Below are 112,480 nucleotides of genomic sequence, written 5' to 3'. Positions count from 1 at the left end.
CCAAGGTGGTCCCATGCTAGTGGCAAGCAGGTGGTCCCATCACCCTGGCAAATGACACCTACTGCGAATTCGATCCGCCAGACTGTTCCGCCTCTCGGGTCAACACACCTTTACCCGGTGCTGACCGCGGGGTGGCGTTGGATCGGATTCTTGAACCCTTTATCTGGCTCTAATTTCTGTTCCAAGATCCGGCCTTCGCGTGCAGCATGTCATCCAAACGAGCGACGGCACCGAGCCGCTCACTATGAGACAGTACATGCAGTCGACTGCACATGACCGAGTCCGTCAAGCCCTAACTTGACTTGGAGGCTAGGAAAATAACGGATTCGGTTACTCGCCATATTACGGTTGACACAACAAATGCAGCTGAATAAACGGGCCGCATCGCGCGGCAGATGTTCGAAGGCCCAGTGAAATTGCATTGAGATTGTAAAACGCGGACCAGCATTAAATATATCCGTTCACCACATCGAAAGGTTGCTAAAATGATCGTCGGAGTCTTGATTGCTATCGCTGTCTACTTGATCGCCGCGGTTTACGTGGCCAACTGGTACTTTGGGAGACGTCATGGCGTTAAGGGGCGTGTTGGCTTTTATCAATTTGGTGAGAAGCAGGATGCCGGAACAAAGATCGCTTCCCTGGTTGGCGCCGCATGGCCGATTTCGCCGTTTTTCCCAAAGGTGCGCAATCCAGAGCTTTGCCGGCACTCCGAACATGTTCTTGCACGAGCTCGACAGAGTTAAAGCTGGAGCGGCGTCTGACTGTGAGGGTCGGAGCACGCTTCTGGCTCTTGAAGTTTGAGGGGCTGTCCCGTGCGAGTCGGTAAGTGTTGAATGCTGGTCTCCGAACGCCAGAATAAGGAATCCAACCAACTTCTGAGCCGAAGGAGAATCACGAGTGCCACCGCACTTCGTCCGCTCCCCGACCTTAAGGCTGCGTCTGTCCAGCGGTCGGACGACCGATCGATCACGCAAACAAGCCCGCAGCACCGTCTTGTGATGCGCGCGTGTGTCCAGCCATTGCAAAATCACCGCTTCTGATCGGCGCGAATTACATCGGGTGCGTCGCAGTTGGGCCGATCCGACTGTTGCGGACTCGTATCTTAAATCGGCCACTATGCGACGAGTTTCGGTACGCGTTCGTGGAGGCCGTAAGTTGACTTTGACGCCGTGGTGGGCGCGCAGGTCGGTTCGCCTCTGATGCAGCGCACGAGATTGATGGCCCTTCGATGATCGTCGTTCCGTTCGGCAGCGGTTCCGCAGCGGTGCCAGCGACAGTCAACGACCGTCAACAGTACAAACACCAGAACTACCAGGTCAGCGGCATTTCCAAATAGTGCCATTATTGGCCAACAACACCAAACACCGAGAGCGACGGATTCAAAACCCGTCCAGTGTGAGTTCGAGTCTCACCGAGGGCACTCAGCAACACCTCACGCGCAGTGGGCCTAGGCGCCCAACATTCGTCGAAATATGCGGGATCCCGCCGAAATCATCGAATCCTGGGTGCTCAGGCCCATTTCTTTGGGTATCCAGATCTCATGACCCATACGTTTTCAGCAGATTCGGCCGCTCAGGCGACCGAAACCTGGTCTCTTGTCTCCGAGCCTGCCCGCTGGCCCGAGTGGGCGCCACATATCCGCGGAGCGTGGGGTCTCGGCTCCCCAGAAGTCCAGCGGGGACGCCGCGGCGCCGCTCGAGTGCTCTGGTTGCTACCGATCCCGGCGATCATCTCCGACAAGACCGAAGGTCGGTCGTGGACCTGGCAAGTCGGGCCGATGACGCTGGCTCACGAGGTGACGCCGCTGCCGACCGGGTCCAGAGTCACGATGTCGATCACTGCACCAGGCCCACTCGAGACCGTGCTTGCCGCGACGTACGGCCCGGTCGTCCAGTTGCTGGTCCGACGGCTGGCAAAGGTTGCCGAAGCTCAGCCCTGAGCTTTCGCCAGTATCGCCGCGACGATGTCCTGCGACTTGTCTCCGACGTCGATGTCGCCGCATACGACGGCTTCGGCAACGACGTTCGACCACGCTCCCATGGTGTGCTGGCACGTGTAGCCGGCGAACTCGGCAGGGGGAACCGTCCGGTTCTGCACGATCGAACCGTCCTGGCTTACAACGTCGGCCAGGGTGACGCTGGTCGTTCCGGTCTGGCCGGTGTAGTCGACGGGCCCCGACGCGCAGGCTTGCCACTGCTCTTTCGAGTTGTCGACGATCTTGGTGGCTGCCGAGGCCGACGGCAGGAGCGCAACCGATTGATCGACGACGTAGTACACCGAGCCGGATTCCGGTGTCTGCGAGACACTTTGCCGCAATGCCGTGTAGCCGCTGCCGTCGTAGACCTTCTTTTCGAGCGGATAGATGGCGCCGACACATTCGGGACGGCTGAAATCAGCAGACGCGTCCAGCAGCGTCGACGCCGTCTGCGGATCGTCCAGCGCCTGCCCTGTCAACGACGCGAGCTGCGGCTGATCGGCAAGCAGCGCTGCCACTTTCGACGGTTGCACAAGCGATGAATCGACGGCCGTTGCCGGACCGGCAGCACTCGAACTGCTTGCTGCGACAGTGTCACCCGAATCGGAGTCCGACGAACCCTGCATGAGCACAACGCCGACCGCAATCGCTACTGCGACAACGACTGCCGCAGCGGCGGCGAGCAGCCAGACGCGTCGACGCCCTGCGCCAGCGGCCGGGGCCGGACCCGTGTTCGGCGGTAGCGGTGTTGGCGATCCAGCTGGTGCTACGTACGCCGGAACCGGCTGTCCCGCAGGCGGATTACCTCCGACCGGACCGATCATCGTCTCGTGGTCGGTCCGCGGTTGCGCCTCGACGGCGGCATTGAGCGCCTGGGCGAATTCGGAACACGACCCGTAACGATCGTCTGGGCTCTTCGCCATGCCCTTGGAGATAACCGCATCCAACGCAGCCAGATCGGGCCTGTTGTCACCCATTCGCGGCGGCGGCGACGACAAATGGCTGCTGATGATGACAGCCGCGTTGGAGTTGTCGAACGGCGGCTTGCCGGTGAGCAGATGGAAGGCGGTCGTCGCAAGGGCGTATTGATCTGCCGCCCCGTCCATCGTCCGCCCCATCAGCTGCTCCGGCGCTGCGTAGGAGATCGACCCGACCGTCATGTTCGTTGCAGTCAGACCGTTGGCATCGTCGATTCGCCGAGCAATACCGAAGTCGGACAGCAGCGTTCGGCGTCGCTTCGACTCCGGGTCTGAATCGCTGAGCAAGATGTTGGCCGGTTTCACATCGCGGTGCAGGAGACCTCGCTCGTGCGCGTGATCGAGTGCATCGGCGACAGCGGTGACGATCTCGGCGCCGAATCGCGTCGGCACGCCGGCGGGAAAGCGCGTTCGCAGCAGGACGGCGGCGTCGGTGCCTTCGACGTAGTCCATCGTGATCCACAGCTGACCTTCGAACTCGCCACGATCGTGCACGGCGACGATGTGTGGATGCCACATCGAGGCAGCCAGATCCGCTTCGCGGATGAAGCGCTGGCGGTACTCGGAATCGGCTGTGAGCGTGGACGGCAGGATCTTCAAAGCCTCGCGGCGCGGCAGCCTGGGGTGGTCGACCAAATAGACTTCGCCCATCCCGCCCGCGCCCAACTGGCGCACGATCGTGAAACCTGCGAATTCGGAACCGGGAGCCAGCGGCATGCGCGAAAGTGTACAACCAAGGTCGGGTGCGGACCGCTGATCACATGCACTTTCCGCGTCCGCACGCGCTCCCGGAATGTCCGAATCCCTATCCCGCTGTTAGCGCGCCCGAATGGTCTTCTCACGCGTACGATTAGCGCGCATTCCGGCATGAGAGAGCGAGCGCTGCCATGGACCCGAACCAGGTTGTCATCGAGATTCGGGAGTGGGGACGGCGCCCTCGTCGGGTGACACTGAGCGGGTCCGTCGCATTCGGCCGTGATTGCGCCGGTGAGAATGTCGCCGATACCGAGGTCTCCCGCGAGCACCTGCGGATAGTGCCGAGCCCGACCGCGTTGTCGGTCGTCGACCTCGGTAGCCGCAACGGAACGACCCTCAACGGGGTTCCGCTGACCGGACGTGCGGAACTCGGCAAGGGAGATGTGCTGCGCCTCGGCCGTACCGAGTTGATCGTCGTGTCCGTCCCGGCCGTCCGCGGTGCCGAACCAGCTGCCGCGCCCGTCTCCGATCACGACTCGACCAGGCTCGGCGTCATGGTCACCGCTCCCCCGCCGCCACGCGCCGACGTCGTCCCGTCCCGCAGGATCGTCCTTGCCGAACGGGTCCTCGGCATCGACCCGACCGGCGAACGAGAACTGTTCCCCGCCTACACCGATCTGCCCAAGAAAATCCCGCTGCCCGTGTGGCAAGCGCTTCGAGTGATCAGCATCGGGTGCTTCCTCACTGTGATCGTGTTGCTGTTCGTGCGTCCGGCAGCCGGGCTTTTCATTTTCTTCGGCGTGATCGTTCCGGTACTCCCCGCGCTGTTTCTCGTCGCACCTGGGTTGTGGCGCAACGTATGTCCACTTGCCGCGACGAACCAGATCCCGCGTGTATTCGGCTTCACCCGCGCGTTGAATCCGCCGGATTGGCTACGAAACCGTGGCTACCTCGTCGCGATGGCACTGTTCTTCGGTATCGCCGGGTCCCGGCTCGCGGGCCTCGATCAGAGCGGTGCAGCGACCGGGGTTGTGCTCGTCTTGGTCGCGACGGTCGCGTTCACCGGTGGAGTCGTCTTCAAAGGCAAGAGCGGGTGGTGCAGCAGCATCTGCCCGCTGTTTCCGCTGCAGCGCGCGTACGCGCAGACGCCCTACATCACCGTCCCGAACAGCCACTGCCCATCGTGCGTCGGCTGTGCCAAGAACTGCTACGACTTCAAACCGCGCGCCGCGTATCAGGCGGACCTGGTCGACGACGACCGCGGCTGGACCTCACAGCGCAAGTTGTTCGTCGCGGCCCTGCCCGGCTTCATCCTCGGATTCTTCACTGCCGTAGGCCAACCCGATATGGCTGCGTTGGAGCGGTACGGACTGCTGGCGCTGTTCGTCCTCGTCAGCGTCGGGTCGTACTTCGCGATCGAAGCCGTTTCACCACTGAGTCCGGCGATGGTGGCGGTCTCATATGCGGCAGCGGCGCTCAACATCTTCTACTGGTTCGGCGGTCCCGTCGTTGTGAGCTCGCTCGCCGAGATCACCGGCATCGAAATTCCCTGGCTGCGTTGGCTGATCAGCGCCGTGGTGGCGGTGGTGACCCTCGTGTGGATCGCTCGCACCAGGGTCAGCGAACTGCAGTTCGCCTGGGTGTCCGGTACCCGGAAAGATCCCGTTCGACTACTGCCACTCGAACCCGTCGCGGCAGCTTCCACTGCGGCGACGGCGCGAGTTCAGTTCGGCAGCAACGGCGTTCCGGTCGCCGCCGAGTCCGGAACGAGCCTGCTGGAGATCGCCGAGAAGAACAAGCAGCCGATCGAAGCGGGATGCCGGATGGGCGTGTGCGGGGCTGACCCCGTCGCTGTCCTTGACGGCATGTCGTGCCTGTCGGCGCCCGAGCAGGACGAGCAGAACACACTGCGGCGTCTCGGCCTTGCGAAAAATACTCGGATGGCGTGTTGCGCACGGATCTCGTCCGGGACAGTCACGATGTCGCTCACACCGGAGCCAGGTGACGGATCAGGGGACAAGCCAACACGATTCGACCGATCGATCGTCAGTGTCGTCATTGTCGGTGGCGGTATCGCCGCTGTCACCGCAGCCGATTTCGTTCGGCGCGGTCACCCCGACTGCGAGATCCACCTCGTCGGTCAGGAATCGCACGCCCTCTACAACAGGATGGGAATTTCGCGGCTCGTCTATGGTCGGTCTGCGATGCAGGGTCTCTATCTGCTGCCCGAACAGTGGTACGACGATCACAGCGTCCATGCGTGGCTGAACACGATGGCGAGACGCATCGACGTTCCCGCGCAGCGCGTTCTGCTCGGCACCGGCGAGTCCCTTCCGTACGACCGTTTGATCCTGGCCATGGGGTCGAGCGCGACGATTCCGCCGACCCCGGGAATCGACCGCGAAGGCAGCTTCGTTCTTCGCGAAGCAGGCGACGCGATGGGCATTCGTTCCTACGTTCAGCGCAACGGTTGCCGGTCGGCTGTCGTGGCCGGCGGTGGACTGCTCGGCCTCGAAGCTGCGTACTCGCTGCACTTGCTCGGTTTGCAGGTGACGGTCCTGGAACGCGGCGATCGTTTGCTCAGCCGTCAGATCGACCCACGCTGCTCGGAAGTCGTTGCGCAGCATTTCAAGAATCAGGGAATCGAGTTGCTGACGCGCGCAGAGACAGTTCGAGTGGAGGGCGAACCGAGCGTGACTGCGGCGATCCTGAAAGACGGTCGAGAACTGCCGTGCGACGTGTTCCTGACGGCCGTTGGCGTTCGTCCCAACATCGGCCTTGCTCGCGACGCGGGGATTCCGGTCGGCAAGGGGGTGCTGGTCGACGACCGCATGCGGACCCGTACGCGCTGGGTGTACGCGGCGGGAGACGTTGCCGAACACAATGGCCAGGTGTGGGGTCTGTGGCCGGTCGCCGTCGAGCAAGCCGAAGCCGCGGCTGTGAACGCACTCGGCGGCGAGATGACTCTGACCGCCGAAACGCCTGCGACGATCCTCAAAGGTGTAGACCTCGAGTTGTTCTCGATCGGCAAGGTGACGCCTGCCGCGACCGACGACGTCATCGTTATCGACCGCCCGGCCCGCATGTCCTATCGGCGCCTCGTGCTGTCGCACGGTCGGGTTGTCGGCGCGACAGTTCTCGGCCACCATCCAGCCGATGTGACAGCGGCACAGAAGGCGGTCAAGGGACGTTTCCAGGTCGACCCCAGCGCGCTGAATGCGTTGCGCGCCGGAGATTGGAGCGGGCTGGCAAACGAAAAGTCAGCTCGCGCCACCCGCTAGGTGGGTCACGGTCCATTCGCCGATCCGTAAGGTCCAGCCAGGGTCGAGTCGCGCGGGGGTTTCGCCGACCTGGGTCCAGTCCTCGGCACCGGGCGCTGCGATGAAAGTCCCTGCGGGAGTGAGGGCGTCGCGCACGAAGACGTCGCCGCGCTCCACTGTGATGTAGGCGTGTACACGCGATATGTACGGGTCGTATTCGACGACGATCGGCGACGCCGTTGCGTTCGCGACGGCCTCGTCCGACAGTGGGGCACGTCCGATGACATACGGGCGGTCGAGCGGATAGACGGCGCCGTCCTTCGTCGACAGCACACTGATCACCGGCGTTGCTGCGGCAGTTTCCTGCGGCGACCGGAACCCGGGTGGGTTCACCGCGTCCGCTGGAATTCGCACTGTCGCAACGGTTTCCATATGTCGCGGCGGTTCGGTCGGCAAGGTCGCCCGAACAATGGTGAACCCGCCGCCCGGCACGATTCCTGCCTGCAGATCGGTGTGCGGACGGGGGTACGGCGTCGAACGGTCGGCGGCACGGAGGCCGATGGTCGTCGCGTGGTCGGGCACAGCTTCGACAACGAAGCGCGGACCCTCGTTGCCGACCAGACTGCGTCCGCCGTCGTTGGTTCGGATATCGGCTGCGACAACGCCTTTGAGCAGAACGATCGCGCCGTCGGCGGTCGGCGCGACGACGCCGAATGCAACGCCGCGAGCGGCACCGAATGCGACGGGAGCAAGCCGATCGGGCAAACCTGCGCCAGGGTACTGAGTGCGGGCGGCGGCATCCACAGCCCCGAGCAACTGCGCAACGGGTTCGTCCGCACCGGTCGCAAACAACACCACATCGCCGAACCGCGCGATCAAGCCGCTACCGTCGGAAATTCCGACTGTGAATGGTCGTTGCTGCACCGACGGCCGCCCTTCGTTGACTCGCGCTGATCATAATCCGCGCAGCCGAGTCACCGTGGGGGACGTTGCCGACATTCCTCGTAGGTCGCGCCCGAGCGGAAGCAATCGTAGAAACCGCTTTGTATGTCACCGGATGTCGGCGGCTCGCCGCACAACACGCCGCACCTCAAATAGTTAGGTGCGATCGAGCCGTCCGGGAAACGGCACACATCCGTGCATGTGTAGCCGCGCGCGTTCGGATCGATGGGCATCAGATCAGGTGTGTACGCCCAGACCCAAGCATCAGTGCGGGAGACCCTGGTGCAATAGACGGTTCTACCGTCCGCGGTATGCGCGACGGCACCGTGGTCTTGGCAGTAGTTGTTCAAGTTGACAAGCGGACCCGGCGGACTCGCTGCGCCCGACCCGCTGTCCGGCGCTGCACCCGCTGGTGCCGCAAACGCAAAGCATGCGCACACTGACAGAACAGCAATGAAAAATCGCCGCACGATGTGCGAACGTGTTGGTGCTGGCATGGACGTACCCCCTACCTAACGAGTCCCCAACCCGATAGTTCGAGAGTAGCCCGGCTGCCCGGTATCCAGTACCTACTTCACTTTTGCAGCCGCCCGCAGTTTCTCGAGCAACGGACCTGCCGCTTCGGCGAGAAAGGCTTCCAGCGACTCGTCACCGATCTGCACAAGCGCGATGTCGCTGAAGCCCGCCTCCCAATAGGGCCGCACCGATTCGACGATGGCGTCGAGGTCGGGACCGCACGGGATGCTGTCGGCAACGTCCTCGGGTCGTACGAATTGCGTCGCGGCGGAGAAGCCCGCGGTTGTGGGGAGATCGGCGTTGACACTCCAGCCGCCGGCGAACCAGCGGAACTGATCGTGCGCTCGGTCGATTGCCTTTTGCTGGTCGGGATCCCAGCAAATCGGAATCTGGCCGATGACCCGCGATTCGGACGGCGATCCAGCCGCCATGTTTCGTACATGCCGCCAGCCGTTGACCAGAACCTTCTCCGGCGCGACCGCGATCATGTGGTCGGCTATCGACGCAAACTTCTCGATCGACTTGTCTCCCGACACCGCAACGGCAATCGGCAACGGCACATCCGGTAGGTCCCATAACCGGGCCGAATCGACTCGATAATGCTCGCCTTGCCATTCGACCAATCCGCCAGCAAGTAGTTCGCGGATTATCTGGATCGCCTCGACAAGCATGTCTTGCCGCTTGTCGACGCCAGGCCAACCTGCTCCGACAACATGCTCGTTGAGATTCTCGCCGCTACCCAGCCCGAGAGTGAATCGTCCATCGCTGAGAATCTGCAGCGTTGCAGCCTTTTGGGCGACCACCGCTGGGTGATAGCGCATCGTCGGGCAGGTCACGTACGTCATCAACTCGATACTTTCGGTCGCTTGCGCGACAGCACCGAGAACCGTCCACGCGTAAGGCGAATGCCCCTGCGAGGTAAGCCATGGCGAATAGTGATCGCTACTCACCGCGAAGTCGAAACCGGCTTTCTCTGCGCCGACCGCGTAAGTGACCAGCTCTTTCGGACCACTTTGTTCGGTCATAAGCGTGTAGCCGAATCCGGTCATGTGTCAGGCCTTCTGCTGCATACTCGACCGCGCCGAATTGCCCTGTTCGGCGACCTTCGGATCAGGTTCGTCAGCTTTAGCCCTGACTCCTTCTTCGACCTTGTCGCCCAGCGATTTGTCGACATTTCGCCAATATTCGAAGGCCTTCTGCAAAATCGGCTCGGAGACTCCGTTGAGCAGGTGACCGACGATGTTGTCAACGAGTCGATCGCGGGCGGCGTCGTCGAGGACGTCGCGAACCAACGTGCCGGCCTGTCCCCAATCGTCGTCCTCGCTATGCGAAACGTATGCGCTGCGCCCGATTTCACCTTCCGAGTACCAGCCCGGGTCGGCGAACCCGTCAGCATGCGGACCGCCTTTGGTGTTCGGTGCATACACGGGGTCGGACACCTTGTTAGATCGCATCGCGCCGTCTTTGCTGTAGCTGTTGACGGCCGATGTCGACGCATTTACAGGCAGTTGCTTGTAATTGACTCCGATGCGATGCCGGTGGGCGTCGGCATACGCGAACAGCCGAGCGAGCAACATTCGATCGGGGCTCGGTCCGATACCGCGGACCAGATTGTTCGGCTCGAACGCAGCCTGCTCGATTTCGGTGTGATGATCCGTTGGGTTCCGGTTCAAGACCATTTTGCCGACACGCTGCAACGGATAGTCGCTGTGCGGCCAGACCTTGGTCAGGTCGAACGGATTGAATCGGTAGTTCGCTGCATCGTCGAACGGCATCAGTTGGACGAACAACGTCCAACTCGGATTGTCACCCTTCTGGATGGCTTCGAACAGATCGCGCGTGTGGTAATCAGTGTCGGCAGAAGCCATTTGGTCGGCTTCGTCCTGCGTGAAGGTCTCGATGCCCTGGTCGGTTTTGAAGTGGTACTTCACCCAATGCCGATCGCCCGCAGCGTTCGTCCACAAGTAGGTATGCGAGGTGTAGCCGTTCATGTGCCGCCAGGTCCGCGGAATACCGCGGTCCCCCATCAACCACGTCACCTGGTGCGCCGACTCTGGTGACAGCGTCCAGAAATCCCACTGCATATCGTGGTCGCGCAAGTTGTTGTCGGCCCGCCGCTTCTGCGATCGAATGAAATGCTGAAACTTCATCGGATCCTTGACGAAGAACACCGGGGTGTTGTTGCCGACCATGTCGTACACGCCTTCCGAAGTGTAGAACTTGACGGCGAACCCGCGCGGATCGCGCCAGGTGTCCGGGCTGCCCCGCTCCCCCGCGACGGTCGAAAAGCGTGCGAGCAGATCGGTTTTCGTCCCCGGCGCGAAGACGGCGGCGCGTGTGAACTCGCTGACGTCGTCGGTCACTTCGAAATGCCCGAAAGCGCCGCTTCCCTTCGCGTGTGGCTGCCGCTCAGGTATACGTTCGCGGTTGAACTGCGCCATCTGCTCGATCAGATAGTGATCCTGCAACAGGATGGGTCCAGCCGGTCCAACGGTCAGGGAATGCTCATCACTACCGACTGGAATTCCCGCATCGGTTGTGGTGGTTCCTGCAATGTCACTAGTCACGTTTGTACTCCTCAATACACGGGCTTGATGAGGGCATACCCAGCCTCGCCGCCTATCAACCGACGTTGACGACGACTTTCCCCTTCGCATGGCCTACTTCGACGGCGGACATCGCAGCTGCAACGTCGTCGAACGACAGGACGTCTTCGACGTGCGGGTCCAATTTTCCCTCTGCAACGAGGTCGGCGACGATGTCGAGGACACGCTGGGTGCGATCGCGCTCGATAACGTGGCCACCGAGTTCGGCGACGGTTTCGGGATCGCCGGCACTGATCAGCTTGTTTCGGTCTGCGACCAGATCTACGACATCCCGCAGGCATGTTCCGCCTGCGAGATCGAAGATGGCGTCGACACCGTCGGGAAGTAGGTCGGTGATCCGACCTGCGACGCCGTCTCCGTAGGGAACGAGCGTGGCGCCTAGTGACTCGATCAAAGGTCGCTTGTCAGCACCGGCTGTTCCGATGACGTTGATCTCGAGGTCCCGCGCGATCTGAGCTGCGGCAACGCCGACACCACCGCTCACCCCATTGATCAGCAAGGTTTGACCCGCTTCGAGCTGCACCTGCGCCACGCCGTCGTACGCGGTCGCTGCCGCAACGGAGAGCGTCGCGGCGTCTGTGAACGAGACCTTCAGGGGTTTGTGTGCGGCAGCGGTTGCCGGAAGGAGCGCGAACTCGGCGAACCCACCGGATCCGGGTGCAACGCTTCCGAACACCTCGTCCCCGACTGCGAATCCGTCCACGTCCTGGCCGATTTCACGGACGACACCCGACACCTCGGAACCGAGTACCTTCGGGAAGTCCGCAGGAGCGGAGGGTCCGAACGCGCCACTACGAATCTTCCAGTCGACGGGGTAGACCCCGGCGGCTCGGACCTCGACCAACAGCTCGCCCGCTAGTGGCGATGGCATCGCAAGGTCGAGAAACTCCTGAACCTCCGGGCCGCCGTTGCTGTTGTAACCAAATGCTTTCACTGCTGCAGTCCTCCCAATCGGGTAGATGGATCTTCTACAGCGGTACCCAACCAGCAGGAGCCAAACCAAGGACGGTCAATCGCGACGGTGCGGCGGCGAAGCGTAAGCCGCGTCGAAGGTCGGCACGAGATCGAGGGATCGGTCCAACCCGGTGACTTCCAGCGGCCGGATGACCGCCCGATTGTTGCCTGTGACAATCCGGAAGGGATGACCTCGCGCCGCGCTGCGCTCAGCGAGAGCAACGAGCAACTCGATCCCCGCCGAACCGAAGAACGTCACTTCGGCGAGGTCGGCGAGCACTGCCTTCGGCGACGGAAACTCGGCGAATGTCTCGTCGAGTCGTGTGCGGAGGTATCTCTGGGTTGCCATATCGATGTCGCCGACGATGCGGACGACAACAGTTCCATCCTTTGTGCAACTGGCATCTACGACGATGGAGTCGGCATACGGGGAGTCCGTCATCGCCCCGTCGTTGGTTGTGGACATCGCGGCGCACCTTCCCGTCAGGACATTCTGGTTGGAGAAAATTGTATGGAGCCGAATGATCTCTGACCAGTGTTTCGACAGACAGTTTCGACGGGCATTTTCTCCGTCGATAAAGGCACGTATTCGCTTGCAGCCCAGCAATTTATCGGTAGAATAGAACACATGTTCGAGTCGGGGGAAACGCAAACGGAGGCGGACCGTTTAACCGCTTTATGGGCCGAGATGGCGAACGTCGATCGCACACTGAGCGATGCCGAGCAGGCCGATGTGATCCTGGTATTGGAAAAAGTGAAATCAGGCTGCGCAGCACTGCAGGCGCAGGTGACCAACGACTTCGCCAGGCAACGACGAGCCGAGCGCGCCGCGCATGGACTGTCGAAAGCGCAGCAGGAGATGGGTATCCCGTCCGAAATCGGACTGGCACGACAGTGCTCGCCACACAAAGGCAGCCAACATCTCGGCTTCGCCCGCGCGCTGGTCGAGGAAATGCCACACACCCTTCGTCAGCTCGAGACGGGTGACCTCACCGAGTGGCGGGCCACCATCCTCGTCCGCGAAACAGGTTGCCTGAGCAAGGAAGACCGCGGAATAGTGGATCGGGAACTGTGCAGCGATCCCGCCACCCTCGCGGGTAAAGGTGACAATCAGATCAAAGCTGCCGCAGTTGCGTTGGGGGCGAAACTCGACGCGGAGTCGATGGTGCGGCGAGCCCGCAAAGCCGAAGCCCACCGGTGCGTCACCTCACGGCCGGCGCCGGACACCATGGCGTATCTGACGGCGTTGCTGCCGATGAAGCACGCCGTCACCGTGCATGCGACGTTGCTCAAGGATGCCGCAGCCGTCGTCGCGGCAGGCGATGAGCGGACCAAATCCCAGATCATGGCCGACATCCTGGTCGAACGGGTGACCGGGCTGGCGACAGCGTCCGCAGTGCCGGTCACGATCGACATCGTCATCTCCGACGAAGCGCTGCTGACCGACAAGCCTTCAGCGGCAGAGGTTCCCGGATACGGACCGATACCCGCGGATCTGGTCAAGCAATGGCTGCACGACTCCGATGCGATGGTCGAGTTACGTCGCCTCTACGCGAATCCGACGACCGGGGCGTTGACCGCGATGGAATCGAAGTCGCGATGCTTCCGGAAAGGGCTGCTGCGGATGACCCGATTCCGCGACCGGATCTGCCGCACACCGTGGTGTGACGCGCGAATCAAGCATGGTGATCACGACGAATCGGCGGAATCAGGTGGTGCGACGACGCTGCACAACTCCGCCGGCCTGTGCGAAGCCTGCAACTACGCCAAAGAAGCCGACGGCTGGTCGGCGAAACCCGACACCCAGCAGCCCGGCCAACTCCACAGCTACACCATCACCACCCCGACCGGGCATCAGCACCGCTCGATCGCACCGGCTCTCCCGATGCCACTCACATTGCAGCGCAGCGGAGTCGACAGAGTCGACTCCGCTGCGTGATGTGAAACTTCGGTTACTGCTTCGTGCGCAATCCCGATAGCGCGACCGCTGCGGCAGTGACTCCGACTGCCACTGCGGCGACTACGAGTGCATTGCCGAGCCCGTCGGTGAACGCCTGGTTGGCACCAACTTCGGCAACACGATTCGTGATGGTCGAAGTGAGGACGCTGCCGAAGACTGCGATGCCGATCGCGCCGCCGAGTTCACGAGCCAAGTCGTTCATTGCCGACGCAACGCCCTGCTGATCTGCTGGCAACGATTCGGTCAGAGCACTCGTTGCCGGCGTCATCGCAAGGCCCATACCTGCACCGAGGATCGGGAGCCCGACGAACAGGACGACGTAGTTGATGTCGGTGCCGAGCGTGCTCAGCGTCAGCATCGCAACGACGATCAGGACGAGACCGAGGACGCAGGTCCGGATGTGGCCCAACTTGCGGGTGACCCGAAAAGCGTTGCGAGACGATCCCATCAGGCCAGCAGCCATCGGCAGCATGCAGATCGCTCCGACGAGCGGGCTGAGGCCGGCGACCGACTGCAGGTACTGCATGATCAAGAAAACGAACCCGAAGAACGCTGCGAACTGCATTGCGATCGACAGCGCACTTGTCGAGAAGAGTCGGTTGCCGAACAGGCGCGGATCGAGCAGCGGATGCGCTACTCGCAGCTCCCACACGATCGTCACGGCGAGCAGCACGACACCGAAGGCGAGTCCGAAAACTGTTCGCATGGAGCCCCATCCGGCTGTCGGAGCTTCGATGATCGAGAAGATGATCGCGCTGATGCTACACACGAACAGGACCGCTCCGCCGACATCGATCCGGTGCGAACGCCCCTCCAAGTTCTCGGGCACGGCACGGGCAACCAAGATTGCAGCGATCACGGCGAGCGCAACATTGAGCCCGAAAACGGAACGCCAGGAGAAGAATTCGAGCAAGGTTCCTGATACGACCAAGCCGAGGACAGCGCTCGCACCCGCAACGCCCGACCAGATTCCTATGGCGCGCAATCGTTCTCGATCCGCGTAGACGGTGGTAATGGTCGACAGCGTCGCGGGCATCACGAGTGCGGCGCCGATACCGAGCAGGCCGCGAAGGCCGATGAGCATCCCGATGCTGTCGGTGAACATCGCCAGCAGCGAGGTAACTCCGAAGACGGCGAGTCCGGCGAACAGTGCGAGCCGCCTGCCGTACCGGTCCCCCAGCGCACCGCCGACGAGCAGCAGCGACGCGAAGACCAAAGCGTAGGCATCCACGACCCACGCGATCTGTGTATGGGACGCGCCGGTGTCGCGAGCCAGATCAGGGATCGCGACATTGAGTGACGTCACCGCCGAAACAACGGTCGCCAGCGAGATGCATACGGCCGGTAGCAGCAGCTTCTTCGCTTTGGAACTGGGTTCTGGTTCGGCTTTCGTCGCCAGGTCGATGGCCATCAGGTCTCCTCGGTTGCCGTTATTCAACGATGTTGAAATAACTGTCGCACACCGCGCGCTACAATTCAACAGTGATGAATAAGCAACTTTCCAAGACCGGCCCAGGCCGCCGGACTGGAGCACCCGACACCAGGCAGGCGATCCTCGACGCCGCGCACGCTCGGTTTGCCGCAGAAGGATTCACAGCGACGACGGTGCGGTCGATTGCCGCGGACGCAGGCGTCGACGCGGCGATGATCAACTACTTCTTCGGGTCGAAGCAGAAGCTCTTCGAAGAGGCACTCGCCTTGCGCGCCAACCCGGTTGTGATCGTCACCGAACTCGTCGAGGGGTCCATCGAAGGACTCCCCCGCCGAATACTGACGACGTTGCTCGCAACCTGGGACGACCCGGCGAACCGGCCGTCACTCATCGCCATCGTCACATCCATCGAGGACGACCCCGCTCAGAACGGTCTGCTACGCGACTTCCTCGAAAAGGTCATCGCAGGACCGGTGGCTGCGCAGCTGACCGCAGCTGGGATGCAGCAGGGCACAGCGGAAATCCGTGCAGGCCTGCTCGCATCGATGTTCGTCGGCGTCGTCATGGCCCGCTACGTCGTCTGCGCGAGTCCGATGGCCGACCTGCCTCCTCAGGTCATCGTCGACGAACTCGGACCAGCGTTGGACGCGATCCTGACCGTGTGACGCCCTCCTACCGACCCGCCAACCCGACGGCGCCGCCGCTTCCGGGGACAGTCGCGATCAGCGTCGGTACAAGCGTCGTCGCCTCCGGACCCGCCCGTCCCAGCCCGAATTTACGGACCTCACCTGACGCGCTACCGACAAGAAGGTCGGCTCCCGTTGTCGTACTGGTGGTCGCGACGCTGACCCCGCTACCTTCGAAAGGTACGAACGACGCGATCTGCGCGAAGGCCACCTTGCCCGAATGATGGTCCGGTGGATGGAGATACATCTCCGGCGCACCATCGAGCAGAGAGCCCGCCGAAAACACTCGCACTGCCCCTTCGCCGCCGAGCATGCCGGTGACGATGCTCTTGGCACCGCCCTCGGCGCCTGCCACCCAGCCGGTCGTCAACGACACTCCCCCGGTATAGCTTTCGTCGAACGCCAGGAATTCCGATGTCGTCGTCGGCGCATCCGCACCGCCATGCCCCGAATGTTCCTCCGAAGACGCAGATTTGGCGGTCGGCTGATACAGGTCGTAGCGGAACGTCTTGACCATCGGAGCGTCACCGGGACCGGGTGCCGTCACGATGGTCGCCCTGCCGGACCCCGAGTCGACCATGCCGGTCGCCAGCGTCACGCCCGACTTCGAACCCGGGTACGGCGCAAAGCTGGAGAACAATTCCGGCGCCTTCCCTGTCTCTCCAGGCAAGGTGGAGGAAAAGATCTTCACCTGAGATTCGATTCCGGGTCCTGCTCCCACAATGATGTTGTCGGCCAGCGCGTTACCGTCGACGTCGATGCCCGCCACGCTGACGCCACCACGGAAGTCCGATTCGAACGGCGCGAACCGCGCCACCTCCTTATCGAACGCGGGGCCTGCGAACGCCACGACCTCCGGGGCAACACCCGCGCCGGTACCGACCACGACGTCGAGCACCATGTCCCCGTTCACATCCGCCATGGCAACGCTCGGTGTTCCTTCGAAGGACGGAAACGGTGTACTGGTTGCGAGGGGCTTGTCGCCGTTGCCGTCGTACACCTGGACTACGGCTGGCCTACCTGGCGAACCTGGAACTGCCACTGCGTAACTCGACACCTCGGGTATCACGTTGACCGTCGCCATCAGGCCGTTGTCCTCGTGATTCAAACGGTGGCAATGGATTACAAAGGTGCCCGTGTAGTCGGTGAACTTCGTCCGCAACGTCAGCGACGCAGGCTCCAACGCATTTTCGTTTTCGTCGGTGACGGGCGCAGGAACGTTGGCGTTGTCGACGCCCCACGGCTGCGCACCCGTCCTTGTCTTCTCCACTGGGTCGACAACCTCCGTCACCTGGAAGTCGTTGACGTGGATATGCATCGGGTGATCGTCGTTGTTCAGATTGGTGATCTTCCACTCCTCGACCGAGTTCAGTCGTGGCTGCAACAACGGAATGTTCGGGAAGGTGTTGCCGTCGAACTCGTAGGTGAACGACTTCGGGTCGTTGTTGCTCGCCTTGTCGTTGCTGAAGCCACCCGTGATGACCAACTCACGCGTCACATCGGGATTCACTACCGAGGTATCGACGAAAGACGTATACGCGTCCAACCTTTGGCCGGGTTCGAACGGCGTCGTCTTGCCTTCGCCGCTGTCAGGGGTCACCTGGATGAGCTTCTGCGTCGGGAAGGTGAAGAAGCCGTCGAAGTAGCTGATGTACTGCGGGTCGACCGTTGCGGTGCCGAGCACGGCGGGAGAGTTCTCCGTGCCGTCGTTCGTGTAGAGCACACCCGGATTGCTGACCTCCTTGCCGTTTTTCATCGGTGGCATCTCGACGACCAGATCACCTGTTTCAGGCATCGTGACCGCGATGGCGTAGCGGGAACCCGGCGGGATCAGCAGCCGTGTCCCGTCGCCCTCGACTGGTCGCTGCACAGTGGTGAATGGATTGCCGTCCTGCCCGACGATCGTGAATTTCGGATGGTTGCCCGTCGCGGTCTCGGTCAAGGTGATCGGCAGATAGGCGAAGTCGCTGATGTTCGCGAGTACCCAGATTTCGGTCTGCCCCGGCTTGACCTTCAACGCCGGCTGGAACTGGCCGTTGACCGTGAACTGCACGTCGCGCTGATTATCGGGAAGCCCAGGATTGGCAGGAACATTCACCGAATCACTGGTGAAGCTCTGCAGGTTTCCCGGGATGAACTGATTCTGCCCGCGATGGTTCCGCGTCGACAGCGGGCCGGAGTACCAATTGGTGAAGTACTGCGAACCTTCGCTCGTCTCAGGGAAATTCACCGGCGCCAAGCTCGGTCGGTAGGTGCCGTCCGCCAGTTGCGAACCCTCCGGCGGCGTGAGCGTGCTGACGAACTGCGGCCAGATGGGGTTGTTGAGTTGGTTCGAGCCACCTTTGCGGTCGAACACGAAGTTGTACTGCAGTGCCATATCTCGGATGGGAATCTCGTTCTGCGTGACCAACGGAAGATTTCCGTCGGGCCGCCCGATCTCGAGTAGACCCGCCAAACCGAAGTAGGTCTGCTGAGCCGTCAGGGTGTGCCGATGGCTGTGATACCAGTACAACCCGTTCGGCATCTCGTCAGGCACCTCGTAGTCGTAGACGTTGCCCATGCCGGCCGGGATGTCGAGTAGCACGTTGTCGGCGTTGCCATCCGGGCTCACGTGCAGTCCGTGCGTGTGCAGATTCAGCGGCGACGACTCCAGCATCGGCGGATACAGCGGCACTTCACCACCCGCAGCGGTGAACGCAGGGTCGTAGTAATCGCCGACGTCCAAGCCTTCGAGATCGTTGTCGTAGTGCACGATCAGACGTTCACCCGGATCGACCCGCAAAGTCGGTGCAGGATAGGTGCCTTCACTTTTCGTCGAGCCGTCCGACGACGTACCTCTGATGAGTTCGTAGCCGAACAGCAGGAAGTCGTCGACGGGCTTCGCCGTCGTGTCGAGCGCGACAGAGGCCTGGTGCGCCGACAGCCTGACCTCGAGTACGCCGTCCTTGCTCGACAGCTTGACCGGCTCCTTGTACGCGACAGGAGATCCGTCTGCACCGAAGTTGCCACCAGCCTCGGGAGCGGCGTCGTTGGACGCACACGAGGCCAGAACCAACATCAACGATGTTGCCAGACAGGCGAAGACGACCAGCGGTCTGCTACGACTCGTGTACATCGCGGGCTCTTTTCAGTGTTTGAAGACTCAGTTAGAAGAACTGCCAGAACACGACGACGAGCACGGCGTACCCGGCCAGCACGATCGCAACACCGATCAGATTGGTACGCAACCGATTCGACGACTTCGGTTGGAGCCACCAATCGAATCGTCCGTTGATCCAGGGCACGAGCCAGTTCAGCGCTGTCACGCTCGCGACGTTTCCGATGAACAACGCGACGGCAAATGGCAGCCCGAGTTCTCGATCCAGCAGCGGGGTCTGTACCCAGAGGCCGAACAGGAACACCACCGGATACAACATGAGCACAACCATCATGTTCTGTTTCCACGCCGGAGGCGGCTGGCCGGCCGCAGACGTCTCGGCCCTGAACCAGTGATCGAATCCGGTTCGCACGACCCGGGTGTGGAATTCTTCGGTGAATGCGGTGGCTTCGTCGACCAACTGATGTCGCACCGGCGAGTCGAGCCACTTCTGCAGATTGGCTTCGCTGTCGAAGCGCAGGATCGCCAGAAAGTCCTCTTGCACATGCGGTATCGGCGGTTCGAACCGATAACCCTTGAAGCCGGCAGCTTTGGTCTGGGCAGCAGCGATCCGGCGCTCCCATGCGCGGTATTCGGTTTCGGACCCCGGGCGGACCCGCGTGGAAACGACAACCGAGATCGGCGCGGGCAGGACCCCTTTCGACTCGACACCTTCGGCACCGTCACTCACGACATGGACGTCGTCGCGACCGACGAGCATCGGTGCCGCGCCCTCGATGCGCGCGGCGCGCTCGGGCGAGTTGAGCCAGGTCCGTGCCGCAGCGTCGCTGTCGAACCGCTGCAGAATCACCCAATCGACCTGGGTCGGCGGGCTGGGTGGCAGAACGGTCTGCTCGATGAATCCAGGCAACTGCGAGATCCCGGAACTCGTTTCGACTTGCCACCGGGAAAACTGTTCTTCAGCTTCGGGTCTCACACTCGTCTGCGTGACGATGGTGACCGTCTCCTGACTCATGACCGAGCTGCGAGACGCGAATACAGCCTGTCCGGTGTGAACGGCAGGTGTGCAAAACGTACACCGGTCGCGTTGACGATCGCGTTCGAGATCGCGGGCGCCACAGGGTTGATCGCACACTCGCCCTGCGACTTTGCGCCGAGCGGACCGATCGAATCGTGGGTGTCGGCAAAGAACACCTCCGATCGCGGGACGTCGGCGAATGCCGGGATCCGATAGTTGCGGAAGTTCGGATTCACCACCGCGCCGTCGGAGTTGTGCACCATGTTCTCGGTCAGTGCCCAGCCGAACGCCATTCCGATGGCACCGTCGATCTGACCTCTGCACTGCATGGGATTGATCAGCCTGCCGATGTCGGCACCGTGCACGCTGTGCAGGATCCGGATCTCCCCGGTTATTCGGTGCACTGCCAATCGCACACCGTGGACATTGAACGCGATGGTGCGAGGAGACAGGTACGCCTTGCGGGTTCCTTCGAAGCGATGGCCGTCCGCGGCACCTGCCTCGTGCAGTTCCGCCAACGAGATGCGCTTGTCGCCACAGAGCACGGCGTCCGCTGCGAGCGTGCATTGCTCTCGCGCTACTCCACTGTGGCGGCTCGCGTAGTCGAGAATGTCGTCGCGCAAAGCCATCGCGGTGAGGTGCACGGCCTTGCCTGCCACGACTGTGCCGGTGCTGGCGAAAGTGCCCGTGTCGTAGGGCGTTCGATCGGTGTCGGCGTTGACGATGTCGACGTCAGCTGCGCGACATCCGACGATGGAGGCTGCGATCTGCTTGTGTGCGTTGGCAATTCCGTTGCCCATCTCGCAGGATCCGACGGCGAGGTGATAGGTACCGTCGGCAAGCAGACGCATCTCGCCCGCGGACCTGTGCTCCGTCGGAGGTCCGCACTCGAGCATTGCGAGGGCGACGCCGGTTCCCTCCGCCCAGTCGTCACCGTCCGGCTTGGCGACACCGTTCCCGCGAGCGAGCGCTTCTTCCGCGAAGTCGAGGCATTGATCCAGGCCGTAGCTGCCGAAACTTGCGTCGCTCGGGTCCTGCCAGACCGACTCGACGTGGTCGCCCGGCCGAACCATGTTCTTGCGGCGCATCGCAAACGGATCGATCTTCAACAGGTGTGCCAGCTCGTCGATCGCGCACTCGATGGCGAAGGTGGTCTGCGAGGCGCCGTAACCACGGAACCCGCCACCCGGAATCACGTTGGTGTAGACCGCATATCCGAGTGCCTTCTTGTTCTCGCAGCGGTAGGCGGCAAGCGGGCTACCGAGCGCCGCGGCCAGTGTCTCACTCGCGTGGTTGGCGTATGCGCCCGTGTTCGACACGACATAGATGTCGAGTGCGGTCAGGGTGCCGTCACGTTTCGCGCCGAGCTTCACCCGCGTGGTCATCTGGTGGCGCGTCGTGGTTCCGATGAACTCTTCCTCGCGAGTCCACTCCCACTTGACCGGACGACCGAGCTTCATGGTCGCGAACAGCACGAGGTCTTCGGAGATCATCTCCTGCTTGCCGCCGAAGCCGCCGCCGACTCGTTCGGTGAAAACATGGACGTCGCGTGCCCGCAGGCCGAATTGATGACACAGCTTCGCCCGAACGACGAACGGCCCCTGCGAGCTCGTTCGCACGTGCCAGCGGTTGTCGTCACCGCGCCACGCGATCGAGCCGTGCGTCTCCAGGTGCGAATGCTGGACGCGCGACGTCGAGTAGGTCATCTCGTGCACCGCGTCGGCAGCTGCGAATCCGTCTGCCACACTGCCTATTTCGCCGTGGATGTCGACGAAGATGTTGCCCTTCTCCTCCATACCCTTGTTGTGAAGTACGGGTGCATCGGGCTCCATCGCCGTCACGGGATCGAATACAGCAGGCAACACCTCGTAGGTGACTTTCAGTGCCCGGCACCCGGCGGCCGCAGCCGCTTCCGACTCCGCGACAACTGCGGCGATCCGCTGCCCGACGAAACGAGCGACGTCGTCCAGGATGAGGGTGTCGTCGGGATCGACGAGGTGATCCTCGTGCAAAGCAGTGCTGTACAGCCGGTTCGGTACGTCGGCAGCGGTATACACCGCCACCACACCGGGTATGGCCATCGCCGCGCTTCGATCGATATCGACGATGCGGGCATGTGCGTGCGGCGAACGCAGCACGACGAGATGCAACAGTCCTTCTATGGCGACGTCCATCGTGTATCGCGCTTGCCCGGTGAGGATTCCGCGGCTGAACGGATTGGCCAAACTTGCGCCACACGACTCTCCTGCAACATCGGGCTCTGCCTCGGCAGCGCCCTGCAACGCGTCGGCGATGGACCGATAGCCGGTGCATCGGCACAGATTTCCCTTCAGCGCACGGGGTAGATCTTCCTTCTGCTCGTCGCTCAACGATGCCGCGGTCATGATCATGCCCGCCGCACAGAATCCACACTGGAAGGCCTGCGCATCGTGGAAAGCCTGCTGCATCGGGTGTAGTTCGTCGCCCGATCCAAGCCCTTCGATCGTGGTGACCTTGCGCCCTGCTGCCCGGAAGGCCGGCACCAGACACGAGTGGAAGGGTTTGCCGTCCAACCACACCGTGCAAGCACCGCAATCGCCTGCGTCGCAACCCTTTTTGACGCCGAACACCTCGCGATCCCGCAGGAAGGTGCGCAGACACTGACCCGGCTGTGGCTCGGCGGAGAAGAGGCGTCCGTCGACATCGAATTCGCTCATGAGAGTTCCGCACGTAGCTGTTCGGCGAAGTGATAGGTCAGGTGTTGCTTGTACGGAGCAGATCCGTTGACGTCGTCGAAATAGTCGTCGGCGGAAAGCCGTTCTGTGATTTCACGTCGCAGTTCTGCCTGCGCCGGAACGTCGTCGAAGTGGAGTTGCACAGGTCGAGTTGTCGCGGCCGTCACCGTGATCCGGAAGTCGTGACCGTCGGCTCCACATGTTCCGATGATCAGGGCGGCCGACCGGCCAAGGTGCACCAGCGACTGCTGTCGGTACGCGAACCGTTTTCGTAATGCCGAGTCCGGCAGCCGAATCGACCGAAGTAGCGCACCGGGCCGAAGGATGTTCGCGTTGTTGCCCGTCACGAAGTCCAGTGCCGAAACCTGTTCCGGCGCAGCGCCGTCGCGTGGCCACACCGTGTAGGTACCCTCCAACGCAGCCGTCAACGAGATCATCGCACCGGCCGGTAACGACATGCAGACATTGCCGCCGACGGTTGCCGCGTTCCAGATCTTGAACGACGCGAGCAGCGAGTTGCAGCAATCGCGAAACAGCGGTGCCGCAATCCATTCCGCTGGTGCGTCGAATGCGAACAGCTCTGCTATGCGGCAGGTTGCGCCGATGTCGAGGCCAGCATCGGAGACTTCCAATGCCGGCCAGCCGAACCCATCGAGGTCGATGAGGGTGTCGGTCGAGACCTGCGGTTCGGAGAACAGCCAGGTGCCGCCCGCCAGCCATGCATACCCGTCTCGCCAGGTCGTGATGTGGTCGGGAGACGCCGGTCTTTCGACCGCTGTGATCGTGGTGAGGTTCATTGCAAAACACCCCTATCTCAGGGCTCGGGCGTATGCGCAGTCCAATTAAACACCCGCGTTTCACAAACCGAGGCCGAACCGAGATGCCAAATTGTCGCTGCTCAGCCGCCGTCTTTCATACCGGCGAGTAGCGCAAGCGCCTCACCTACCCGGCCGTGGGGAACGAACAGATGGTCGTGATGGAACCCGGCCACCACGTTGCAACTGATGCCCGCGGCTGCGAGCGTTGTCGCCACTGCCGCCGTCAGCCCGACGGCGTCCAGCGCCGAGTGCACACTGAGCGTGATCCAGCCCGCTACATAGTGATACGCGAGGCCGACAGTGTCGGCTTCGGCCTGGGGTAGCACCAGCGTCCACCCCTCGGTTTCGCGCACCGTGACAACCGGACGGACGTCGTCCGGGATCGGACCCACGACCGTGACGAAGACGTAGCGCCCCGGATTGTGATGTGGACGCATGTCTTTCAGAAGTCGCGTCAGGTCACGCTCGCCACTGGTCACGGTCCCGACCGTAGTAGATGTCGACCGCCCGAGTCAGAGCGTCCGTCCGAGGTGGGTGTGATCGCCCCGGGAGGGGCCATATTCCATGCCAGTCAGCAACGGAATACCCGCCCAGAGGGCCAGCCCGACGCCAACTGCGATCAGCACGACAGGTACGACGACCGCAACGATCAGAACTGCGACGACGACCACTGCGACAACCCATGCGCGTTGGCGAACCATGCTGTGAGCCAGCGAAAAACGGAAGACGCCCGCATCGCCTGCGGCCGACTCGAAGGTGGTTGCATCGTCGATGTTCATACGTCGATTCTGACCTCGGGTCGGCAACCACAAAAGAGCCACCTACCAACAACTGGACTGCCTATACAGGTCCACCTGGGCCAACACGCGTAATTATGGAAAACTGACGTTCATCGGGTGGTGTGAGAAAGTGCGGGCAAGGAGGCTGGGTTGACGCTCGTCCCCGTCTTCGACAAACCCTCGCCGGGTCGCGCAAATACCCGCTCGGGATTCGGCGCGATCACAACTCCTCGCGGCGATCTTCCGCTGGAGGCGTTGGCTGTTCGAGCCGACATCACCGGATTGATGTGCCGCACAGACGTTCGCGTGACCTTCCGCAACGTCGCGCCGATACCCATCGAGGCTACCTACATCCTTCCGCTCCCCGATAACGCCGCCTTGACCGCGATGCGATTTCGGATCGGCGACCGCCTCATCGATGCGACTCTGCGCGAACGCGGTAATGCACGCGATGTCTACGACGCCGGAATCGCCGCGGGTGGGCGTGCCGCGATCGTCGAGCAGGAACGCGCCAACATCTTCACCATCAGAGTCGGTAGCCTCGCCCCCGGCGAACGAATCGAAGTCCAACTGGCGCTTACGTTCACGCTCGACTACTCCGATGGTCAAGCAGCATTCTGCTTTCCGCTCGTCGTTGCACCCCGATACCACCCCGGCGTCCCACTCGACGGTCCACAAGTCGGACTGGGCGTCGCTGCCGACACCGACCTCGTGCCGGATGCCTCGCGCATTTCGCCACCCGTGCTGCCCTGGAACTCTGCCGACACGGTCGATCTGACGATATCGGCAACTGTTGCGCGGCAAGCGCTTCCGATCGTGGAGATCGGCTGTACCATCCCGGCACGAATCACCGACGATCCGAGCCTTCCGCACATCACAGTCGACATAGAGCCCAACCAGCGTCTCAACCGAGATTTTGTACTGCGACTGAGCACCGGTCAGCGCGACGACGCCGTCATGTCGCTGTCGACGGTCCGCGACGTGGACGGACCCGACGGCACCTTCGCGCTGACGGTACTGCCGCCGACGACCGGATTACCACCCGCGTCGACCCGCAATGTTGTTGTCGTACTGGACAGCTCGGCAGCGATGGCCGGTTGGCCGGGCGCAGCGGGGCGACGCGGAGCTGCGCGAATCGTCGACATGCTGACTCCCGCAGACAGATTCGCTGTGCTGACGGTTGCCGACACAGTCGTCGCCGCGAGTGGACGAGAACCGAAACTCGTTCCGGGGATCGATCGCAACAGGTTCGCTGCCGTCGAGCACCTCACTTCGGTCCGTCCGGGTGGCGGCGCGCACCTGGGGCACGCTGTCGATCTTGCGGTCGAACTCCTCGCATCGGAACATCGCCGGCCAGCACCACACCATTCGATCCTCGTTGTCATCACAGCCGGCCAGGTCGGCGACGACGACGACATTCTGGCTCGTGTGACACCTGCGCGATTCGCTGCGGGAGTCGGCGGCATGCGGATCCACTCCATCGGCATCGGAACCGCCGTCAACTCCGCTTTGTTGCGTCAACTCGCGTCGACCGGCCGCGGCGAGTTCCATCTCGCCGAATCCGAGGATCAACTCGACGCGTTGATCCCTCGGATCCGGCGCCTGCTCGGTCCGCCACTGCTGACTCGAATCGGCCTCACCGCCGAGGGAATGGAGTTCGATCCCCGCACGCTCTCCCCTGCTCAACCCCCTGATGTATATCCCGGCGCCGCGCTCGTCATCACAGGACGTTGCCGGGCAGGCGAATCCGGTCGGCTTATGTTGTCGTCGATCGGTCCCGACGGTCGTCCATCGGTAAGCACCATCCCCGCGGTCCCGACCACCAATCTCGCCCTCACCACCCAGTGGGCGCGCGGTCACCTCGGTGACCTGCAACGCCGATATGCGACGTGCCCGATCGCCGAAGCTCCCGAGCTCGCTCAGCGCATCGTTGCGACGTCGATCCGCTTCGGAATCATCACCCGTCTCACCGCATTCGTCGCCGTGACCGATGCGCACAGAAACCCGAATGCCGCAGGCGGACAACCTCATCAGGTGGTTCAGCCGGTCGAGCACACGGTCGACTGGACAGGACCCGACGAGGGGTCGTCGGCATACTCGGTCGAGTACGCGAAGCGCGTGACGCCGACCCCGCCGCCGTTCGACACACCAAGTCCGCCGCAACCCTCGACTGCGCCGCGGGCTCAGCGTCGGGGTGTGCTGATCGGTGCCGGCGTCACCGTGATCGCTGCGCTGATCGGTGTCGGGGCCGTCGTCACCACCGTCTCGTCCAGCGATTCGACAACCGACGGCGTCGCACAACCCGCGCCGAAGTCGCCTGCCCGGCCCGGTCTGACGTTCACCAACTCCGCGCCACCGCCCGCAGAGGCGGATCCAGAACAGAACAGTGAAACCGCTGCGTCTCTCACCGTCGTGTTGACACCACGGGGTACACGAACCGAGATCAGTGCACGTGCGGCTGGGATACCCACCGGCGAACCGGTCCGCCTGGTCGTCGTCGGGTCGGATGGCACTCGCTCGGTCGTCGACGCATGGACGGTCGAAGCCGGCGACCCAGCCCGGGCCGTGCTGGTCGACCTTCCCATCGACCGCATCGCACGGGTGACCGTCGAAAGCGCGACCGGCTTCGTCTACGTGACCACAACCATCGAGTGACGATGGAGCAACTCGATCCCCGGGATCCGACATCGATCGGACCGTTCACGTTGCTCGGCCGACTCGGTGCAGGCGGCATGGGACGGGTTTACCTGGGCAAACTACCGAGTGGACGCCGCGTCGCGATCAAGGTCGTGCACGAACATCTCGCCGCAGACCCGCGCTTTCGGATGCGGTTCTCCCACGAGGTGGGCGCGGCGAAAGCCGTCGGCGGCTTCTGGACCGCGGCGATCGTCGACGCGGACCCGAACGCACCGACACCCTGGCTCGCCAGTGAATACATCGTAGGCCCGACGCTCGAGACAGCGATCGAGACACACGGACCGCTCGGTCCCGAAGCCGCCCGAATCGTGCTCATCGGCCTCACCGAAGCGTTGATCGCGATCCACCGCGTTCGACTCATCCACCGCGATCTCAAACCGGCCAATGTGCTTCTCGCACAAGATGGTCCGCGGGTCATCGATTTCGGTATCGCCCGCGCGCTCGATCAGGCGCGGCTCACGCAGCCCGGCCTCCCGATCGGGTCTGCGTCCTATATGTCGCCCGAGCAGGCCCTCGGCGCGGCGGCCCTCACCCCCGCGAGCGACATCTTCTCCCTCGGTGGGGTTCTCGTGTTCGCCGCGGCCGGCCATCCTCCGTTCACGGGCGCGAACATGTATTCCGTGCTGCTCGCCGTGGCGAACGGACAGCCCGATCTCACGGGCGTCCCCGCTCGACTTGCCGGCATTGCCGCGGCCTGTCTGGCAAAGGATCCTTCACAACGACCGACGACTGCCGACCTGCTCGACGAACTGACCCGCACGACACCGACCGCACCGGGTAAACCTTCGGTCGATCGTCGCAACGACTGGTGGTTGCGTCGGCGCTGACCGATATCCCCCCACGTCAGGGGCAATGGACGGTAGCGTGACCGGTCAGTCCAGCGGGAGGATTCGCACGTGGTCGGTTTCGCTCTGTTCGTCATCATGTTCGCCATTGCCGCACTGTTCCGACTTGCCGATCTGCTGTTCCGATACTGGTACATAGTGGTGCCGATCGCCGTGATCGTGTGGATCTGGCTACTCGGCTTCGAATTCGGTCCGAAGCACGAAGAGTCGATTCGGCGTGACCTGAACGCGATCGCAAAAAGGTTGCCGTTCAGCATCAGAAAACGTTTGCGTCCCAGCTGGATTCGATGGATCGAGCGCGGGGATCCCCGCGCTCGCAGTCGCCGGACCTGATCGGGTCGGGCGCAAGGCCCGCGGATACTGGGAAATCCCATCGATGACCAGCACTTATGTGCAAACATCATTCGTATGGTGAGATCGAACGGCAGATCGAACTTCATCGGGCTACGGCGTCGCGCCGCCTCGCTTGGCCGCACCATGACCCTTATCGTCGCCGTCGCCGCACTGTCGAGTGGAAACGTTGTTGCACAGGCGGATTCGGTATCTGGATCCATCCCGATCGACGAAGTCCCCGGCGGTCTCACGCTCGCCCCGAACGGCGGCCGAGCTTATGTCACCAACCCGAACGGTAAGATCACGATAATCGACACCGCGAACAACGTACCGGTCGGAAAGCTCGGGTTCGGTGGTTACGCCATCGCGATCGCGCCCAACGGCACGCGGGCCTACGTGACCGGTCGCGGCAACACCGTCGAGGTCTTCGACCCGACGACGAACCTCATCTCTGCCCCCGCGATCGATGTAGGCGGAACCTCGAAAGGTCTTGCTATCACACGCGATGGCGCGCGCGCATACGTCGCCAACTCGTCCCGCAATTCCGTGACGGTCATCGATGTAGCGTCCAATTCGATCGTCACCGATATTGCGGACATCGACTCCCCCATTTCGGTGTCGACGTCGCCGAACACCCCCCGCGCCTACGTCTCGACCGCCAAGAGTGTGGTGGTGATCGATACCAACACCAACACTGTCGTCACGTCGATCGAAGCGGGCGCGCGGCTGACCGGAATTACCACCGGCCCGAACGGAACTCGGGTCTATGCGGCCGATACCGATGGCAATTCCGTCCAACTCATCGACATGGCGGCGAACACCCTCGTCGGGTCGATACCCGTCGGCACAGCGCCTGCGGCTATCGCATTCAGCCCGGACGGCACTCGCGCCTATGTCACCAACTCGGGCAGCGACACGGTTTCGGTGATCAACACGACGAACAACACCGTCATCGAGACGCTCGGAGTCGGCGCGGGACCGTCCGCAATCGCAATGATTCCGAACGGTAGCCGCGCCTACGTCGCCAACATCGATGGTCGATCCGTATCGGTGATCACTCGGACCAAGGGAATCTGCCTCTCGGTCTGCTTGCCTTCACTCTTCTGACCTATGGCGTCAGTTCACGCCACCGGGACCAGTCGTGCTCGTACGGTCATCGTGATCGTCCGGCCGATCAGCAGCCGAGGCGCTTTGATACCCAGGTCGCGACGGTCGAATACCGCTGTGCCACAAAGGCTCACCTCTTCTCCGGTACCATCGAGAGTCACGTCGAAGTACACCATTGCGCTGTTTCCCCGCACCGTCAGATGTCCAGCAACTCGCCAGCCGGTCGCTGTCGCTACGGCGTCCGACGCGACGAACGCCGCGACCGGATGGTTGTCCAGATCGAGGAACCGTGGCTTACGGAGGTCGAGATCGCGCCGCATGTTCCCGGTGTCGATCAAGCTCAGTTCTGCCACACCCTTCGCCAGTTCCAGCCCACCGTCCTGGCCGAAGGAAACGCTGCCTTCCCGAATCGGGACGGTGCCGGTCACCGTATGACCCAGTTTGACGACTGTGAACGTCGCGGTGCTGTGCTCGACGTCGACCGCCCATCGGCGTGCGCTCACCGGCGCAGCTACTGGCTTGTTCATCGCGTTGCCTCCATGGTCGTTGCGTCGACATGTTCGACGACTGGATAGATCTCGATACGGTCGGCGCCCGGCAGCAACGCAGGGTCCTCACCAGGTAGCAGTTCGGTCGCCATGATGGCGCGTTGTCCGTCGAGCAAGGACTGCTCGGATTCGGCAATGGTGATCACGACCTGCGAGCCGTCGGCCTGTCGAAGCACGTAGTTGGCCAGAAGTCCTGGTACCCGGATGACTGCGGGCTTGATGCGGTTCTGACCTGCAAAATCCGCCGCCGCGATTTGTTCGGCAGTCCGCGGACCGTCGAAATAGGTTAGCTGTGCGTACATTTGGTGCTCCCTCGAATGATGTGTCGGATCGACTTCCATCAGTCTGTGAGCGAAAGGCACGCGGCAAATCAGTAGCAGTACGTAGCTCGACCACTTAATCGCCACGTACGGTCCTCGACGCGTTGGATACTTCTCAGATGGACGCCCCATTTGTCGGTCGCAGTCGTGAGGTCGCGCAACTGCGCGCCGCGGTTGTTTCTGCCGCCAATGGCGCCGGCCGCATGATTCTGCTCAGTGGTCCCGCGGGAATCGGTAAGTCGCGTTTGACGAAAGCACTCGTCGAGATCGCTGCCGAGTATCGAGTGCCTGTCGCGCGTGGGTACGCGGTCGACGATGCCGGCATGCCTGCGCTCTGGCCGTGGAACCGGCTCGCTCGCGACGTCGGAACAATTGGCCCATTGCTGTCCTCCGATCCGTCGAGCGGCGACGCTCCGGCATCGGAGTCGACTCGGTTTCGGACGTTCACCGCGATCGCTGATGCCCTGCACGATGCCGCAGCTTCCACTGGGCTCGTCGTCGTCCTCGAGGATCTTCATTGGGCGGATCGCACGTCGCTACTGTTGTTGCGCCACATCGCGACCGACGTGCATACCACTCGCCTACTGATCGTCGCGACGTCTCGCGATCCTGCAGAGGGCCCGTTCGCGGACGTTCTCCCCGAATTGCTTCGAGCGCAGGACGCGCAATCCATCCGGCTCAGCGGTCTCACCGCCGCAGACATCGCGCACTGGCTGCGCCAGGTGCAACCACGCACGACCGGTGCCGTCGCCACTCGACTTCGCGACTACACCGACGGGAACCCACTGTTCGTACGGCTGCTCGTCGACTCGATGTCGGCCGACGACATCGTCGTCGATCCTGCGGCAAACCCCGAGGTACGACGCCTGGCGGTCGCGCAGCTTGCTCGCCTCGACAGGCAGACCCGCGACGTCCTCGATGCAGCCAGCGTGACAGGCGAACGGATCGACCCACTCCTGCTCTCGTCGATTCTCTCGCGGTCCGAGGACGAGGTCGCGCGCGACCTGGACACAGCTGCGGGGGCAGGCGTCGTCGAATCGGGCGACGGTCAATTCACGTTCACGCACGCACTGATTCGCGACGCGGTGTACGCCGAACTGGCCCCGTCGACGCGAATGCTGCTGCACCGCAGGACAGCGCAGGCGCTGTCGCAAGGTCCGGCAGCAGACTCGAACGCTGGACCCGTTGCCGCGCACTGGCAGCGGGCGTCCGGCGAGGACTCCGCCGCGCAGTGTCTGCACTGGGCTCGCCGTGCCGCGGAGTCGGCGATGTCCACTGTTGCCTACGCCGAAGCAATTCGATTCCTCGACTTGGCCATCGAGGCAGCGGGAGCCGGCGCGCCGCCGGCACTGCTCGCCGAACTGAATCTGCAACTTGCCATCGCCGAGTTCGCCGGCGGACGCATCGGGGAGAGCATCGAACAATGCGTCCGCGCAGCGGACTATGCGGAACAGGCCGACCGACCCGATCTGATCGGCGCAGCGGCACTCGTCGTACACGGAGTTTCCTCGAAACCGATCCTGGAGACGGTCGAACGACTGTGCGTTGCAGCGTTGCGAACACTTCCCGCCGACGCGACGACGCTGCGTTCGCGACTCTTCGCACAACGGTCGCTGGCCGCTTCGGAGGACGAAAACCCCAGTGCGGCAATGGAGCTCTCGGCAACCGCACTCGAGCTCGCGGAACAGAGCGGTGATCCGGACGCCGTCCTCGACGGTCTGCATGCGCGTCACGTTGCACTGTCCGCACCGCAGTTCGTCGAGCAAAGACGCGAACTGTGTGCCCGTGCAATAGAAATCGACTGGACAGCCCGCCAGCCCCTTGCCGCGCTGTGGGGTCACGTATGGAACATCGATGCCGGCCTCCAACTCGGTGATCTCGGATTGGTCGACCGCTCACTCGCGATGATCGAGCAGGTCGCGACGACCCGAAAGCTTCCCCTCGCCTGGTGGCACCTACACAGGTGCCGAGCAACGCGAGCCGCACTCGTCGGAGATTATGTTGCGGCACAAAATCATACGGAATCCGCGCGCAAGTCCGCGGAGGCGATGGGCGATAGCTCGCTGGTCGGGCTGTACCACGCGTTCCAGACGCAAATCGTCATCATTCGCGGTGTCGTGCCCGATTTCGACTCACAGATGGCGATGCTGCAGGCTGCGCCACAGATCGGGCTCGTCCGCATATTCGTTCCGATAAACCTCGCACTCGCAGGCGACATCGACGGCGCGCGTGCCGCTTTCGAAGAGTTTCGGACGGTACCGGACACCCTCGAGGTCGGTCCACGTTGGGCGGCGATGCTCTTCCACGTCGCCATCGCGGCGGACCTGCTCGCCGACGCCGAGGTTGCGGAGAAGGTGTTCGCCAAGGTCCGCGACCTGCACTGCTACTACTCGTGCGATGGCGGCGGGGCCCTGTTCTGTTCGGGATCGATGGCCCGAGTTATCGGCGACATGGCTCGCACGTGTGGCCGACTCGACGACGCGGTGGACGAGTACCGCCGTGCAATCGACATGGACGCCCGCATCGGCGCGCGGCCCTACCTTGCGTTGAGCAGACTCGGCCTTGCGCGGACCCTCCTGCAACGAGGTCGGGCCGAAGACTACGACGAAACACGCGGGCTTCTCGACCTTGCAGCACGGGAATTCAGGCGACTGGACCTGCCGGGACCGTTGCAGCGCACCGACGCTCTCAAGGCTCAGCTCGCCCATTCCGCAAAAGCCGCCAATCCTTTGTCCGACAGAGAATCTGAGGTTGCGCAGCTGATCGCCGCAGCGATGTCCAACCGGGAGATCGCCAAGAAGTTGGTGCTGTCGGAGCGCACTGTCGAAACACACGTTCGCAGCATCCTGGCCAAACTGGGATATTCGAACCGCACCGAAATCGCAGCCTGGGCACTTCGCGGACAGACGTCCAAACCAACCGGAGTGGTGTAGCTGGCAACACCACCGGTCAGCGGGTCGGCACTATCGAAAGCGGCCACTTCGCCCGCAAGGATCGAGATATGACAGAAACGGTCTATGCACAATTCTCGACCTACGCGGAGGCGAATGCGGCCGTAGGCAAGACTGGACGGGTGCCCAAGACGTTGTTGCGAGCGCCTATCGACGCGCAGACCTGGCGCGATGCTGCGTACGTGCTACTCGGTACGTTCCTCGGCCCAGTCGGAATCGCCTATCTCTACGCCGGTTTCGGTGCCGGTCTGTTGCTGACGGTCGTTCTGGTCGGCATTCCACTGCTTGCAGCTGTCGTCGTTGGTAGTCGGATCTTCGGTCACATCTATCGCGGGCTCGCGATGGGATTGCTGCGGACCGACGTCGAAGCGCCCCTGGAGTTCCGGTCACGGCCGGGTCTGCTTGGGTTCGTTCGGTCCGGACTCACCGATCGTGACGGGTGGCGGGCCGTCGTGTTCGTCCTCGTCAAGTCGGTGCTCGGCCCCGTCCTCGGCTATCTGGTGCTTACCTTTGCGGCGATGTCGGCGTTCGTCGCGATCTCGCCTATCCCGTGGTGGCTGTTTCATCCGGTCAACATCGACTCCGCTGGCGTCGAACGCCATTCGATCGTCCAATTCGGAGACGTCTATTTCGAGACGTGGCCGCAGATGCTCGCCTTCTCGGCCCTCGGTTTCGTGTGTGTGTTCATTGCACCGTGGCCCATCCGAGCCGTCGCATCTCTCGACCGGCAACTCGTGCAAGCACTTCTCGGTAAGACGAAGGGCGATGCACGCGTCGAACAACTCGAACATGCACGCACGACCGTCGTCGAAGATTCGGCGGCCACGTTGCGACGCGTCGAGCGTGATCTGCACGACGGCACCCAAGCGCGGCTCGTTAACATGGCAATGGCGTTGGGCCGAGCGGAAGAGAAGCTCGCAACCGGTGGGGACGCAACAGCTTTGGTATCGGACGCCCACGCAACGGCGAAGGAGGCGCTGCGTGAGCTTCGCGAGGTCGTGCGCGGCATCCATCCTCCCGCACTCGATCTCGGACTCGGCGCCGCACTCGAAACGCTCGCCTCGCGCAGTCCCGTTCCCGTCGACTGCACCGTCCACCTTGCGACGCGGCCCTCCCCCGGCATCGAGGCGATCGCCTACTTCTCGGTCGCCGAACTGCTGACCAACGTCGCCAAACATGCGAACGCAAGCAAGATCTGGCTCGACATCCGCGACGTGGGCACAGTGCTGACGATCACTGTGCGCGACAACGGCATCGGCGGCGCCGACCCGATCGGCGGCACCGGGCTGACGGGGCTGCGGTCGCGCGCGGAAACCGTCGACGGACACCTGGACGTGACGAGTCCGATCGGTGGGCCGACCGTCGTGACGATCGCTCTTCCGACAGGATGGACGTCGTGACTGCAACTACGGTGACGTACATGCGCATTGTTATCGCCGAGGACAGCGTCATCCTTCGCGACGGTCTCGCCCAACTCCTGATCGATCGCGGTCACGATGTCGTTGCCATGGTTGCAGATGCGGAGTCACTCGGCCCGGCGGTCGACGAGCACCGGCCGGACGTCGCCGTCGTGGATGTGCGAATGCCGCCCACTTTTACCGACGAAGGCCTGATTGCTGCGATCGCCCTACGTCGTCGCCATCCCGAGGTCGGCGTGCTCGTCTTCTCGCAGTGGATCGAAACACGCTATGCAGCAGAGCTTCTCGCAGGCAACGCGGCGGGTGTCGGCTACCTGCTCAAAGACAGGGTCGCCGATGTGAGCGAGTTCGTCGACGCCTTGACGCGGGTCGCGTCGGGTGGCACCGCACTGGACCCGGAGGTGGTGAGTCAATTGATGGGGTCGTCGCGGCAGCGCGACGAGTTGGACCGCCTCACACCTCGCGAGCGCGAAGTACTCACTCTGATGGCGCAGGGCCTGTCCAATTCCGCGATCGCATCCGCGTTGGTCGTCACCGATCGTGCCGTGGAAAAGCACATCGGCAACATCTTCACCAAACTCGACCTACCGCCGTCGGACACCCACCATCGCCGAGTGCTCGCCGTCGTCAAGCAGTTGGGTCGGGTCTGAGAAGTTACTGTGCAGCTATGAGAACCGTCGGTGTCGACCTTGCTGCCGAGCCGGCGAAAAGCGCTCTGGCGATACTGGATTGGACGCCTGGACGTGTGCGGGTCGTCGACCTGCGAATGGGTGCCAGCGATGCAGAGATCGTCGCGGCTGCGGAAGGCGCCGACCGAATAGGTATCGATGCTCCGTTCGGCTGGCCCGAAGCCTTCGTCGCGTTCGTTGCGGCTCATCACGAACACCGAGCTCCCGCAACGTCTCTCGCGTCCCGCGAGGATCGACGACCGTTGACCAAGCGGCGCACCGACATCGTTGTTCAGGAAACCACCGGCGTCGTCCCGCTCAGCGTCTCGGCTGATCGGATCGCGCACGTCGCGCTCCGCTGTGCGGGCCTTCTGACGGAACTGAGATCCGCCGGCGTCGATGTCGGTCGCGTCGACGGTGTCGCCGTCGAGGTCTACCCCGCCGCGGCGCTACGACGCTGGGGACTACGGAATCGTGGTTACAAAGGCGGCGCCTCGGCCGGTTTCGCCGGCCTGCTCGACGCTTTCGATGCCGCGACGCCATGACTCGAGCTCGGAGACTTTCGTGGGACATTCCGAGCGACAGACGACGCGTTCGACGCTGTTGTCGCAGCAATCATCGCTCGTGCAGCAGCGTGTGCTGCAACAACATTGCCGAGTGCTGCCGAGTGGGACGTCGCGTCGCGTGAGGGCTGGATTCATGTACCCACCGGATCGCTTGCCGATCTCGTCTGACTGCCGCGCAATATATCCAGGGTCGAACTACCCATGTCGTTGCTACGTTTACCTACATATCCTGGAGTCCAGCGCGAGGGAGGTGACGCAGCGTGAAGGTGAACCGACTGACCGCAGATCTGTCCGACTACCCCGATCTTGTCGTCGTCTACCTGGGGATGCGGGTCAACAAGCCGCGAGGAATCCTGCGACTGCTCGGGATCGGTCCGAAGCTCTACAAATCTCACAGGGACCAGCCCGACGGTCTGCTGCTGCACGAAGACATCATCTGGTCGTTGTTCCCGCCGCATTGGGGTGCTCGGCAATATTGGCGTGACCTCGACAGTCTCGAACTATGGACTCGTTCCGATCCACACAAGCAGTGGTGGCAGAAATTCTTGAAAGATTCGGGCGGGACGGGATTCTGGCACGAGGCCTACTTCATGAGCGGCGGTATCGACACGTTCTACGACGACATGTCCACGCCGACCGGCATCGGCAGGTTCGCGCCGACCAATAGCGCTCGCGGAGCGGCGTTTTCGACTCGTCGCCGCATCAAGGGTGTCCGGCCGAAGGTTCCGTCCGTCGTCGCCGAGAGCGACCTGTACGACGAACCGGTCTGATGACGCGTCTCGACCTCGTCCGCTGGCAGTTCGACCTGACCTGGTCGCTGTTCGAGATTCACCTCGAGGCTCTGACCGACGACGACTTTCTGTGGGAGCCCGCCGCGGTTTGCTGGACTGTTCGCATCGGAAGCGACGGACTGTGGCGACCCGACTGGGACGAAAACGAACTCGATCCCGTCCCCGTGCCGACAATCGGCTGGATCTCGTGGCACATCGGGTGGTGGTGGTCGGTCGCTCTCGACCACCTCCACCAGCGAACGGTGCGCGAGCGAACCGACATCTTGTGGCCAGGCAGCGGTGGGTCGGCGATGGTGTGGCTGCGAAGGTTGAAAGACGAGTACCGTGCGCTGCTCGATCGCTTGTCCGACGACGATCTCGATGCCGCCGCCACGTTTCCGTGGCCCGGTGAATCCGACAAAACCGTCGCTCACACGCTCGCATGGCTGAACGCGGAACTGATGAAGAATGTCGCCGAAGTCGGTCAGCTGCGGCTGATTCGCGCTGCGCGGGCTGGTCTGTAGCGGATCGAGTCAGAGGACGGGCCGCCGCTTCCCATGGTTTCCCACCGGCGGCCCGCCGAGCCCGAGAATACCAGCCATCGAACGTACGTTCTATGCCGTCGCAGTATCGGATTGCAGCAGATCATGCTGCGAAGACGGCGCGGACGATGGACTCGTCGCCGTCGATCTCGATTACACCGAAAGCACGGGCGTCACTGAGGGTCAGGGCCCCGGCGGCGAGTCCGAGAATATAGTCGGGTTCGCCGCGGACGGTTGCGTCGAGTTCACCGCCGTCGTGTGGAACAACTTCGAAGCCGGAATCCGTCGCGCGGAGCTGCAGAGGCGGGTCGCCGAAGTCGAGGCCTACCGTCGCCGATGGACGAACGTTGACCCGCGTGTCGAGCAAGGCGGGGACAGCGAGGCCGAGCCACTCGGGCCGGAAGGCGTCGCCCTCGGGGCCACGGACCATCAACGGGGTGGACCAGCGGATAAGGCTCTCGATCGGCTGGCGCAGTTCGGCACCCCACGGCGTGAGCGCGTACTCGACAACGTTGCCCTCGCTGCCTAGCTTCCGCTCGATCACACCCAGGGACTCGAGGTCGCGCAGTCGATCAGCGAGGAGGTTGGTTGCGACGCCGGGGAGGCCGTCGATCAGGTCGCGATAGCGGGCCGGGCCTATGAGCAGCTGGCGGACGATGAGCAAGTTCCACCGGTCGCCGACGACCTCGAGAGACCGGGCGAGTCCACAGTATTGGCCGTAGCTACGCATTATTTTCCTCCTTCGCTTGATCTTCTCAAGTGTGAATGAGATTCTCAAGCGTATCTTGTAGCCGAGTGCAATGGGGGCCACCATGACAGATACCACCAGGAATGTTCGACCCGACTGGGTCGACGGCGAACTGTTCCCGTTCGAGAGCAGATTCGTCGACATCGACGGGCACACAGTGCATTACGTCGACGAAGGGGCCGGGCCTACACTGCTGTTCCTGCACGGCAACCCGACGTGGTCGTTCCTCTGGCGTGAGGTGATCCTCGCGCTTCGATGTGACTTCCGGTGCATTGCACTCGACTACCCAGGATTCGGGCTGTCCACGGCCAAGGCCGGCTACCGCTATCTGCCCGAAGAACACGCAGATGTCGTCTCAGGGTTCGTCGATGCACTCGGCTTGACCGGGGTCACGCTGGTCGGCCAGGACTGGGGTGGCCCGATCGGCTTAGCGGCCACGCAGCGACGGCCTGGCGTCGTCGATCGACTGGTACTTGTGAACACCTGGGCCTGGCCGGTCAACGGAGATTTCCATTTCGAGTGGTTTTCGCGAATCGTAGGCGGACCCGCGATCCGCTTCCTGGCCAGGCGATTCGACTTCCTTGTCAAGGCGTTCATCCTCGTCGGCCACAATAGGCGGAAGCCGACCGCAGCCGAGATCGCGCTTTACCGCCAGGCGCAAGACACTCCCGAACGACGTCAGGCCTCCGCGATACTCCCCGGCCAGATCATCGCCAGTCGCGCCTTCTTCAGCGAGGTCGAGGCCGTCCTCACGGACCTCGCCCACCTGCCGACACTGATCGTGTGGGGTGACGCCGACTTCGGTCTGCGTGCCAAGGAACGCGAGCGCCTCGAAGCGACCTTTACCGACCACACGACCGTGATCGTCGAAGGCGCCGGCATCTACGTCGAGTCCGATGCTGCCGAGGAGTTCCTAGCAGCCGTTCGAGGCTGGACATCGACGCAGCGCTTCGACGCAAAAACTGCAGGTGAGCGGGACACCTAAGGCACGGTGAGATTTCCTGTCACATTCAAATCTCGCGAACGACTGTCACACTCCAGCCGGCCGCGGTGTCTAGTTTCTGAAAAGATCGATCCGACTACAGAAGGTGGGCACGTAGTGAAGACGGTTCTGGTTACTTCGTCCAAGTCGCCACATGCGAACACTCGCCGGATCGCGACTGCGCTCGGCGAGGTGCTCGATGCGCGAGTGGTGAGTCCCGAGGATGCAACACCAGACGTGTTGATGGAAGCTGATCGGGTCGGATTCGGGTCCGGGGTTTATTGGATGAGCTACGACAAGCGACTCGCGGAGTGCATCCGCAGCCTTCCCGACATGTCCGGCCGTGACGCGTTCACATTCGGGACGAGCGGTCTGCCGGAGACACCATTTCGGCGATACACCCGACGGCTGGCCAGCGTTCTCGAACACCAAGGTTTCCGGGTCGTCGGTTCCTTCAACTGCCGTGGCCTGGACACGTGGGGGCCATTCAAATTGCTCGGCGGGGTCAGCAAAGGCCACCCCGACGACAACGACATCGCTGCAGCGAGAACCTTCGCAGCGGCGCTCGGTTGAGCGTGGCACACTTCGACTTGCGCCGATGGATTGGGGATTACTGATGGCGAGCCGTATTGCGGATTTCGTTGCTGCGCGTGCCATGAGAGTGTCGACATTGCTGGGTCCGGACAAGATGCGGTCGTTGGCGAAGTTCAACAAGCACGTCACCAATCCCGTTCAACGACGGTGGGCCCACCGACTGCCCTACTACGCTCTGATCGAGCACACCGGACGGAAGTCCGGCAACCAATACCGAACGCCTGTAATGGCTTTCGTAGAGGACAGTTCGATGCACGTGGTCCTGAACTACGGCACACAGTCCGATTGGGTGAGAAACCTACAGAACGCCGGTTCGGCTTCGATGACCCACCGCGGCGCGCGCTACCGACTTTCTGCTCCACGGATCGTTCCACTCGACTCCCCCGAGTTGCCATCCGCGATTCGAGCCGTCGACGCACCGGAGCGAAGCGCGCTTCATATGACCATCGAACCGATTCAGCCGACAGAGCTGGGGTAGACACCGTGCGCATCCTGCGCACCGATCACCGCCTCCATCCGAGGCGTACCGTCGCGCCTGATGAATCCTTTACGTCCGGTTCCCATTCTCTCGTCGCTTCTCCTTGTGCTGGCACTTGCTGCCTGTTCCGATGACCACGGTGATCGCGGCGGGGAAGCATCGACGGCTATCGCGTCGCAGGGATCCGACGGCTGCACAGTCAGCCCGCCCGCAGCAGGTCGCACGGAAGTCACCATGACCAGCGGCGGCCGCGAACGCACCTACATCCGCTATGTGCCCCAAGAAATGTTGCCGGGCAAGGCAGTTCCGCTCGTGCTCGATCTGACCGCCTACTCACCCGCAAGCACCGAAGAGTCGTTCAGCGGGTTCACCAAGGCCGACGCCGCCGGGAGAGTGAAGGCCGATGACGTCGGCGCCGTCGTGATCACGCCCGAGCCGGTGAACGGTGCCGGACCGCTACTCACCTGGAACTACGTCGACAAACCGGGGTGGACGGACGACCAGCTGTTCGTCAGCGACCTGCTCGACGACGTTGAGGCCGCCGCCTGTATCGATACCGATCGGGTGTTGGTTATGGGCTTCGCCGTCGGCGGGGTGTTCGGCTCGATCCTGGCCTGCGACCAAACTGACCGGTTCGCCGCACTGGTTACAGTCTCGGGCCTCTACAACCCCACCTCCTGTTCACCGTCCAAACCGCTTCCGGTGCTCTCCTTCCACGGCACGTCCGACCGGTTCATCCCCTTCGACGGTGGAGTCGGCAGTGGCGCAGGCGAACTCGGACTCACCGAGGAGACGACGGCAGGCATGTTGTTCATGGGCCGTCGAGACGGTGCACTCCAATCGTCACAGGCGTGGGCAGACCACGACGGCTGCACCGTCGGGCCGATCGATGCACCGGTCACCGACGGAGTCACCCGAAAGGCGTGGTCCGGCTGCACGAACGGCACAGTCGTCGAGCTGTACGTCATCGACGGCGGCGAGCACACGTGGCCCGGCAGCAATGGGATGGACGCTCTCACAGGGCTTCTCGGTCCCGTCACCGATGCTGTAGTCGCAAACGACGTGATCTGGGATTTCTTCGAAGCGCATACTCGTTGACAGCGAGAATCGACGTGTTCACCAACTGGTTCACGGAAGGACCGAGGCATGGCAGGTCCGAAATGGCGGCGGATCAGAGACGGGCTCTTGCTGTCCACGCTGGCAGTGTTCGCGATTGTCTACGTCGGTTTCGGCGTCACGTATTCGAACCCGAACTGGATGTTCAGCCCGCCCAATGCCTTTCGCTTCGAAGGTCGCATTTATCAACCAAACTACTTCGAACCGACTGAGACGCTTCCGCCTCGGTCCGGACGCAGCTACGAGAAAATAGGATCACTGACCCCGTTCGGCCAGTCGATCTACGGACTCGAGGGGGCCGAACTGCACATGGGCCTCTTTGTGCATTGGCGCGGGAGGGACATGCAATACGGGATCCTCGGTGGCCCCTAGCGCAGCACACCCGGCAAAGCTGCTCCGAGACCGAACGTCGCCGTCCACCTTCAGGGCGTAACAATGCGTGCACTCGCTGTCAGTAGTGCCTCGACAATCTCGTCCGCGGGGGCGATGTCGCTCGCCCGGTGGGCGCGGAATTCCCAAACCACTTGTGCACCTCCGCGTGCGGCGACGAACGCACCTCCGAGTTGTGCATTGTCGCCCGTCCTTTGATACGGGTAGACCCCATTCCGAACCAGACCGATCAAGGGGGGCGATGTTTGTCGGACCGTGCGAAGCGCGCCACGCTCGGGTGAGTCCCATGGTGCGATACAGCGACTGGTCGGCGGTCGTCAGGATCGGGAACCTGGTTTCGGCGCGTTTGCGAAATGTGAACGCCTGGATGGGGGTTCCGAGTCCGATCAAGACGACATTGGCGCCGGCTGCCGTGATGGCGTCGTAACTCGTGTTGAGGTCGACGGCTTGTTTCAGCGCGAACGCGCTGCCGAACTGGCGCAGGAATACCAGCGCTACCGGACCGTTCTGCCAGAAGTCCCGTATCTCGTGGTGGTGGTGACGGTCATCGAGGAGTCGTTCGGTGGAGATCACATCGACTCGGCTCATCGCTTGGCCTCCTGCAATCCTGCATGTGCCTGTTGACCAATCGTGTGTTGCAACGTGCCGCCCTTGCCTTGTTGGAGGGTGAGACCGGGGTTGTGGGTGAAGGGAACCCGGCCGGTCTCCGGCGCATGACGGAGGGCGTTGTGCGCATAGCCCCACATCTCGTACCCGACGAACGGCACGATCAAGTGGTCGACGATCGGGTGGTTTACGACTTTGGCGACCTGCTTGATGACGACAGCGGACAGCTTGGTGCGCAACGGTATGTTCGCGAGTCCGCCGATTTCACGTACGTACGGACTCATCAGAGGGACTGACGCCCAGAACAGAATGCGCACAAAGGGATTGATCGCGCCGAGGGGCCACACCGGAGTCCATGGCGGCGACGTGAGGAAGTCGAGGATTTCTTGAGCCGGGCGGGTGAACGCCATGATGTTCGGCTCGGCGTTCGCCACCCAGGCGTCCACATCTTCAGGGGTAAGGGGTAGTTCTCCGGTGGGGATTCCCAACAGCTCGGCGACGATGTGCTGTTCGGCGTAGAACTGGCGCTCGTCTTCAGCGGTCGCGTTCGGATCGCCGTAAGCCTTGTATGCGCGCCACAGCAGCTGCCAGCCCGCGATGTAAGTGAACTTCAACGCTTCGACATGGTTGGCGCGGAACTGCTCACCGGAACCTGGGATCTCACCGTTGACGTGCGAATGCTTGCGAAACAGGTCACGACCGACCTTGTCTGCCGTCGCGCTGTCACCGAACACCGCACCGGCGAAGAAGAGCAGGCTCCGTCGAGTCCGGCCAAGCGTGTCGTAGTAGTAGACGGTGTGTTGTCCCACGCCGTAGGCACCGACTGGATCGAGCATGGCGAGGAACAGACCGGACATCGCGCCCATCCCCGCCACCAGTACGTTTTCGTACACCTTCCAGCTGATCGAGTCCGGACCGAAGTACCCGTCGTCGATTCGCGGTGCCTCTGCCATCGCGAGCGCCTTCTTGCCGTTCTTGCCGTGCAGACCGAGCAGGAAGTCGAACCTTCGATCAGCCGCTCGACGCTCCTCGGGAGTTTTGCTGAGCATTTCACTGACAAAGCTCATAAGACCTGCCCTCACTTCGTTGTACGGGAACTGAACCGGTCTGCCTGCCCGCTCTCGTCGAGCGCGATGACCATTTCATATTAGATCATAATTTGAGTTACAGCGTAATACGGCGGTTGCTCGCATGGCAAGGCCGTTCCACCCGGACGGGCGCGCTAGCGTTGACGCGCAAAGGAGGACAGATGCCGAAAGCGTTGACGCGCGACGAATTGCAAGCGCAGACCCGCGAGCTGATCGTCTCGGCGGCGGAGCGAGTGTTCCTGGCGCGCGGCTACCACGCGACGACGATCGCCCAGATCGCCGACGAGGCCGGCCGCACGCATGGGTCGATCTACGGCAACTTTGCCGGAAAAGAGGATCTATGCCTGCAGGTGCTGCGCAGACATTTTCAACACGTCCTCGAAGGTCTGTCGACCGCGGTTCTGACCGCCGCTGGGGAGACCGCCAAAATGTCTGCGACGCAACAACAGTGGGAAAAGCTCCTCGAAGAACCAGCCTGGATCCGGCTCGCGGCAGACTTCACGATAGCCACCCGCAGCGACCCAGCCCTCGAACAGTCCAACCGTGACACCATCGATGGGTTCACCGCAGGCATCCGAATTCTGATCCTTGCGCAGGCGAACACTCTTGGCGTGCAGACCGTCGACCAGGAGCTACTCGAACGGGCCGGCGCAGCACTGCTGGCTACCGGCGTCGGGCTAGCCGTCGGGTACGCCTTAGGTGCAGCATCACACGAACTCACCGTCGCGTCGTTCCTCGACAGCGTCGAGCTATGGTTCCGCCGTATGGACATCGACTCGCTCCCGGCCGCCGATCACCAAGACTGAGCGGCGGACACTTCCTGTCGAGGGGAACGTACTCGCTACGAATTCTTCTGTCCCAGTACGGGTTTGTCGATCTGTTCGCGGAGAATGTCGCCGTGACCCGCGTGCCTGGCGAGCTCTTGGATCATCGCGAGCAGTGTCCATCGCATGCTGACGGTGCCCTCGTCGGGAAAATCCTTGGCGTCGTCGAGGTCGAAGCGGGACGCGATGTCACGTGAAGTTTGGCTCGCGCGTTGGAACTCGGCAATGACGTCCTCCACCGACTCGTCGTCGTCGACTGCGAACGTGCCAACGTCGCGCCGCGAGTACCCGTCGCATTCGGCTTCGTCGAGTTCGGCCCAAAACCGTTGGAACCAAATACGTTCCGCCGCGGCGGCATGCTTGAGCAACGAAATCGGTGTGGTCAGCGACGAAACGAGTCGTCGGCGCGCATCGGCATCGGATAGTCCGCGAGCGGTTTCGATCAGCGCTTCGCGGTTGCGGTCCAGCACGTTCTCGATGAGGGCTCGCTCCGTGCCGTTGGTGATTCGGTTGGTAGACATAGGTTTTCACTCCATCTTGTGACGCATACGAGGTTTCGTCCGGCGTCGAAAACGACCGGGTAATTGAGGCACGCTCGTCGCACGAAGAGGGGCGAGGCGGCTAAAGGACGCAGCTTGGCCAGCTCGGCACTGCTGCCGGATCAGCGTATCGCAACGCGAGCCGAATCGGGAGACGGAGGTGTCACGTCCTAACCGATCGAGCCTCGCCTGCACACGGCTAGGCGCTACGCGGTGAATACATGATGACGGCAACGCCGATCAGACAAATCGAAGCGCCGAGGACGTCCCAGCGGTCGGGACGAAAACCGTCCAAAACCATTCCCCAGGCAAGCGATCCAGCGACGAAGATGCCGCCGTATGCAGCGAGGATTCGACCGAAGTTCGCGTCCGGTTGCAGGGTGGCGACAAATCCGTAGGCACCGAGGGCGACCACTCCAGCGCCGATCCAGACCCAGCCGCGATGTTCGCGTACCCCTTGCCAGATCAGCCACGCTCCGCCGATCTCGGCAAGTGCAGCGAGGACGAACAGCAGGATCGAACGCAGAACGGTCATGGCGGGGAGTCTATGGACGACTCCCGCCAGTCGTTTGAACGCCTTAACCTGCCGCAGGCAATTCCGCGCACACGGCGACTTCGCGAATGAACTCGCCGATTTCTTGCAACGATTGCCGCGCCTCGGGGACGAACGCCTCGGCTGCCTGGAACACGTGCACCTGCCCGGCCCACGTCTTCAGCTCGACCGGCACTCGAGCCGCCTGCAGCCGCTCCGTCATCAGCTCCGCGTCGTAAACCAAACCTTCGGCCGCCGAGGCGTGAATCAGGGTCGGCGGCATCTTCGTCAGATCCTCGGCGGTCGGTTCGACAAGCGGGCCAGGCACACCGTCGACGAGAACGCGCTCGTTCGCTTGCAGAATGATCTGCTCGAGAGCCGTGAAGCACTTGGCTGTGAAGACGGGGTCGGTGCGCGAATTGGGATGACCCAACTTTCCAGCGGGATCGAGCTCGGTCAGCGGTGACATCGCGACGATGCCCGCCGGCGGCGTCAGCCCCTCGCTGATCAAGGTGAGCGCAACCATAAACGAGAGGTAGCCACCGGCTGAATCGCCTGCGACGACGATCTGGTCCGGCCGATATCCACGCGCAAGCAGCCACCGGTAGCCGTCGACGCAGTCCTGCACAGCGTCGGACATCGGCGAGTGCGGCGCCATCCGATAGTCGACGCTCAACACCGGCGCGTCGGTCAACCGCGAGAGCGTCGACACGATTCGCACGTGGGTGTTCAGGCCGCACGCGATGAACGCGCCGCCGTGCAGGTACAGAATCGCCCGGCCCGATCCGTTAGCTGGCGCAACACCTTTCGCCCGCACGAGTTCGCTGCCACAGTTGGCCAGACGAACCGGTTGGCGCACCGTTCCCTTCGGCGGAATCATGACGAACCGCGCCAACCAATCGACGATTCCGGTCGGCAGTGGCCAATGGAACGCATACGTCAGCAGATGCAGAGCAGGCCGCACGGTGTAGCGCAAAGCCGTGGTCTAGCAACGCCCTTGCCAGCTGATCGACTCTTCCCGGAACACCAAACGCCCAGGGAGGGAGCGGACCTGATCGGAGTGCGCGTTGCGAGCTGCGGTCATCGTGTTTCTGCCTTTCCGGTGGCGCCGGTGCCACGCAGCGACAATACCCGACTGACGTATCACTCGTCGAACATTGCGCGGTTTGCGCCACCACGAACGGGCTACCAGCGCTCACTTCTCGGTCAAATCGCGACACTGTTAGCCCGTTCGTCGGCTACCCACCAGGTGTGGCAAAAACGAACAGCGCCATAAACGCGATGTTGATGAAGAACGCGGCTTCGACCAACCCGACGGTGATGAGAAACGGCGTGAACAGGCGAGACTGCGCCTCGGGTTGCCGCGTCACCCCCTCGATGAACTTCGCTCCAGCCATACCGTCACCGACGCCGACTGCAATCGCTCCGCCGGCCAGCGCGATCGAACCAGCGATCAAGGCGTCCCCCATCAGCGCTTCGCTTGCCATCCCATTCCTCTCGTTATGCGCGCGAGCGACGATTCGCTATGCGCGGATGAGCTTTTCGACCGTGGTTACAACCATCGCGGCGCCGTCCTCCTCGGCGATCCGCCCGGCCAGGTCCTGTGCGGCAGCGCGATGGCTCGGCTCGGTCAAGGCCGTATCGATCGCCTTGGCCAAGCGGTCTGCCGTGAGCTTCGGCCGCGGCACCGTCGCCGCGCTCACACCGAGCGCATCGAGTCGCCGCGCCCAGAACGGTTGATCGCCACCGGGCGACGGTATTGCGACAGTCGGCAAACCGGCGCGAAGCCCGGCGGCAGTTGTTCCCGCGCCGCACGAATGCGCAACGGCGGCAACCTTTTCGAACAACCAATCGTGTGGGACGGACCCCACCGTCATGACACCGTCGCCGACGACTTCGAGTCCCGCCCCTCCGGCCTGAACCACCCCGCGCACGCCGACCTGCACCAGCGCATCGTGGATCGTTTCCGATATACGAGCCGCATCGTCTTTGCCGAGAATCAGGCTGCCCAATCCGAGAAATACCGGCGCAGAACCGGATTCGAGGAACGACACCAACTCGACAGGGGGTTCCCAACCTGTCGGGCGTTGCGGCCACCAGTATCCGGTGACTTCGAGGCCCGGCCTCCAATCCTCAGGGCGAGGCACAACACTCGGTGAAAAGCCATGCAGAATAGGCCATTCCGCGGCCGTCCGCTCGCGCCGCATTTTCCTTGCCGAGTTCGCCGGTAGACCGAGCTGGTCCCGGAAACTCGCAACGGTGTTGCCGTAGAGGCGATCCATCATTCCCGACGCGCGTCGCCCGGCGAAACGGTTCAGAACCGACCCGGCAGACCAGGCACCCACCAGCGACGGCGGGAAGGCGGACGTGGTCGACAACGGCTGCAGCCGCACACCGATACTCGGAATACCCCTCGCCTCGGCGAGCGGATGTCCGGCAAGTTCGGCGAACGGCGTCAGCAACAGGACATCTGCCGGTACCTCGTCGAGTGCGGCAAGCAGATTTTCGCCGAGCTTGCGCATGCCGCTCGGCTTCACGAGCTTCATTGCCTCCTTGAGCGGATCCTTCATGTCCGGGTCGACCTCGAGTTCGACGTCGACTACCAGAGCCTGTAGTCCGCAAAGCTCGATCTCCTCGACCAGGTCCGGCGTTGTCGTCATAACGACGTCATGACCGGCGTCGACGAACCTACGACCGAAATCGGTCAGCGGAACCAGGTCACCTCGCGAGCCGTAGGCCGCGATCACAATTCTTGCCATTACTCCCCCGTTTCGTTGTGTGCTCGAGTTGCCAGATCGAACGCGACGACGAGATCTTCGCCGTACGCGTGGATATCGAAGGTCGGATCACTTGCCGACTTCAGCAATGCGTTACCGATTGCGCCACTCACCGCAACACCCATGGAATCCGGTGACAGCGAACGGAATTCGCCGTTCTCGACACCCGATGTGAGAATCGTTGTGAGCTCCAGCTTGGCCAATTCGGCCAGTGTGGCAGGAGGTAGATCGACGCCCAACTCGGCGAGGCGTCCGCCCGAGCGGCTTCGATAGTTCGACGCGATCTCCATCAGCGCGAGCTGGTGCGAACGGTGCGTTGCGATGTAGGACGTGTGTGCGCGAATGTGCGCCGCGAGCTTGCCTGCGGCAGTCGTTTCCTGTTCGACGAACGGCAACATGATGTCGATGAGCGACCTGTACAACTCTGCGACGATCGCCGCCACGAGGTCGTCTTTGTTCCCGAAGTGGTAGAGCACGACGCTCATCGCCACGCCGACGCGCTCGGCGATCTTGCGCACGGACGCCTGGTGGTAGCCGAGTTCGGCAATCGCCTCGATCGCGTACTCGACGATCTGGGCACGGCGCGCCGTCTCCGTGAAGGTCGAGGTGCCGTCTTTAGATCGCATGATCGAATCATAGATCAGGTGATCTAATCGCGCAATTTCCATGACACGGCAAGCAGGTTTGTCGTCCCGCCGCGCGGGTATTTCGTGCGAGGACTGCACGTCCCGAACAACTCCGCACGTACCAGGCAAAGGGGATTTCATGCGAAAAGCGGCCTTGATTGCGGGCATCGCTATCGTGCTCGCGGGTTGCGGCAACGACACCGGCTCGTCCGAGTCGAGCGATGCAGCGTCGAACAACGCAACCGCTTCGAGCGCGACCACGGCCGCAAGCAACACGACTGTCGAACCTGGTCGCGAGAAGAACGACGGCGCCGACCAAGTCCCCGAATGCGGCACCACTACGCGCAAACCGAACACCGAAAAGCCGCCGGCACAGCATATTCCGATGGAATTGTGCGATGCGGCAGTGCTCGAAGACGGCAAAGGCGGCGAGCTCGAGTTCACCGTCGAAGCGATCAAGACGGACCTACCCTGCACAGCGAAGGACGCAGAGTCCGCACCCAAGAACGGTCACATCGTCACCGCGTTCGTGTCGGCGAAAACGAGCCCGCAGTTCGACGCAACGATTCTGCCGACCGGCTTGAACGGTCCACCGTCGGGCGCGGGCTGGTCGATTCTCAATGCTGAAGGCGCAACGGAGCCCGACATATCCTCCAATGCCAGCGAACGATGCTTTCCCATCGACTGGCCTTCGCTGACGCCCGACAAGACGTACCGCTTCCGGGTCACATTCGACGTGCCGGGCGACAGCGGTGCACTGGTGTTCGTTCCCACCACTCTGCCCAGCGCACAGTTGCAATCGCCGAGTTGGCAGTGGAATTTCTAGTCGCGTCGATAACTGGACTCTGACCACGCGAAATCTGGTCTGCCGGCACCACTCGGCTAGCGTGGTGCTCCGTGACGGAAAGCAAGGGGGCGGTGCGGCGTTCGGCCGATGCTGAGCCCGCTACGACCGCAGCCAGCAATCGACCGACGAACAAGGCGCGGTTGGTCGCAATTCTCAGCGCGTCGATTGCGGTCCTCGCTGCTCTCACTTTGCCGTTCCTTCCGGTCGAGCAGGCGCAGTCGAACGTCTCGTGGCCGCAGGCCGGCAACGTCTCCTCTGTTACGGCGCCGTTGGTGTCTTACGCGCCGCAGCAACTGAGTGCGGCCATTCCGTGCGCCGCGATCGACCGCCTTGCAGACTCCGGCGGCGTCGTCGTATCGACGATTCCACGGCAGTCCCCCGAATCCGAACGCTACGGCTTCGTCGTCAAAGTCGTTGCTGCCGAGGCAGACCGGGCCGGCCGGGTCGACGTCGTCTCGCGCAACACCTTGCTGTGGTCAGCGCCGGTCGAGACACTGCGAAACCAGCCGTGCGCACTCGCCGTATCGATCGACCCGACCCGCGCGACGGTGACGACGACAGGTGCCGAGACCAGCTCCGATACGACGAACAACGGTGATCTGCGTCCGCAGACGGTCGGCTTGTTCAGCGAGTTGACCGGCGCCGCACCTGACGGCCTGAGCGCCGATGTCCTGGTCGACTCGCGGTTCTCCTCGTCGCCGACGCTCCTCAAATACTTGCTGCTGATCCTGTGTGGACTCGCGACGATGGCGTCGTTGGTCGCGCTGCACCGCCTCGACGGAACCGACCGACGCGCGACGCGACGTTTGCTCCCTGCGCGCTGGTGGTCTGTACGACCGGTCGACGCCGTCGTGTTCGGCACCCTCGTGGTGTGGCACTTCATCGGTGCGAACACCTCCGACGACGGCTATCAGCTCGGCATGGCACGGGCGGCTCACGACTCCGGCTACATCGCCAACTACTTCCGCTGGTTCGGCGTTCCCGAAGCACCCTTCGGCACACCGTATTACGACATTCTGTCGTGGATGGCGAAGCTGTCGACGCTGAGCCCATGGATGCGTTTACCTGCTCTGCTTGCCGGCATCCTCGCGTGGTGGATCATCAGTCGCGAGGTGATTCCCCGCCTCGGCATTGCGGTTCGGAGCAGCCCGATCGCGATATGGACGAGCGCACTGGTCTTCCTGTCGTTCTGGCTCCCCTACAACAACGGACTGCGCCCCGAGCCGATCGTCGCGCTCGGTGTTCTCCTGACGTGGTGTTCGGTCGAGCGAGCGATCGCAACGCGTCGCCTCCTACCCGCCGCGGTCGCCATTCTGATCGCAGGCTTCACGCTGACCGTCGGACCGTCCGGCCTGATCTGCATCGCAGCGCTGATCGCCGGGGCACGCCAGGTTGCCTCCATCGTCACCGAACGCTCAACCAGCGTGGGCAAGCTCGCCCTCCTGCTGCCTCTCCTAGCGTCCGGGCTGGTCATTCTTGTCGCCGTTTTTGCAGATCAGACACTTGCGTCGACGCGAGCGATGACCGAGGTGCACTCCAAGATCGGCCCGGGCGAGCCGTGGTTCTTCGAGTACCTGCGCTACCAGTACCTGCTGCAGATCAACTCCGACGGCTGGCTGACAAGACGTTTCGGCGTCTTCGTCATGGTGCTCGGCTTGCTGGTATGCGCGGCGACGATGCTGCGCCGAGGCGGCCGGATTCCTGGAACGGCTGCTGGACCGTCGCTACGGGTCGTCGGTGTCACGCTCGGCGGCATGGCGTTGATCATGTTCAACCCCACCAAGTGGACCCACCATTTCGGCGTCTTCGCCGGTCTCGCCGCAGTGGTAGCGGCCCTGACCGCGGTCGCGGTGAGCACACACGTGCTGCGCTCGCTCCGTAATCGTGCACTGTTCGCGGCTGCGGTGTTCTTTGCGCTCGCGCTGTCGTTCGTCGGCGCGAACGGCTACTGGTACGTCTCCAGTTGGGGCATCCCGTGGTGGGACAAACCGCCGACTATCGCGGGCACCGGCTTGTCGACCCTCGCGGCCGGACTTGCGTTTCTGGCCCTGGTTGCCGCTGCGTGGTTCCACATCCGACCGCCACAACCTGGCCGCGACGATGTCATCGCCACCCGGATTGCGCGGATTCCTGTGCTGACCATTGCCGCTGCGTTCATGGTGTTGTTCGAAGTGTTGTCCTTCGTCAAGGCTGCTGCGGCACAGTTCCCGGCGTACTCGATAGCGAAATCGAACGTCGAAGAAGCCTTTGCGGGCGGGTGCGGGCTGGCCGACGACGTTCTCGTCGAAAACGATCCGAACCAGTCGATGCTCGCACCCCTCGACGGGGATGCGGGCAACGCACTGGCGGGTCCGTCGACGACGGGTTTCACCCCCAACGGCGTCGCAGCCGACCTCACCTCCGATGAAACCGAGTCGACAACCGGGCAAGCGAACACCGTCTCGACCGACACCGAAGACGAGACGCCACAGGAGAGTTCGGCCGGAACTGGTGGCGGAGCCGGACAACGCGGCGTCAACGGTAGCAACGTCGCGCTGCCGTTCGGACTCGATCCAGCCACGACACCCGTGCTCGGCAGTTACCGCGAGGGCGAGCAGACCCCGGCAGCGCTGACCAGCTCGTGGTATCGGCTGCCCGCCGCCAACGAGAGCAACACACGCGGCGACATCATTGCCATCGCCGTCGCAGGCCGGATCCGCTCGGTCAACGCCGACGGCGTCGTGACCAATGGGCAGAATGTCGAGATCGAATACGGCACAACACAACCCGACCGGACCGTGACGCCGCTCGGCCGGATCACGCCGATCGACATCGGTCCGTCGCCGACGTGGCGCAACCTGCGAGTTCCGCTGGATCAGTTGCCTTTCGAAGCCGACACCGTTCGCATCGTTGCAACAGACGCCGACCTCAACCGAGACCAATGGGTCGCCGTCACTCCCCCGCGGGTCCCGCAAACGCGGACATTGACGGACCTGGTCGGCACAGAGGCGCCCGTGTTGCTCGACTGGGCAGTTGGGCTGAACTTCCCGTGCCAGAACCTGGTGTCGACCGACGCGGGTGTCGCGCAGGAACCTGAGTATCGGATCCTGCCCGACCGAAACGGCGCGACGATCACCAACCTCTGGCAGGGCCGCGACGGCGGTGGACCGCTCGGCTGGATCGATCTGCTCCTCGGAGCACGGACCATTCCGTCGTACCTCGACAACGATTGGGACCGGGATTGGGGGTCCATCGAGCAGTACTTCCCCCTCGATCCCGACACCGCCCAAGCGCGCGTGACCGTCGATGACGTGCAGCGATCGGGAACCTGGAGTCCTGGGCCGATTCTGACTCAGTACTAGTCACCCGACCAGGTCACCTGTCGTTTCGCTGCTCCCGACTGCGGGATAGTGCAGTATCTGGGGTGTGGAGGGCTTCTTGCGCGAATGGTGGTCGTCGAAGGGCGACTACCGCTGGGTCGTCGACTACTTCGAGCCGCGCGCGATGGAAAGCAAGATTCGGTGGCTGCTCGCCGTGTGCACCGCTTTACTCGGTGTGGTCTCCGCAATCATGATCTTCTCGCCGTCGGGACCGCGAGACGGCTTGCCCACCGCGATGGTCGCAGCCGCGACAGTATTCACGCTTGTCGCAGCCCTGCATTGGATCTTCCTCGGCTGGCCGTCGTGGCAGTTGTCGGCCGCGTTCGTCGTCTGCGGCGACCTCGGAATAGCGACTGTGTGTTGGCAGTACTCCAACCATCTCGTCGGCATGTACGGCTTGAATTCGTTCGTCGTCCTGTCGCTGTACCTCGTCTTCTTCCACGGTCCGAGGGCGCTCGCGTTGCACTCGGCCTGGGCTCTGTTGTCTCTGACCGTCTTTGTGATCGCGGTCGGGTGGGGACCCGACGGCGACCCAGCGATGGCAATCGCACAAGGTCTCGCGTCGGTCGTGATCGTCGTTGCCATCCCCCCGATTCTGCAGATCGGTTTCTGGATGATGCGGTCGGACGCCGACAGCTCCATGGTCGATCCCCTCACCGGCCTGTTGAACCGCCGAGGGCTGTACATGCATGCGGGCGAACTGATCTCGCTAGAGGGCGCGGCTGACGCGGACGTCATCGTGATGGTGCTCGATCTGGATCGCTTCAAGCACATCAACGACACTCACGGGCACGCGATCGGTGACGAGGTACTCGTGCGGTCGGCGCGTCGAATCAAGTCGGTCGTGCGCGGCGGTGCTGTTCTCGCCAGATTCGGCGGCGAGGAATTTGTGCTCGTCGACGTGATTCCGCGTTTGCACGCAGATGCTGTCGCGGAGCGGATCCGGGCGGCCATTGCGGCGCCGACGGACATTGCACCGGTCACGGCGAGCATCGGAGTCTCCTGCGTGTCGGGTAGCGGCTTCCTCGCTGCGCGAATGCATCTCGCGGATCTGTTGGACACCATGGTTGTCGTCGCCGATCAGGCTATGTATCAGGCGAAGCGGGACGGTCGTCACTGCGTCGTCGTCGACTTGGAGGGCGTCGACGTGGCTTCGTCCAGCGGTTCGAAGACGCGGCTCCCCACTTTGGCATCACACTCTCCCGGCACCGGCAAGGCGCGAACTCGTCGAGACAGGCGTCGTAGTTTCGATCGGCGAAGCGGTGCAGACAGGCGGCTCCGCCGCTCGTGAGTCCTTTTGGAGGGCGGGCCCGCCGGAAAGACTCACGATGCGAGTAACGCGCCGGCCGCACCCAGACCGACGAGAGCCACGATATCGGCGCGGAGAACACGGCGGAGCTGCTGATTCACGCCCTTCGTGCTGCCTGCAATCGCGACGTAACTCGCCATGCTCACCGCCGCTGCGACGATTGCCGGCACACGCATAGATGTGACGAAAGCGCTGACGATCAGTCCGATTCCCACAATCGCGAGCAACACCGCGCGATGACGTAAGAGAACGGTCAGCACGGGATCGTCCACATCGACGCCGTACGCGACGCGCGTTCGAGCGACCGAGAACGCGACCACTCCCGGCGCCGCATTGACCACACCCACCACGACCAAGAAAGTGACTGCAACGATTTCGATCGACATCGATGTGCCTTCCTGTTTTGTGCGAACCCGTGCAAGCATGGCGAACATGGGCACCGCCGCGCTTCCAGAAACCTGCTGTCGAACGGCGACGTTGTGGCTTGGCACCGGCTACGCCGCATTCCTCGGCGCATCGCTTCGACTCGACGCACACTCCGGGTCGGTGCAGTGCTTGGCCGTCGGTCTCGACGCTCCGTTCACGCTACGGACCGCCGAACTCGGCGAGCGGACCGTCCGCAGCGCACTGATCCCACCCCGCCGAGTCCATCGGGTGCTTGCACACGGCGACCGGATGTTGTTCTGCTACTTCGATCCTGGCTCACCGAGAGCGCGCGGGACGCTCGCGAGGATGGCCAGCATCGAGCACGGGATCGGCTTCGCGCACGACGCGGAATCGGACTTGATCGCCATGGCGGACCCGGACCCGGACCCGCTGCAGATCCTCGACTGCGCGGGCGGGCGTGTGTCAGCGCCGATCGATGCCCGGATCGTCGAGGCTATCGCGACGCTGCGCGCGAATCCCAGCAGCACCGTCGACGCAACCGAACTTGCGGCGGCAGTGCATCTTTCGACGTCACGCTTCCTGCATCTGTTCTCCGCGCACGCCGGAACCAGCTTTCGCCGCTACCGACTGTGGGTCCGGATGGTGCATGTCGGCGCAGCGGTTTCGAAGGGACGCGATCTCACGACTGCGTCAGCGGACGCGGGGTTCGCGAGTCCGTCGCACTTCAGCGACGCGTTCCACACGATGTGTGGCTTGACCGCCACCGACCTGCTGGCGTCCGGCGCACGGATCGTGTTGCTGGACAGCTGACGTCAGTCCGCTGTGGACCGTCTTCGAATCTCTTCCTCGAATGCGCTGATCACGCGATCGATCTCGCGGTAGTCCGCGGAGTCGGCGCCTTCGTCGAACCCCGCGTCACGGGCTTTTCGAAGGTTGGCCAACCCTGGTTCCAATTCGGCTGTGTCGAGTACTCGCGGATCCTGCATGACGTCGATTGTCCTCGTTTTCGAGCGCCGATGGGGCCTAACGGGAGTTCGGAGCGAGCATGCACCGCGGCGGCAGTGGACCAGGACCGTCCGCGCGCACGAGCACGCTACGCACAGACTTCGGGTCGACACCGGGAAAGTCGATTCGTACGTTGAACTGACCTGGTGCGACGTCGACCGTCGAGGTCCGGTCGCCGTCGGAAGCTGTCACTGTGACCGTGATCCGCGCCGGGCCGTACTCGAACAACGTTGCGGTGACACCACGTCCGTCGGTGAACGGACTCCAGCTGTTCGCCGGCGGGCACGCCATCGCGCGACCGCCGTCGTTGGAATCGGGCAGCGGCGGCGGAGTCCGCGGATACGGCATGGGGACCGGCGTCGGGACCGTTGTGGTCGTCGGGCTGGTCGTGGCTGGTTCGGTCGTATTCGGTTCGGCGGTAGGGGGTTCCGACGGCAGTGTCGGTTCGGCGCTCGCGGGTGCAGATCCGATCAGCGCGACGCCGATCGACACGGCGACCACGGCCGCCGGAAGCAAGCGAACGGACGCGGGGACGCGGAACGACATGTACGACTCCAATCGGCCCATAAAACGAGAGTGCGCGCAGACACGCAACACGTCAACTTCCAGAACTGCAATCGCCGAACGGACTTTCGCGCTGCTACTTGTCCACGGTAACCGGCGAAAGCCGCCACGGGCCGTCACCTTCGAGTTCGAGCATCTGCGTGTGGTGCTGATCGACCGTACTGCGGTGCGCGACGCTCACCAAGATCAGCTCGGGCACCTCTTCACGCACCAGTTTGTAGAGCGCGTACTCGAGTCCCTCGTCGACGGCCGACGTCGCCTCATCGAGGAAAACCAGCTTCGGCTTGATCAACAGAATGCGCGCAAAAGCGACACGCTGCTGCTCACCCGGAGACAGGATCTTGGCCCAGTCTTCTTCTTCGTCGAGGCGGCTCGCGATGTGGCCGAGGCTCACCTTGTCGAGAGTCGCGCGCAGTACCTCGTCCGAAATGTCTTCCGGCTTGGCGGGATACGCGATCGTCGTGCGCAGATCACCGAGCGGGAGGTACGGGATCTGAGACAGGAACAGCGTTTCGACGCTGTCAGGACGCTTGATTGCGCCGTCGCCGAACGGCCACATCTGGGCCAGCGTGCGCAGGAGAGTGGTCTTTCCACTACCCGATGCACCCTTGACGACGAGCGCGTCGCCCGACGTCAGTCGCAGGTTGAGGTTGTCGATGAGCACTTCTCCGTCAGGTTTGCGGACGTCGATGTTGTCCGCTTCCAACGCATCGTCGAGTTCGGTCATCGTGATCTTCGGCAAATCGCGTGACTTGCTGTTTGCAACCAAAAGACCGTTGAGACGAATCAACGACGCGCGATAGGCGGCGAAGTCGTCGTACGCCTCACGGAAGAAGGACAGCGAATCGTGGACCGCGCCGAATGCGCGGGAAGTCTGCGAGATGTCACCGAAGGTTATTTCGCCCGCGAACAAGCGCGGACCCTGCAGGATCAGCGGGAACAGCTCGGCTGTCTGATTGACGGTGAGGTTCCAGCCCTGGAACTTAAGCGTTCGGAACACGATGTGCCAGTAGTTCTTGATCACCTTTGCGAAGCGTGTGAACAAGCCGTTTCGCTCGACGCCTTCGCCACGATAGAAGGCGACGTTCTCGGCGCTGTCACGAAGGCGGACCAACGCATAACGGAAGTTGGCGTTGAGACGTTCGTTGAGGAAGTTCAGCTTGATGAGTGGGTTTCCGATCCAGAACGCAACCACCGTCGTCACCAGGACGTAAATGATGACGAGGAACATCATCGCGCGAGGCATCGTCCACCCGAACATGTTTACGGGGCCGGACAGATCCCACAGGATCTTCGTGAACGAGACGACTGTGACGATTGCCGAAACAGCACCGAACGACAGCGTGCGCGACGTCTGGACGAAGTCGAGGGTGTCCTGCTGGATTCGCTGATCGGGGTTGTCGATCGGCTCGGGGATGAACCGGCCTCGGTAGTAGGCCTGGCCGTCCAACCAGTCGGTCGCGACGCGCTCGGTGAGCCAGACACGCCAGCGAATGTCGAACCATTGCCCGAGCCAGAAGTCGACGAGAACCCTGACGACATGGATGGTCGCGAGCACGGCGAAGACCACAACCGCGTTCCAGAACGCCGACTTCGCACCCTCCAGTGCTGCGGCGTCACCCGCCGCGAACGCCTGGGCGCCGAACTGCATGGACGTGTACTGGTCGTTGCTCCAATACGAGAACAGCACCGACATCCGGACGCCGAACAACGTGGAGAAGAGCAGGATCCCGAGTAGGGCGTAGACCTTCCAGCTGTCGCGACTCGAGAAGTACGGTCCAGCGACATTCCAGAAGTCGCGGCCCCACTTCGTGAACCTCAACAACAGCGCGACGACGATCAGGAAGATCGGCGCAGTGATCGCGAAAGCCTTCAGTATCCAGAAGAGGCTCTGAACGACCTCGCTGCTCCAGTCGACGCTGGTTTCCATACAGGTCCCCCATCAGGGCGAATAGCTAACGGCGGCAAAGCTGGCGAAGTCTAACCCGCCGCAACGCGTCTCGCGCGACGAGGGCGCTGGGGGCGATGAGGGCGCTCCGCGCCTCGTGAGTCCTTTCGGAGGTTGGGCCCGCCGAAAAGACGCACGAGCGGCGAAGCCGCCTACGGCTTCCGAGGGAAGTGCCGGATCAGGCCCTCTTGGACGACGGTTGCGAGCAACTCACCTTCCAGCGAGAAGTAGCGGCCCGTTCCGAGACCTCGGGAACCGGCGGCAACCGGGCTTTCCGTCGCGTACAGGGCCCAGTCGTCGAATCGGAACGGCCTGTGGAACCAGATCGAATGGTTGACGGTGGCGGCGACGATGCGGTCGTGCCCCCACGACAGACCGTGGGTCGTGATGATCGAGTCCAACACAGTCGTATCCGACGAATAGCCCATGATCGCAACGTGAATCAGGGGGTCCTCGGGCAGATCACCGTCGGCCTTCATCCAGACCCGGTTGTGATTGAGTCGTTCGCCGGTGCCCTTCATGATCCACGCGGGATCGTTCGCGTAGCGCATGTCGATCGGCTTCAACGCATTGACGAACATCTGCAGCCGGTCCTCGTAGCCGACGAAATGATCGCCCAGCGGCGGCAACACATCCGGATATGGCACGTCCGGCACCTCGACAGCGTGCTCGAGGCCCTTCGTCCAGTCCTGGAACGCGGCGAGCATGACGAACAGGTCGACCCCGTTCTGACGCGCGGTCACCATACGATTCGCGAATGCTCGCCCGTCACGCTGCCGGGTCACGTGGTAGGTGATGGGCAACTTGACGTCGCCGCCGCGGATGAAGTGCGCGTTGATCGCGTGCACCGGCCGCCCCGCACCGACCGTCCGGCCCGCCGCCATCATCGCCTGCGAAACGAGCTGACCGCCGAACGTCCGGCTACCGACCGGACCGAGGTGCTGTCCGAGAAATACGTCCTCGTCGAGGAGTTCCAGTTCGAGCAGTTCGAGCAGGGTCTCGAGATCGGTCTTCGGCCGAACAGCGGTCACAACACTCCCGTCACTCCGGTTGCCCGGTTCAGTAGTCCCCTTCGCCGATCCGATGAACGTGGATCAGGTTTGTCGAGCCTACTGTCCCGGGTGGCGAGCCCGCGACGATGACAACGAGGTCGCCGATCTCGTAGCGCTCGAGTTCGAGCAGCGACTGATCGACCTGGCCGATCATGGCGTCGGTGCTGTCGACCCGGGGTACGAGGAACGTTTCGGTGCCCCACGTCAGCGCCAGCTGACTGCGGACCTCGGGCAGCGGTGTGAAGGCGAGCAACGGCAGGTTCGTGTGCAGCCGAGCGAGCCGGCGCAGTGTGTCGCCCGACTGCGTGAACGCGACCAGAGCCTTGGCGTTGAGCCGCTCGCCGATGTCGCGGGCGGCGTAGGAGATGACGCCACGCTTCGTGCGCGGCACGTGGGTCAGCGGAGGCACCCGCGTCGAATCCGTTTCGACGGCCTGGACGATCCGCGCCATCGTGCGCACCGTCTCCATCACGTACTTGCCGACCGACGTCTCGCCCGACAGCATCACAGCGTCGGCACCATCGAGGACTGCGTTGGCCACGTCGGAGGCTTCGGCGCGAGTCGGTCGCGAGTTCTCGATCATCGATTCGAGCATCTGCGTCGCGACGATCACCGGCTTCGCGTTCTCGCGAGCCATCTGAATCGCACGCTTCTGCACCAACGGCACCTGCTCGAGCGGCAGTTCGACACCGAGATCGCCGCGAGCGACCATCACCGCATCGAACGCGAGGACGATCGCCTCGAGGTTGTCGATCGCCTCGGGCTTCTCGAGCTTCGCGATCACCGGAATCCGCCGGTCGACGCGGTCCATGACCTCGTGGACGAGTTCGATATCGGCCGGCGAGCGGACGAAGGACAGGGCGATGAAGTCCACGCCCAACCGCAGCGCGAACTCGAGGTCGTCGATGTCCTTCTCCGACATCGCAGGCACGGACACGTCCATCCCTGGCAGCGAGACGCCCTTGTTGTTGCTGACGGGTCCGCCTTCGGTCACCCGACAGACGACGTCGTTGCCGTCAACGGACTCGACGACAAGTCCGACCTTGCCGTCGTCGACGAGCAGTCTGTCGCCGGCTTTCGCGTCCTCTGCCAGCTGTTTGTAGGTCGTGGACACACGATCGTGGGTGCCGTCGCATTCGTCGACGGTGATGCGGACCTGTTCTCCGCTTTCCCACACCGTGCGGCCCTCGGCGAAGCGGCCGAGGCGAATCTTCGGGCCTTGCAGGTCGGCGAGGATGCCGACAGCGCGGCCGGTCACGTCGGACGCGGCCCTCACGCGGTCGTAGTTGGCCTTGTGATCTGGGTAGTCACCATGGCTGAAGTTGAGACGTGCAACGTCCATACCGGCTTCGACTAGCTCCCGGATACGTTCGTCGGTAGCGGTTGCGGGGCCGAGCGTGCAGACAATCTTGGTCCGTCGGGTCACGCAACGAGCGTAGTCCAGCATCCGGTCCCGCGTCGTGAAGGACGAAGGGTCACAGGTACCTCTTAGCGGCTCACTGCCAACGGCAGCGCGGTCGGATGGACGGGAGCTGGCAATTCGGAGTGGCCCATCAGGTAGGTGTCGACACCCTGAGCTGCCGAACGACCCTCCGCGATCGCCCACACCACAAGGGAGGCACCGCGATGAGCGTCACCACACACGAAGACTCCGGGCACCGTCGTCTGGTAGTCGGGACCGCAGGACAGCACACCGCGACGATTCAACGACAACCCGTACTCCTCCAGTAGTGCCATATGCTCGACGCCTTCGAAGCCGATTGCGAAAAGCGCCATATCGCAGGGCAATTCGACTTCTTCACCGATCGGCACGATCGACCTGCGGCCATCGGCATCGCGTTTGACCTCGACCTCCGCAAGCACCATTGCTCGAAGATTGCCACCCTCGTCGCCGACGAACCTGCGAACGGCGACCTGGTAGCGACGAACGCCACCTTCGGCATGAGCGGGCGAGGTGCGCAGCACGAGCGGCCATGCAGGCCAGGGTGATCGCGCGTCATCGCGCTCCGACGGAGGTTCGGGGTTGTAATCGAGTTGTGTGACGGACGCAGCACCCTGGCGATGGGCGGTACCGAGGCAATCGGCACCGGTATCGCCGCCGCCGATGATGACGACATGCTTGCCGTGCGCGCTGAGCGGCGTGGGTCCGTCGCCTTCGCCTTCGCGATTCGACGGCACGAGGTGTGACATCGCGAGGTGCACTCCCTGCAGGTCGCGACCGGGGATCGAGTCGTCGTCGCGGGCGCGTAGGGCGCCGACGGCCAACACGACGGCGTCGTACTGCTCGCTCAGGGTCTCGACCCGAACATCAACTCCGACTTCGCATTCGATGACGAAATGGGTACCTTCCGCACGCATTTGCGACAGTCGCTGATCGAGTACCGACTTGTCGAGCTTGAATGCCGGGATGCCGTAGCGAAGGAGTCCACCGAGTCGGTCGTCGCGCTCGTACACCGTGACATCGTGCCCTGCGCGGGTAAGTTGTTGTGCCGCAGCGAGGCCCGCCGGACCCGATCCGACGACGGCGACCTTCTTACCGGTGTTGATCGTCGGCAACTGCGGCGTGATCGTTCCCGCCTCCCACGCGGTGTCGGCGATCGCCTGCTCGATGCGCTTGATCGTGACGCTGCCGCCGGTGTCGTTCTCCGCGATCGACAGCACACACGCCGCCTCGCACGGGGCTGGACACACTCGTCCCGTGAACTCGGGGAAGTTGTTGGTGGCGTGCAACCGGTCGATCGCAGCGTCCCACCTGCCGCGGCGGGCGAGGTCGTTCCATTCGGGTATCAGATTGCCGAGCGGACATCCCGAAGATCCACTGTGGCAGAACGGAATACCACAATCCATACACCGGCGAGCCTGGACGGACACCTCACGGTTCCGCTCGACGGGTGGTTGGTCGGCGTAGATCTCCCGCCAGTCGTGAATGCGCTCGCCCGCGGGCCGCTTCGGCGCGTCTTTCTTCCGAATGTGTAGGAACCCCTGTGGATCAGGCACGTGCAGCCTCCATGATCGCGGCCTCGACATCGCGTCCCTCGGCCTTGGCAACTCGGGTCGCCCTGAGTACGCGCTTGTAGTCGGTCGGCATCACCTTGCAGAAACTTCGCGAGCGTCGCGGCCAGTCGGCAAGGATCGATTCCGCCAGCGCGGATCCGGTCCAACGGTGATGCTTCACGACAACATCGCGCAACCACCTCAGATCGTCGGCATCCGGCGCTTCCAGTTCGACCATTGCCGGATTCACCGCCGACGGATCCAGTCCAAGCACGTAGGCGATGCCACCTGACATACCGGCTGCGATGTTGCGTCCGGTCGGGCCGAGCACGACAACCCTGCCGCCAGTCATGTATTCGCACGCATGATCCCCGACACCCTCGACGACCGCAGTTGCGCCGGAGTTGCGCGCGCAGAACCGCTCCCCCGCGCGACCTCGCAGGAACACCTCACCGGACGTCGCGCCGTACAAGACCGTGTTGCCCGCAATCACGTTGGCCTCGGCGACGATCGGAGCGTCAGCATGCGGGCGGACGACCACCCGCCCGCCCGAAAGTCCCTTGCCGACATAGTCGTTCGTGTCGCCGACGAGATCGAGCGTGATGCCGGGCGGCAGGAAGGCGCCGAGCGATTGCCCAGCGGAGCCGGTGAGCGTGATCCGAATCGTATCGTCGGTCAACCCGGATGCGCCGTAACGACGGGTGACCTCCGCGCCCAACAGCGTTCCGACAGTGCGATTCACGTTCCGCACGGGTAGTTCGAGCCGTAGCGGACGCGCATCCTCCAGCGCGCTCGCAGCGAGTTGAATCAGCGTCTGATCGAGCGCGAACACCAGCCCGTGATCCTGGGTCCGGGTGCGACGGCGTTGGGGAAGCGCCTCGCCATGCGCGTCGACCGGAACGTGGAAGACGGGCGTGAGATCGAGGCCTCGACTCTTCCAGTGTGCGATGCCGTCGGCGGTGTCGAGCGCATCGGCGTGGCCGACCGCCTCGTCGATGGACCGGAAACCGAGTTGCGCCAAGTATTTCCGCACATCTTCGGCGATGAAACGAAAGAAGTCTTCGACGAACTCCGGTTTGCCGGTGAAACGCTTGCGCAGCTCGGGATTCTGCGTTGCGACGCCGACCGGGCAGGTATCGAGATGGCAGACCCGCATCATGATGCATCCCGCCACCACCAAAGGTGCTGTGGAGAAGCCGAACTCCTCGGCACCGAGCAGCGCGGCGACGATCACGTCACGTCCGGTGCGCAAGCCGCCGTCGCACTGCACGGTCACGCGATCGCGAAGTCCGTTGAGTACCAACGTCTGCTGAGCATCGGCAAGTCCGATTTCCCACGGTGCACCTGCGTGCTTGAGCGAGGTCAACGGCGATGCGCCGGTGCCGCCATCGTGACCGGAGATCAGCACGACGTCCGCGTGCGCCTTACTGACGCCCGCTGCGACCGTGCCGACGCCGACCGAGCTGACCAGCTTCACGTGTACCCGAGCGTTGTGGTTCGCGTTCTTGAGATCGTGAATCAGCTGCGCAAGGTCTTCGATGGAATAGATGTCGTGATGTGGTGGCGGACTGATCAATCCGACGCCCGGCGTCGAGTGCCGTGTCTTCGCGATCGTCGGATAGACCTTGAACGCCGGGAGTTGGCCACCCTCACCGGGTTTCGCGCCCTGGGCCATCTTGATCTGAATGTCCGTGGCATTGACGAGATAGTCGCTGGTCACTCCGAATCGGCCGCTGGCGACCTGCTTGACGGCACTCCGCCGCTCGGGGTCGTACAACCGGTCGGTGTCCTCGCCGCCCTCCCCCGAATTGGAGCGTCCACCAAGACGATTCATCGCGATAGCCATCGTCTCGTGTGCTTCCGCCGAGATCGATCCGTAGCTCATCGCTCCCGTGTTGAACCGCTTGACGATCTCGGAGACCGGCTCGACCTCGTCCAGCGGCACCGGCTCACGTAAGCCTTCCCGGAAGCCGAACAACCCGCGCAGTGTGCCACCTTCCGCCGAAAGTTGGTCCACCTGTTCGCTGTACTTCGCGAACACCTCGCTGCGTCCGGTCCGCGTCGCATGCTGCAGCAGGAACACCGTTTCCGGTGTGAACAAATGCAACTCGCCTTCGCGTCGGAACTGGTACTCGCCGCCGACATCGAGACCGCGATGCACAACCGCGGTCGGGTTGTCGGGAAAAGCCCTGCGGTGGCGCAACTTCACCTCTTCGGCCAACACATCGAGGCCGACTCCGCCGAGTTGACTGACCGTGCCGGTGAAGTATTCGTCGACCAACTCGCGATCGAGCCCGATCGCCTCGAACGCTTGAGCACTCGTATACGACGCCACCGTCGAGATGCCCATCTTCGACATCACCTTGAGGACACCCTTGCCGAGCGCGACCAGATAGTTCCGTGTCGCGACGCTCCGCTCGACCCCGGTGAGCTCGCCGCTCGAGATCAGATCTTCGATCGTTTCCATTGCGAGGTAAGGGTTCACAGCCGCAGCGCCGAAGCCGATCAGCATCGCTACATGGTGCACCTCGCGCGCATCGCCCGATTCGACGACGACGGCAACCTGCGTCCGCTCCTTGGTCCGTACGAGGTGGTGATGGACCGCGGAGATCGCCAACAGCGACGGTATCGGCGCTCGACTGTGGTCGGAATCTCGGTCCGACAACACGATGGTTCGGAACCCGGCCGCAATGGCTTCGCTTGCGCTGATTCGCAATTCGTCGAGCGCTTCGGCAAGCCCTTCGCTTCCGCGTTCCACGTCGTAGAGGGTCCGCAGTACGGTCGCAGCGTGACCGGGATGGTCGCCGTCGTCGTTGATGTGAATGAGCTTGCCGAGTTCGTCGTTGTCGAGCACGGGCCACGGCAACACGATCTGTCGGCACGATGCCGGCGTCGGTTCGAGTAGGTTCTGCTCCGGCCCCATCACCCGGCGCAGCGACGTCACGATCTCCTCGCGGATCGCGTCGAGCGGTGGGTTGGTCACCTGAGCGAACAGCGCGACGAAGTAGTCGTACAGCAGCCGGGAACGGCGCGACAGTACAGCGATCGGAGTATCGGTTCCCATGGAACCCAAAGGTTCTCCGCCGGTTGCCGCCATCGGATGCAGCAGTACCCGCAGGTCCTCTTCGGTGTAACCGAACGCAAGCTGGCGTCGTACGACGGCCGCATGATTGTGCGCGACCCGCTGCCGTTCCGGCAGGGTGTCCAAGCCGACCAGGCCCGAGTAGAGCCACTCCTCGTACGGATGCTCCGTCGCCAGTTCGGTCTTGATCTCGTCGTCGTCGATGATCCGACCTTGGGCCGTGTCGACGAGGAACATCCGCCCTGGCGACAATCTGCCCTTCTCGACGACGTCCTCGGGCGCGACCGGCAGCACACCCGCCTCGCTGGCGAGGATGACCCTGTCGTCGATCGTCCGCCACCAGCGACCCGGCCGTAAACCGTTGCGGTCCAACACCGCACCGACACATGTTCCGTCCGTGAAGGTGACACACGCGGGTCCGTCCCACGCCTCCATGATCGACGCGTGGTACTGGTAGAACGCAGTCCGCTCCGCTGCCATCGAGGTGTGGTTCTCCCACGCCTCGGGGACCATCATCATCACCGCATGCGGGAGCGTGCGACCCCCGAGGTGAAGCAATTCGAGCACCTCGTCGAACGATGCCGAGTCCGACGAATCCGGCGAGCAGATCGGGAACAGCCTGCTCAGGTCGCCCGGGATGAGATCGGATGCGAGCAGCGCCTCTCGCGCGTGCATCCGATTGCGGTTACCACGGACGGTGTTGATCTCGCCGTTGTGTGCGACGAACCGGAACGGATGCGCGAGCGGCCAGGACGGAAACGTGTTGGTGGAGAAGCGACTGTGCACGATGGCAATGGCACTCGCGCACCGCTTGTCGCGCAGATCAGGGAAGAAGAGCGGCAGCTGTGCGGTCGTCAGCATGCCCTTGTAGGCGATCGTTCGACTCGACAGCGACGGGAAGTAGACGCCGGTACCCGCAGCTTCGGTTTCGGGCGTGATCCGTTCGGCTTGTTTACGAAGCGGGTAGACCAGGCGGTCGAGAGCAAGTCCGCCTACGTCGCCGCCCGGTGCTGCAACGAACAGCTGACTCATGTGGGGCAGACAGGACAGTGCCGTACGGCCGACGTCGGCTCCCGCCGGATCGACGGGAACCTCACGCCAGCCAAGGATTTCGAGGTGCTCGTCCTCGGCGATTGCTTCGATTCGGTGCATCGCGTCACGTCGAGCAGTCTCGTCCTGCGGCAGGAAGCAGATCCCGGCGGCATAGGTGTTGGTGCCGTCAGCCAGCTGTTTCGGGAGCTCGAATTCGACAGTCTCGGCGAACAATTCGACTGGCAGCTGTATCAGGATGCCGGCACCGTCACCACTGTTGGGCTCAGCGCCCGCCGCGCCGCGATGATCCAGATTTTCCAGCGCAAGCAAGCCATCGGAGACGATCGAGTGCGACCGCAGACCACGAATGTTCGCAACCATGGCCACGCCACACGAATCGGCTTCGCGATCCGGATGGTACAAACCCTGCGCTGAGGGAAGCTGAGAGAAAAGCACCGGGGACCTCCGCGTCGGCCAGCGGTGCCGTCGGAGGAGGCGCAGCGCGCTCTCCGGCGGCCTCGCTAGCGGGACCGCCACATGGGCGTCTGCTATCGGTTTGCCGGGACAGCATCGGCCCATGAAGGACTCGAAATATCCGAGTTGTCCGAGCCTAGCAGTTGCAGGCCGGTCTCTCTCGGCGAGAATTCCGAACTCCGCAGCGCGCATTGACACTTCGCAGCGCCCACGACGTGCTGGTGGGCATGCGCAGTGCCGGGTGGTGCTGCGTAGTCGCTACTTGTGCCTTATCGCCGACGGGCGTGAGGGGTCCCCTGCCGTCATCGGACGACGTCAAGGTGACCCTGGCGCCATCCGGGGTCGACGACGCGAGCAGTTACTCGGAGCGGTCCAGCCGCGATCGGACTCGACGGAAGAGTGTCTGCGCAGACTTCGATGCCTTCGCAACGACCGCCGATCGGGTCGTCGAGTCGTCCGGAGTTACCGGGTCCGTTTTGGCAGGCTCTGCCTTTGCAGGCTCGACCTTGGCCGCTTCAACGTTGGCTGGCTCTACCTTCGCCGCCTCTGCTTTGGCTGGCTCAGCCTTCGCCGGCTCTGCCTCGGCCCGCTCTACCTTCGCAGGCTCGGCCTTGGCCGTATCAGCCTTGTTCGCAGCCGATTCCTTCGCCTTCGGCGTTGCGGCTGGTGCAGCAACGGCTTTCTCGGCGACTGCCGTCTCTGTGTCCGCATCGGACTTGTCGGCAACCTCGACAACCTCGACAGCCTCGGCCTTCGGCTCCTTGTTCAGCAGCGTCTTGACTCGACCCGCGAGTGTCGGCGCCGCGACTGCGCCCGCTGCGACTGCCGGCTCGGCCTCGGGCACCTCGGCGTCGTCGTCGGTGTCTTCGGTGTCGTCGGTGTCTTCGACGAGTCCAGCACCGTCTTCGTCGTCAGGCTCGGACTCGTCCTCTGCGGCTTCGAGCGCAGCCTTCTCGCGGGTCTCCCTCGACAGGAGTTCCTCAGGTTCCTCGCGGCCCTTCTCGGCGAAGATGAAGTAGGCCGCGGCGAGAACGAAGACGATCGCCGACGTGAACGAGTTGATCCGAATTCCCGCGATGTGGGACGCCTCGTCGGCACGCATCAGTTCGACACCGAACCGGCCCAAGCAGTAGCCAGCCACGTACAGGGCGAACAGTCGACCGTGACCGATTTTGAAGCGACGGTCCAGCACGACGAGCAGACCGACGATCAACACGTTCCAGAGCAGCTCGTACAGGAACGTCGGGTGCACTACCTTCTCGACGACGCCGATGGACACACCGTTGAGGTCGTTGCGCTCACCGAGCGAGTTGAAGCGCTGGTAGATCTCCAGGCCCCACGGCAGGTCGGTTTCGCGGCCGTAGAGCTCCTGATTGAAGTAGTTGCCGATGCGGCCGATCGCTTGCGCGAGCAGGATGCCTGGCGCGATCGCGTCACCGAAGGCGCCGAGCGGTATGCCTCGTTGCCTGCAGCCGAGCCACGCTCCGATGGCGCCGAAGAAGACGGCACCCCAGATACCGAGACCGCCCTGCCAGATTTTCAGCGCATCGATCGGGCTCTGGCCTTCACCGAAGTACTTCGGCCAGTCGGTCGCAACGTGATAGATGCGCCCACCGATCAGACCGAACGGAACCGCCCAGATCGCGATGTCGAGGACGGTGCCCGGCTCTCCTCCACGCGCGAGCCAACGCCGCTCGCCCCAGAAGATCGCGACGATGATTCCGACGATGATGAAGAACGCGTACGCCCGCAGCGGGAACGGACCCAGCTCCCAGACGCCTTGCGGCGGGCTGGGGATGTAGGCCAAGACGTCCGTCGCGGAGGTCGGCAGAGAAGAAGTCACGACGCAACGGTAGCGGAGCGCACTCCTCGGGCGAGTTCGGCCGTGAGTCGACTGACTTCGTCGACGCCTTTGCCCGCCGCCGAAACCAACGCCGACCCGACGATGACGCCGTCGGCGAACTGAGCTATTTCCGCAGCTTGCGCACCAGATCGAACACCGAGCCCGACGCCGACAGGAATGTCGGAATGGGTTCGAATGCGAGCCGTCAACTCGGGCGCAGCAGAGGACACAGCGTCACGTGCTCCCGTCACACCCATCGTCGACGCCGCGTAAACGAAGCCGCTGCTCTTGTCGATCGTCATGTTGAGACGCTCTTCCGTCGACGACGGTGCGACGAGGAAGATCCGATCGAGATGGTGTTGTTCGGATGCGGCGAACCACTGGTCCGCTTCTTCCGGAATGAGGTTGGGTGTGATCAGCCCAAGGCCACCGGCCGCGGCGAGATCGCGGGAGAAGGCGTCGACGCCGTAACGAAGCACGGGATTCCAGTAGGTCATCACGACGGCCTTGCCGCCGACGGACGCGATCTGCTCGACCACCGTGAAGACGTCACGCACCCTGATGCCGTTGCTCAGCGCCTGTTCGGCCGCGGCCTGGATCACCGGACCGTCCATCACGGGATCGGAGTACGCGATGCCGACTTCGATGACGTCGCAACCTGATTCGACCATCGCCTTGAAGACGTCGATCGAGCCGTCGAGATCCGGGTAGCCTGCGGGCAGATACCCGATCAGAGCCGCCCTGTTCTCGGCGCGGCACTGAGCGAAGGTCGGCGCAAGGCGAGATTCACGTGCACTCATGATGCCGACCCCTCCGCGTTCGTTGCCTTCGCTTCGTCGAGCAGTCCGAACCACTTCGCAGCGGTATCCATGTCCTTGTCGCCGCGACCGGACAGGTTCACCAAAATGATTGCGCCAGGACCCAATTCCTTGCCGAGCTTCAGGGCGCCCGCGACTGCGTGCGCCGACTCGATAGCCGGGATGATGCCCTCGGTGCGACTGAGGAGCAGCAGCGCGTCCATCGCTTCGGTGTCGGTGATCGGGGCGTACTCGGCGCGGCCGATGTCCTTGAGGTGAGCGTGTTCGGGTCCGACGCCCGGGTAGTCGAGCCCTGCCGAGATCGAGTGCGATTCGATGGTCTGGCCGTCGTCGTCCTGCAGCAGGTACGAGTACGCGCCCTGGAACGCTCCGGGCGTGCCGCCCGCGAATGTCGCGGCGTGCCTTCCGGTTTCGACGCCGTCGCCAGCGGCTTCGTAACCGACGAGGCGAACGTCGGCATCGTCGATGAAGGCGTGGAAGATGCCGATCGCATTGGAGCCACCACCGACGCACGCTGTCACGGCGTCGGGCAGCCTGCCGGTCAGTGCCTGCACCTGAGCGCGTGCCTCCAGCCCGATGATCCGCTGAAAGTCGCGGACCAGAACGGGGAACGGATGCGGACCCGCGGCCGTGCCGAAGCAGTAGTACGTGTTGTGGGCGTTGGTAACCCAGTCGCGCAGCGCCTCGTTGATCGCGTCCTTGAGGGTGCGAGATCCCGACTCGACCGACACGACGACCGAGCCGAGCAGACGCATTCGAGCGACGTTCAGCGCTTGTCGTTCGGTGTCGAGTGCGCCCATGTAGATGATGCATTCGAGGCCGAGCAGCGCGCACGCGGTCGCCGTTGCGACACCGTGCTGACCTGCGCCCGTCTCGGCGATGATTCTGGTCTTGCCCATCCGCTTGGCGAGCAGCACCTGACCGAGCACATTGTTGATCTTGTGCGAGCCGGTGTGATTGAGGTCTTCGCGCTTGAGGAGAATCCTTGCGCCACCGGCATGTTCGCCGAGGCGTCGCGTTTCGTACACCGGCGACGGCCGACCCGTGTAGTCGCGCTGCAACTGGTCGAGCTCGTCGAGAAAGGTGTCGTCGATCCGCGCCTTCTCGTACTCCGCGGTGACTTCCTCGATCACGGCCATGAGGGCCTCGGGAACGTGGCGACCGCCGTAGACCCCGAAGTGTCCACTGATGTCCGGCTCGTGGTGGCTACGTTCGGAAATGCCGTCGCTGGCCCTCGGGAGGCCTGCGCCCTTGGCGTCGAGTATCGATACTTGCTCTCGCATGTGTTAGCTATCCCCTGCTGCCATTGGTCCAGCCTGATTTGTCGGATGGTGAAACGGCACGGCTCACCGACAGGTTCAGCGGGCCGGCTTGGGGCACGACGGATGCGTGCCTGCCGTCACCAGATCGGCTACCGCGCTGCGCGGATCGCCACTGCGTACAAGTCCTTCGCCGACGAGGACAGCATCCGCACCCGCACCCGCATAGGCGAGCAGGTCTGCTGTGCCACGGACGCCGGACTCGGCAATCCTGATGACTTCCGACGGTAGTCCGGGTGCGATCCTGGCGAAGCTGTCGCGGTCTATTTCGAGAGTCTTCAAGTTACGCGCGTTGACGCCGATCACCTTGGCACCGGCTTCGAGAGCGCGATCGGCCTCTTGTTCGGTGTGCACCTCGACCAGCGCCGTCATACCGAGTGATTCGGTCCGGTCGAGCAGCGACGCCAGCGCATCCTGCTCCAGTGCGGCAACGATCAAGAGGATGACGTCGGCGCCGTGCGCACGTGCTTCGTGGATCTGATAGGGCCCGACCATGAAGTCTTTACGCAGCACAGGAATGTGAACTGCGGCACGTACGGCATCGAGATCGTCGAGGGAACCGTGGAAGCGGCGGCCTTCGGTCAGCACGCTGATGATGCGAGCGCCGCCGGACTGATACGCCAACGCAAGCTCGGCGGGGTCGGCGATTTCGGCGAGCGCGCCCTTCGACGGACTTGCGCGCTTGACCTCGGCAATTACACCGATTCCGGGCTCACGCAACGCGGCGATGGCGTCGAGCGCGGGGGGTGCCGCCGCTGCGGCAGCCTTGATCTGAGCGAAGTCGAGAACAGCCTCGCGGGCGGCGACATCGGCGCGAACCCCGTCGAGAATCGAGTCGAGTACGGTCATCGCTGCTCGAATCCTTTCTGGGATATCGGCCGATGTTGTCGGTCGTTGATCGGATCTTGACTAGCGTAGAGGGCTTGCCCTACGCGGCTATCGCCGGGTGCCATCGTCGTCCCTGTCGTCGGCGGTCGGATCGTTGCCCGCATCGAGCGCATCCCACAGCACCCGTTGCGACGTTTCCGCATCGCCTGTCTCCGCCGCTTTTGCCACCGAGACTTTCGCGAGTTCGCCGGCGTTCGAGCCACGCCTGTCGTACTTGGCGGACAGGCCACGCTGCGCCGAATTCCTTCGTAGCAGAAGCAGTCCGGCAACGACCGAGACCACCCCGCCGAGCAACGCAAGCAGCGCCGCCGCTGGATGTGTCTGCACCCCGGTGACCTCTGCTCGCCCGGGCAGTTCGGCAAGTCGTCCGGCGCGGTCGTTCGTCGCGCTGCCCGCGAGCAACGCAACGGCAGGCATGGCTGCAGCGACACCGACCGCGACGATCAGAACCGCGAACAACTTGAGTACCCAACCGCGGACGGCAAAAACAGCTGCGATCGCTGCGACGAACACAAGTGCGAAAGGCGTCAGCGTCGCTGCCCATGTCCCACCGAGGATCGTGTCGACACGATCTTCACCGAGTCCGTCGGACGACTCGACCCGCACCCAACTCAGCCGCGACGACGCCCACAGACACAGCGCAGCGACGGCGAGTGCTGCCACTGCCGCCAACGGGTACCTGCGCGCCGGACTCTGCTCGGTCAATCCGAGGCACCGCCGTAGGTTCGCATGGTCTTTGCGGCGGCGATCGCGCCGAGCACAGCCATCGCTTTGTTCTTCGCCTCGGTGTCCTCGTACTCGGCGACCGAATCAGCGACGACGCCTGCACCGGCCTGCACGAAGGCCTTCCCGTTCTTCACAAGCGCGGTGCGGATCGTGATTGCCGTATCCGCGTCACCGGCGAAGTCGAGGTAACCCACGATGCCGCCGTAGATGCCACGTCGCGTCGGTTCCAACTCGTCGATAAGTTCCATCGCCCTGACTTTCGGCGCACCCGACAGCGTTCCCGCCGGGAAGCACGCGGCAACTGCATCGAGTGCACGCTTGCCCTTTGCGAGGTGACCCGACACCGTCGACACCAGATGCATCACGTGGCTGTACCGCTCGATGTGGCGGTACGCGCTCACCTTCACGGTGCCCGGCTGACAGACCCGACCTAGGTCGTTGCGGCCGAGGTCCACCAGCATCAGATGCTCGGCGTTCTCCTTCTCGTCCGCGAGCAGACCCTTCTCCAAGAGAATGTCGTCTTCCTCGGACTCGCCACGCCACCGCGTGCCCGCGATCGGATGGGTCGTCGCGACACCGTCCTTCACAGTTACAAGAGCTTCAGGACTCGACCCGACGATCGAGAAGGCCGTGCCACCGTTGCCGTTCGGAATGTGCAACAGATACATGTACGGGCTCGGATTCGAAGCCCGAAGCATGCGATACAAATCGATCGGGGTGCCGTCGTAATCCATCTCGAAGCGCTGCGACAGCACCACCTGGAACGCCTCACCCGCTTCGATTTCCTCGACGAGTCTGCGCACACCGGCACCGAACTCTTCGGTCGTACGCTGCCGCCGAAACTCGGGCTTGGGCCGGTCGAACGTCGATACCGTCGACGGCGCGGTCGTCGCAAGCGCCTCGGTCATCTTGTCGAGCCGGGCGACGGCGTCGTCGTACGCCTCGTCGACGTGGGCATCCGTACCGTTCCAGTTCACCGCGTTGGCGATCAGGGTGATCGCACCCTCGTGGTGATCGAACGCAGCAAGATCGGTCGCGAGCAGCATCACCATCTCGGGGATCTGCAGATCGTCGACCGCATGGGTCGGCAGCTTCTCGATCCGACGAACCGCGTCGTAACCCATGAAGCCGACCATGCCGCCGGTCAGCGGGGGAAGTCCCGGCAGGCGTTCGGTCTGCAGCAGATCCAACGTTGCCCGCAGTGCTTCGAGCGGGTTGCCTCCGGACGGCGCATCCGCCGGGATCGCACCAAGCCACGCGGCTTCGTCGTCGACGACGGTCAACGCCGATGGGCTACCCGCGCCGATGAACGACCACCGCGACCAGGACCGGCCGTTCTCCGCAGACTCGAACAGAAACGTGCCGGGTCCATCGGCGGCGAGCTTGCGGTACGCCGACAACGGCGTCTCCGAATCAGCGAGCACCTTGCGCGTCACCGGAACAACACGATGCTCAGCCGCAAGCAGTCGGAACTGAGCGCGCGTAGTCGTCGAGTCACCCGCAGTTGCGTGCGCCGGTGCGGGTGGAATCGTCGTGGTCTCGCCAGCCATGCGAGCCATTGTCTCAGTCACACAGGTGTGTACGTGCCACAGGTACTGTCTGTTCAATGAAGCAAGGCGAGCGCGCCCCCCAATTCGAACTGCCCGACCAGACCGGAGCCAAGAGCTCCCTGGACGACCTGCTGGCCACAGGCCCGGTTGTGTTGTTCTTCTACCCGGCAGCCAACACTCCCGTCTGCACTGCAGAGGCCTGTCACTTCCGTGACGTCGCAGCCGAATTCGACGCACTCGGCGCAAGCCAGGTCGGCATCAGCACCGATTCCGTCGACACCCTCGCGGGGTTTGCGAAGAGTCAGCGCCTCGACTATCCGCTGCTCGCAGACGTCGGCGGGTCCGTCGCGGCGGAGTTCGGGGTGAAGCGTGGACTGCTCGGCAAGCTCGCACCGGTCAAGCGCCAGACGTTCGTCATCGACACCGATCGCACCGTTCTCAAAGTGATCGCGAGCGAATTGAAAGCGAACACTCACGCTGACCAGGCCCTCGAGTTCCTGAAGAGCCGATAGGCTGCGGGTTATGACGTCGCAGAACGCCGATCCACAGACTCCAGTCAAAACCGGCAAGCCCACGTGGCTGAAGCGGACGATCGCCATCGCAATAGCGGTGGTCGTCCTCGTGATCGTGTACTTCATCCTGGCGGCCTTCATACCGCGCTGGTGGGGCATTCGTATCGGCGAGGCCGCCGACGGAACCTTCACCCGCGGAATAGGATTGGGTCTGCTGCTCGGCGTGGTCTGCACGGTCGCACCACTGCTGCTGTTCCTCCTCGCAGGGTTGTCGTGGAAGAAGCGCGGCGGCAAATTCGTCGCAGCGATCTCCGCGATCATCGCGCTGATCATCGCGATCCCCAACCTGATGACGCTGAGCATCGTCGTCGGCAGCGGGGACGGCGCACATTCGGGTGCGCGCAGCTTGGACACAGAAGCACCGGGTTTCCGTGGCGGCACCTTGGTCGGCGCGATCATCGGCGTCCTGGTGTTTGTACTTGTGGCCTTCCTCGTCGTGCAGTTCAAGCGACGCGGCAAGCAGCTCCGCAAGGCAAAGGCCATGCAGCAGATCGATCGAGCACAGCAGACGATCGACCAACCGCACGTCTGAGTTCCTCCTCGAACGGGCTCTCAATGTCGCGATTTCGCCGAAATCGCAACACTGAGGGCCCGTTCGTCGCGTTATGCACAGGGCATCCGTTATCCACAGGGCAATTTCCCGCCTGGTCTTTTGCCTGAGCGGTCGCGGCGAGCCATGCGATCGTCGCCCTCGTGCAGAACCTCTACATGCCGGTGCGCCGATCCGTGGCTCTCGAAGAGCGGCGTCTATCGCGCCGCACGATCGACCGTGAATACGTCCGGGTGTACCCCGACGTCTACCTCCACAAGGACGTCCCGCTCGATGCTGTTGTCCGTGCCCACGCCGCATGGAGCTGGTCCGGCGGTCGAGGGGTGCTCGCCGGATGGTCAGCAGCGGCGTTCTGGGGCACGAGGTGGATCGACGCCAACACACCCGCGTGCATCAACGTCGCTGAGCATCGACGCGCTCCTGCGGGCCTCACAATTTACCGAGACGAGCTCGACACGAAGGACGTGGTGAACCGCCGTTCGTGCGCAATCACCACACCCGAGCGAACGGCATACGATCTAGGTCGGCGCCTCGAATTCGATGCGGCGATCGAAGTCATCGACGCGATCTACCAGGCAACACGGTTGACGCGGAGCGGCTTCTCGTCGTACGTCGACGGCCACAGTGGTGACCGGGGGCTGGCGCAACTACGCAACGTCATAGCGCTGTCCGACGAAGGCGCCGAGTCGAAATGGGAAACGAGAACTCGACTCGCGATCAGGCGAGAGGGATTTCCTGATCTGGAAACGCAGGTCGTAATCCAGGATCCGTCCGGACGGTTCATCGGACGTGCTGACATGGGCTGGCGGCGCTGGCGAGTTGTGGTCGAGTACGAAGGAGACCACCATTTCGACAAGATCGCGCGCAACAACGACATCGAACGTTGGAATGCGCTCGAAGCCGCGGGTTGGCGAGTGATTCGGGTCAAGGCGAAACAGCTGACACACGGTCGAGCGCTACTGATGCAACAGATCCGCACCGTCCTTCGCGAACGCGGCGCCGATACGTGACGAACGGGCCACCAGTGCACGGAATTCGGCGAAATCCGTGCCCTGAGAGCCCGTTCGAGGCATCACCAGGGGCGCGGGGGCGGCTGCTGGTACTGCGGGGGTGGCTGTTGAAATTGCTGCCTCTGTACCGGTGATTTCGCGATGATCAAAGCAAGCAGGATGAATGCCAGCCCGACGATGCTCGCGGAGTTCAATCCCGCGTTGATCCATTCCTGATCTTCGTTGTATTCGGGCCGCCAGATTTCGAACTGCTGCAGTCCCACGTAGATGGCCGACGGCAGACTGAGCAGTACCCCAAGGATTCCGAGGGTTGTTGCTCCGCCACCACGCCGTCGACTGCCTGCGAACAGCGCCAGCAATGCGATGGCCAAGACGACCACCACGGCAGCGGAGTTGGCCTTGTAGATGTTCTGGATCGAGTCGGACACGTGCTCCCCTATCGCTTGATCGGCCAAGCGTATGACCATCCCGCGATCGGCGCAGGGAGAGCTACAAATACAACCCCGTCGACGGCTCGTCACGTTCGGGCGCGGCATCACGAACATCTTCGACGCGAACGAGCCGCAGCTCGTCGACGTCGGGTTTCGCATCCGAGCTGGTCAGCCTTATCGCCTGCTGACCGAGGATCGAGTCGATCAGGTGCCGCATCGCGCGGGCATTGCCGAAACCGTTGCCGCGCTTCATCCGTCCGACGATTCCCGTGACGCGGTCTACGACACCGTCCGCGAGGACGAGCCCGGATTCGACGATCATCGCCTCGAAGATCGTCACGAGTTCGGCGTTCGAGTAGTCCGGGAATTCCAGCTGCCGCGCGAACCGCGACTCCAGTCCGGGGTTGGACGCGAGGAACCTCGCCATCTCGTCGCCGTAGCCTGCGACGATCACCATGAGGTCGTTGCGGTGATCCTCCATCAGCTTTACCAGTGTCGCGACAGCTTCGTGCCCGAAGTCGCGGTAGCTGTCCGGCGGTGTGAGCGCGTACGCCTCGTCGATGAAGAGCACGCCACCAAGGGCGCGTTCGACGGCAGCGCGAACCATCGGCGCGGTCTGGCCGATGTAGCGACCGATCAGATCCGCGCGCGAGACCTCGACCAGATGCCCGGACGACAACATCCCGACCGAACTGTAGATCCGCGCGAGCAACCGGGCGACCGTCGTCTTGCCGGTACCGGGGTTGCCGAGAAAGGCAAGGTGGCGCGTGGGTGGCCGGACCACGATCCCGGCTTCACGGCGCAATTCGAAGGCGGCAGCTTCAGCGCGCAGTAGCCGCACCTCCTCTTTGATCGAGTCGAGCCCGACCAGGGCGTCCAGCTCCCCCATCGGATCACCGATCTCGCTCGCCGCGCCTGCGACGTCGGTGGGGAGGTCGTCGGCGGTGACGGTCGCCGCGGTGTTGTCGGTCCGTGCGCGAGCCGCGGTGACGGCATCGTTGGCGAACGCCGAGACCAGGTGGCCGTTGCGCAAATTGCGGAAGGGGCGAATCCCGGCCAACCGGCTTCCTGCGGCCGCGACGGTCTCGTCGTCGACGGTGCCACCCAGTCGAACGACTTTGCGCCGGAACAGGTCTGCGAAAGTAGGCTCGTCGAGGTCGTAGGTCACTGCCGTACGGAACTCGCGAGCGAGAGCGGGGTTCGCGTCGTACACAGCACGATGTCCGTTCTCGCTGCACAAGGCGATGACGTCCAGACCCTTGTGCTCGTCGAGCAACCGCAACAATTCGCGTCCGACGCTGTTGTCCACCTCGGAGGAGGTCAGCAACTCGTCCAAGCCGTCGACCACGAGCACACGTTTGCCTGCGCACGCATCGACTTCACGGCGAAGCAATTCGATCGAGGCTCCGACGCTGCGGTCCGCAAACATCGCGGCGGGCAGCCAGCGGGTCGGTTCGACAGCGCCAACTCCACGAAACGCGTCGGCGACCATGTCGACGGCGACGCCTTTGCCGGTTCCAGCGGGCCCAGCGATGAGCAGTCGTATTGCGGCACCGCCACTTTCGGCCGCGCCGATGATCGCCGCCTTCAGCTCGGGCTGGCCGACGATCGACAACGCCGCAACCTCGTGCGGCTCGGGTTCGTCGCCGAGCAGCAGGGTGTCCCCATCGCCGATCGCGTGCGCCTTGGCAATCGAATTGATGACGCGACGCCGCGTCACCATCGAGCGCAGGCTTTCTTCGAAGTCGTGCACCGGCACCGACGACGACTGGTTCCCGTACCGGGTTTGCGCACGATTGGGCACCCCGTACGACGCGCCGTCGAGCCTGCGGGCCATGTCCAACCAGGTCCGGCAATGCGCGAGGTGACCATCGATCGCAGCACGGACCAACCAGCGAACGGTTGCGTCCTTCCATTCGTTGGTGTCGAAATCGCCTGCCAGTTCCTGCATTTGAGCTTCGACCGCGGTCAGCAGATCGATGCCGAGCGACGCAACCAATGCACTCGGCGCGAACTTGACCCCGGCGGCGAGCAGCAGTCGCGCGATCGCGGTCGCGACCTTGTCACCACCGACAGCGCCGGCCAACGTGCGATGAATGGCGACGAACCCGTCGGCAGCCCAGGTCAGATAGCCGACCGGACCACTCAACTCGGGCAGTGCGTCGACGATCTCGCTGTCCGCGAAATCACCCCACCTGTCGGCGAATTCTTCGATCGGTGCGGTGAGATCCCATTCATGTTCGGCCTCGTCGGCCGCACGGTCGTCGATCAGCTTGGCGAGCGCCGCCCTTCGGGCTTCGATCGGCTCGAAACCTGCGAATACGTCGACACATTCGCGCAGCATCGCCAACGCAACCTCGCGGCGGTCACGGTCGGTGCCCGCCGTCTCCATCAGCGCCCAACCCGGCGGGCGCCAACGACCGTCCTGACCACGAACGAAGTTCCACCGCGGACGCGACGGTGTCAGTTCGGAACTCCGAAACGGATCGGTGACCGCGAAGACCATCTCGCCCCAATAGCCCGACCGCACAGCACATGAGCCGAGCAGAAATCCGAGCATGCCGTCGAGGGTTGTGGCAATACCGTTGTGCGGCTCGCGAAACCCGCGCTGCGAATCGACCGTCCACTCGCTGACCCGCGGATCTTCGACCAAACGCGCTGCCCGACTGTGCATCTCGTCGAGTAGCCCGGCGGGGATTCGCCACGGACCGAACGAATAGAGGTCGATGACGGGCTCAGCCGCATAGGAAAGCTCGAACTCGGGCGGCAGTGTAAAGCCCACGGAGTTTCCAAACGTGCTCACGTGGCGCAATCTACAGCCAGTGCGGTGTTCACCGAGGGTCAGCCGAGAGGTTTGCCTCCGACACCCCAGGCTTCACGGGGAATGTCGGTCAGGGTGACCCACACCGCGGCGGGATTCTTGCCCGTCGCCTCGGCATATGCGGCGGTAACCGCGGCGATCGCAGCGCGCTTCTGGTCGGCGGTCAATCCGGGCGTCTGGCTGATCTGAATCAAAGGCATGCGGCCATCCTGCCGCATACTCCTACGCGTCGGACGCGAGCAGCACGTCGGAATCGAAGCACGTATGTGTGCCGGTGTGGCACGCAGCGCCGATCTGATCGACGACGAGCAGAACGGTGTCGCCATCGCAGTCGAGGCGCACTTCGTGCACGTACTGCGTGTGACCGGACGTCTCGCCCTTCACCCAGTACTGCTGGCGCGACCGCGAATAGTAGGTCCCCTTGCGGGTTTCCAGGGTGCGAGCAAGCGCTTCGTCGTCCATCCAGGCGACCATCAGTACGTCACCTGTGCTGCGCTCCTGCGCTACTGCCGAAAACAGACCGGCGTCGTTGCGCTTCAATCGCGACGCGATGGACGGATCAAGACTCATACCCCAGTTATACCGGTGGGCCGATCAGCGGACGACGATGCCCTCCGCGCGCATGACGTCCTTGACCTCGGAAATTCGCAGGTCACCGAAGTGGAAAACGCTCGCAGCCAGCACCGCATCGGCCCCGGCCTCGACCGCGGGAGCGAAATGTTCGATCGCACCCGCACCACCACTCGCGATAACGGGGACGAAGACGGCAGCTCGGACCGCACGAATCATCGGCAGATCGAAGCCTGCTTTCGTTCCGTCCGCATCCATCGAGTTGAGCAGAATTTCCCCCACCCCGAGTTCGGCACCGCGCACCGCCCACTCGACGGCGTCGATACCGGTTCCCCGTTTTCCGCCGTGGGTAGTAACTTCCCAACCGGACGGCGTGTCGGGTTCACCGTCTGGAACCGTCCGCGCGTCCACCGACAGCACGATGCACTGCGACCCGAAGCGTTCGCTGAGTTCACGTAGCAATTCGGGGCGCGCGATGGCCGCGGTGTTCACCGACACCTTGTCGGCACCAGCTCGCAGCAGCCGGTCGACGTCGGCAACGCTGCGCACACCACCACCGACGGTCAATGGGATGAACACCTGCTCTGCCGTGCGGGTGACGACGTCGATCATCGTGCCGCGGTCCGACGTCGACGCTGTGACGTCGAGAAACGTCAGCTCGTCGGCACCTTGCGCGTCGTACGCCGCGGCGAGCTCCACCGGGTCGCCGGCATCGCGAAGGTTCTCGAAGTTGACGCCTTTGACGACACGACCGGCATCGACGTCCAAGCACGGAATGACTCTGACTGCGAGTGTCATAGTCCGATCCCTTCATCCGCACCAACAGACCCGATGATCCCAAGCAGTTCCTCGTGCACGCCCGGCGCGGCGGCAAGAACCGACCGCGACCCGATCGTCCACGGCATACCGGCAAGATCGGTGACGACGCCTCCAGCGGCGCGAACCTGCGCGACGCCCGCCGCGTTGTCCCACGGATGGTGACCGAAAACGACGGCACCGCCGAGAACACCAGCGGCTGCATAGGCAAGGTCGACACCGGTGGAACCGTGCATGCGCAGACGCGACGATTGTGAGCTCAATGCGCCGAGCAACAGATGTCGGTAGTCACCACGGATGACGCCGCGGCTGTCGACGTTGAACGCACCGAAGCCGATCATCGAGGACGAAAGCGACGCTCTTTTCAGGGCCGGGACCGGCTCGGCATTGCGATACAGCGGACCTTCAGGTCCTGCTGTGTAGCGCTCGCCGAGCAGGGGCAGCCAGGTCAGACCCAGCACCGGCTGACCCTCGTGCACAAGCGCAAGGAGCATGCCGCACAACGGAAGTCCGGCGGAGTAGTTGAACGTCCCGTCGATCGGGTCGAGCACCCACGACGTACCCGACGCCAGTTCCGGACCGCCGAATTCTTCGCCGTGAACTTCGATTCCGGTGCGGTCGAACAACTCTGTGGAAAGCCGACGTTCGAGTTCGAGGTCGACCGCGGTCGCGAAGTCGTTGGGCCCCTTCTGAACCGCGCTGGGAGCGCCGACGCCCGCGACGAACCGCTCGGACGCCGCATCCAGCAGTTCGCTTGCGACAGCGAGCAGTTCGGCGGGGTCAGCTGGCAGAGTCATCGGTTTCCGGCTACTTCGACACCGCGGCGAGAGCGTCCACAAGAGTGAATCGTCCGGCGTACAAGGCTTTTCCGACGATCGAACCCTCGACACCGTCGTCGACCAACGTCGCGATCGCTTCGAGGTCGGCGATGCACGAGACGCCACCGGACGCGATAACGGGGGCGCCGGTCGCCGCGCAGACCTCACGCAGCAGATCGAGATTGGGGCCGTTGAGCATGCCGTCGCGGCCGACGTCGGTGACGACGTAACGCGAGCAGCCGTCGCGGTCGAGACGCTCCAGCACCTCCCACAGGTCGCCGCCGTCGGTGACCCAGCCGCGGCCACGCAACTGGTAGCGGCCGTCGATCAGCCGGACGTCGAGGCCGACTGCGATCCGGTCGCCGTGCTTGGCAATCGAGCGTGCACACCATTCGGGATTTTCGAGTGCGGCCGTGCCGAGGTTCACTCGCGCGCAGCCGGTCGCCAACGCGGCTTCCAAGGACTCGTCGTCGCGGATGCCGCCGGACAGCTCGACCTTCACGTCGAGTTCGCCTACGACCTCGGCCAGCAGCTCACGGTTGGAGCCGCGCCCGAAGGCGGCGTCCAAGTCGACCAGATGGACCCACTCGGCGCCGTCGTTCTGCCACGCCAACGCGGCGTCACGGGGCGAACCGTAGCTGGTCTCGCTACCGGCAGCACCTTGGACAAGTCGTACGGCCTCACCGTTCGCAACATCGACGGCAGGCAAAAGAACCAGGCTCACGTGCGTAAACCCTACTGCGTCGGATGCGGGTCGGAGTGCTCGGGATCATCGGAATCACCGAACGCACGGTTCGTGATGCGTGTCGCAACGATGCCGAGTGCTGCGACTGCGGCGAACACTCCGATGATCGCTATCGCGAGCAGAACGCCGGGTGGTGCCGGAATCGAGACGACAAGCACAGCGGTGATGATCAGGACCAGGGTCGCCGCCCCGATCGAGAAGATCACCAGCTTGGCGTAGGACAGGTCGGGTCGTGAGCTGCCTTGTGTCACAGGCTGTTCACCCAGTTCTGGAGTAGGACCGCACCTGCGTCGCCCGACTTCTCGGGGTGGAACTGGGTAGCTGACAGCGGACCGTTCTCGACGGCGGCGAGGAAGGGTCCACCGTGTTCGGCCCAGGTCAGTTTCGGCGGCGCGAGCAGATCCGAGTCCGGCAGATCCCAGGTCTGAGCTGCGTAGGAGTGCACGAAGTAGAACCGAGTTGCGTCGTCGAGGCCTGCGAATAGCACACTCTGTGGTGGCGCAGCAACCGTGTTCCAGCCCATGTGCGGCAGCACAGGCGCTGGAAGCCGGCCAACGGTGCCTGGCCATTCGCCACACCCCTCGGTCTCTACCCCGAACTCGACGCCTCTGGCGAACAGGATCTGCATCCCGACGCAGATGCCGAGCACGGGTCGACCGCCGGCGAGCCGTCGGCCGATGATGCGTTCGCCCCTGACCTCGAGTAGGCCAGCCATGCACGCGGCATAGGCACCCACGCCAGGCACGACAAGCCCGTCGGCAGCGAGCGCGGTATCGAAATCGGACGTCACCTCGACCCGTGCCCCGACCCGCGCAAGCGCGCGCTGGGCGGAATGCAGGTTGCCGGAACCGTAATCGAGCAGCGCAACCGACTTCGTCATGCCACAAGGGTAAAGGGCACGGCGAGCGCGACTGCCACGGCGGCAACCACGAACGCCAACGAGTAACCCTGCACTGTCGCGAGGACCCCGAGCGAGAGTGCACCGATGCCGGTGCCGCCGTCGTACGCGATGTTCCACGCAGCGCTCGCCGAGCCGCGCCGGTAGGGACCGGCGGCAGCGAAGATGACGACGAGACTGTCGTTCTGGCAGGCACCGAAGCCGAGGCCGAGCAATGCCCCGCCCACGATCACTCCAAGTGCCCAGACGTCGCTGTGCAGCGCAAACGCGAGCAACGCGAGCCCCGTTGCGGCAACGGCCAGCGACGGTACGAGCAGTCGCCCCGGACCGAACCGATCCGACAGAGCTCCGGCCGCGTACCGACCTGCAACCTGAAATGCGCTCGTCGCGGCCAACGCGATAGTCGCAACGATCGCGACGTCATGGGTCGCGATGGGCACGAGGCTGGTGACGCCACCGAGTGCTGCGGCCAGCACGATCATCGCGAGCAGTGGGCCGAGCAGAGCCGTCAACGGCAGCCGGACCCGACGTTCGCCGTCGCCGCTCGACTTGGGATACACGTCCGGCAACAAGGCAACCGCTGCCATGGCTACCGTCGGGATGAGGGCACCGATGACGAAAACCGGAGCAGTCGAGGTGAGATCGACGAGCGCCAAGCCTGCGGGCAGACCGACAACCTGACCACCTGCCGATGCGATACCGATTGCAGCGCTTGCCCGTCCGATTTGATGGTCGGGCGTGATCTCGGCGACAAAGGCAGCGCCGGCGACGGTGATGAGCCCGAACCCGATGCCGCGGACTGCGGATATCCCGAGCACCGGAATCGCGTCGGTCGACAGGAGCAGCGCAAAGGCGGGCAGGCCGAGCAAGGCGGCTCCTGCGGCGAGGACACGGCGATAACCCCACGCTCGCAACAATTTCGGCGTTGCCAACTGCACAGCAACTGTCGCCGCCATGAACACCGCCGTGCTCGCACCGGCAATCGCGTCCGACTCACCGGACAGCGACAACGCAAGCGGCACAACGGGAAGCAGCATCGCCCAACCGCCGAACACCGCAGCACCGATACCAAGAATCGTCGGCAGTCCTCGTATGGAGAGCAGCGACGGCTGCCGTGGTTCGGACGCCACTAGCGCATCACAAAGTGCCCTTGGTGGACGGCACTCCGCTGACCCGTGGATCGGGCTCGACCGCCGCCCGCAGTGCACGAGCAACCGCCTTGTATTCGGCCTCGGTGATGTGGTGTTGATCTCGGCCGTAGAGCACCCGAACATGCAGTGCTATACGGGCATTGAGTGCGATCGACTCGAACACGTGGCGGTTGATCACCGTCGAGTAGGGCGCGCCGCCCTTTGCCGGGTCGCCGGGAATGATGGCGTGCAGCAGGTGATCCGGCTCGCCGGTGTGCATGCAGTAGGGGCGACCGGACACGTCGACGGCCGCGTGCACGAGCGTCTCGTCCATCGGAATGTAGGAGTCACCGAATCGGCGGATGCCGACCTTGTCCCCCAGTGCTTGGCCGAGCGCCTGGCCGAAGACGATCGCGGTGTCCTCGACCGTGTGATGCGATTCGATCTCGGTGTCGCCCTCGGCGTGCACTGTCAGGTCGAAACTGGCGTGCGTGCCGAGTGCGGTGAGCATGTGGTCGTAGAACGGCACGCCGGTGGAAATATCGACGATGCCCGTGCCGTCGAGGTCGAGCTCGACGACGATCGACGACTCCCTCGTCGTACGTTCGACTCTCGCTTTACGTGACATCAGCTCGCTCCACATTCTTTTGCAATTTCCGTAGCAACCAATTTCTCGCTGACCCGCAACAGTTCGTCATTCTCCGCTGCCAGGCCAATGGTCGCACGCAAATATCCTTCGATACCGACGTCGCGGATCAACACGCCCTCGTCGAGATAGTGCTGCCACGCTCGCGGTGCGTCGGCGAAGCGACCGTAGAGGACGAAGTTGGCATCACTGGGGACGACGTCGAAGCCGAGCTCGGTCAACCTCGCCATCACCCGATCGCGTTGCGCCGCAAGCTCTGCCACGCTGCCGAGCGTCTCGTCCGCGTGACGGAGGGCGGCACGAGCAGCGGCCTGCGTGACTACCGACAGGTGATACGGCAGGCGCACCAACAGCATTGCGTCGATGACGGCAGGAGCCGCGACGAGATAGCCGAGCCTCCCGCCCGCAAACGCGAAAGCCTTACTCATCGTTCGAGATACGACGAGCTTCGTCGGATACTTGTCGATCAACGTCACCGCACTCGGCGCTGCCGAAAATTCACCGTAAGCCTCGTCCAAGACCACGATTCCAGGCGCGGCATCGAGTATCGCCTCGAGGCCTTCGAGCGGAATGCTGTGTCCGGTCGGGTTGTTCGGACTCGTCACGAAAACGACGTCGGGTCGACGTTCGGTTATCGCCAGCACCGCGTAGTCGATATCGAGAGAGAAGTCGCCGTTGCGTTTGGCTTCGATCCATTCGGTGTTGATGCCGGTCGAAATGATCGGGTGCATCGAATACGACGGGACGAAACCGAGGGCACTGCGTCCCGGTCCGCCGAAGGCCTGCAGCAGTTGCAGCAGAATTTCGTTGGAGCCGTTGGCCGCCCACACGTTCGCCGTCTGCACGTCAACACCGGTCTGAGTTCGGAGGTACGCCGCGAGGTCGGTACGCAATGCGACAGCATCACGGTCCGGGTAGCGGTGCAGTTCGGCAGCCGCTGTACGAACCGATTCCGCGACATCGTCGATCAGAGCCTGCGTCGGCGGGTGCGGGTTCTCGTTGGTGTTCAACTGCACCGGCACGGTCAATTGCGGTGCACCGTACGGCGTTTTGCCACGCAGACTTTCGCGAATCGGCAGTTGGTCGAGGTGTACACCGGAGCCCGGAGCCGGGTTCACCGCTGATCCTGTCGCGGCCCACCGGCCAGGCTCTCGAACCGCAGCCGAACCGCTTCACCGTGTGCTGGAAGATCTTCCGCGTTCGCGAGCGTCACGACATGACCGGCGACCTCGTCGAGTGCGGCTTCCGAGTAGTCGACGACGTGGATGCCCCGAAGGAATGTCTGCACACTCAATCCGGACGAGTGCCGCGCGCAACCTGCGGTCGGCAGCACGTGATTGGAGCCTGCGCAGTAGTCGCCGAGGCTCACGGGCGACCAGGGCCCGACGAAAACCGCTCCGGCACTTGTCACTCGCGCCGCAACGGCGGAGGCGTCGGCGGTCTGAATCTCGAGGTGCTCGGCGGCGTAGGCGTTGACGACACGTAGGCCTTCGTCGATGTTCGGGACGAGTACGGTCCCGGATTGCCTGCCGGACAGGGCTGTTGCCACGCGCTCCTGGTGTTTGGTGACGTCGAGTTGGGCTGTGAGAGCGTCGTCGACGGCATCGGCGAGTTCGACACTGTCGGTGACGAGCACGCTTGCGGCGAGGACGTCGTGCTCGGCCTGACTGATGAGGTCGGCGGCAACGTGAACAGGGTCGGCGGTCGCATCGGCCAAGATCGCGATCTCGGTCGGGCCCGCCTCGGCATCGATACCGACCAGGCCGCGGCACAGCCGCTTGGCTGCGGTGACGTAGATGTTGCCTGGCCCGGTGATGAGGTCGACGGGTTCGAGTTCGGCAGAGTCGGTATCGGTTCCGCCGTAGGTGAGTAGCGCGACCGCCTGTGCGCCACCGACCGCCCACACCTCGTCCACGCCCAGCAATTTGGCTGCAGCCAGGATCGTCGGGTGGGGCAGACCGCCGAACTGCGCCTGCGGCGGCGATGCGACGACGAGGGAGTCGACCCCTGCCGTCTGGGCCGGAACTACGTTCATCACGACGCTCGACGGGTAGACAGCGTTGCCGCCGGGCACGTAGAGGCCCACCCGAGCAACAGGAATCCAGCGTTCGGTGACGGTGCCCCCGGGGACCACCTGGGTCGTCCTGTCGGTCCGCCGCTGGTCGGCGTGGACCAGGCGCGTGCGCTCGATCGCAACCTCGAGTGCCGCGCGAATCGCGGGATCGAGCTCGTCGAGAGCGCGCTGCAACTGGTCTGCCGGCACCCGGACCGTCGTCGGGGCGACGCCGTCGAACTTCTCGCTGAACTCGTTCGCCGCCTCGACACCGCGGTCGCGAATGGCCTCGACCACGGGACGAACCTGATGCAGTACCGAGTCCACGTCCACTCCGCCACGCGGTAGCGCGGCACGAAGTTCGGCCGTTGTGGTGGTTCGACCGCGCAGATCGACGCGGGCGAGCTGGGTACGGGCTGGCATCGGTTTCCTCTCGAGACTGACGCACCGGACAGGGCCTTAACGTCCTTGGGACGCCCTTGGCGCACTACAAGGATACTTCCAGCGCATTCGCGGCCCGACCGAGCCGACTGATCGGCCGTCCGGGCCGACTCACATGTCCAGACCGAGGTCGAGGACCGAGACCGAGTGCGTCAACGCACCGATTGCCAGGTAGTCGACGCCGGTGCTTGCGTATTCGGCTGCGACGTCGAGTGTCAGACCGCCCGACGATTCGAGCTTGGTCTGCGGCGCGTTGGTGTTGCGGCGCTGCACGGCCATCTGGGTCTGCCAGAGCGGAAAGTTGTCGAGCAAGACCAGTTCGACGTTCTCGGCGAGGACGGCATCGAGTTGTTCGAGGCTGTCGACCTCCACCTCGCACGCGATGTCGGGGCGAAGCTCACGCACAGCACGCAGGGCCGCGACGACCGACCCCGCCGCGACAACGTGGTTGTCCTTGATCAAAGCGGCATCGCCCAGGCCCATGCGGTGATTGACGCCGCCACCCATCCGGACGGCGTACTTCTCGACGGCACGGAGTCCGGGGAGTGTCTTGCGGGTGTCGCGAATCTTGCAGTGGGTTCCTTCGACGGCATCGACCCACTCTGCGGTCGCGGTTGCGATACCGGACATGTGGCACAACAAGTTCAGCATCGTGCGCTCGGCGGTGAGCAGTTGCCGAGTCGGCGCCAGCACGCTCAGCACCGTGGTGCCCTTGTCGACTCGGGCGCCGTCGAGCAGTCGTTCGGTGACCTCGTACTTGCCTGCGCCGATCACCTCGTCGAGTACGAGCAGCCCGACGTCGATCCCGGCGACGGTTCCCGGCGAACGCGACACGACGGACGCCTTTGCAACCGCATCCTCGGGAACGGTTGCGGCACTGGTCACGTCGGGTCCGTAGCGGAGGTCTTCTTCCAAAGCGGTCCGGATCACCCGCATCACGTCTTCGAGCAAATCCGAGTCGAGTGATAGAGAGTCTTCGACCATCTCAGCGCACCTTTTCAAGAGTCTGTTGGGAAATCCGAAGTTCGCCGCCCTCGTCCATCCGGATCGGAATGCTGTGCCGCTGTACGTCACTGGTTTCCGTATAGTCCGACCGGGTATGGCAGCCGCGGCTTTCCAGCCGAGCCGAGGCAGCGAGGACCAACGCGTTCGCTGTGACGGTGAGTGCCGAATCTTCGAGCGCCGTAACGTCTCCCGATCCCCATTTCGGAGCCGCGACCAGTTGGGTATAGGCATTCGTCAGACCGGCATTGTCGCGAACGACCCCTGCGTTGTCCGTCATCAACTGCTGGACGTGCGCGCGAGGCAGTCGCGCGGTCGCCCACAACACCGAGTCACGTACCTGGGCGGTGATGCCCTTGCGTTCCGCTGCCGCGATGCCAGCACGCTCGCCGACGACAAGCCCTTCGAGAAGACTGTTGGACGCCAATCGATTTGCGCCGTGCAGGCCTGTGCGTGCGACCTCACCCGCGGCATACAGCCCGGGCACACCGGTGTGACCGTTCACGTCGGTCACGACGCCGCCGCACTGATAGTGCGCCGCGGGGGCGACCGGGATCAGCTGCGTGGTCGGGTCGATACCGGCAGCGAGACAGGATGCGGTGATCGTCGGAAAGCGTTGCGCGAAGCCGTCGATGCTGCGTGCATCCAGGAAGACGTGATCAGTGTCGAGCTGTCGAAGGCGAGCTGCGATAGCCTTCGACACCACGTCGCGCGGGGCGAGATCTCCGCGCGGATGTACACCGGCCGTCACCGAATTACCCTCGGTATCAACCAGCTTCGCGCCTTCACCACGGACCGCTTCGCTGATCAACGGGCGTCGACCGACCCCACCGGATGCGAACAACACAGTCGGGTGGAACTGAACGAACTCGATGTCGGCGACAGTCGCGCCGGCGTCGAGTGCGAGCGCCACTCCGTCTGCCGTCGCACCGGGTGGGTTGGTGCTGCACGCGTACAGCTGACCGAGCCCACCCGTAGCGAGCAGTACCGAGGGCGCATGTACGACGCCGTAACCCTTGTCGGACAGCACGATTACACCTTGCACTCCCGACATCGGGTCGGTGACGATCCGTGCCGCAGCAGCGCCGAACAAGACCGGCAGGCCTGCCGCGTTGAGAGCGCGCTGCACTTCGGCACCGGTCGCGTCGCCGCCCGCGTGAATGATGCGGCGCGTGCTGTGGCCGCCTTCTCGGGTCCGCGAGACCTTGCCGTCTCGACCGAGATCGAACACGGCTCCGAGGTCGGTCAACGATGCGATGGCGTCCTGACCACCGGACACGATGGATTCGACCGCAGCAAGGTCGCAGAGACCCGCACCGGCTTCCATCGTGTCCTTCACGTGGGACGCAACCGAATCGCGCTTCGGCGCGACGACGGCGATGCCGCCCTGCGCGTATTGCGTCGACGTGTCGGTCGGTCCGCCTTTGCTCAGGGTCAGGACGCGCAACCCGCGCAGCGATGCCGCGCGGGCAGCCGTCAGCCCTGCGACGCCACCGCCGACGACGATGAGATCGGCTTCGGCTTCCCACGAGATCGGCAGCCTGCGGTCCGCGAACCATGCGCCCGCAGTGATCTGGTCGGGTGTCAGAGCTCCCCCGGTCCCCCCCGATCCCGTTGTCACTCGCCCCCGCCAGGAGTGCCGATCTCGATCATTCGCTGCACGGAACCCCGCGCCAACTCGGCAGTTTCGGGGTCGACGTGCACCTCGTCCTTGCCTTCGATCAAGCAACGCAACAGCGCCGCTGGAGTGATCATCTTCATGTACTTGCAGGACGCACGGTCGTTGACCGCCTGGAAGTCGATGCCGGGTGCGGCTTTTCGGAGTTGGTGCAACATCCCGATCTCGGTCGCGACAAGCACTTCCTTCGACTTCGCGACCTTGGCGGCGTCGATCATGCCGCCGGTGGACAGGATGTGCACACGATCGGCTGGGAAGGCCCCTTCGCCCGCGAGATAGAGAGCCGATGTGGCGCAACCGCATTCGGGGTGCACGAACAGTTCCGCGTTGGGGTGCGCCTTTGCCTGTGCCGTCAGTTCGTCGCCGTTGATGCCGGCGTGTACGTGGCACTCCCCTGCCCAGATGTGCAGGTTCTTGCGGCCGGTGATGCGCTTGACGTGCGCGCCGAGGAACTGGTCGGGAAGGAAGAGCACGTCACGATCCGGATCGACGGACGCGACGACGTCGACGGCGTTGGACGACGTGCAGCAGATGTCGGTCAACGCTTTGACCTCGGCAGTGGTGTTCACGTAGGAGACGACGACTGCGTCAGGGAACTCCGCCTTCCAGGCGCGGAGATCGTCGGCGTTGATGGAGTCGGCCAGCGAGCACCCTGCGCGCGCATCGGGAATCAGCACCGTCTTGGTCGGGCTGAGGATCTTCGCGGTCTCTGCCATGAAGTGGACACCGCAGAAGATGATCGTGCCCTCGGTCGCCTCGGCAGCGATCCGCGACAGAGCGAGCGAGTCGCCGACGTGATCGGCAACATCCTGGATCTCCGGCAGTTGGTAATTGTGCGCGAGGATCGTCGCATCGGCTTCACGTGCGAGTCGCTTGACCTCGTTCGCCCACTCCGGCGTCCCGGTCAGGCCGGTGAACCCACCCGGGCCGTCCACGATCTGAGATTCCAGCAGTGTCGTCGCCATGTCGACTCCTTCCACGTCCCCGGTGGCTGTGCCGAGTTCGCGTTCTCGAGGTTTTCGACTTAGGATCGAAAACATGCTTCATAGTAGCACCATCCACGAATCGCTCACCGCGGTGTTCCAAGTTAGACACTTCGACGAGCGTCCTGGAGTCGACGAGCGAGCCGAGCTCGCGGTCCTACTCTGGCAACGCGCGCTGGACCCGCAAGCCGGGACCTGGTCGCTGCCCGGCGGAAAGCTTCGCGACGACGAAGACCTCACCACATCGGCGCGACGGCAACTCGCCGAAAAGGTCGACGTCCGCAACCTTGCCCATCTCGAGCAGCTGTCGGTTTTCAGCGATCCCTGCCGCGTGCCTGGCCCACGAAGGATCGCGTCGACGTTCCTCGGGTTGGTGCCGTTGACCACCGATCCGCAACTACCGCCCGACACCCGCTGGCACTCTGTGTGGTCGCTGCCGGAGATGTCGTTCGACCACAGCATCGTCGTCGAACACGCACGGACACGGCTGGCCGCCAAGCTGTCCTATACGAACATCGCATTCGCCCTCGCACCGCCGACGTTCACCATGTCCACACTGCGCGAAATCTATTGCGCTGCACTTGGATACGACGTGGACACCACCAACCTGCAGCGCGTCCTCAGCCGCCGCAAGGTGATCACACCGACAGGGACGACGTCCTCCCCCGGACCGGCAGGTGGTCGACCGGCCGCGATGTACCGGTTCACCGATTCACAGATCCGCGTCACCGACGAGTTCGCTGCCCTGCGGCCGCGGGTATGAGCAAGATCCGCAAACGCAGTTCGTCCGTCACCAACCAGTCGAGAGATTCCGGCTACTCGACCATTCGTTCGGGTCAACGTCGACGTTGTGCGATGGGTCCGTGTTCGGCCGCGCGACCCCCAGATCGTCGCGAGGACTCATCGCCGCAAGGACGAGGACTGCCAGGCTGGCGAACAGCGGCTGGACCAGCAGAACGACCGGTGTCCCGACGCTCGGCGCAATGGCAACTATTTGATCGAGCGCGGGTGAATCGACGTGCGGAAACCGAAGCGTCGCAACAAATTCCGCGAAATACTTCATCGCGACGACGCCGACCGCCGAACCGAGCAGCAAGCCGAGATACAGCACCGGCCCGCGATTCGCCCGCAGCTGCCAGCCTGCGACCGCGGTCAGTATTCCGACGACCGCGCCGATACACCCGAACATCGCCAGACTGTCGAATTGGTGCGCGCTCTCCCCGGTCAGTGCGGCGCCACTGTCGGGCCCGACGACGACGAAATGTTCAGCGGGCGCGATGAAAGCCCAGATCACGGCTCCGAGCAAACTGACGACGACGGTGCCGATGGCAACCAACGCAGCGGCAGTCGGGTCGCTGCGGCGGTCCGTACTCGGACCCCTCGCAGCCGTCACCGCTGGTGCAGATCTGCAGAGTCGATCACGCCGTGCCGGGAACATTTGGCCCACCAGCCGTCCGGACTGACCTGAACGACCATGCGCCGACCGCACTCCTCACAGAAGCGCGGCGGTTCCAAACCCAGCGCTGCGGCGGCCGGAACTGTGTCCTCGTGACCGGGAACGATCCGCAGACCCGTGAACGGGTTGTAGCGCTCATCCATACCGACAGATGATGTCACGTCTCTACAGCGTGTCGTTGAGAGCCTTGATCGGCATCTGCAGCTCGACGAGCAGATTCAGATCCTGCTCCGCGGGCCGGCCGAGCGTGGTCAGGTAGTTGCCGACGATGACGGCATTGATGCCGCCGAGGATGCCCTGCTTGGCACCGAGGTCGCCGAGTGTGATTTCGCGGCCGCCTGCAAAGCGCAGGATGGTTCGCGGAAGGGCAAGCCGGAACGCGGCGACGGACTTGAGCGCCTCGCTCGCGGGCAGCACCTCGAGGTCGCCGAACGGCGTACCCGGGCGCGGGTTGAGGAAGTTCAGTGGAACCTCGTCGGGCTCGAGCTCGGCAAGGTTCGCCGCGAACTCGGCGCGCTGTTCCAGGCTTTCGCCCATGCCGAGGATGCCGCCGCAGCAGACCTCCATGCCAGCGGCGCGGACCATACGCAGCGTCTCCCAGCGCTCTTCCCACGTGTGCGTCGTGACGACGTTCGGGAAATGCGAACGGGACGTTTCGAGGTTGTGGTTGTAGCGATGCACGCCCATCGCGGCGAGCTGGTCGACCTGCTCCTGGGTGAGCATGCCGAGCGAGCACGCGATCTGAATGTCGACCTCGTTGCGGATCGCCTCGATACCGGCAGCGACCTGCGCGAGCAGTCGCGCATCCGGACCACGGACGGCGGCGACGATGCAGAACTCGCTCGCACCGCTCTTGGCTGTCTGCTTCGCTGCTTCGACAAGGCTGGGGATGTCGAGCCACGCCGCGCGCACAGGCGACTGGAACAGACCGGACTGCGAGCAGAAGTGGCAGTCCTCGGGGCAACCGCCGGTCTTGAGGCTGATGATGCCCTCGACCTCGACCTCAGGGCCGCACCACTTCATCCGAACGTCGTGGGCGAGACCGAGCAGATCTTCGAGTCGGTCGTCGTCGAGACGCAACACCTCGAGAACCTGCTCTTCGGTAAGTCCCACACCACGTTCGAGCACCTGCTCGCGTGCAGTGGCGAGGATGTCGAGCCGGGCAGGTGCCTGCGTCATGCGGTTTTCCCTTCGGGTGCAACTTGAACGGTGTTCAGGCTAGGGTAGCGACAACCCGTAGTCAAAACAGGGCTGCAGTCGACAGGGTGTGTTCAACCAGGAGGTATTCGTGCAGCTGCGTCGACACGACGTGCTCGATGGTGCGATCGCGATCCTCGACGAGTACGGACTCGCCGACCTCACGATGCGGCGGCTGGCAAGTTCGCTGCACGTTCAGCCCGGCGCTCTGTACTGGCATTTCCCGAACAAGCAGACGCTGCTCGGCGCGGTTGCCGACCGCATCCTCGAACCGATCGACGCTCCGGTGACGGCCGTCAGTTGGGACGGTCAACTTCTCGAGCTCGCTCATCGACTGAGAGACGCTCTGCTCTCCATTCGCGACGGAGCGGAATTGGTCTCCGCCACCTACGCGTCGCGGCTCACGACAACGCAGGCGCGCGAGAAGTTCGTCAAAGCCGCACTGCGAGCGGGGATGCCGCGGTCCGAAGCCGAGCTTGCCGCATACACACTGCTTTACTACGTACTCGGCCACACCGTCGACGAACAGTCACGTATGCAGATGGACTCCTACGGCGCGCTCACCGAAGACGCCTCTCCCCTGTTCGAAACTCCGGATGCGACAGCACGATTCGACTTCGGTCTGCAACTGTTCGTCGGTGGCGTTCGCAATCGCCTCGGAGACCGGGTCAGGGCCTAGCTGCGCGACCGCGGCAACGGGGGACCCTGCGCAACCCACAGTAGGCCCACCTGATTTCCTGCGGTCAGGGACCGCTTTGCTCCGAATCCTGCTGGCTCCCTGTGTCGTCGATTCGCAGCAGAAATGGCGCAACATTGTCCGCGATCGCGGCGTTGTAGTCGAGAGATCTCTGAATGGGGTTCGCATGTCCGGTGTTGCGCATCCGCACCACGAGCAGCAGGCCCTGCGGTCCCGCTGTCTCCTCGGTCAGGACCTGCTCGGTGTACTCGACATCGACGACGTCGTCGTCGAGCGCACGGCGAGGTCGCAGATAGACGATCATGGGCCGACGTTTGTCATCATGCGGCTCTGCCAGAGCCTCGAGATTGTCGACGGCGCCGGACGCCACGATTACTTTGAACTGCGCCTCGATCAGCCCGTTGCTCGCAGCATTGCGGGACAGCAACTTGTCGTGCAGCACCTCGGCGACCGCGTCGACGAACTCGACCGGATCCACCTTCCAACCGGGCGAGTACAGATCCCAGAACCGATCACGCCGCGCACCCATTTCGACCAGAAAGCGCAACGACCGACTTTCTCTCGCACCGGGGACCCAACCCATCCATCGGAGCATGTTCTCGCCCGTGTCCCGCTTGTCCGACCGAACGGCGTGCAAGCTCACCGGCGTGCAATCCAGCAATACGCCGATCAAATTTATGTCGGTCTCCTGATGGATATGCTCGGCCACTTCGAGGGCAACGACTCCACCCATGCTGTGACCCGCGACGAACAGATTGTCGATACCCTCCTGATCGGCCCGCTCGGCAATGATCCTGCTGATCACCTGGGTGTCGATACCCCCGTTGTCGTATTTGACGACCCACACACGCCCGATCGCCGCCAGCGACGGCAACGCCGCGGCCGTTGGACCCGCATCCAAACTTCCGAGTCCGACGAGGTCGACAACAGCGGTGTACCGCTTGTCCGGATCTGCCGAATCGAATACCTCGTAAACCTCGGGCCGGGTCAAGGCCAGACGATCACGCTCGGGTAGCACGTCGACGTTCCAGTACTGAGCGAATGCCGCAGCGAACCCGAGCACGACAAGTAGTACTCGAATCAGGACGCGACGCGAGCGGCCTAGTGTCCGCCACCGTCTGCCAAACCGGGTTTCCCGCAACCGGGCTATCCGGTTGGCATCGTCCCAATCGGAGACCGTCGACGGATGTCGAAAAACCTGCTCGGACATTTGAATTCATGATACGCACGCCGCACCCCGGAGCCGGGCGACCATTCCCGGCGAGAGCCGTCCTGACGGGTCAGTCGCTGAGCACCGCGAGTTGCCTGATCTTGTTCATCGCATCGAGCGCTGCAACCTTGTACGACTCGGCCAGCGTCGGGTAATTGAACACAGCATCCACCAGGTAGTCGACGGTTCCGCCGCAGCCCATGACGGCTTGGCCGATGTGGATCAATTCGGTCGCCTGAGTGCCGAAGATGTGCACGCCAAGCACTTTTCGATCACTCGGCGAGACGACGATCTTGAGCACACCGTACGAGTCGCCCACGATCTGTCCGCGCGCAAGTTCGCGATAGCGGGATATCCCGACCTCGAACGGAACCTTCTCCTCGGTGAGTTCGTGTTCGGTCTTTCCGACGAAACTGATCTCCGGAATCGTGTAGATGCCGATCGGCTGCAACTCGTTCATCTCGTGCACCGGTTCGCCACACGCATGGTGTGCCGCAAGCCGCCCCTGTTCCATGGATGTTGCTGCGAGAGCAGGGAATCCGATCACATCGCCGACCGCGTAGATGTGGTCGACCGAGGTACGGAAATGCTCGTCGACCTTGATGCGTCCGCGATCGTCGGCTGCGAGACCGGCGTTCTCCAGCTGCAATTGCTCTGTAACACCCTGTCGCCCTGCCGAATACATGACGCATTCGGCCGGGATCTTCTTGCCGGACTCGAGATGCGTGACCGCACCCTTCGCGTACTTCTCGACCGCCGAGACGGTCTCGCCGAAGCGGAACGTGACAGCCAAGTCGCGCAACTGATACTTGAGCGCTTCGACGACCTCACGGTCGCAGAATTCGAGAATGTTGCCGCGCCGTTCGATGACGGTGACCTTCGTGCCGAGCGCGGCGAACATCGACGCGTACTCGATACCGATGACACCAGCGCCGACCACGACCATCGTCTGCGGGATCTGCGCCAGGTCGAGGATGCCGTCGGAATCGATGATCGTTTTGTTGTCGAACTCGACCGTCGAGGGCCGCGCCGGCTTGGTGCCGGTCGCGATGATGATCTTGTCCGCCGACGCGACGCGGTTCTGGCCGGTTCCGTCCTGGATTTCTATGGTGTTGGGATCGGTGAAATGCCCCTGACCGGTCAGCAGCGTCACGTGGTTGCGGGAAAGCTGGCTGCGGATCACATCGATCTGTCGACCCATCACATGATTCGTGCGTGCCATCAGGTCTTCTTTGGTGATGTCTTCCTTGACTTTGTAAGCCGTGCCGTACATTTCGCGCTGACTCATACCGGTGAGGTAGACAACCGCTTCGCGCAACGTTTTCGACGGAATTGTGCCGGTGTTGATGCAGACGCCGCCGATCATGTTTCGCAATTCGACGATGGCAACCTTCTTGTCCAGTTTCGCCGCCGCGATAGCTGCTCGTTGTCCGCCGGGCCCGGAGCCCATGACCAATACGTCGAAGTCACTCATCGGAGCATTGTCGCAAGGACAGGGTCACACCGCAGCGACCTTGGATGCAACGGACCGTAAACAGCTCGGGTCGCGGCTCGGCCGGTGGAGTTACGCCGTTCGGCTGCCGAGTACACAAAACTCGTTGCCTTCCGGATCTGCCAGCACCACCCGCGACACGTCGTCGCCTTGACCGACGTCAGCGCGGGTCGCGCCGAGAGCGAGCAATCGCTCGACCTCCACGTTCTGATCGTCCGGTCGAAAGTCGAGGTGCAGCCGATTGAAACCGACTTTGTGGTCGGGTACCGGCAGGAACAGCAGACCAGGAAGGGTCGTCGGGGTGCGCCTGATCTCGATGCAGTCGTCTTCGGCGTCGAATACGGCCCACCCGAGCGCATCGCACCAGTTCGCGAGGGTTGTCGGATCGAGCGCGTTCACTATGACCTGTTCGAATTCCAATGCCATGACAGTCACATACCCAATCCCGGAATTTTGATGTCGGCAATTATCAGATGGATGCTGCCATCGATGACCTCGAACGACTCGGTGATCTGAGCGGTCGCCAGAGTCGTGGTCCCTACTCCTGCATCGAGCAGGTACTTTGCGACGACGGCGTTTCCGTTCTCGGTCGTCGAGTAGTCCCGAATCCGCTGAATGACCTTGTACTGCAGACCGTTCCGCAGGTCGTTCGACAACTGCGCGCCGGAGTATCCGGTCTGGATGCCGACCTCGTACCGCTTGGCATCCGGCGCGAATTTCACATCGTCGGGATTGTGCGTGACCAGCGCCTCGACGTAGGCGCGCGCTTGCTGTTCGCGCGGACTGTCATCGGGGACGGGCGCAGCGGCTGCGACACCGGTGGGCATGGCGATCACAGCGGCGACCGCGGGTAGACAGAGGTTTCTGAGATAGCGCATGCGCCACCATATCCACGTCCTCGCGGGATACGGTGACGCTCAGCGCCCACTATCGGCGTTTTGGGACGGAATCCCGTCCCAAAACCTCACGAATGGGTCATGAGCGTGTGTCCCACCGAGCCAACCACTCCGCGTCGAACCAACCGGTCGCTGCGGTGACGAAAGTTTCGCGTTCGAAGGCCCCGGCACCTTCCGGTACCGACCCGACGATGCCGATTCCCGTCACCCGCGGCAGATCTTCGAGGTTGCACTCCGCGGCAAGATCCGGCACCGCCGGCCAGGACCCGACGACCAGACCCGAACACGAAACACCTGCTGCAGCAAGGGCACTCACCGTCAGTGCGCTGTGATTCAAGGTCCCGAGACCGGCCGCAGCGACGACCACAACGGCAGCGTCCAACTCCACGGCGAGATCGACCACGGTGAACCCCCGGTCCCCGAGCCCGACCAACAACCCGCCGGCACCCTCGACGAGGGTGACGTCGTGCTCCGAGTCGAGCTTGCGGACCGTCGACACCACGTCAGCGAGCAGCAACGCGGGTAGCCTACTCCGGCGTGCGGCGGTATCAGGCGCAAGCGGATCCGGGTAGCGAGCCAACTCGACCAGCGTTTCAGTCCCCGAAAGCCGTTGGATGTCAGCAAGATCGCCGGGCTCATCGACCCCGATACCGGTCTGCGCCGGCTTGCACACGGCGACAGAGCGGCCGGACGCTGCGACAGCCGCCGCCAACGCTGCTGTGACAACTGTCTTTCCGACGCCGGTCGAGGTGCCGGTGACCAGGAGAATCGTCACGTCGCCGACGCGGCGAGGACGTCGTCGAGAACGTGCTCGATGGTAGTCAGCTCGGTAGCGGTCAGGTTTGCACGTGCCGTCAGACGCAAGCGCGACGTGCCCTCCGGTACCGACGGTGGTCTGAAACATCCGACGCTGAGCCCGTTTTCGCGGCAAGCCGCCGCAGCGTCGAAGGCGCGCTGCGGGTCACCCAGGATCACCGACACTACCGCCGAAGGTGGCACCTCGACGCCCGCGATGCGCGCGATGTCGGCGGCACGATCCAGCACCGCCTGCGCCCGATACGGTTCGCGGCGCAGCACACCCAGCGCGGCGCGCGCAGCACCGACCGCAGCGGGAGCCAGCCCGGTGTCGAAGATGAAGGTCCGTGCGGTGTCGACCAGGTGCGCACACACGCGTCCGCTTGCGAGCACGACGCCGCCCTGACTTGCCAACGACTTCGACAGCGTCGCGGTGACGACGACATCTTCTTGGCCTTCGAGACCCAATTCGTGCACGAGTCCCCGCCCGCCGGACCCCCTGACGCCGATCCCGTGCGCTTCGTCGACGACGAGCACCGCACCGTATCGACGGACCAGCTTGTGCATCTCGCGCAGCGGTGCGAGGTCGCCGTCGGCACTGAACACCGAATCGGTCAGCACGAGCGCACGTTCTTCGGTCCGATCGCGTAGCGCGGCTTCGATCGCGCCGAGGTTTCCATGCGGAGTGACCTCCACACGCGCTCGTGACAGCCGACAAGCGTCGACGAGCGAGGCATGGCTGCCCGCATCGGACACGACGAGCGAACCCTTGCCCGCCAGCGCAGTGACAGTACCGAGATTGGCCGCATAACCGCTCGCGAAGACGAGTCCCGCTTCGGCTCCGACGAATTCGGCCAGCTCCGATTCGAGCAACGCGTGCTCGGTTGTCGATCCGGTCACCAACCGCGATCCGGTCGAGCCCGTCCCCCACCGCCTGAGCGAGGCAATGGCACCGTCGATCACATCGGGGTGCCGAACCAAGCCCAGGTAGTCGTTGGACGCGAGGTCGATGAGTCCAGTCGCCGGTGTGCGCGGTCGAAGTTCACGACGCAACCCGGCGGCGCGACGTTCGCTTTCGCGATCGTCGAGCCAGCTCAGCGCGTCTTTATCGGATCCCACGGTTCAGCAGCATACGCGACTTGAACGGTGTTCAAGCAAGAGGTTCAAGCAAGCGGTTCAAGTAAGCCCCTCACACCGCCTGCGACGCCGCGACCATCGCGGCTGCGATGCGCTCGACCTCGTCGGGGGTACAGATGTAGGGCGGCATCGCGTAAATCAGATTGCGGAACGGCCGCAGCCAGACCCCTGCGTCCACCGCGGCATCGGTGGCGGCCTGCATGTCGACCGGACGGTCCAACTCGATGACGCCTATGCCGCCGAGCACCCGAACCTCGACGACGCCGGGCAGCTCTCGGGCAGGCGCAAGGCCCCGCTCGAGCCCGGCTGCGAGTGCGGCGACCTCGTCACGCCAATCCCGCGAGAGCAGCAATTCCACCGATGCGACCGCCACGGCGCAGGCAAGCGGATTACCCATAAACGTCGGACCGTGCATCAGTCCGCCGTGTGCCGCGGAGATCGAATCGGCAATACGCGACGTGCAAACGGTCGCGGCGAGGGTGAGATAACCACCGGTCAACGACTTGCCGACGCACATGACGTCCGGACTGACGCGAGCGTGATCCGCAGCGAACAACTCCCCTGTGCGCCCGAATCCGGTTGCGATCTCGTCGAACACCAGCAGTACGTCGTGCTCGTCGCACAGCCGGCGCAACTCGGTGAGGTAGCGCGGATCGTGGAACCGCATGCCGCCCGCACCTTGGACAACCGGCTCGACTATCACCGCGGCCACCTCGTCGGCGTGTTCGCCGAGGAGGTTGCCGAACTCCTCGACGTACTCCGGGTCGAATTCTCGCGGCGGCTTCGGCGCGAAGATCTGGTTCGCCAGAATGTCGGTCCACAACGAGTGCATGCCGCCCTCGGGATCGCAGACGCTCATCGGCGTGAAGGTGTCGCCGTGGTACCCGCCGCGCCACGTCAGCAACCGGGTTTTGCGGTCGCGGCCGACGCTGCGCCAATACTGCAGACACATCTTGACGGCGACCTCGACCGAGATCGAGCCGGAATCGGCGAGGAATACCCGATCCAATCCGGGTGGCGTCAGGTCGACGAGAAGCTTGGTCAACCGCACTGCGGGTTCGTGCGTCAACCCACCGAACATGACGTGGCTCATCAGCTGCGCCTGCTCGGTCAGGGCCGCGTCGAGCACTGGGTGGCGGTAGCCGTGAATCGCCGCCCACCAGGAACTCATGCCGTCGATCAGCTCCCGACCGTCCGCAAGCGTGAGCCGCGTTCCCTGCGCGCTCGCCACGACGAGGGGACGCGTCGACGCCGGAAATCCGCCGTACGGATGCCACACGTGAGCCGCATCGATGTTCGAGATCTCGTCAGCGGTCATTTTCACAGCCTTCACGGGCACCGACAGTAACCGTGGGCTGCCTGACCCGCGAGTAACGACGACGCCCAGTAGGGTTTGGACATGGTCAAGCCCGATAGCGAGCACGCCGAACCGCACCCGCTGGCGGTCTGGCCGGGTACCGCTTACCCACTGGGCGCCACCTACGACGGGGCGGGCACGAACTTCTCGATCTTCTCCGAAGTCGCCGATGCGGTGGAGTTGTGCCTGATCGCCAAGGACGGCACCGAGACGCGTATCCCGGTCGAAGAGGTCGACGGGTTCGTCTGGCACGCCTACTTACCTTCGGTTGCCCCTGGTCAGCGCTACGGGTGGCGGGTGCACGGCCCGTACGAGCCCGAAAACGGCCACCGGTGCGACCCGAGCAAATTGCTGCTCGATCCGTACGGCAAGGCGTTCGACGGCAAATTCGACGGCGACTCGTCGCTGATCACCTACGGCGAAGACACCCTCGGGCACACCATGAGCACCGTGGTGATCAACCCGTTCTTCGACTGGGCCAACGACCGCGCTCCGAAGCGGGCGTACCACGACACCGTGATCTACGAAGCACACGTAAAAGGCTTGACTGCAACACATCCCGGCATTCCCGAGGAATTGCGCGGAACGTATGCCGGGCTCGCGCATCCGGTGGTCATCGACTATCTGAAGACCTTGGGCGTCACCGCAATCGAGCTCATGCCGGTGCACCAGTTCATGCAGGACCAGACCCTGCTCGACCAGGGTCTGCGAAACTACTGGGGATACAACACCTTCGGGTTCCTTGCACCCCACAACGAGTACGCATCGGCCGACAAGCCCGGCGTGACGGTGTCGGAGTTCAAGGCGATGGTGCGAGCCTTCCATGCCGAAGGTATCGAAGTGATCCTCGACGTCGTCTACAACCACACTGCCGAAGGCAACCACAAAGGTCCGACCATCAATTTCCGCGGCATCGACAACGCCGCGTACTACCGACTCGTCGACGACGATCTCGCGATGTACATGGACTACACCGGAACGGGCAACAGCCTCAACGCCCGCCATCCGCACACGCTGCAGCTCATCATGGATTCGCTGCGGTACTGGGTGCTGGAGATGCATGTCGACGGCTTCCGCTTCGACCTCGCGTCGACCCTCGCGCGCGAACTGCACGATGTGGACCGGCTGTCCGCGTTCTTCGATCTCGTACAACAGGATCCGGTCGTCAGCCAGGTCAAGTTGATCGCCGAACCGTGGGACGTCGGCGAGGGCGGCTATCAGGTCGGCAACTTCCCCGGACTGTGGACCGAATGGAACGGCAAGTACCGCGATACCGTGCGCGACTACTGGCGCGGCGAGCCTGCGACGTTGGGAGAGTTCGCATCTCGGCTCACCGGCTCGTCGGACCTGTACGAGGCAACCGGTCGACGACCAAGCGCAAGCATCAACTTCGTCATCGCGCACGACGGCTTCACGCTGCGAGATCTCGTCTCCTACAACGAGAAGCACAACGAGGCCAACGGTGAGGACAACAACGACGGAGAGAGCCACAACCGTTCGTGGAACTGCGGCGTGGAAGGTCCGACGGACGACCCCGACGTACTCGAACTACGCGCGCGGCAGAGCCGCAACATCCTCGCCACGTTGCTGCTGAGTCAGGGCACGCCGATGCTCGCGCACGGTGACGAGATCGGCCGCACACAGCAGGGCAACAACAATGTCTACTGTCAGGACTCCGAGTTGTCGTGGGTGGATTGGTCACTCCTCGACAAGAACGCGGATCTGCTCGAGTTCACCCGCAACGTCATCACCCTGCGACGCAAGCATCCAGTCTTCCGGCGCCGCAGGTTCTTCGAAGGTCAACCGATCAGGTCGGGCGATCAAAACCGCGACATCGCGTGGCTCACACCGTCCGGCGACGAGATGACACCCGAGGACTGGGACAGCGGCTTCGGTAAATCGCTTTCCGTGTTCCTCAATGGCGACGGGATTCCGGAGCCGAATCAACGCGGCGAACGTGTCTTCGACGACTCGTTTCTCCTGTGCTTCAACGCCCATGATGCCGAACTCGAGTTCTCCACACCCGGCAGTCTTTATGCCTCCGAATGGTCGGTCGCCATCGACACATCGGAACCGACAGGTCTGGCGGACGTCACACTTACTGCAGGAGAAGCCATCACAGTCGCAGCCCGGTCCCTACTCGTCCTTCGCCGCACAGCATGACGTCGGTCCCGATCAGCGCGACGTACCGACTGCAACTGCGCGGAGACGCGTTCACGCTCGACGACGCGCGCGCAATCGCCGACTACCTGCAGCGTCTCGGTGTATCGCATCTGTACCTATCGCCGATCCTCACCGCAGCGGAGGGTTCTCAGCACGGCTACGACGTCACCGATCCGACCAGCGTCTCGGCTGCACTCGGTGGTTCGGCTGCGCTGCGCGCTCTTCGAGCCGAATTGCACACCCGTGATATGGGTTTGATCGTCGACATCGTGCCTAACCACGTCGGTGTCGCTGATGCTGCACAGAACGCCTGGTGGTGGGACGTGTTGAAGAATGGCAAGGATTCGGTGTACGCCGACTTCTTCGATATCGACTGGAGCGCGGAGAACGGCGCGGGTGGCCGGATCGCGATCGGCGTCCTCGACGGCGAAAACGATGCGGCCGCTTTGGCGATCGACCGCTCCGGCGCCGAGCCGATGCTGGCGTTCCATGACATGCGGTTTCCGCTCGCGCCGGGCACCGCAGACGGCAATCCCCTCGCCGTCCACGACCGACAGGCCTACCGACTCGTCAATTGGCGGGCAGGTCTGGCCACCTACCGGCGCTTCTTCGCCGTCAGCACGCTCGCGGCTGTGCGCCAAGAGGATCCGCGCGTTTTCGACGCGACTCACTCCCAGGTCGCCGAATGGGTCGCGGACGACATCGTCGACGGTATTCGTGTCGATCATCCCGATGGATTATCCGACCCCGCAGCGTATCTGGCGCGGTTGCGCGCGCTACTGGGTCCGAACCGATGGTTGGTGATCGAGAAGATCCTCGGCGCCGAGGAACCTCTCGACGCCACACTTCCGATCGACGGCACTACCGGTTACGACGCCTTGGCCGAACTCGGCGGCGTCTTCGTCGATCCGTCCGGCGAGACGACGTTGACTCGATTGGTGCACGACCGTACGGGCGTCGCGGCCGATGCGGAATGGCTCGACGACACCGAGTCCGTGCTCAAACGGACTGTCGCGCAAACGGACCTCGCCCCTGAGGTTCGTCGTCTCGTCGCCGCCATTGCGCTCGATGTGCCGAATTCGGGCGGCGCTGTTGCACTGGCTGTCGCGACAGTCGAAGTGCTCGCCTCCATGCGCGTCTACCGTGCAGACTACGAGCCACTGGCAGGAACACTCACCCGTGTGGTCGGCGCTGTCGAGAGGCGCAAACCGGAACTGGCGGAGCCTCTTTCGGTCCTGACCCGGGCATTGATAGCCGATGGAGAGGCCGCGACGCGGTTCAGCCAGGTGTGCGGAGCTGTCACAGCGAAGGCTGTCGAAGACTGCCTGTTCTATCGAGCGAACCGCCTGGTCTCCCTGCAGGAAGTCGGCGGAGATCCCGCTCGGTTCGGACACTCCCCCAACGAGTTCCATCTGGCCAACGCCGAGCGCGCCAACCGCTGGCCGATGGCGATGACGACGTTGTCGACGCACGACACAAAACGTGGCGAGGACGTACGCGCTCGTATCGGCGTTCTCTCGCAGGCTGCGCAGGAGTGGTCCGACTTCGTTGCCGAGTCCGAGAAGGCGGCACCTAGCCCCGATCCCGCCACCGGAATGTTCCTGTTGCAGAACATGTTCGGGGTCTGGCCCGCAGGTGGCGCCGGCGTGGACACCGTGCCGCAACTGCGCGAGCGCATCCATGCCTATGCTGAGAAGGCCATTCGCGAAGCCGGTGCGCAAACGACGTGGAACGAGGTCGACACCGAGTTCGAAGCTGCACTGCACAATTGGTTGGACACCATCATCGATGGGCCTGTGGGGGTTTCGATGACTGCCCTCGTAGCGCGACTCGCTCAGCACGGCTGGTCGGATTCGTTGGGACAGAAGCTCTTACATCTGTGCGGACCTGGGATACCCGATATCTATCAGGGCACCGAGGTGTGGGAGGACTCACTCGTCGATCCCGACAACCGACGCCTTGTCGACTTCGATTCTCGACGGGGTTTGCTTGCGGCAGCGAAGGAGCCGCCGCCTGTCGATGGCAGCGGCGCAGCCAAGTTGTGGGTGGTCGCACACGCGCTCTGGTTGCGCAGACAACGCGCCGAGTCCTTCGTCGGCGGCAGTTACACCCCCGTGTTCGCCGATGGCGAGCGCGCGGGACACCTGGTCGGTTTCGGTCGGGGTCGACCCGATCAGGCGCCGGATGTCATCGCTCTGGCAACTCGGCACTCGGTTCGGTTGAGCGAGACCGGTTGGGACGATACTGCGCTGACCCTGCCCGACGGTGAGTGGAGTGACCAACTGTCCGGCTCGACCCATTCCGGCAGGACCGATGCGGCCTCGCTGTTTTCCCGCCTGCCGGTCGCGCTGCTCGTACGCTGATTCCCAATCGACAACCTAGGAGCTCCGATGCCCGGACAGTTCAGCGGAACCGCCGTGATCGACCGACCTATCGCCGAAGTTTTCGAATTCCTCGCAGCGGGAACGAACGACCCGAAGTTCAGTCCGCGCGTCGTCGAGATGGCCAAGAAGACCGAGGGACCTCCCGCGCTCGGCACGATCTTCGTCAGCACCGTCAAGGATGCAGGCATGACCACCCATCGCGAATTCGAACTGGTCGACTTCGCGGCACCGACAAGAATCCGCTGGAGCGAGCGGTCCAAGAACAGCGTCACGGTCACCGAAGGTGGCTACGACCTGGAGGCGATCGGCGACTCGCAGACCCGCGTGACCGTATTCAATTCGTTTGCTGGACACGGCATCGGCAAGCTGATCGTCGGATTCGCCCGCAAAGCCGCCGCCAAGGACGCACCCGCGTTCGCCGAACGGATCAAGGCGGCCGTCGAAGCGTCCTGAGGACCGCACGGTTTCATCGCACCTCCGCACGGGTAATCGAGATCGTGTCGATCATGGAGGTTGCGGTGGATGGACGCCGGAAGACAGCTCGCGATGCTCAGCTGTACGCACTTGCGTTTATCTCGCTAGCGCTGCTCGCCCTGCTGCTCCCGATCGGCTGGGTCGCTATCGGAGACAACACGTGCGCTGTCGACGACTTCTTGACGTGTCATGCGACAGTGCGCACGATCATCGCCTACGTCCCGTCCACGTTGTTGCTGATAGGCGCCCTGGGTGCCTTCTACCGCACCTATCAGGTCTGGCGTCGCAACGACGAGTGGCGGATCTGGCACGGCGCAGGGTGGGTGCTGTTCGTCGTGCTGGCGATCTACCTCGGCTTGGCCGCTTCCGTGATAGCCGGCGGCGGGTAAGGCATGCTTGGCGAGGTGAGCTCCCTACATCGCTTCGAAGTTTGGGCACCGATCCCCGGGTCGGTCGGCGTATACGTCGATGGAAACATTCATCCGATGCAGCGGGACGACTCCGGCTGGTGGCACGCTGACGTTGCAGCTCAACCGGATTCGCGCTACGGATTCGTTCTCGACGACGATTCGACTGTCCTCCCCGACCCCCGCTCACCCAGGCAGCCCGAAGGTGTGCACGAACCTTCACAATTGGCTGTCCTCGACGAGTCCGTGTGGACCGACGCCTCGTGGACGGGTCGCCAGCTGCCAGGTTCGGTCATCTACGAGCTGCACATCGGAACCTTCACCGAGGCAGGGACTTTCGACGCCGCGATAGAACGCCTGGACTACCTCGTCGAACTCGGGGTGACACACGTCGAGATCATGCCCGTCAACGCGTTCAACGGTGTGCACAACTGGGGCTACGACGGCGTGCTCTGGTATGCGGTGCACGAGCCTTACGGAGGTCCAGCGGGGTTCCAGCGACTCGTCGACGCCTGCCATGCGCGTGGGCTGGCCGTCGTGCTCGACGTCGTCTACAACCACCTCGGACCGTCCGGTAACTACCTCGACCGCTACGGTCCGTACCTGGCCGAGGGTGCCAATACCTGGGGTAGGACCATCAATATCTCGGGTGCCCAGTCACACGATGTGCGCCGCTACATCATCGAGAACGCACTGCGCTGGTTCCGCGAATTCCACATCGACGCACTACGTTTGGATGCCGTCCACGCGCTGGTAGACCACACCGCGATCCATCTGCTCGAAGAGTTGGCAGTCGAGACCAACAGACTTTCGGCACATCTGCGCAGGCCGCTGGCGTTGATCGCCGAAAGCGACCTCAACGATCCTCGCTTGATTTCACCGCGCTCTGCTGGCGGCTACGGTCTCACCGCACAGTGGGACGACGACATCCATCACGCGATCCACAGCGCCGTCTCCGGCGAAAAGCAAGGCTACTACGGCGATTTCGGATCTCTGTCCGGTCTGGTCCACACTCTCGAACATGGGTTCTTCCACGCGGGAACCTATTCCAGCTTCCGCGGACGTCACCACGGCAGGCCGATCGATATCCGACGCACCCCCGCCAGCTCCTTGCTGGCCTACACCTGCACGCACGACCAGATCGGCAACCGTGCGATCGGCGATCGACCTGGGTTCTATTTGAATGCAGGACAATTGGCGATCAGAGCCGCGCTGGTGCTGCTCTCGCCGTACACACCGATGCTGTTCATGGGCGAGGAATGGGGTGCAAGTACCCCGTTCCAGTTCTTCACCTCCCACCCCGAACCCGAACTCGCCGAGGCAACCGCACAGGGCCGCAAGGCGGAGTTCGGCGCGCACGGCTGGAACACCGACGACGTTCCGGATCCCCAAGATCCTGAGACGTTTTCGCGTTCCAAGCTCGATTGGTCGGAGTTGGACACTGAGCCGCACCTGCGCCTGCTCGAGTGCTACCGAAGCCTGCTGACACTACGTCGCACGAGACCTGAGATCACCGATCCGTGGCTCACCGAGCTCACCGCCGACTACGACGAAGACGAACGCTGGATTGTCCTGCGGCGCGGCACGTTACGTATCGTCGCCAATCTCGGTCCCGACCCGATCGCGGTCCCCGTCGGAGGAAACCCGATCCTGTGGTGGGACGAGCCGACCACCGCAGAAACCGGCGCGGCAACGACAATTCCGGGGCATTCGTTCGCGGTGCTGGAGACGAACCGGAAAACATAGGGCGCTACGGGCCTCGTGCGTCTTTTCGGAGGGCCCGCCCTCCGAAAAGACGCACGAGCGGCGGAGCCGCCTAGGTCAAATACCGGTACGCCGGCGAACCCGGCTCGAGGCGCTCGCATTGCATCCGCGACTTGTCCATCCGTTCGAGCAGGCCCGAAAGTCCCTCTGCAGCAGCGAGTTCGATACCGACGAGCGCGGCGCCGGTCTCTCTGTTGTTCCGCTTCACGTACTCGAACAGCGTGATGTCCTCTTGCGGACCGAGCACCTCGTCGAGGAAGCGACGCAGTTGGCCGGGTTCCTGCGGAAAGTCGACAAGGAAATAGTGCTTGAGACCGAGATGCACCAGCGAGCGTTCCAGGATCTCGCCGTAGCGGGAAACGTCGTTGTTGCCTCCTGAGATGAGGCAGACGACGGTCGATCCCGGCTCGACCCGCAAATTCTCCAGTGCCGCAACGGATAACGCGCCCGCGGGCTCGGCGATGATGCCTTCGTTCTGATACAGCTCGAGCATCGCCGTGCAGATGGCACCCTCGTCGACGTGCGTCATGGCAAAGGCGCCGGACCCTGCTGCGGATTCCGTCGTGAACACGAGCGGCAACGAACCATGTGAGAACGCGCGCGCCCCGAGACCCGACAGCGTCTTGTAGGGCAGATCGCCGATCCGTCGCACCGCGGCACCGTCGACGAAGGGATCGATCTCGGGCAGCGTGACCGGGCCGCCCGCGATGAGCGCGGCCGTCATGGAGGCTGCACCTGCCGGTTCGACGCCGACGATCGACGTGGTTGGAGTTCGTTCGCGAAGGTAGGTCGCCACACCCGCTATACATCCGCCACCACCGACCGGAACGATGACAGTGTCCGGGAGACCGTCGAGCTGTTCGAGAATCTCGGCGGCGATCGTGCCCTGTCCCGCAGCGGTGCGCACGTCGTCGAAGGGTGGCACCATCGTCGCTCCGGTGCGCGCGACGTCAGCCGCAGCGGCGGCGGCGGCTTCGTCGTACGTCGTTCCGGTTGCGATCACCACCACGTACCGACCGCCGTGGACGCGGATCCGATCGAGTTTCTGCTTCGGCGTGTTGGACGGTACGTAGATGCGGCCGTCGATACCCATCGCGCGGCAGGCGAACGCGACGCCCTGGGCGTGATTGCCCGCGCTCGCCGCAACGACACCTGCCGCGCGCTCCGCATCGGAGAGCTGCACGATCAGGTTGTACGCGCCTCGGATCTTGTACGACCGAACCACCTGCAGGTCTTCGCGCTTGAGGAAGACGTTCGCCCCGGTGGCCGCCGACAGTCGATCGCTGCGCTGCAGCGGCGTCGCCGCGATGACCTCGGAAATTCGCTTCGCGGCAGCGTCGATCTCGTCCGCGGTGAGAGCGGAACGAGAATCCTGTAGTTCAGCGACGTGTTGCGAAGTAGACACCCGAACATGCTGTCACCCGAACCACCGCGATGGCCACTTGGGTCGCAGCCCAACAAACCCTCTAAGCAGCGGAGAGAACGAAGATCGGAATCTCGCGGTCCGTCTTCTTCTGATATTCGTTGTAATCCGGCCACACGTCGGCCGCACGCTCCCACCAGGTGGCCTTCTCGTCACCATGGACCTCGCGTGCGTTGTAATCGCGCTTCGTCGGTCCGTCCTGCAATTCGACGAGCGGTTCGGCGATCACGTTGTGGTACCACACCGGATGCTTCGGAGCACCGCCGAGTGAGGCAACAATTGCGTACTCACCCTCGTGCTCTACGCGCATCAACGGCGTCTTTCGAAGTTTGCCCGACTTGGCACCCTTGGTTGTGAGCAGGATGATCGGCACGCCCTTCATCGTGTTTGCTTCCGTGCCGCCCGACTGCTCGAAGGTCTCGGCTTGCTCGCGGGCCCAATCGGATGGGCTGGGTTCGTATTCACCGGTAAGAGGCATATTGCTGTCAACTCCTCACGTTCGTGTGTGATTCCCGCAGTCGATGTTTTTTCGTCGACAACTTCAATGTTCGTTGGACCGAAATCTCTGATGCGTATACCCTGAAACCATGGCGACCATGCAGCACGACGGCTTCGCGGGTAGTGCTGCACGCAAGACTCTCTCCATCGCCGGCACCGAATGGCCGCTGTTCAAACTGGAAGCTCTCGCCGCCGGTCTGCTTGTGCTGATGCTCGTCTTCCTCGTAACCCAGACGCCGCCTGTCGCGGTGCTGTCGGCGACCGCTGCGAGCGTCGTCGTCTGGATTGTCGGTTCGTACCGGCACGCAACCAGGACCGAGTAGCGCTTTCTCCATAGCCGTCGCGACGAGAGAGTTCTGACGACCAACGGTTCGATCGGCATCGAATCATTTCGCACTTAACGTGCAATTATGGCTTTCCACCGATCTCCCACACTCGTCTTGATCGCTGCGTACCTCGGATTGTTCGTCGGCCTCATCGACAGCAATGCCGTCAACCTGGCACTGCCCGCGATTCAGCACGACCTAGGCGGAGATGTATCAGCGGCCCAATGGACGGTCGACGCCTACAACGTGACGTTCGCCGCCGTGCTGTTGACGGCAGGCTCGCTCGGTGATCGCTTCGGGCGACGGCGACTTTTGCGGATCGGGTTGGGTGCGTTCGTCGCCTCATCGCTGGTATGTGCGTTGGCGCCGAGCCTCGGCACGCTGCTCGCGGCCCGAGCCGTGCAAGGGGTCGGCGCCGCACTGATGCTGCCGCAGGGGTTGGCCGTCGCGGCGGCGGCGTTTCCCGATGCCGCCGGGCGGGCAAGGGCAACCGCGGCGTGGGCAGTGGCCGCCGCCTCCAGCGCCGCGCTCGGTCCGATCGTCGGCGGCTTTCTGACCGATTCAGTTGGCTGGCGGTACATCTTCTGGGTCAACGCACCGGTCGGACTCGTCGCGCTGGCGATGTCGCTGAGGTATCTGCCCGAATCCCGAAATCCCGTCGCCGGCAGGGTCGATCCGTTCGGACAGGCGCTGCTCATGCTCACCCTTGGCACGCTGACCGTCGTGCTCGTCGAAGGTCGCACCGTCGGCGTGGGGCCGAGCGCTGTGCTGGCCGCGTTGGTCGCGGCCAGTGGAATTGCGCTCGTCCGGCACCAGCGCCGGGTCCCGCACGCCATGCTCCCGCCGGACTTCCTCGGCAACCGACGCCTGCTGATCGCCCTGGCGGCGATCTTCGCGATGACGTTCGGCACCTACGGAATGCTGCTCGTGAACAGCCTGGCGTTTCAGCAGCAGCGCGGCGTCGACGCACTGGCCACTGCGGTGGCGTTCCTCCCGATGCCACTGACCTACCTGGCGCTCATCCCGGTGGCCAACGTGCTGGCGCGGCGGTCGGGCCCAAGACTTCCGATGACGGCGGGCCTGGTGCTGATGGGCGCGGGGATGCTGCTCTACGCGCTGGTCGGTCCTGAAGCCGAGCTGTGGCTGCTGGAAATGGCATTCGTGCTGGCAGGCGCTGGACTCGCGCTGAACACCGGCCCTGCGGTCAGCGCGGCCATGAACACGGTATCCGTGTCCCGCGCGGGCGTGACGTCAGGCCTCGTCAACCTCGCCCGACTGGTCGGGATCACCGTCGGCGTAGCCGTGATGGGAACCGTGTTGGCTCTGGCGGGCGCCCGGGCCGCGGTGCTCACCGGTGGGGTCGTCGAACTGCTCGGCGCTGTCGTGGTGTTCGGGTACACCGGAAGGGGACGATCGCAGGAGACTGCGCCGAAGGAGGAGGTCTGCCATGCGTGAGCTAGCCGAACTGCCAACCAGCGAAGTCGATATTGCTGCGCTTGCAGCGCTGCTGGCCGACCCCGCGCGCTGCAGGGTGCTGTTGGCGCTGGATGACGGACGCGCACTGCCTGCCAGCGTGCTCGCCGACGAGGCGGGGGTCAGCCGATCGACGGCAAGCAGCCACCTCGGCAAGCTGACCGATGCAGGCTTCCTCACCGTGCAGACCCACGGACGGCACCGGTACTACCGGCTGGCGGGACCCGACATCGCCGACCTACTCGAGCGCCTCGGCAGACTGGCACCCTCGCGGCCGGTGACGTCGCTGCGAGACGGCACCCGAGCGGCTCGGCTGCGTTCGGCCCGCACGTGTTACGACCACCTCGCTGGCCGGCTCGGGGTGGCCGTCATGGGCGCGCTGCTCGAGCACGACGTGCTCACCGGCGGCGACGGGCGCTACGACCCGCGCGCGCACCCGACCGACTCGCCGAGCAGTCCGGGCCACGACGTCGAA

At 63.6% G+C, this 112,480-nt stretch carries 103 protein-coding genes and 1 pseudogene (1 of these 104 running past the window's edge); 38 read left to right on the top strand and 66 right to left on the bottom strand.

Annotation, left to right across the window (positions count from 1 at the left end; genetic code table 11):
- Positions 1–485 precede the first annotated feature (485 nt).
- Positions 486–743 (top strand): hypothetical protein, encoded by a 258-nt coding sequence (locus tag ACHIRB_RS10720; RefSeq protein ID WP_395123618.1) that lies wholly within the window; start codon positions 486–488, stop codon positions 741–743.
- Positions 744–1,540: 797 nt separating this feature from the next.
- Positions 1,541–1,939, top strand: coding sequence for an SRPBCC family protein (locus ACHIRB_RS10715; protein ID WP_395123617.1), 399 nt, complete (start codon positions 1,541–1,543; stop codon positions 1,937–1,939).
- Here the strand turns inward: ACHIRB_RS10715 and ACHIRB_RS10710 are convergent.
- Positions 1,930–3,669, bottom strand: a complete 1,740-nt coding sequence (locus tag ACHIRB_RS10710; RefSeq protein WP_395123616.1) for a serine/threonine-protein kinase PknH/PknJ — start codon at positions 3,667–3,669, stop codon at positions 1,930–1,932. The genes ACHIRB_RS10715 and ACHIRB_RS10710 overlap by 10 nt on opposite strands.
- Before the next feature lie 170 nt (positions 3,670–3,839).
- On the opposite strand from ACHIRB_RS10710, the gene ACHIRB_RS10705 reads away from it, so the two are divergent.
- Positions 3,840–6,929 (top strand): FAD-dependent oxidoreductase, encoded by a 3,090-nt coding sequence (locus tag ACHIRB_RS10705; RefSeq protein ID WP_395123615.1) that lies wholly within the window; start codon positions 3,840–3,842, stop codon positions 6,927–6,929.
- Here the strand turns inward: ACHIRB_RS10705 and ACHIRB_RS10700 are convergent.
- The 5 genes from ACHIRB_RS10700 to ACHIRB_RS10680 form a co-directional block, all read right to left on the bottom strand.
- Positions 6,909–7,832, bottom strand: a complete 924-nt coding sequence (locus tag ACHIRB_RS10700) for an FHA domain-containing protein (RefSeq protein ID WP_395123614.1) — start codon at positions 7,830–7,832, stop codon at positions 6,909–6,911. The two genes, ACHIRB_RS10705 and ACHIRB_RS10700, sit on opposite strands and share 21 nt — an antisense overlap.
- A 587-nt stretch (positions 7,833–8,419) precedes the next feature.
- Positions 8,420–9,415 (bottom strand): LLM class F420-dependent oxidoreductase, encoded by a 996-nt coding sequence (locus ACHIRB_RS10695; protein ID WP_395123613.1) that lies wholly within the window; start codon positions 9,413–9,415, stop codon positions 8,420–8,422.
- Positions 9,416–9,418: 3 nt separating this feature from the next.
- The gene (locus ACHIRB_RS10690; protein WP_395123612.1) at positions 9,419–10,933 is read right to left on the bottom strand and encodes a catalase; all 1,515 of its coding nucleotides are present in this window, start codon (positions 10,931–10,933) and stop codon (positions 9,419–9,421) included.
- 55 nt (positions 10,934–10,988) lie between these two features.
- A complete protein-coding gene (locus ACHIRB_RS10685; RefSeq protein WP_395123611.1) occupies positions 10,989–11,906 on the bottom strand; it encodes an NADP-dependent oxidoreductase in 918 nt (305 codons plus the stop codon).
- A 75-nt stretch (positions 11,907–11,981) separates the two neighbouring features.
- Positions 11,982–12,392: an STAS domain-containing protein gene (locus tag ACHIRB_RS10680; protein WP_395123610.1), complete on the bottom strand. Its 411-nt coding sequence runs from the start codon at positions 12,390–12,392 to the stop codon at positions 11,982–11,984.
- 162 nt (positions 12,393–12,554) lie between these two features.
- On the opposite strand from ACHIRB_RS10680, the gene ACHIRB_RS10675 reads away from it, so the two are divergent.
- Positions 12,555–13,865, top strand: a complete 1,311-nt coding sequence (locus ACHIRB_RS10675) for a DUF222 domain-containing protein (protein WP_395123609.1) — start codon at positions 12,555–12,557, stop codon at positions 13,863–13,865.
- Between the two features lie 13 nt (positions 13,866–13,878).
- Here ACHIRB_RS10675 and ACHIRB_RS10670 read toward each other — a convergent pair whose 3' ends face one another.
- On the bottom strand, positions 13,879–15,297 hold the full coding sequence (locus ACHIRB_RS10670) for an MFS transporter (RefSeq protein WP_395123608.1): 1,419 nt from the start codon (positions 15,295–15,297) through the stop codon (positions 13,879–13,881).
- Positions 15,298–15,371: 74 nt separating this feature from the next.
- Here ACHIRB_RS10670 and ACHIRB_RS10665 point away from each other — a divergent pair, with 74 nt between their 5' ends.
- Positions 15,372–15,983 (top strand): TetR/AcrR family transcriptional regulator, encoded by a 612-nt coding sequence (locus ACHIRB_RS10665; RefSeq protein ID WP_395123607.1) that lies wholly within the window; start codon positions 15,372–15,374, stop codon positions 15,981–15,983.
- Between the two features lie 7 nt (positions 15,984–15,990).
- Here the strand turns inward: ACHIRB_RS10665 and ACHIRB_RS10660 are convergent, their stop codons facing one another.
- The 6 genes from ACHIRB_RS10660 to ACHIRB_RS10635 all read right to left on the bottom strand — a co-directional run bounded on the left by ACHIRB_RS10660 (position 15,991) and on the right by ACHIRB_RS10635 (position 24,430).
- Positions 15,991–19,119, bottom strand: coding sequence for a multicopper oxidase family protein (locus ACHIRB_RS10660; RefSeq protein ID WP_395123606.1), 3,129 nt, complete (start codon positions 19,117–19,119; stop codon positions 15,991–15,993).
- A 31-nt stretch (positions 19,120–19,150) separates the two neighbouring features.
- Complete coding sequence (locus tag ACHIRB_RS10655) at positions 19,151–20,116, bottom strand: antibiotic biosynthesis monooxygenase (RefSeq protein ID WP_395123605.1); 966 nt, start codon at positions 20,114–20,116, stop codon at positions 19,151–19,153.
- Positions 20,113–22,815: a molybdopterin-dependent oxidoreductase gene (locus ACHIRB_RS10650; RefSeq protein ID WP_395123604.1), complete on the bottom strand. Its 2,703-nt coding sequence runs from the start codon at positions 22,813–22,815 to the stop codon at positions 20,113–20,115. Before ACHIRB_RS10650 ends, ACHIRB_RS10655 begins: the two co-directional genes overlap by 4 nt.
- Positions 22,812–23,630, bottom strand: a complete 819-nt coding sequence (locus ACHIRB_RS10645) for an FAD binding domain-containing protein (RefSeq protein WP_395123603.1) — start codon at positions 23,628–23,630, stop codon at positions 22,812–22,814. The genes ACHIRB_RS10650 and ACHIRB_RS10645 overlap by 4 nt, the downstream gene beginning before the upstream one ends.
- 101 nt (positions 23,631–23,731) lie before the next feature.
- Positions 23,732–24,130 carry an ACT domain-containing protein gene (locus ACHIRB_RS10640; protein WP_395116655.1) on the bottom strand — a complete coding sequence of 133 codons (399 nt, stop codon included), beginning with the start codon at positions 24,128–24,130 and terminating at the stop codon, positions 23,732–23,734.
- 33 nt (positions 24,131–24,163) lie between these two features.
- The gene (locus tag ACHIRB_RS10635; protein WP_395123602.1) at positions 24,164–24,430 is read right to left on the bottom strand and encodes a hypothetical protein; all 267 of its coding nucleotides are present in this window, start codon (positions 24,428–24,430) and stop codon (positions 24,164–24,166) included.
- Positions 24,431–24,580: 150 nt separating this feature from the next.
- Here ACHIRB_RS10635 and ACHIRB_RS10630 point away from each other — a divergent pair, with 150 nt between their 5' ends.
- The 4 genes from ACHIRB_RS10630 (at position 24,581) to ACHIRB_RS10615 (ending at position 29,412) form a co-directional block, all read left to right on the top strand.
- On the top strand, positions 24,581–27,085 hold the full coding sequence (locus ACHIRB_RS10630; RefSeq protein WP_395123601.1) for a VIT domain-containing protein: 2,505 nt from the start codon (positions 24,581–24,583) through the stop codon (positions 27,083–27,085).
- A 2-nt stretch (positions 27,086–27,087) separates the two neighbouring features.
- Positions 27,088–27,954 (top strand): serine/threonine-protein kinase, encoded by an 867-nt coding sequence (locus ACHIRB_RS10625; RefSeq protein WP_395116936.1) that lies wholly within the window; start codon positions 27,088–27,090, stop codon positions 27,952–27,954.
- A 69-nt stretch (positions 27,955–28,023) separates the two neighbouring features.
- Positions 28,024–28,305 (top strand): hypothetical protein, encoded by a 282-nt coding sequence (locus ACHIRB_RS10620; RefSeq protein WP_395123600.1) that lies wholly within the window; start codon positions 28,024–28,026, stop codon positions 28,303–28,305.
- A 75-nt stretch (positions 28,306–28,380) separates the two neighbouring features.
- A complete protein-coding gene (locus tag ACHIRB_RS10615) occupies positions 28,381–29,412 on the top strand; it encodes a YncE family protein (protein ID WP_395123599.1) in 1,032 nt (343 codons plus the stop codon).
- A gap of 14 nt (positions 29,413–29,426) precedes the next feature.
- Here the strand turns inward: ACHIRB_RS10615 and ACHIRB_RS10610 are convergent, their stop codons facing one another.
- Positions 29,427–29,939 carry a YceI family protein gene (locus tag ACHIRB_RS10610; protein ID WP_395123598.1) on the bottom strand — a complete coding sequence of 171 codons (513 nt, stop codon included), beginning with the start codon at positions 29,937–29,939 and terminating at the stop codon, positions 29,427–29,429.
- On the bottom strand, positions 29,936–30,262 hold the full coding sequence (locus ACHIRB_RS10605; protein ID WP_395123597.1) for a hypothetical protein: 327 nt from the start codon (positions 30,260–30,262) through the stop codon (positions 29,936–29,938). Before ACHIRB_RS10605 ends, ACHIRB_RS10610 begins: the two co-directional genes overlap by 4 nt.
- Before the next feature lie 137 nt (positions 30,263–30,399).
- Here ACHIRB_RS10605 and ACHIRB_RS10600 point away from each other — a divergent pair, with 137 nt between their 5' ends.
- The 6 genes and pseudogenes from ACHIRB_RS10600 to ACHIRB_RS10575 all read left to right on the top strand — a co-directional run bounded on the left by ACHIRB_RS10600 (position 30,400) and on the right by ACHIRB_RS10575 (position 37,177).
- On the top strand, positions 30,400–33,213 hold the full coding sequence (locus ACHIRB_RS10600; RefSeq protein ID WP_395123596.1) for a helix-turn-helix transcriptional regulator: 2,814 nt from the start codon (positions 30,400–30,402) through the stop codon (positions 33,211–33,213).
- 68 nt (positions 33,214–33,281) lie between these two features.
- Positions 33,282–34,631, top strand: coding sequence for a sensor histidine kinase (locus ACHIRB_RS10595; protein ID WP_395123595.1), 1,350 nt, complete (start codon positions 33,282–33,284; stop codon positions 34,629–34,631).
- 20 nt (positions 34,632–34,651) lie between these two features.
- Positions 34,652–35,299, top strand: coding sequence for a LuxR C-terminal-related transcriptional regulator (locus tag ACHIRB_RS10590; RefSeq protein ID WP_395116674.1), 648 nt, complete (start codon positions 34,652–34,654; stop codon positions 35,297–35,299).
- A gap of 17 nt (positions 35,300–35,316) precedes the next feature.
- Positions 35,317–36,051: pseudogene (locus ACHIRB_RS10585) on the top strand (DUF429 domain-containing protein).
- A 92-nt stretch (positions 36,052–36,143) separates the two neighbouring features.
- Positions 36,144–36,653, top strand: a complete 510-nt coding sequence (locus tag ACHIRB_RS10580; protein ID WP_395123594.1) for a monooxygenase family protein — start codon at positions 36,144–36,146, stop codon at positions 36,651–36,653.
- Positions 36,653–37,177, top strand: coding sequence for a DinB family protein (locus tag ACHIRB_RS10575; RefSeq protein WP_395123593.1), 525 nt, complete (start codon positions 36,653–36,655; stop codon positions 37,175–37,177). The genes ACHIRB_RS10580 and ACHIRB_RS10575 overlap by 1 nt, the downstream gene beginning before the upstream one ends.
- Positions 37,178–37,298: 121 nt before the next feature.
- Here ACHIRB_RS10575 and ACHIRB_RS10570 read toward each other — a convergent pair whose 3' ends face one another.
- A complete protein-coding gene (locus tag ACHIRB_RS10570; RefSeq protein ID WP_395123592.1) occupies positions 37,299–37,925 on the bottom strand; it encodes a winged helix-turn-helix transcriptional regulator in 627 nt (208 codons plus the stop codon).
- Positions 37,926–38,007: 82 nt separating this feature from the next.
- Between ACHIRB_RS10570 and ACHIRB_RS10565 the strand changes: the two genes are divergently transcribed.
- The 5 genes from ACHIRB_RS10565 (at position 38,008) to ACHIRB_RS10545 (ending at position 41,485) form a co-directional block, all read left to right on the top strand.
- Complete coding sequence (locus ACHIRB_RS10565) at positions 38,008–38,928, top strand: alpha/beta fold hydrolase (protein WP_395123591.1); 921 nt, start codon at positions 38,008–38,010, stop codon at positions 38,926–38,928.
- Positions 38,929–39,042: 114 nt separating this feature from the next.
- Positions 39,043–39,498, top strand: a complete 456-nt coding sequence (locus ACHIRB_RS10560) for a flavodoxin family protein (protein ID WP_395116684.1) — start codon at positions 39,043–39,045, stop codon at positions 39,496–39,498.
- 43 nt (positions 39,499–39,541) lie between these two features.
- Positions 39,542–39,997, top strand: coding sequence for a nitroreductase family deazaflavin-dependent oxidoreductase (locus tag ACHIRB_RS10555; protein ID WP_395123590.1), 456 nt, complete (start codon positions 39,542–39,544; stop codon positions 39,995–39,997).
- A 60-nt stretch (positions 39,998–40,057) separates the two neighbouring features.
- Complete coding sequence (locus ACHIRB_RS10550; protein ID WP_395116688.1) at positions 40,058–41,095, top strand: CE1 family esterase; 1,038 nt, start codon at positions 40,058–40,060, stop codon at positions 41,093–41,095.
- A gap of 48 nt (positions 41,096–41,143) precedes the next feature.
- Positions 41,144–41,485, top strand: coding sequence for a hypothetical protein (locus tag ACHIRB_RS10545; RefSeq protein WP_395123650.1), 342 nt, complete (start codon positions 41,144–41,146; stop codon positions 41,483–41,485).
- On the opposite strand, the gene ACHIRB_RS10540 is transcribed toward ACHIRB_RS10545, so the two are convergent.
- Together ACHIRB_RS10540 and ACHIRB_RS10535 are read right to left on the bottom strand one after the other, a co-directional pair.
- Positions 41,369–42,091, bottom strand: coding sequence for an AhpC/TSA family protein (locus tag ACHIRB_RS10540; protein WP_395116690.1), 723 nt, complete (start codon positions 42,089–42,091; stop codon positions 41,369–41,371). The genes ACHIRB_RS10545 and ACHIRB_RS10540 overlap by 117 nt on opposite strands.
- Positions 42,088–43,176, bottom strand: coding sequence for an oxygenase MpaB family protein (locus ACHIRB_RS10535; protein WP_395123589.1), 1,089 nt, complete (start codon positions 43,174–43,176; stop codon positions 42,088–42,090). Before ACHIRB_RS10535 ends, ACHIRB_RS10540 begins: the two co-directional genes overlap by 4 nt.
- Before the next feature lie 182 nt (positions 43,177–43,358).
- Here ACHIRB_RS10535 and ACHIRB_RS10530 point away from each other — a divergent pair, with 182 nt between their 5' ends.
- On the top strand, positions 43,359–44,003 hold the full coding sequence (locus ACHIRB_RS10530) for a TetR/AcrR family transcriptional regulator (protein WP_395123588.1): 645 nt from the start codon (positions 43,359–43,361) through the stop codon (positions 44,001–44,003).
- A gap of 35 nt (positions 44,004–44,038) precedes the next feature.
- Here the strand turns inward: ACHIRB_RS10530 and ACHIRB_RS10525 are convergent, their stop codons facing one another.
- From ACHIRB_RS10525 to ACHIRB_RS10500, 6 genes are all read right to left on the bottom strand, one after another.
- On the bottom strand, positions 44,039–44,542 hold the full coding sequence (locus tag ACHIRB_RS10525; RefSeq protein ID WP_395123587.1) for a DinB family protein: 504 nt from the start codon (positions 44,540–44,542) through the stop codon (positions 44,039–44,041).
- A 217-nt stretch (positions 44,543–44,759) separates the two neighbouring features.
- Complete coding sequence (locus tag ACHIRB_RS10520) at positions 44,760–45,095, bottom strand: YnfA family protein (protein WP_395123586.1); 336 nt, start codon at positions 45,093–45,095, stop codon at positions 44,760–44,762.
- Positions 45,096–45,138: 43 nt separating this feature from the next.
- Positions 45,139–46,068 (bottom strand): alpha/beta hydrolase, encoded by a 930-nt coding sequence (locus tag ACHIRB_RS10515; protein WP_395123585.1) that lies wholly within the window; start codon positions 46,066–46,068, stop codon positions 45,139–45,141.
- Positions 46,069–46,330: 262 nt separating this feature from the next.
- Positions 46,331–46,579, bottom strand: a complete 249-nt coding sequence (locus ACHIRB_RS10510; RefSeq protein ID WP_395123584.1) for a F0F1 ATP synthase subunit C — start codon at positions 46,577–46,579, stop codon at positions 46,331–46,333.
- Positions 46,580–46,615: 36 nt separating this feature from the next.
- Positions 46,616–47,851, bottom strand: coding sequence for a glycosyltransferase (locus tag ACHIRB_RS10505; protein WP_395123583.1), 1,236 nt, complete (start codon positions 47,849–47,851; stop codon positions 46,616–46,618).
- Positions 47,851–48,495, bottom strand: coding sequence for a TetR/AcrR family transcriptional regulator (locus tag ACHIRB_RS10500; protein WP_395123582.1), 645 nt, complete (start codon positions 48,493–48,495; stop codon positions 47,851–47,853). The genes ACHIRB_RS10505 and ACHIRB_RS10500 overlap by 1 nt, the downstream gene beginning before the upstream one ends.
- Positions 48,496–48,634: 139 nt before the next feature.
- Here ACHIRB_RS10500 and ACHIRB_RS10495 point away from each other — a divergent pair, with 139 nt between their 5' ends.
- The 3 genes from ACHIRB_RS10495 (at position 48,635) to ACHIRB_RS10485 (ending at position 53,992) form a co-directional block, all read left to right on the top strand.
- Positions 48,635–49,321, top strand: coding sequence for a hypothetical protein (locus ACHIRB_RS10495; RefSeq protein ID WP_395123581.1), 687 nt, complete (start codon positions 48,635–48,637; stop codon positions 49,319–49,321).
- A 71-nt stretch (positions 49,322–49,392) separates the two neighbouring features.
- Complete coding sequence (locus tag ACHIRB_RS10490; RefSeq protein WP_395123580.1) at positions 49,393–52,683, top strand: arabinosyltransferase domain-containing protein; 3,291 nt, start codon at positions 49,393–49,395, stop codon at positions 52,681–52,683.
- 64 nt (positions 52,684–52,747) lie between these two features.
- The gene (locus ACHIRB_RS10485) at positions 52,748–53,992 is read left to right on the top strand and encodes a GGDEF domain-containing protein (protein WP_395123579.1); all 1,245 of its coding nucleotides are present in this window, start codon (positions 52,748–52,750) and stop codon (positions 53,990–53,992) included.
- Between the two features lie 32 nt (positions 53,993–54,024).
- Here the strand turns inward: ACHIRB_RS10485 and ACHIRB_RS10480 are convergent, their stop codons facing one another.
- Complete coding sequence (locus ACHIRB_RS10480; protein ID WP_395123578.1) at positions 54,025–54,396, bottom strand: hypothetical protein; 372 nt, start codon at positions 54,394–54,396, stop codon at positions 54,025–54,027.
- 46 nt (positions 54,397–54,442) lie between these two features.
- Here ACHIRB_RS10480 and ACHIRB_RS10475 point away from each other — a divergent pair, with 46 nt between their 5' ends.
- Positions 54,443–55,207, top strand: a complete 765-nt coding sequence (locus tag ACHIRB_RS10475; protein ID WP_395123577.1) for an AraC family transcriptional regulator — start codon at positions 54,443–54,445, stop codon at positions 55,205–55,207.
- 2 nt (positions 55,208–55,209) lie between these two features.
- On the opposite strand, the gene ACHIRB_RS10470 is transcribed toward ACHIRB_RS10475, so the two are convergent.
- The 13 genes from ACHIRB_RS10470 to ACHIRB_RS10410 all read right to left on the bottom strand — a co-directional run bounded on the left by ACHIRB_RS10470 (position 55,210) and on the right by ACHIRB_RS10410 (position 73,692).
- Complete coding sequence (locus ACHIRB_RS10470; protein WP_199706746.1) at positions 55,210–55,383, bottom strand: hypothetical protein; 174 nt, start codon at positions 55,381–55,383, stop codon at positions 55,210–55,212.
- A 37-nt stretch (positions 55,384–55,420) separates the two neighbouring features.
- Positions 55,421–55,969 (bottom strand): hypothetical protein, encoded by a 549-nt coding sequence (locus ACHIRB_RS10465; protein ID WP_395123576.1) that lies wholly within the window; start codon positions 55,967–55,969, stop codon positions 55,421–55,423.
- 73 nt (positions 55,970–56,042) lie between these two features.
- The gene (locus ACHIRB_RS10460; RefSeq protein WP_395123575.1) at positions 56,043–57,896 is read right to left on the bottom strand and encodes an ABC transporter ATP-binding protein/permease; all 1,854 of its coding nucleotides are present in this window, start codon (positions 57,894–57,896) and stop codon (positions 56,043–56,045) included.
- 170 nt (positions 57,897–58,066) lie between these two features.
- Positions 58,067–58,945, bottom strand: coding sequence for an acyl-CoA thioesterase (locus tag ACHIRB_RS10455; protein ID WP_395116724.1), 879 nt, complete (start codon positions 58,943–58,945; stop codon positions 58,067–58,069).
- A 28-nt stretch (positions 58,946–58,973) separates the two neighbouring features.
- The gene (gene pyk, locus ACHIRB_RS10450; protein WP_395123574.1) at positions 58,974–60,392 is read right to left on the bottom strand and encodes a pyruvate kinase; all 1,419 of its coding nucleotides are present in this window, start codon (positions 60,390–60,392) and stop codon (positions 58,974–58,976) included.
- A gap of 62 nt (positions 60,393–60,454) precedes the next feature.
- A complete protein-coding gene (locus tag ACHIRB_RS10445; protein ID WP_395123573.1) occupies positions 60,455–61,963 on the bottom strand; it encodes a glutamate synthase subunit beta in 1,509 nt (502 codons plus the stop codon).
- On the bottom strand, positions 61,956–66,530 hold the full coding sequence (gene gltB, locus ACHIRB_RS10440) for a glutamate synthase large subunit (protein WP_395123572.1): 4,575 nt from the start codon (positions 66,528–66,530) through the stop codon (positions 61,956–61,958). Before gltB ends, ACHIRB_RS10445 begins: the two co-directional genes overlap by 8 nt.
- A 376-nt stretch (positions 66,531–66,906) precedes the next feature.
- Entirely contained in the window at positions 66,907–68,391 is a 1,485-nt protein-coding gene (lgt, locus tag ACHIRB_RS31215; protein WP_417282109.1) for a prolipoprotein diacylglyceryl transferase, read from the bottom strand.
- On the bottom strand, positions 68,388–69,191 hold the full coding sequence (gene trpA / locus ACHIRB_RS10430) for a tryptophan synthase subunit alpha (RefSeq protein WP_395123571.1): 804 nt from the start codon (positions 69,189–69,191) through the stop codon (positions 68,388–68,390). The genes lgt and trpA overlap by 4 nt, the downstream gene beginning before the upstream one ends.
- Positions 69,188–70,492, bottom strand: coding sequence for a tryptophan synthase subunit beta (gene trpB / locus ACHIRB_RS10425; RefSeq protein ID WP_395123570.1), 1,305 nt, complete (start codon positions 70,490–70,492; stop codon positions 69,188–69,190). The genes trpA and trpB overlap by 4 nt, the downstream gene beginning before the upstream one ends.
- 75 nt (positions 70,493–70,567) lie before the next feature.
- The gene (trpC, locus tag ACHIRB_RS10420; protein ID WP_199706755.1) at positions 70,568–71,377 is read right to left on the bottom strand and encodes an indole-3-glycerol phosphate synthase TrpC; all 810 of its coding nucleotides are present in this window, start codon (positions 71,375–71,377) and stop codon (positions 70,568–70,570) included.
- A gap of 87 nt (positions 71,378–71,464) precedes the next feature.
- Positions 71,465–72,121: a TIGR02234 family membrane protein gene (locus ACHIRB_RS10415; protein ID WP_395123569.1), complete on the bottom strand. Its 657-nt coding sequence runs from the start codon at positions 72,119–72,121 to the stop codon at positions 71,465–71,467.
- Positions 72,118–73,692, bottom strand: a complete 1,575-nt coding sequence (locus tag ACHIRB_RS10410) for an anthranilate synthase component I (protein WP_395116738.1) — start codon at positions 73,690–73,692, stop codon at positions 72,118–72,120. Before ACHIRB_RS10410 ends, ACHIRB_RS10415 begins: the two co-directional genes overlap by 4 nt.
- A gap of 56 nt (positions 73,693–73,748) precedes the next feature.
- Here ACHIRB_RS10410 and ACHIRB_RS10405 point away from each other — a divergent pair, with 56 nt between their 5' ends.
- The 3 genes from ACHIRB_RS10405 to ACHIRB_RS10395 all read left to right on the top strand — a co-directional run bounded on the left by ACHIRB_RS10405 (position 73,749) and on the right by ACHIRB_RS10395 (position 75,824).
- On the top strand, positions 73,749–74,204 hold the full coding sequence (locus ACHIRB_RS10405; protein WP_395123568.1) for a peroxiredoxin: 456 nt from the start codon (positions 73,749–73,751) through the stop codon (positions 74,202–74,204).
- Between the two features lie 10 nt (positions 74,205–74,214).
- On the top strand, positions 74,215–74,796 hold the full coding sequence (locus ACHIRB_RS10400) for a permease (protein ID WP_395123567.1): 582 nt from the start codon (positions 74,215–74,217) through the stop codon (positions 74,794–74,796).
- A 161-nt stretch (positions 74,797–74,957) separates the two neighbouring features.
- Positions 74,958–75,824 (top strand): DUF559 domain-containing protein, encoded by an 867-nt coding sequence (locus tag ACHIRB_RS10395; protein WP_395123566.1) that lies wholly within the window; start codon positions 74,958–74,960, stop codon positions 75,822–75,824.
- Between the two features lie 62 nt (positions 75,825–75,886).
- Here ACHIRB_RS10395 and ACHIRB_RS10390 read toward each other — a convergent pair whose 3' ends face one another.
- From ACHIRB_RS10390 to nadA, 16 genes are all read right to left on the bottom strand, one after another.
- A complete protein-coding gene (locus ACHIRB_RS10390) occupies positions 75,887–76,252 on the bottom strand; it encodes a hypothetical protein (RefSeq protein WP_395123565.1) in 366 nt (121 codons plus the stop codon).
- A 61-nt stretch (positions 76,253–76,313) separates the two neighbouring features.
- Positions 76,314–79,037, bottom strand: a complete 2,724-nt coding sequence (locus ACHIRB_RS10385) for an AAA family ATPase (RefSeq protein WP_395123564.1) — start codon at positions 79,035–79,037, stop codon at positions 76,314–76,316.
- 59 nt (positions 79,038–79,096) lie between these two features.
- Positions 79,097–79,276: a tautomerase family protein gene (locus tag ACHIRB_RS10380; protein ID WP_395123563.1), complete on the bottom strand. Its 180-nt coding sequence runs from the start codon at positions 79,274–79,276 to the stop codon at positions 79,097–79,099.
- 22 nt (positions 79,277–79,298) lie between these two features.
- On the bottom strand, positions 79,299–79,646 hold the full coding sequence (hisI, locus tag ACHIRB_RS10375; protein WP_395116751.1) for a phosphoribosyl-AMP cyclohydrolase: 348 nt from the start codon (positions 79,644–79,646) through the stop codon (positions 79,299–79,301).
- 24 nt (positions 79,647–79,670) lie between these two features.
- On the bottom strand, positions 79,671–80,444 hold the full coding sequence (hisF, locus tag ACHIRB_RS10370) for an imidazole glycerol phosphate synthase subunit HisF (protein ID WP_199706764.1): 774 nt from the start codon (positions 80,442–80,444) through the stop codon (positions 79,671–79,673).
- Positions 80,441–81,259 carry an inositol monophosphatase family protein gene (locus ACHIRB_RS10365; protein WP_395123562.1) on the bottom strand — a complete coding sequence of 273 codons (819 nt, stop codon included), beginning with the start codon at positions 81,257–81,259 and terminating at the stop codon, positions 80,441–80,443. Before ACHIRB_RS10365 ends, hisF begins: the two co-directional genes overlap by 4 nt.
- Before the next feature lie 10 nt (positions 81,260–81,269).
- Complete coding sequence (priA, locus tag ACHIRB_RS10360; RefSeq protein ID WP_395123561.1) at positions 81,270–82,004, bottom strand: bifunctional 1-(5-phosphoribosyl)-5-((5-phosphoribosylamino)methylideneamino)imidazole-4-carboxamide isomerase/phosphoribosylanthranilate isomerase PriA; 735 nt, start codon at positions 82,002–82,004, stop codon at positions 81,270–81,272.
- An 11-nt stretch (positions 82,005–82,015) separates the two neighbouring features.
- On the bottom strand, positions 82,016–82,276 hold the full coding sequence (locus tag ACHIRB_RS10355) for a hypothetical protein (RefSeq protein ID WP_395116755.1): 261 nt from the start codon (positions 82,274–82,276) through the stop codon (positions 82,016–82,018).
- Positions 82,273–82,905 carry an imidazole glycerol phosphate synthase subunit HisH gene (gene hisH / locus ACHIRB_RS10350; protein ID WP_395123560.1) on the bottom strand — a complete coding sequence of 211 codons (633 nt, stop codon included), beginning with the start codon at positions 82,903–82,905 and terminating at the stop codon, positions 82,273–82,275. The genes ACHIRB_RS10355 and hisH overlap by 4 nt, the downstream gene beginning before the upstream one ends.
- The gene (locus ACHIRB_RS10345) at positions 82,902–84,053 is read right to left on the bottom strand and encodes an MFS transporter (protein WP_395123559.1); all 1,152 of its coding nucleotides are present in this window, start codon (positions 84,051–84,053) and stop codon (positions 82,902–82,904) included. The genes hisH and ACHIRB_RS10345 overlap by 4 nt, the downstream gene beginning before the upstream one ends.
- Before the next feature lie 7 nt (positions 84,054–84,060).
- Positions 84,061–84,684 carry an imidazoleglycerol-phosphate dehydratase HisB gene (hisB, locus tag ACHIRB_RS10340; RefSeq protein ID WP_395116938.1) on the bottom strand — a complete coding sequence of 208 codons (624 nt, stop codon included), beginning with the start codon at positions 84,682–84,684 and terminating at the stop codon, positions 84,061–84,063.
- Positions 84,681–85,817, bottom strand: a complete 1,137-nt coding sequence (locus ACHIRB_RS10335; protein WP_395123558.1) for a histidinol-phosphate transaminase — start codon at positions 85,815–85,817, stop codon at positions 84,681–84,683. Before ACHIRB_RS10335 ends, hisB begins: the two co-directional genes overlap by 4 nt.
- Entirely contained in the window at positions 85,814–87,175 is a 1,362-nt protein-coding gene (hisD, locus tag ACHIRB_RS10330) for a histidinol dehydrogenase (RefSeq protein WP_395123557.1), read from the bottom strand. Before hisD ends, ACHIRB_RS10335 begins: the two co-directional genes overlap by 4 nt.
- Positions 87,176–87,304: 129 nt before the next feature.
- Positions 87,305–88,177 (bottom strand): carboxylating nicotinate-nucleotide diphosphorylase, encoded by an 873-nt coding sequence (gene nadC, locus ACHIRB_RS10325; RefSeq protein ID WP_395123556.1) that lies wholly within the window; start codon positions 88,175–88,177, stop codon positions 87,305–87,307.
- A 1-nt stretch (position 88,178) separates the two neighbouring features.
- Complete coding sequence (locus tag ACHIRB_RS10320) at positions 88,179–89,768, bottom strand: L-aspartate oxidase (protein WP_395123648.1); 1,590 nt, start codon at positions 89,766–89,768, stop codon at positions 88,179–88,181.
- A 44-nt stretch (positions 89,769–89,812) separates the two neighbouring features.
- The gene (gene nadA, locus ACHIRB_RS10315) at positions 89,813–90,838 is read right to left on the bottom strand and encodes a quinolinate synthase NadA (protein ID WP_395123555.1); all 1,026 of its coding nucleotides are present in this window, start codon (positions 90,836–90,838) and stop codon (positions 89,813–89,815) included.
- 73 nt (positions 90,839–90,911) lie between these two features.
- On the opposite strand from nadA, the gene ACHIRB_RS10310 reads away from it, so the two are divergent.
- Positions 90,912–91,619, top strand: a complete 708-nt coding sequence (locus ACHIRB_RS10310; protein WP_395123554.1) for an NUDIX hydrolase — start codon at positions 90,912–90,914, stop codon at positions 91,617–91,619.
- Between the two features lie 27 nt (positions 91,620–91,646).
- On the opposite strand, the gene ACHIRB_RS10305 is transcribed toward ACHIRB_RS10310, so the two are convergent.
- Genes ACHIRB_RS10305 through bioB form a run of 3 tightly spaced genes read right to left on the bottom strand, consistent with a single transcriptional unit; the run spans position 91,647 to position 93,491 of the window.
- On the bottom strand, positions 91,647–92,249 hold the full coding sequence (locus ACHIRB_RS10305; protein WP_395116769.1) for a DUF2567 domain-containing protein: 603 nt from the start codon (positions 92,247–92,249) through the stop codon (positions 91,647–91,649).
- Entirely contained in the window at positions 92,246–92,455 is a 210-nt protein-coding gene (gene bsaP, locus ACHIRB_RS10300) for a biotin synthase auxiliary protein BsaP (RefSeq protein ID WP_199706933.1), read from the bottom strand. The genes ACHIRB_RS10305 and bsaP overlap by 4 nt, the downstream gene beginning before the upstream one ends.
- A gap of 22 nt (positions 92,456–92,477) precedes the next feature.
- On the bottom strand, positions 92,478–93,491 hold the full coding sequence (gene bioB, locus ACHIRB_RS10295; RefSeq protein WP_199706774.1) for a biotin synthase BioB: 1,014 nt from the start codon (positions 93,489–93,491) through the stop codon (positions 92,478–92,480).
- Between the two features lie 109 nt (positions 93,492–93,600).
- Between bioB and ACHIRB_RS10290 the strand changes: the two genes are divergently transcribed.
- Complete coding sequence (locus tag ACHIRB_RS10290; protein WP_395116771.1) at positions 93,601–94,188, top strand: TetR family transcriptional regulator; 588 nt, start codon at positions 93,601–93,603, stop codon at positions 94,186–94,188.
- A 64-nt stretch (positions 94,189–94,252) separates the two neighbouring features.
- On the opposite strand, the gene ACHIRB_RS10285 is transcribed toward ACHIRB_RS10290, so the two are convergent.
- The 7 genes from ACHIRB_RS10285 to ACHIRB_RS10255 all read right to left on the bottom strand — a co-directional run bounded on the left by ACHIRB_RS10285 (position 94,253) and on the right by ACHIRB_RS10255 (position 101,054).
- A complete protein-coding gene (locus ACHIRB_RS10285; RefSeq protein WP_395116773.1) occupies positions 94,253–95,416 on the bottom strand; it encodes an alpha/beta fold hydrolase in 1,164 nt (387 codons plus the stop codon).
- Between the two features lie 70 nt (positions 95,417–95,486).
- Entirely contained in the window at positions 95,487–96,890 is a 1,404-nt protein-coding gene (gene sthA, locus ACHIRB_RS10280) for a Si-specific NAD(P)(+) transhydrogenase (RefSeq protein ID WP_395116775.1), read from the bottom strand.
- 90 nt (positions 96,891–96,980) lie between these two features.
- Complete coding sequence (locus ACHIRB_RS10275; RefSeq protein ID WP_395123553.1) at positions 96,981–97,334, bottom strand: VOC family protein; 354 nt, start codon at positions 97,332–97,334, stop codon at positions 96,981–96,983.
- 5 nt (positions 97,335–97,339) lie between these two features.
- Complete coding sequence (locus ACHIRB_RS10270; RefSeq protein WP_395116779.1) at positions 97,340–97,786, bottom strand: DUF8021 domain-containing protein; 447 nt, start codon at positions 97,784–97,786, stop codon at positions 97,340–97,342.
- Positions 97,787–97,883: 97 nt separating this feature from the next.
- Complete coding sequence (gene bioD / locus ACHIRB_RS10265) at positions 97,884–98,579, bottom strand: dethiobiotin synthase (RefSeq protein ID WP_395116781.1); 696 nt, start codon at positions 98,577–98,579, stop codon at positions 97,884–97,886.
- On the bottom strand, positions 98,576–99,718 hold the full coding sequence (locus tag ACHIRB_RS10260) for an 8-amino-7-oxononanoate synthase (RefSeq protein ID WP_395116783.1): 1,143 nt from the start codon (positions 99,716–99,718) through the stop codon (positions 98,576–98,578). The genes bioD and ACHIRB_RS10260 overlap by 4 nt, the downstream gene beginning before the upstream one ends.
- A 70-nt stretch (positions 99,719–99,788) precedes the next feature.
- Positions 99,789–101,054, bottom strand: a complete 1,266-nt coding sequence (locus tag ACHIRB_RS10255; protein ID WP_395116785.1) for an adenosylmethionine--8-amino-7-oxononanoate transaminase — start codon at positions 101,052–101,054, stop codon at positions 99,789–99,791.
- A gap of 81 nt (positions 101,055–101,135) precedes the next feature.
- Here ACHIRB_RS10255 and glgX point away from each other — a divergent pair, with 81 nt between their 5' ends.
- Genes glgX through treZ form a run of 5 tightly spaced genes read left to right on the top strand, consistent with a single transcriptional unit; the run spans position 101,136 to position 108,267 of the window.
- Positions 101,136–103,256 (top strand): glycogen debranching protein GlgX, encoded by a 2,121-nt coding sequence (gene glgX, locus ACHIRB_RS10250; RefSeq protein ID WP_395116787.1) that lies wholly within the window; start codon positions 101,136–101,138, stop codon positions 103,254–103,256.
- Positions 103,253–105,619 carry a malto-oligosyltrehalose synthase gene (gene treY, locus ACHIRB_RS10245; RefSeq protein WP_395123552.1) on the top strand — a complete coding sequence of 789 codons (2,367 nt, stop codon included), beginning with the start codon at positions 103,253–103,255 and terminating at the stop codon, positions 105,617–105,619. The genes glgX and treY overlap by 4 nt, the downstream gene beginning before the upstream one ends.
- Before the next feature lie 27 nt (positions 105,620–105,646).
- On the top strand, positions 105,647–106,093 hold the full coding sequence (locus ACHIRB_RS10240) for an SRPBCC family protein (protein WP_395123551.1): 447 nt from the start codon (positions 105,647–105,649) through the stop codon (positions 106,091–106,093).
- 53 nt (positions 106,094–106,146) lie between these two features.
- Positions 106,147–106,503, top strand: a complete 357-nt coding sequence (locus ACHIRB_RS10235) for a hypothetical protein (protein ID WP_395127685.1) — start codon at positions 106,147–106,149, stop codon at positions 106,501–106,503.
- Between the two features lie 15 nt (positions 106,504–106,518).
- Complete coding sequence (gene treZ, locus ACHIRB_RS10230) at positions 106,519–108,267, top strand: malto-oligosyltrehalose trehalohydrolase (RefSeq protein ID WP_395123549.1); 1,749 nt, start codon at positions 106,519–106,521, stop codon at positions 108,265–108,267.
- Positions 108,268–108,337: 70 nt separating this feature from the next.
- On the opposite strand, the gene ilvA is transcribed toward treZ, so the two are convergent.
- Both ilvA and ACHIRB_RS10220 read right to left on the bottom strand, forming a co-directional pair.
- Complete coding sequence (gene ilvA, locus ACHIRB_RS10225; RefSeq protein ID WP_395123548.1) at positions 108,338–109,690, bottom strand: threonine ammonia-lyase IlvA; 1,353 nt, start codon at positions 109,688–109,690, stop codon at positions 108,338–108,340.
- Positions 109,691–109,751: 61 nt separating this feature from the next.
- The gene (locus tag ACHIRB_RS10220) at positions 109,752–110,186 is read right to left on the bottom strand and encodes a nitroreductase family deazaflavin-dependent oxidoreductase (RefSeq protein ID WP_395123547.1); all 435 of its coding nucleotides are present in this window, start codon (positions 110,184–110,186) and stop codon (positions 109,752–109,754) included.
- Positions 110,187–110,295: 109 nt separating this feature from the next.
- On the opposite strand from ACHIRB_RS10220, the gene ACHIRB_RS10215 reads away from it, so the two are divergent.
- From ACHIRB_RS10215 to ACHIRB_RS10205, 3 genes are all read left to right on the top strand, one after another.
- Positions 110,296–110,529, top strand: a complete 234-nt coding sequence (locus ACHIRB_RS10215; protein WP_395123546.1) for a hypothetical protein — start codon at positions 110,296–110,298, stop codon at positions 110,527–110,529.
- 87 nt (positions 110,530–110,616) lie between these two features.
- Positions 110,617–111,987, top strand: a complete 1,371-nt coding sequence (locus ACHIRB_RS10210; protein ID WP_395123545.1) for an MFS transporter — start codon at positions 110,617–110,619, stop codon at positions 111,985–111,987.
- Positions 111,980–112,480 carry the 5' portion of an ArsR/SmtB family transcription factor gene (locus tag ACHIRB_RS10205; protein WP_395123544.1) on the top strand. Its footprint extends 261 nt past the window's final position, so the window shows 501 of its 762 coding nt (coding positions 1–501); it begins with the start codon at positions 111,980–111,982; the stop codon falls past the right edge of the window. The genes ACHIRB_RS10210 and ACHIRB_RS10205 overlap by 8 nt, the downstream gene beginning before the upstream one ends.

This window comes from Antrihabitans spumae, from assembly GCF_043944905.1.
In the GTDB taxonomy this organism is placed as follows: Bacteria; Actinomycetota; Actinomycetes; order Mycobacteriales; family Mycobacteriaceae; genus Antrihabitans; species Antrihabitans spumae.
This window is presented reverse-complemented; position numbering and strand designations above follow the sequence as displayed.

Bases quoted from the DNA above. Each gene is read 5' to 3' on its own strand.
- ACHIRB_RS10720 (WP_395123618.1), top strand. From the start codon at position 486: ATGATCGTCGGAGTCTTGATTGCTATCGCTGTCTACTTGATCGCCGCG.
- ACHIRB_RS10715 (WP_395123617.1), top strand. From the start codon at position 1,541: ATGACCCATACGTTTTCAGCAGATTCGGCCGCTCAGGCGACCGAAACC.
- ACHIRB_RS10710 (WP_395123616.1), bottom strand. From the start codon at position 3,669: ATGCCGCTGGCTCCCGGTTCCGAATTCGCAGGTTTCACGATCGTGCGC.
- ACHIRB_RS10705 (WP_395123615.1), top strand. From the start codon at position 3,840: ATGGACCCGAACCAGGTTGTCATCGAGATTCGGGAGTGGGGACGGCGC.
- ACHIRB_RS10695 (WP_395123613.1), bottom strand. From the start codon at position 9,415: ATGACCGGATTCGGCTACACGCTTATGACCGAACAAAGTGGTCCGAAA.
- ACHIRB_RS10680 (WP_395123610.1), bottom strand. From the start codon at position 12,392: ATGTCCACAACCAACGACGGGGCGATGACGGACTCCCCGTATGCCGAC.
- ACHIRB_RS10675 (WP_395123609.1), top strand. From the start codon at position 12,555: ATGTTCGAGTCGGGGGAAACGCAAACGGAGGCGGACCGTTTAACCGCT.
- ACHIRB_RS10670 (WP_395123608.1), bottom strand. From the start codon at position 15,297: ATGGCCATCGACCTGGCGACGAAAGCCGAACCAGAACCCAGTTCCAAA.
- ACHIRB_RS10665 (WP_395123607.1), top strand. From the start codon at position 15,372: ATGAATAAGCAACTTTCCAAGACCGGCCCAGGCCGCCGGACTGGAGCA.
- ACHIRB_RS10660 (WP_395123606.1), bottom strand. From the start codon at position 19,119: ATGTACACGAGTCGTAGCAGACCGCTGGTCGTCTTCGCCTGTCTGGCA.
- ACHIRB_RS10655 (WP_395123605.1), bottom strand. From the start codon at position 20,116: ATGAGTCAGGAGACGGTCACCATCGTCACGCAGACGAGTGTGAGACCC.
- ACHIRB_RS10650 (WP_395123604.1), bottom strand. From the start codon at position 22,815: ATGAGCGAATTCGATGTCGACGGACGCCTCTTCTCCGCCGAGCCACAG.
- ACHIRB_RS10645 (WP_395123603.1), bottom strand. From the start codon at position 23,630: ATGAACCTCACCACGATCACAGCGGTCGAAAGACCGGCGTCTCCCGAC.
- ACHIRB_RS10635 (WP_395123602.1), bottom strand. From the start codon at position 24,430: ATGAACATCGACGATGCAACCACCTTCGAGTCGGCCGCAGGCGATGCG.
- ACHIRB_RS10625 (WP_395116936.1), top strand. From the start codon at position 27,088: ATGGAGCAACTCGATCCCCGGGATCCGACATCGATCGGACCGTTCACG.
- ACHIRB_RS10615 (WP_395123599.1), top strand. From the start codon at position 28,381: ATGGTGAGATCGAACGGCAGATCGAACTTCATCGGGCTACGGCGTCGC.
- ACHIRB_RS10610 (WP_395123598.1), bottom strand. From the start codon at position 29,939: ATGAACAAGCCAGTAGCTGCGCCGGTGAGCGCACGCCGATGGGCGGTC.
- ACHIRB_RS10605 (WP_395123597.1), bottom strand. From the start codon at position 30,262: ATGTACGCACAGCTAACCTATTTCGACGGTCCGCGGACTGCCGAACAA.
- ACHIRB_RS10600 (WP_395123596.1), top strand. From the start codon at position 30,400: ATGGACGCCCCATTTGTCGGTCGCAGTCGTGAGGTCGCGCAACTGCGC.
- ACHIRB_RS10595 (WP_395123595.1), top strand. From the start codon at position 33,282: ATGACAGAAACGGTCTATGCACAATTCTCGACCTACGCGGAGGCGAAT.
- ACHIRB_RS10590 (WP_395116674.1), top strand. From the start codon at position 34,652: ATGCGCATTGTTATCGCCGAGGACAGCGTCATCCTTCGCGACGGTCTC.
- ACHIRB_RS10575 (WP_395123593.1), top strand. From the start codon at position 36,653: ATGACGCGTCTCGACCTCGTCCGCTGGCAGTTCGACCTGACCTGGTCG.
- ACHIRB_RS10570 (WP_395123592.1), bottom strand. From the start codon at position 37,925: ATGCGTAGCTACGGCCAATACTGTGGACTCGCCCGGTCTCTCGAGGTC.
- ACHIRB_RS10565 (WP_395123591.1), top strand. From the start codon at position 38,008: ATGACAGATACCACCAGGAATGTTCGACCCGACTGGGTCGACGGCGAA.
- ACHIRB_RS10555 (WP_395123590.1), top strand. From the start codon at position 39,542: ATGGCGAGCCGTATTGCGGATTTCGTTGCTGCGCGTGCCATGAGAGTG.
- ACHIRB_RS10550 (WP_395116688.1), top strand. From the start codon at position 40,058: ATGAATCCTTTACGTCCGGTTCCCATTCTCTCGTCGCTTCTCCTTGTG.
- ACHIRB_RS10545 (WP_395123650.1), top strand. From the start codon at position 41,144: ATGGCAGGTCCGAAATGGCGGCGGATCAGAGACGGGCTCTTGCTGTCC.
- ACHIRB_RS10540 (WP_395116690.1), bottom strand. From the start codon at position 42,091: ATGAGCCGAGTCGATGTGATCTCCACCGAACGACTCCTCGATGACCGT.
- ACHIRB_RS10535 (WP_395123589.1), bottom strand. From the start codon at position 43,176: ATGAGCTTTGTCAGTGAAATGCTCAGCAAAACTCCCGAGGAGCGTCGA.
- ACHIRB_RS10530 (WP_395123588.1), top strand. From the start codon at position 43,359: ATGCCGAAAGCGTTGACGCGCGACGAATTGCAAGCGCAGACCCGCGAG.
- ACHIRB_RS10525 (WP_395123587.1), bottom strand. From the start codon at position 44,542: ATGTCTACCAACCGAATCACCAACGGCACGGAGCGAGCCCTCATCGAG.
- ACHIRB_RS10520 (WP_395123586.1), bottom strand. From the start codon at position 45,095: ATGACCGTTCTGCGTTCGATCCTGCTGTTCGTCCTCGCTGCACTTGCC.
- ACHIRB_RS10510 (WP_395123584.1), bottom strand. From the start codon at position 46,579: ATGGCAAGCGAAGCGCTGATGGGGGACGCCTTGATCGCTGGTTCGATC.
- ACHIRB_RS10505 (WP_395123583.1), bottom strand. From the start codon at position 47,851: ATGGCAAGAATTGTGATCGCGGCCTACGGCTCGCGAGGTGACCTGGTT.
- ACHIRB_RS10500 (WP_395123582.1), bottom strand. From the start codon at position 48,495: ATGCGATCTAAAGACGGCACCTCGACCTTCACGGAGACGGCGCGCCGT.
- ACHIRB_RS10495 (WP_395123581.1), top strand. From the start codon at position 48,635: ATGCGAAAAGCGGCCTTGATTGCGGGCATCGCTATCGTGCTCGCGGGT.
- ACHIRB_RS10480 (WP_395123578.1), bottom strand. From the start codon at position 54,396: ATGTCGATCGAAATCGTTGCAGTCACTTTCTTGGTCGTGGTGGGTGTG.
- ACHIRB_RS10475 (WP_395123577.1), top strand. From the start codon at position 54,443: ATGGGCACCGCCGCGCTTCCAGAAACCTGCTGTCGAACGGCGACGTTG.
- ACHIRB_RS10470 (WP_199706746.1), bottom strand. From the start codon at position 55,383: ATGCAGGATCCGCGAGTACTCGACACAGCCGAATTGGAACCAGGGTTG.
- ACHIRB_RS10465 (WP_395123576.1), bottom strand. From the start codon at position 55,969: ATGGGCCGATTGGAGTCGTACATGTCGTTCCGCGTCCCCGCGTCCGTT.
- ACHIRB_RS10460 (WP_395123575.1), bottom strand. From the start codon at position 57,896: ATGGAAACCAGCGTCGACTGGAGCAGCGAGGTCGTTCAGAGCCTCTTC.
- trpA (WP_395123571.1), bottom strand. From the start codon at position 69,191: ATGAGTGCACGTGAATCTCGCCTTGCGCCGACCTTCGCTCAGTGCCGC.
- trpB (WP_395123570.1), bottom strand. From the start codon at position 70,492: ATGCGAGAGCAAGTATCGATACTCGACGCCAAGGGCGCAGGCCTCCCG.
- trpC (WP_199706755.1), bottom strand. From the start codon at position 71,377: ATGACCGTACTCGACTCGATTCTCGACGGGGTTCGCGCCGATGTCGCC.
- ACHIRB_RS10410 (WP_395116738.1), bottom strand. From the start codon at position 73,692: ATGGCTGGCGAGACCACGACGATTCCACCCGCACCGGCGCACGCAACT.
- ACHIRB_RS10405 (WP_395123568.1), top strand. From the start codon at position 73,749: ATGAAGCAAGGCGAGCGCGCCCCCCAATTCGAACTGCCCGACCAGACC.
- ACHIRB_RS10400 (WP_395123567.1), top strand. From the start codon at position 74,215: ATGACGTCGCAGAACGCCGATCCACAGACTCCAGTCAAAACCGGCAAG.
- ACHIRB_RS10380 (WP_395123563.1), bottom strand. From the start codon at position 79,276: ATGCCTTTGATTCAGATCAGCCAGACGCCCGGATTGACCGCCGACCAG.
- hisI (WP_395116751.1), bottom strand. From the start codon at position 79,646: ATGAGTCTTGATCCGTCCATCGCGTCGCGATTGAAGCGCAACGACGCC.
- hisF (WP_199706764.1), bottom strand. From the start codon at position 80,444: ATGACACTCGCAGTCAGAGTCATTCCGTGCTTGGACGTCGATGCCGGT.
- ACHIRB_RS10365 (WP_395123562.1), bottom strand. From the start codon at position 81,259: ATGACTCTGCCAGCTGACCCCGCCGAACTGCTCGCTGTCGCAAGCGAA.
- hisH (WP_395123560.1), bottom strand. From the start codon at position 82,905: ATGACGAAGTCGGTTGCGCTGCTCGATTACGGTTCCGGCAACCTGCAT.
- hisD (WP_395123557.1), bottom strand. From the start codon at position 87,175: ATGCCAGCCCGTACCCAGCTCGCCCGCGTCGATCTGCGCGGTCGAACC.
- nadC (WP_395123556.1), bottom strand. From the start codon at position 88,177: ATGGTCGAAGACTCTCTATCACTCGACTCGGATTTGCTCGAAGACGTG.
- nadA (WP_395123555.1), bottom strand. From the start codon at position 90,838: ATGGCGACGACACTGCTGGAATCTCAGATCGTGGACGGCCCGGGTGGG.
- ACHIRB_RS10310 (WP_395123554.1), top strand. From the start codon at position 90,912: ATGCTTCATAGTAGCACCATCCACGAATCGCTCACCGCGGTGTTCCAA.
- bsaP (WP_199706933.1), bottom strand. From the start codon at position 92,455: ATGGATGAGCGCTACAACCCGTTCACGGGTCTGCGGATCGTTCCCGGT.
- bioB (WP_199706774.1), bottom strand. From the start codon at position 93,491: ATGACGCAGGCACCTGCCCGGCTCGACATCCTCGCCACTGCACGCGAG.
- ACHIRB_RS10285 (WP_395116773.1), bottom strand. From the start codon at position 95,416: ATGTCCGAGCAGGTTTTTCGACATCCGTCGACGGTCTCCGATTGGGAC.
- sthA (WP_395116775.1), bottom strand. From the start codon at position 96,890: ATGAGTGACTTCGACGTATTGGTCATGGGCTCCGGGCCCGGCGGACAA.
- ACHIRB_RS10275 (WP_395123553.1), bottom strand. From the start codon at position 97,334: ATGGCATTGGAATTCGAACAGGTCATAGTGAACGCGCTCGATCCGACA.
- ACHIRB_RS10270 (WP_395116779.1), bottom strand. From the start codon at position 97,786: ATGCGCTATCTCAGAAACCTCTGTCTACCCGCGGTCGCCGCTGTGATC.
- ACHIRB_RS10255 (WP_395116785.1), bottom strand. From the start codon at position 101,054: ATGACCGCTGACGAGATCTCGAACATCGATGCGGCTCACGTGTGGCAT.
- glgX (WP_395116787.1), top strand. From the start codon at position 101,136: ATGGTCAAGCCCGATAGCGAGCACGCCGAACCGCACCCGCTGGCGGTC.
- treY (WP_395123552.1), top strand. From the start codon at position 103,253: ATGACGTCGGTCCCGATCAGCGCGACGTACCGACTGCAACTGCGCGGA.
- ACHIRB_RS10240 (WP_395123551.1), top strand. From the start codon at position 105,647: ATGCCCGGACAGTTCAGCGGAACCGCCGTGATCGACCGACCTATCGCC.
- ACHIRB_RS10235 (WP_395127685.1), top strand. From the start codon at position 106,147: ATGGAGGTTGCGGTGGATGGACGCCGGAAGACAGCTCGCGATGCTCAG.
- ACHIRB_RS10220 (WP_395123547.1), bottom strand. From the start codon at position 110,186: ATGCCTCTTACCGGTGAATACGAACCCAGCCCATCCGATTGGGCCCGC.
- ACHIRB_RS10215 (WP_395123546.1), top strand. From the start codon at position 110,296: ATGGCGACCATGCAGCACGACGGCTTCGCGGGTAGTGCTGCACGCAAG.
- ACHIRB_RS10210 (WP_395123545.1), top strand. From the start codon at position 110,617: ATGGCTTTCCACCGATCTCCCACACTCGTCTTGATCGCTGCGTACCTC.